Below are 115343 nucleotides of genomic sequence, written 5' to 3'. Positions count from 1 at the left end.
AAATCGTAATCATCTTTCATTAATAATTGGGTTGTTGCTCTACCTTTATTAACGTTACTACTTTTTATTTCTATAACCTTATTGCCTTGTAAGACTGATAATTCATTATTAGCGATCATACTTGTTAAAACGGTGCTGAGTTCCATGGTGCGTATTTGTGCTAATTCAGGATCAGCAGTTCTGTAATGCCAAGCTAAAGAGTATTCTTTTTCTTCAATAAAAGTTCCTGGTGTTCTATCTACAAAAGTTTCGAGTATAGGTTTAATATTAGACATCCACTCTGTTTTAAGAATTTCTAATGGAGTCCATTTTTTTCGTTCCCGCATCCAAACTCCATGATCGGTAATAAGGTCATAGTCTTTATCTCCATGCCATTGTTGAAATGTCGCTTTATCTCTTCCGCTAATTAAACAAAGTTTAACATCCTTTTCGTTTTCAAATTTATCCAAAAGGCCATATAATTCTTCGTCTGGTTTGGCATCTTGCGGGTTGTTTTTAAAGCCAACTAAGGTACCGTCGTAATCTAAAAGTATAAGTCTGTTTTTAGCCTTTTTAAAACGTTCAATAATTAGGTTTTCCTCCTCTTCGTTTAACTTTTTTGAAACACTCACATCTTTGAGCTCTTTAGTGGAATCCAAGGTTTTGAAAAACTCTCCAGCCCATTTTTCGACATCATAACGTTTTAAACGTTTTTGTAAAATTTTCATTCGATTTTGTTGTTCCTCTAATGGCATGGTTAATGCCTTATAAATTGCTTTTCCAAAGTCTTCGAAACTGTTAGGGTTAATAAGAATAGCTTCGTTCATTTCTTTTGCAGCACCAGCCATTTCGCTTAGAATAAGAACACCATCTTGTTTTGTGCGGGTAGCCACATATTCTTTAGCAACTAAATTCATACCATCTCTTACAGGAGTGATTAAAGCCACATCAGATGATGTATATAAATCGATAAGATTTTCAAAAGGCATAGATCTATAGAAATACCAAATTGGTGTCCAGCTTACTGTAGAAAATTCACCATTAATACGGCCAACCAATTCATCGGTTTCACTTTTTAACTTTTTATATTGTGGTACATTAGAACGCGAAGGCACTGCGAGCATTACTAACCTCACTTTTTCTTTATATTGAGGATAAGTATTTAGAAAATGCTCAAATGCACGTAATCGATTTGGAATCCCTTTTGTGTAATCTAATCGATCTATAGAAAGGATAAATTTTTGATCATCAGCTACGTTTAAATGTGTATCTAAACGTTTTTGAAGCTCAGATTTTTTGGTCTTTGGATCGTTGTGTGCAAGCGCAGCATTGTAAAATTTGTCGTAATCTATTCCCATAGGAAATGAATCGACTTTTATAATTCTATCGTGATACGTAATTTCATTAAAATTAACATCGAGACGTAAAATTCGTTTAACGGAACTTAAGAAATGCCGTTCATAATCATAGGTATGAAAACCAATAAGATCTGCACCAAGCATTCCTGTTAAAAGTTCTTCACGCCACGGAAATGTTCTAAATATCTCATAAGAAGGAAACGGAATATGCAGAAAGAAACCTACGGTCACATCTGGCCGCGCTTCTTTAATAAGTTGAGGTAAAAGTAATAATTGATAATCGTGAACCCAAACGGTATCACCTTCCTCAATGGTTTCTAAAACAACTTGAGCAAATTTTTCGTTTACGCGCTTATAAGCTTCCCATTGTGATTTTTCGAACTCTGTATATTCTAAAAAATAATGAAATAAGGGCCAAAGTGTACGATTACTAAAGCCTAAATAAAAATCTTCAACATCAGCTTCAGTAAGACCTACAGCTCTACATTTAGCGTCTTTAACTTTAGCATTAACTTTAGATTTAAGGTCGTCGTTTAAATCTTCATTTGTAATTCCAGACCAACCAACCCAAACGCCATTTCCTTCTGCGTGTACAGACTTCATTCCAGTTGCAAGCCCGCCGACACTAGGTGTTACGTTAAGTTTGTCATCTTCTATTGAGATTTGAAGTGGTAGTCGGTTTGAGACTATTATTGTTTTATTCATGATAATATTTTGGATGGGTTTCAATATTTTCGTTAATTTAAAGAAATTAGAATTTTTATCATCATTTTAAATAGAGAAATTAATGAATAATTTAGATTACGGAATTATAGGAAATTGTAGAAGTGCCGCTTTAGTATCCAAAGATGCCTCCATTGATTGGTGTTGTTTACCAAAGTTTGATTCCGCATCTGTTTTTGCGAAGTTATTAGATGATGACATAGGAGGTAGCTTTGGTTTCATTGTTGATGAAAGTTACACTACGAATCAATTTTATCTTGAAAACACAGCTATACTAATAACACGATTTAGTAGTGGTACTGATGTGTTTGAGGTTATTGATTTTATGCCAAGATATCATAAATCTAATGGTGGATATCATTCGCCACCAGAATTTATTAGATATATAAAATACATTTCGGGAAAACCAGTATTAAAAGTCGCTTATAACCCTAAATTAGAATATGCAAAAGGGGTGACTTCAACTTATGCTAAAGACGATTTTATTGTAAGTCTTAATGATGAGCAGAGCTATGATACCTTATTCTTATATACTGATTTAGAAAAAAACGCAGTTTCGAATGGAGAATCTATAGCAATAACGTCAGATCATTTTTTCTTGGTTGGTTATAACGAAAAGTTATTTGTTCCAGACTTAAAATATGCCATATTAGAGTTTGAGCGTACAAAGGTCTATTGGTTGAATTGGATGGAGCGTACTCCAACCTACAAAAAATATAACGAACAGATCTCCCGTAGTGCAATGACATTAAAGTTGTTGAGTTATGATAAAACAGGTGCCGTTTTAGCTGCTGCAACCACATCTTTACCAGAGACTATCGGTGAAGTTAGAAACTGGGATTATCGTTTTTGTTGGATTAGAGACGCCTCTATGGTGATAAAGGTAATGTCGCAATTGGGGCATAAAAATATTGCGAGACGGTATCTTGATTTTATTATCAGTTTAATGCCAGATAAGGATGAAAAATTGCAGATAATGTATGGTATTAGTGGTGAAAAGAAACTTACTGAGGAATCTTTAGATCACCTTTCCGGTTATAAAGGATCTAGCCCCGTAAGAGTCGGAAACGCAGCATACATGCAAAAACAGAATGATATCTACGGTATTTTAATGGATGTTATTCATCAGTTATTGGCTAAATTTAGTAACGATATTGAAAATGGTGAAGAACTTTGGACAATGACAAAAGGCATTGTTTGGGTAGTTAGTAAACATTGGCAGGAACCAGATAAAGGTATTTGGGAATTTAGAGAAGGAGATCAACATTTTACGTTTTCTAAAGTCCTCTGTTGGACAGCAATCGATAAGGCTTTAAAAGTAGCTAAGCTCTTAGGGAAGACATCGAAAATTGCGCGATGGGAATTGCTAGAAGAAGCGATAAGAAATGATATTATGGACAATGCATGGAATGATAAAGTACAGGCATTTACGCAAGCTTATAATTCCGAGGATTTGGATGCTGCTGTTTTATTGATGGAATCTTATGGATTTATTGAGGCCAAGCATCCTAAATTTGTGAGTACAGTAAAGGCTATTGAGCGCGATTTATGCTATGAAGGTCTATTGTACAGGTATAAGACTAAGGATGATTTTGGATTGCCATCATCCTCATTTACTATCTGTACATTTTGGTTTATTAATAGCTTATATAAAATAGGCGAAGAGCAAAAAGCAGCAGAACAATTTGAAAAATTATTATCGTACAGTAATCACCTAGGTTTGTTCAGTGAGGATATCGATTTTAAAACCAAACGGTTACTAGGTAATTTTCCGCAAGCGTACTCACATTTAGCTTTAATTGAAACCGCAATCAACCTATCGAATGTTACTCCGGAAGAAAAAGTTAAAGACACGTTAGGTTAATTTGTTTATTCTTTTAATAGAATGGTACCAAAGATGTTGGCATCAATCCAACCACGGTTTTTATCTTCACCTTCAACAGGAATCGAACCAATAAAGTTTTCACGTTCTAAACTATTGTCATTGTCACAGTAGGCAATGGCAAAACCTATTTTTTTATTGGTGCTTAAGTTTACAGGTGTATTTTCTCCATGATCATTGTATGAATCGTCGTATAGTGACATTTTTACTTCCCAAATGGTTGTGTTTCCTGTGGTTCTATTTTTAGATTCTATATGCGAATTATAAAGTTTACCTGTTTTTTCCGTAGACATGTCAACCACATTGCCATCTAAAGCGATGTGATAGGCGAAGGCATTATGATTAAATTGATGTTCGCCACCACTATTGTCTTCATCTATAAAAATTTCTAAGCAATCGTCATCCCACCATCTCACTAAAGGATCTTCTATTTTATCGATTAAAGTATCGTCTTTTATTTCAGCTAAAACATAAAGCGCATCATCTGTCCAGCTTAATTTAAAACGTCCAGAATAATCATCTTCAGTTAGTGAATCGCCTAACCAAACTTGGTCTATTGGATACCAAGTACCTTTTGCCCAAGCAGAATCGTTAGCCACACCATCAATAGTAATGGCGGTTTTGGATTTGTAAACCTGACGTAATTGCTTTTCAATTTTAGTTGATGCTATGTTTTGAGGTGCTTCTTTTAAAGAAGGTTCTTCTGCTTTTTTAGACGTTTCATTTTTGCAATTGAAAACTAAAACTAAAAGAAGTAGGAGGTAGGTTGCTTTTTTCATGGGTTATTTTTTGTAGTTGAATTTTACGGTTTCTGCAATGCCATCTTCATTTTTTATATCGACATAGATATTCATTTCATTGATGAAATTTTCTCGAAAGTCATGCCCTCAAAAATAACTTTATTTTCTGTAATTTTTTTTAAAGGAAAGTCTACTGTTTCGTCCTTTGTTTCCCAGCCTTTAAGATCTGGACCGAAATGTTTTAGTTGAAGGATTAATGAATTTTCGACTTCTCTTATGACTTCTATTTCGTAGAAGACTACTTTTCCGTCGTTAATTAATTTAAACGTTGCCATCATGGAACCACCTGATGGTTCGCTCCAGATTTCTTCAGTAATGCCACCAAAAGCTTCACCATGCCATGTGCCAGCAATCCATTTGATGTTTTCTAGTTTAGGCTCTAATGGTTTTGTAAGCTGTGCATGAGATGTTGTAAATGTTAATAAGAAGATGATTAAATATTTCATAGAATGATTGATTTAAGATGAATTAATGCTGTTTCACAACAGCACTAAAGATATATTTTTTTAAACTGAATTTGGATAATTAAATCTTATTACTACATTTGTAGTATTAAAACTATAATTGTGGATATAAAACAACTAAATAAATCTGAGCTTCAAATTATGAAGTACTTATGGATGCTAGAAAAAGGATTTATGAAAGATATTGTAGAGAAATTTCCAGAACCAAGACCAGCTTATACAACGATTTCGACTTTATTGAAACGTATGACAGATAAGGATTATATAGGTTTTGAGCGTTTGGGTAGAGACAAACAATATTTTCCAATCCTTAAGAAAAACGATTATTTCACGAAACAGGTTAACGGAATGATTCAGCATTTTTTTAACGACTCAAAAGCACAATTTGCGTCGTTTTTTGCTAAAAATGCCGATTTATCGATGCAAGAGTTAGAAGAGCTTCAAGCGTTGTTAAAGCAGAAAATGGATCAAAAGAAAGCCAATGATTAGTTATTTTATTTATACCATTATTAGTTTAGGCTGTTCTTATGCGGTTTATGTTTTGTTACTCAGAAAGCAAAAGACATTTCAGTTTAATCGCTTTTTCTTAATAGGTTCTCTGCTTTTGTGTCTAGTCGCACCATTTATGGAAATTGAACTATTTAAGGCTGTGCCGAGTATTACTGAGATTCCTTTAGAGGAATTTACTGCTTCGGTAGTGGAAACTCAGCCTATAGAAGACGTAACTTTTGGTGAGGCTCAGCAAGTCGACCACTCTCAAAAAAGCCCTTTTTTCTATGTCTACATTATTATAGCATTGTTTTTAGTTTTGCGATTCTTAAAGAATTTATCTAAGATTTATGGATTGACAAGAAACGAATATGAATATGATGGAAAACTAAAAGTGATAAAGAGTACGGACTCTGATATGGTGTCTAGTTTTTTTAATTATATGTTTATTCCTAAACAGCACACGCTTTCTAGAGAGGATTACAAAAGCATTATTGCTCATGAAACCGTACATAGTGAAGAATTACATTCTGTAGATATTATCCTTTTAGAATTGCTCAGTTGCATCTTTTGGTTTAATCCATTTATCTGGTTGTATAAGAAAGCCACTTTGCAGAATCATGAATTTAGAGCAGATGAAAAGTCCGTCTCATCAGGCATTGACATTGAAAATTACTCAAATACTATAATAAACTTAGGACAAAAGGAATACCGCGTTCCTCTAACTAGCGGATTTAATTTCATTCAAATCAAAAATCGAATTATTATGTTACATCAATCAAAATCATCAGTATTCAAACGAACTTTAAACATTATATCTGTCAGCTTACTTCTTGCAGGCATCTTTGTATTAAGTTCTTACAAAGACTTAAAAGAACCGCTCGTAGTTGTTATAGATGCTGGACATGGAGGACATGATTCTGGTAATTTAGATGAGAAAAATATTGTTTTAAATATTTCTCATCAGTTATCTCTTTTGAGTAGTGATAATATCAGAATTATTACCACAAGAACTGAGGATACATTTTTTACATTACAAGAACGTGTTGAATTTATTAATACGCAAAATGCAGATCTAGTTGTAAGTTTGCATGCCAATGCACATTCAAATCCATTGACAAATGGAGTAGAGGCTTACTACAACGACAAAGACGAGTTTAAGGATAAATCTTATGCATTTGGCAAGATTTTATTAGAAAACCAGATGGAATTATTTTCAACCAATCGCGGACTTAAAACAGTGCCTATGTATATTTTTAGACATATCAATAGTCCTGGTGTATTATTAGAACTCGGATTTATTACGAATGAAGAGGATCATAAGGTTTTGATGAATGTGGATCGTCAAAAGCAAATAGCAGCTTCAATTTTTGAAGGATTAGAAGAAATTAGAAAGAGTAACTAAATTAAAAAAGCCAACACAACCGAAAATCATGAATCGGAAGTGTTGGCTTTTAACCATTCAACTTAACCTAAATTTTTAAAAGCAGTACTTATTCTCTGCTTTTACTTTTTCTGCTATCTCAATACGTAGATCTACGATATCTGGATAGTTTGCATATTTTGTGAAACGCTTAAGTCCCATTAATAACATACGTTGTTCGTCTCCTTCAGCAAAAGAAATAATACTTTCTTTCCCTTTTTCTTCAACGATATCTACAGCGTGATATAAATATAATTTCGCCATTGCGATTTGTGCAGATTGCTCTGCTTCGCTAGTACGTTTTACGTTTTTCTCTGTTCTTAAAATTGCCGATTCTGCCATATAGATTTCAATCAAAATATCAGCAGCAGCAATTAACAATTGTTGGTGTTCTTCTAGTTGCGGTCCAAATTTTTGAACAGCTCCACCAGCAACCATTAAGAATGTTTTCTTAAGTTTTGCAATCATTTGCTTTTCTTCTGAGAATAATTCAGAATAATCAGGAGTTTCAAAAGAAGGAATACCCATTAATTCTTCTTGTACTTTAGAAGCAGGTCCTAATAAATCAACATGACCTTTCATAGCCTTTTTTACTAACATACCAACAGCTAACATTCTGTTGATTTCGTTAGTGCCTTCATAAATACGAGCAATACGAGCATCTCTCCAAGCCGACTCCATTGGAGTTTCTTCAGAGAATCCCATACCACCAAAAATTTGGATACCTTCATCTGCAGCATTTTGTACATCTTCTGATACAGCCACTTTTAAGATAGAACACTCAATAGCATATTCTTCAACACCTTTTAGTTCTGCTTCTTGATGCGAATTACCTGCAGCTTCGCGCATAGCAATTCTGTCTTCAATATTTTTAGCAGCTCTATAGGTTGCAGATTCACCAGCATAAGCACTAGCCGCCATTTCAGCTAACTTTACTTTAATAGCTCCGAAGTCTGCAATAGGAGTTTTAAATTGTTTACGTTCTTGAGCGTAATTTACAGCAGTCGTTAAAATACGACGTTGAGAATCTAAACAAGCCGCAGCCAATTTAATACGACCAACATTAAGAGCGTTCATGGCGATTTTAAAGCCTTCACCACGACCTGCTAACATATTTTCAACAGGTACAACCGTATCATTAAAAAATACTTGACGAGTAGAAGAGGCACGAATACCTAATTTGTGTTCTTCTTCACCTAGAACAATACCATTTGGATTTTCACCATTATATTCTACGATGAAACCTGTAATGTTTTTATCACCTTCAATACGTGCAAAAACAATCATCAAACTACAGAAACCTGCATTTGAGATCCACATTTTTTGTCCGTTAATTTTATAAGACTTACCGTCTTCTGAAAGTGTAGCCGTTGTTTTACCAGAATTGGCATCAGATCCTGCACCAGGTTCTGTTAAACAATACGCTCCAAACCACTCTCCAGAGGCTAATTTTGGTACGTATTTCTGTTTTTGTTCTTCAGTACCATATAAGGTAATTGGCATAGTACCAATTCCTGTGTGTGCACCAAAAGCAGTACTAAAAGAACCTGTTCCACTAGAGATATAATCACAAGTTAATACTGTAGAAACAAAACCCATTCCCATTCCTCCATAAGCTTCAGGAACAGCAACACTTAAAAACCCCATGTCACCAGCTTTACGCATCACCTCTTCAGTTAATGCATAATCTTTAGCTTCAAAACGTGCTTTATGAGGAATGATTTCACGATCATTAAATTCCATTACGGATTCCTTCATCATGGTTTGTTCTTCTGAAAAATCTTCAGGAGTAAACACATCGTCACAATTTGTTTCTTTTACTAAGAACTGACCTCCACGTAGGATGTCTTTATCTGTATCTGCCATTTTTTTTGTTATTAGATTTTAAGATTTCTAGAACCAAGAATCAAGACAGCTTAAGTCCGGATTTGAAACTTGAAATCATTTTTTGTATTTGTTTTATTTTGTCTTCTAGTTCTTTAAATTTTTCTTCTGAAATGTAGTCTTCATTAAAAGCAACATTCAGTTGTGTTTCCCATTCAAAAGCAGAACCTAAGCTATACTCTAAATATTGAGCAAAATGTTTGTTTGAACTTTTACTTGTTCCTTCTGATATATTTGAAGGAATAGAAACAGCACATCTATTCATTTGACTCATTAATCCATAAGTTTCAAACTTTGGAAAACGTCTTGTGACCTTATAAGATTCTGAAACTAATGCCATGCTTTCATTCCAAATTTTTAATTTCTTGAAATTATGCATAGTATCTGTTTTTTTTTTTTTTTTTATTTTTTTTGTCTTGGTTCTTGACTCTTTTAGTCTTGTTTCTAATTCAAAAATTCAAATACCCCACAAGCCCCTTGACCTGTACCCACACACATGGTAACAGCACCATATTTGCCTTGCATATTTTGCTTACGCATTTCGTCAAAAAGTTGTACCGATAGTTTTGCTCCAGTACATCCTAATGGGTGACCCAATGCAATGGCACCACCGTTGACGTTTATAATATCTGGATTAAGACCTAACTCTCTAATTACCGCTAAAGATTGTGATGCAAATGCTTCGTTTAACTCAATTAAAGCTAAATCGTCTTGTTTTAAACCTGCTTGTTTTAATGCTTTTGGTATGGCTTTAACTGGTCCGATGCCCATAATACGAGGCTCAACACCTGCAGCAGCATAGTTTACCATTCTTGCAATTGGTTCTAAACCTAGTTCTTTCACCATGTCTTCACTCATTACCATTACAAAAGCAGCTCCATCACTCATTTGTGATGAGTTACCAGCTGTAACACTTCCACCAGCAGCAAATACGGCTCTTAGTTTTGCTAAAGCTTCTTTACTAGTTCCGGCACGAGGGCCTTCATCTTTAGTTACAATGTATGATTTTGTTGCTTTCTTTCCGTTTTCATCAATGTAAGTTTGTTCTACTTCAATTGGTACTATTTGATCTTGAAAACGGTTTTCAGCTTGCGCTCTTAAAGCTTTCATGTGTGAATTGTAGGCGAATTCATCTTGGTCTTCACGAGAAATGTTGAATTGTTTTGCAACAGCTTCAGCCGTATTTCCCATGCCCCAATAATAATCTTCATGACCTGCTTTTACAATAGCGTCGTAATTCAATTCTGGCTTAAAACCTGTCATTGGCACCGCACTCATGCTTTCTGCTCCACCAGCAATAATACAATCTGCCATTCCGGCTTGTATTTTTGCAGTTGCCATACCAATAGTTTCTACTCCAGAAGAGCAAAAACGGTTGACAGTTACTCCAGGAACATCAACAATCTCTAATCCCATTAAAGAGATTAAACGTGCCATATTTAATCCTTGAGAACCTTCTGGCATTGCGTTACCGACAATAACATCGTCAATACGCTTTGGGTCTAAACCTGGCAATTCCTTCATCATATATTTGATGGTTTCTGCTGCCAATTCATCTGTTCTTTTAAAACGGAACACGCCTTTTGGTGCTTTACCAACTGCGGTTCTATATGCTTTTACTATATATGCTGTTTTCATATTTTGTGCTTTTGGCTATTAGCTTTTGGCTATTAGCGTCTAAAAATTATACATTATCACTGCCAATAGCTATATGCTAAAGGCTAATCGCTTAGTAATTTTTAATTACGTAACGGTTTTCCTTTGGTTAACATATGTTGAATACGCTCTAAAGTTTTACGTTCTGTACATAAACTTAAGAATGCTTCACGTTCAATATCTAGTAGATATTGTTCTGTTACTAAAGTTGGTTCAGATAAATCACCACCAGCCATAACGTAAGCTAATTTATTAGCGATTTTCATATCGTGTTCAGAAATGTAATTAGAGTCTTCCATAGAATCTGTTCCTACCATAAACATACCTAAGGCTTGTTTACCAAGAACTAAAACATCATTTCGTTTTACAGGTTGCGTATAACCAGCGTCTGCCATTAATTTAGCATGCTGTTTTGCGACCGCAATTTGACGGTCTTTATTAACTACTACAACATCTTTACCTTTTTGAAGTAATCCTAAATCGAAAGCTTCGTAAGCCGAAGTTGATACTTTAGCCATACCAATAGTTAAGAAATATTCTTGTAAAACATTTAATTGAACATCTCCTTTATGGAAAATATCCGATGCTCTTAAAGCCATTTCTTTAGAACCACCACCACCAGGAATCACACCAACACCAAACTCTACAAGTCCCATGTAAGTTTCGGCTGCTGCGACTACTTTATCTGCGTGTAATGATAATTCACATCCACCGCCTAAAGCCATGCCGTGAGGAGCAGAAATCGTTGGTATTGATGAATAACGCATACGCATCATGGTATCTTGGAAATATTTGATAGCCATGTTAAGCTCGTCATATTCTTGTTCTGCAGCCATCATAAAAATCATTCCGATGTTGGCTCCAACAGAGAAGTTTGCAGCTTGGTTACCAACTACTAAACCAGCGAAATCTTTTTCGGCTAAGTCGATGGCTTTATTTAATCCTGCGAGAACATCTCCACCAATGGTGTTCATTTTAGATTGGAATTCACAGTTAAGGATACCATCACCTAGATCTTCGATGACAACACCAGAGTTTTTAAAGACTTCTTTAGATTTTCTGATATTATCTAAAATAATGAAACTGTCTTGACCAGGAATTTTTTCTTGTGATTTTTTAGGAATATCATAAGCATAAGTCGCTCCCTCTTTTACAGTGTAAAAAGATGTGCTTCCCGATGCTAACATGTCGTTTACCCAAGCATTAGGCTCTAAACCTTCTGCTTTCATCATTTCGATTCCTTTTTCAACTCCGATAGCATCCCAAATTTGGAAAGGACCATGTTCCCATCCAAAACCGGCTTTCATGGCATCATCAATTTTATATAAATCGTCTGTGATTTCAGGAATTCTATTAGATACATAAGCAAATAAGGCTGCGAAACTCTTTCTGTAGAATTCACCAGCTTTATCTTTACCTTTGACTAATATTTTGAATCGATCTACAACTTTATCGACTGTTTTAGTCAATTCTAAAGTGGCAAACTTTGCTTTTTTAGAAGCTCTGTATTCTAATGTGTTTAGATCTAATGATAAAATTTCAGAAGAACCATCCTCTTTTCTTACTTTTTTGTAAAATCCTTGTCCTGTTTTACTTCCTAACCATTTATTTTCCATCATTTTATTGATGAAATCTGGTAATTCAAATAACTCTAATCGTTCGTCTTTTGGGCAGTTTTCTCTTATGCCGTTGGCTACATGAACTAAAGTATCCAAGCCCACTACATCAACCGTACGGAAGGTAGCTGATTTTGGACGACCAATTACAGGGCCTGATAATTTATCTACTTCCTCAATGGTTAAGTCTAAATCTTTAACCGTGTGAAATAAACTCTGAATGCTGAAAATTCCGATTCGGTTTCCGATAAATGCGGGAGTATCTTTAGCGATAACAGAGGTTTTTCCTAAGAATTTTTCTCCATACTCATTTAAGAAATCTAATACCGCTTGGTCTGTTTTTGGACCAGGAATGATTTCGAACAATTTTAAATATCGTGCCGGATTAAAGAAGTGTGTGCCACAGAAATGTTTCTGGAAATCGTCACTACGACCTTCACTCATAAACTTAATAGGAATACCAGAGGTGTTAGATGTAATTAGCGTGCCTGGTTTACGGTGTTTTTCTAGCTTTTCAAAAACTTGTTGTTTAATATCAAGTCTTTCCACTACAACTTCCATAATCCAATCTACGTCAGATACTTTAGCAATATCGTCTTCTAAGTTTCCTGTCGTAATTCGACTTGCAAAAGATTGACTATAAATAGGAGAGGGCTTCGATTTTAAAGACGCTGCTAAAGCATCATTCACAATTCTATTTCGTACAACTTTGTCTTCTAAAGTTAAACCTTTAGCTTTTTCTTTGTCGTTAAGTTCTCTTGGTACGATGTCTAATAATAAAACATCGACACCAATATTGGCGAAATGACAAGCGATACCGCTTCCCATAATTCCAGATCCAATAATTGCTATTTTTTTAATTCTTCGTTTACTCATCTTATTTTAAAATGTGTTCTTTTTTATTGTATATCTGTTTGTTAGAAATCATATTATTAATGATTTCCGCAACCTTGTAAAAATTTGTTAGTTCTTCTGAAGAGACGTTAGTTTTGATAGCCTCATTAAAGGTTAAAACCTTCTCTTTTGATAAAGCTCTTTTCTCTCTACCAAAATCAGTTAGAAATATAAGGACTCCACGACCGTCTTCAGGATTTGGCTTACGTTCTATTAAGCCTTTAGACTCCATTGTCTTTAAGGTTCTAGAAAGGCTTGTCGCCTCCATTCCCATTTTTGGTCCCAACGAAGTTGAAGGGGTTCCTTTTTCTGGATCAATACTTAGTAATGTAAAACCTGTAGCCATAGTGGTCCCAAATTCAGAGGCTTCTTCGTTGTACATTTTATTAACTGCTAACCATGTCGTTCTTAAGACGTAATCAATGGTTTTATCTTTCATGGTCTTAGTTTGAGTACCAAAGATAATAAAAAATACTATGCACGCATAATAAATCTTTAAAATATTATTTACATAATGTTAAAATTGTGTTATTAAAATGAAGGAAACCCTTTTTTAGGTGCTATAAATTATGAATACTTCAATTATAAAATAATTTTAAACAATTACTTAATGGTTGAGAATTATAGTTGTTTAACCTACTTAGGTGCTTTGAAAGCTTGATTAAATGCAATATGAATTGAAGGTTAGTGTAAGTCAAATTTAGATAGACTAAAAAAGGACCCGCTATACTAATTAGTGTAGCGGGTCCTTTTTAATTGTATGTAAAAAAGTTTTAAAGAATTAAGCTCTATAAATCTTATCGTATAAATCTTGATAAATACCAACAATTATAGCACGCTTCATTTTCATAGTAGGGGTGAGGTGACCACCTTCTATAGACCAAACGTCTGGTGTAAGTTCAAAACGCTTAATTTGTTCCCATTTACCAAAATGTTTATTGTACTTATCTATTTCTTCTTGAATTCTATTAATTACAATTTCTGAGTTGGCAATTTCTGTATCCGTTTTTCCGACACCATTTTGTTTAAAGTCAATCCAATCGCGTATAAAATCAAAATTAGGTTGAATTAAAGCTGCGGGCATTTTTTCACCTTCACCAACAACCATGATTTGTTCTATAAAAAGGGATTGTTTCATATCGTTCTCTAAAAGTGGTGGAATAACATATTTTCCGCCAGAGGTTTTAAACATTTCCTTTTTTCGACCTGTAATTTTTAAGAAACCATCGGCATCAATTTCACCTTTATCTCCTGTGTGAAAGAAGTCACCTGTCATGACTTCAGCCGTTTTTACAGGATCTTTATAATACCCCATCATAACATTAGGGCCTTTAATTAAGAGTTCTCCATCGTCAGCAATTTTAACCTCTACATTATCAATTGGCTTACCCACAGTGCCTACTTTATAATAATTATCTTTGTACATTCCAACAGCAACAACTGGCGAGGTTTCTGTTAAACCATAACCTTCCATAATTTGCATTCCTGCGGCTCCAAAGATTCGTGCTAATCTTGGTTGTAATGCAGCACTACCAGAAACCATTGTGCTTAAGTTTCCTCCAAGAGCATCTCTCCACTTACTAAAAATAAGTTTGTTCGCTATTTTTAACTGAAACTCATACCATCCACCATTAGCTCCATAAGGCTCCCAACGTTCCGCTAACCTTACAGCCCAAAAGAATAATCCTTTTTTTATTCCAGATAATTCTTCCCCTTTATGCATTATTTTATCGAAAACTTTTTCAAGTAAACGCGGCACAACACTCATTAAATTTGGTTTTATCTCTTTAGCGTTATCACCGATTTTATCAATGCCTTCTGCATAGTAAATAGACATTCCGGCATATTGATAAACATAAATTAAAACCCGTTCAAAAACGTGACAGATAGGTAAGAAGCTTAATATACGGTTTTCACCTTCTACGTGTGGTACTCTTGGAGAACTGTCTAAAGCATTACTCGTTATATTCCAATGCGATAACATAACACCTTTTGGTTTACCCGTAGTCCCAGAGGTATAAATTATAGTAGCTAAATCAGATGATTTTACGGCATCTTTTCTTAATTCTACTTCGGGTTGATTGCTTTCATCCTTACCAAGTTCTAGTAATTCTGAATAGTGTTTACAACCTTCAATATGATCAAAAGAATAAACCTCTTTTATTTTCGTATTAGCTTGAACTTTTCTTACTTTTTCTAAGACTTCCACATCAGATACAAAACAGTAAATTGATTCACTGTGATTTAATACATACTCATAATCCTCTGCGCTAATCGTTGGGTATATGGGGATGTTTTGCGCACCTAATTGGAGAATTCCAATATCCATGATGTTCCATTCGGTCCTATTTGCCGTAGAAATAACTGCAATTTTATCATCTTTTTGCACACCCAAACGTAATAGAGCTCTGCTCATTGCATTAGAATTATCTACATATTCTTGTGTGGATGTCGGCTTCCATTTACCATCGTATTTGGTAACCAATGCCTTAGGATTTGGTTTGTGTTGTAATTGAAAATATGGAAAATCAAAAAGACGTGTTACTTCTGTCATATTAATTGGCGCTTATTTAGTATAGAGATATTACGAAAATATAAAAATTAAAGTTATAAAATATAAAATTAGTATTATAGGTATTAATAAATTGATAATATAGAAATTGCTTATCGTTATCTTATAATTTTCACATTGTTTTAGTGAAATCTACAATATTAATTCTCTTTTTTTATTAAAACTATAATTATTTATTTATATTTGGTTAACCAGTTTGGTTAACCAGTTTCTCTAATAACAATTAATCTCTTTTACTATGAAAACATTTTACATTTTTAAGAACTCATTGTTCTTTACATTTTGTGCATTATTGCTATCAAGTTATAGCGTATTTTCTCAGGAAACCTATGTCATCGATGATCTTGATGAACTTGAAGATTTAGTTGAAACACTCGCTGCAGGAGATACTGTTATTTTAGAAGATGGAATTTATCCTGATAGCGATAGAATTAAATTTTCACCAACGACAGGTACTGCTGCAATGCCTATTACTTTTAGAGCAGAAACGCCAGGAGGTGTTAAATTTACTGGCGGTATGCAAATGAGTATTGGTGGTGATCACGTTATTATTGATGGTTTTTATTGGCAAGGTGGCTATGGATCTAGTGTCGTTATTGAATTCAGAGATGGTACTGATTATGCTAATTATAGTACGATTCAAAATTGTGCAATGGATGGTTTAGCAGTTGAAAGTCCATCAATAGGAACAAGTACAAAACATAATTGGGTAATGTTGTATGGAACTTATAACACGGTTATCAATTGCTCATTTATGAATAAGGCAAGTTCAGGAAATATGATATTGGTAGAGCTGTCATACAATGCATTTCCCCCGGTAGAGGATAATGAACCAGAAATAAATACGAGTTGTGATATTGTTGGTCATACCATTAGCAATAATTATTTCTATAAGTATGAAAAGATAGATTCTAACTTAACTAACGCTGGTGATAGCGAAACAATCCGTATTGGAACTAGCTCATATCAAAATGTGGATAGTAGTGTTATGGTGAGTAATAATTATTTTGTAGAAGCTGATGGTGAAAATGAAATTATTACTAATAAAAGTAAAAACAACTCCTATATCAATAATACGTTTAGAAGAAGTAGAGGGTCTTTAGTACTTAGACATGGATCTAATGCTACAGTTGATGGCAATTACTTTTTAGGCGAAAATGTTGATGGCACAGGAGGTATTAGGATTGTGGATAGTGAACATACAATTACTAATAATTACATACAAGATTGTATTACAGTTGTAGATCAGGCAAAGTGGAATAATGGTATCACTTTTTTAGGAGGAAGTGCTAATAACTCGGTGCCATGTACTTCGGATAATAATTCTAGTGATTATCAAAAAGTGGAAAATATTGATGTTTCTAATAATACTATAATAAATACAAATGCTCCTTTGTATTATAACACAGACAAAGGGTCAACTGATCCAACAGGAACATTTTCGAATAACCTAATTTACTATACAGCAGATAACCCTAATGTTACAAATGTTATTAGTGGTGATACTGAAAATTCATATGCTAATCTTGGAACAACTTTAAGTTACAGTGGAAACGTTTATACGGGAGCAGCATTAGGAGAAGCAAATGCAGGTTTTTCTGAAGAAACAGGGATTTTAGCAACTGCGGTCGGTGAAATTTTTACATTTTCAGGTATTGGGGCTTTAGGCAAAGGAGCTGACATGGGTGTGTATGAACCAACGACTGATGCTATGGTTGGACAAGGAATTGGCGCTTGTTTTTTAAACAATTTAGGCGCTAGTATTATTGATGGTGATTGTTCTATTGAAGTGCCAGAGTCGTTAACGGTTAGTGGTTTGCCAACACTAGGCCCAGATGCAGATAGCTATGATGTTTCTGTAAATGCAAATGTAAGTTGGGCAGCTGTTTCTAATGATTCTTGGATATCTATTGATCTTAATATAGGTACAGGTGATGCTACAGTTGTCGTTTCGGTTACTGATAATGCAGATACAAGTAGTAGAACTGGTTCTATAACTTTTACTCAAACTTCAGGAGATAATGTAATTATAAGACAATTAAATATAACTCAGAATGGAGCTGATTTAACGGATTTATTCGATCTTATTAATACAGGTGTTGAAGGAGAGGATCCTGTGACGGTTCATTCATTTTCGCAACAAGAAGTAGATCTTAATGCGAATCCTCCAAAAACAAATTATGCGGCTAATACCTTAGATAAAGATACTGGGACGCAGTGGACTGCTGCTGATGGCTCAATTTTACCTGACGAGTATAGATCAGATGGAGAGTTTATTATTTATGATTTAGATGATGAGTATCAACTCGATTTAATACAAATTGCAACAGATGATAAGTCAGATCCTTATGGAATACAATTTTGGGTTTCTACTACAGGAACAGGTCTTTCAGACTTTACAAAGGTTTTACCAACTACAGGTGATTTATTAATCACCACAACAACAGGTACGAGAGATGCTTTTGATCAATATGAAGTTTCTGTTAACGCACGTTATATAAAATTAATAAGTTATGGTAGATTTAATGTTGAAGGAGATAATAGAGTAAGTGCTTGGTCTAATATTACGGAAATAGAGTTTTATGGTTCTCAAAGTTTATCTGTAGGCGAAAATGATTTAGAAAATAATATTTCAATTTATCCAAATCCAACTCAAAGTAGCTTAAACATTAAAGTTTATAACCATACTAATATTGAATCTTTTAAATTATACAGTATTGATGGAAGATTAATCTTGAAAGGTAAAACAGAAACTATTAATTCTGTAATTAATATAGATGTATCCAAAGTAGTAAGTGGTAATTATATTTTAAAATTATCAAGTCAGGATGGGAGAAATATTTCTAGAAGAATAATTGTGTCTGAATAGACCAAATAATTAGATGTTAAAAAAAAGGGTTTCTCAATTTGAGAAACCCTTTTTTATATGATAATATCACAGATTTATCTAAAAAAACACTTTTCATTTTAATAAAAAAAAAACAGGTTAAGCGCAAAATGTCCTAACCTGATCCCCCTTGATTAATAGCAAATATATAATATTGAAAACTTTTTTATTCTTATTGGTTTATTCTAATCCAAATCATTTTAAATAAATAAAATTGATTTAGCTTGTTATTTGATACGACTAAATTATAGCTTTTATTAAAGTGTTGCAATGCGTAGGTCTACGTAGTGTTTAATAGAATGTTTTGATATTGACTAAATGACATTCCTAACGTTGTTTTAAAAAGACGATCAATGTTATTAGGTGTGCATTGATAATGTTTTTGGATTTGAGTTAAAGACATATATTCACTTTTAGAAAACAAATGAATTAAAATGTTGTCTAATATGGTTGGTCTGATAGATTTAAATTCAGCAGAAGATAGATCAGTCAAAAAATCATGTGGTTTTAGAACGCTCATTTTAATTTGTTGATTCTTTAAATAACCCACATAAGTGGGTCTGCATTTCGCGATATAATAAATGATATTATTTTCGGATTTCAGTAACAATTTATTGGCGAATGGTTTATAGTAGGCTATAGTACTTGTCTTTCCTAATTTGTAAATAATATAACTGTATCCGTCTGGCTGTAATGTGTGGCTTTCTCTATTCTGTAATTCAATAGAGAAAACGTTCAATACCCAATAATTATTAGGAGTGTAATAAGAGTGTATAGCAACGATAATACGTTATAGTTTAGTGCGGTTAAAACTATAATTTATTAGATAGTATTAATATACGTAGGTCTACGTATTAAATATATTTGGATGATTTTTTAGCCAAACAAAGAGTGCATTTTGGTGGGTTGTATCTATTTCTAATTTTTTAATAATGTTGCTACGGTGTTTTTCAACAGTACGTTTAGATATAAATAATTCCTCAGCAATTTGAGTGCTGTTAAGGTTTTTGTCTAAATACTTTAAAATTTTGATTTCGGTAGGACTCAATTCTTTAACATTAGAATCTGTATCACCATTAAAATGGATGCTGTTTTTTAATTTTTCACCAATATAATTACTATTATTCTTTACACTTTCTAAGCAAGCTTCTAATTCTTGTAATGCGCTGTCTTTTGTGACATAGCCATGTATAGATTGACCAATTTCCTGTAAGATGGATTCTTGTTTATGTAAGGTCAAAATAATAACTTTTGTACTTATTTTTTTGCGTTTAATTTGTTGTGCAACTTCTAAGCCGTTTAGTTTTGGCATATCAAAATCGAGAATCGCAATATCGGGTTGTAACTCTATAATTTTATTATAAGCGGTGTTGCCATCAGTAGCGGTATCAATAACGTTATACCATTTTGTTTCTAAAAACTCTTTAGTGCCATTTAATAATAAAGGATGGTCATCAGCAAGAATTATAGTGGTTGACATAGCTTAGTTTTTTTGAACTTTAATTTGAATGGTTGTGCCTTTTCCTTTAACCGAATTAATACTCAACTGCGCACCAATAAGCCGGGCACGCTCTTTTATGGTTTTCATACCTAAACTATTCAGTAATTTAGTGTTTTCAGTAACATCAAAACCAATACCATTGTCTTTTACTTGAAAAAGAACGGCATCTTTTAAATTTTCAATACTGACAGCACAGGCTTTAGCCTCAGAATGCTTCTCAACATTATTTAAGCATTCTTGCAGCATTCGATAAATAAATATTTCCTTGTCCTTAGAAATATTCAAAACTTCAATTTCGATATCTTCTGAATAAAAAATATTAGAATTCTTCTGAAAATTTTCAATCGTATTCTTAATCGAATTTATTAAACCTAATTTTTCAAATTGAAACGGGTGAAGTTGCTGAGATATTGTTCTGACTTCATCAATAGCACCATCGACCAAAGAAGTGTCTGTGTTATCTTTATTTTCTAAAAATATTTTATTTTTAATGAGTAATAAGCTTTGTCCAACACTATCATGAAGTTCACTAGATATGCGTTTGCGTTCATTTTCAATACTATGTATAAGATCTTGTGCAAATGCTTTTTGAAGTTGAACACTTTTTTGTGAATACTGTCGTGAACGCCAAAGGTAGATAATTGAAAACAGCGCTATTAAAAGTATAATACTACCCCAAAGTAATTGCGCTTTTCTATGGTTTTGTTCGTCTAACAATTTTATTTCACTGTTCTGTTCCTTTATTTTTTGATCGCGCTTATTGGTTTCATAGAGGGTTTGATAATAGCTTAAGGCATTGTTTTTTTGAACAGATTTTAAGGAATCTTCAATTTTTTTTGCAGCCTTTAAGTGAGAGTAAGCATAATTATATTCTTTTAGTTCCTCGTAAACCTTGGCTAAAAAAGATTCACCAACTTCTATGTTCTCCATATGATTAGAGGCTCTAACGAGGTCAAGATATTTTAATCCCCATATTAAGGCGGTGTTATAATCTTTTTCAGCAAAAGCTAAATATCCACAAGCTTTATAGTATTTACTCTCATAAATACCTTCCATGTTTTTTGTGTCTTGTCTTAGTGTATTTAAATAAGACTTGGCTTTAGCTATACTGTCGTTTTCAGCATAAGCAATAATTAAGGATTGTAAATGAATAGGGCGGAAATACGCTGCATTATTCGATTTTTCACTTACTGCAATAGCTTTGTGTAAATTTTTTAAGCGTTCTTTTTGTAGTCCTTGCTTGTTATTGTCCGCAGCAGCATTGGAGTAAAGTGAGGTGAGTAAACCATAATTCTTAGATAGTTCTGCTAAGGCAATTGTTTCATCACGTTCTTTCTTCGCTTGGTTTATAAATCCATTGGTACTGTATAAAATGGACAACATATTCTTAGACGCAATTATATTAAAGGTGTCCTTAACTGCAACGAAAATTTTGGAAGCTTCCTGTATGTGTTGAGATGCTTTAACAAACTCTCCTTCGTCTGTGTAAGCATAGCCTTGGTATAAAACAGCGAATGCCTTAACGCGCTCGTTACCTGCTTTTTCTGCATATATTTTAGCCTTCTTGTAATAAGACATGGCGGTGTCTACTTCTTTATCGAAATAAAAGCTGTCACCAACATCGATATAAATACCCGCTAAATTTCTATCTGTAATATGATTTTTTAAGGTGTTATAATAGGTGTTGAATATTATAATGCCTTCTTTAGGTTGCCCTAAAACATTATTGTAATAATTAATAAGGTTTTGAGTTGTACGAGAAGCGAGATTAAAGGAATCTAATTGAATCGCGTAATCTATAGTAGTTCTAGAGATCGAGTCGAATCCTAAAGCTGTTTTATGATAAGTAATGTTTGTTAAACTATCTAGTAATTTTAGTTTCTCACCGTTATTCTTCTCCGATTTTATTTGCGCTTTTAACGCATCAACCTTAGATTGATGCGTTGTATTTTGCGCAAACGTGAAAGTGTAAGTAAATAATAAAAAGTATATAAATACAAATCTCATTGAGTTGTTTTTCACGAAACAAATTCGTGTAGTTTAGGCTTTATTGCCTTCAATCCACAATCTAGCATTCACAAAAGCTTCTAACCATGGAGATACTTCGTCTTTTCTATCTTGTGGGTAATTAGCCCAGTTCCATTGAAAAATTGAGCGTTCAATATGTGGCATCGTTGCTAAATGTCGTCCTGTGGTATCACAAAGCATTGCCGTGTTAAAGTCCGATCCGTTAGGATTTGCAGGATACTCAGTATAGCCATATTTAGCAACAATATTATATTTGTCTTCAGAATATGGTAATTTGAATTTTCCTTCTCCATGAGAAATCCAAACCCCTAATGTAGCACCTTCTAGAGAAGAAAGCATCACAGAATTGTTTTTTTGAATTTCAACAGATGTAAAGCCACTTTCGTGTTTTTTTGAATTGTTATAGGTTAGTTTTCCATGAGTCTCGTGCTCAGGATTTACTAAATCTAATTCCATCCAAAGTTGTGCACCATTACAAATACCAACAGACAATGTATCTTCTCTTTTAAAGAAATCTTTAATGACTTTGTTGGCATTGTCGTTATATTTAATAGCTCCTGCCCATCCTTTGGCAGAACCTAGAACATCAGAATTACTAAAACCACCAACAGCTCCTAAAAATTGAATATCCTCAAGTGTCTCTCTACCCGAAATTAAATCCGTCATATGAACATCCTTAACATCAAAACCAGCTAAATACATTGCATTTGCCATTTCGCGTTCAGAATTTGAACCTTTTTCTCTAAGAATCGCGGCTTTTGGTCGTGAACTGTTCTTGCCAAGCGCATCTTTTAATTTCCCTGTAAAATGACTAGGGAACGTAAAATCTAAAGCCTGATTTTTATAATTATCAAATCGATCTTGAGCTAAATTATTAGCGGTTTGTTTTTGGTCTAATAAGAAAGATGTTTTAAACCAAACATCTCTTATTTCAGCGACATTAAAAGCGAAGTTATCTTCACTATTTTTAATGGTTACAGTTCCAGAATTGTTTGCTGTACCTATATTGAAAAATTCAATATTGTTTTCTGATAAAGTTGTTTCTACAGAAGCATCTGCTTGAAAAACAATTCCTGAATTTTCTGAGAATAAAACTTTTATAGAATCTTCTTCATTTAGAGAAGTTATGTTAAAATCGGCTCCTAAATTAACATCAGCAAAACACATTTCTAACAAAGTAGTAATTAAACCGCCTGAAGCAACATCGTGTCCAGCTTTAATTTTATCAGCTTTAATTAATTCTTGAATGGTGTTAAATGTGTTTTTTACAAATGCAGTATTTGTAACATCAGGAGTTTCATTTCCAATAGCATTTAATACTTGGTTGAATGAACTTCCGCCTAATTTAAAATCGTCTTGAGAAATATTAATATAATAGATGTTTCCTCCATCAACTTTTAAAAGGGGCTCAACAACTTTGCTAATTTCATTACAGTTTCCTGCAGCAGAAATAATCACAGTTCCTGGAGAGATAACATCTCCATCTGGATATTTCTGTTTCATAGATAAAGAATCTTTTCCAGTGGGAATATTGATTCCTAAACCAATAGAAAATTCAGAAACTGCTTTTACAGCTTTATATAAACGAGCATCTTCACCCTCATTCTTACAAGGCCACATCCAATTTGCTGATAAAGAAATTGAATCTAAATTAGCTTTTAAAGGTGCCCATATGATGTTGGTTAAAGATTCTGTAATTGCATTTCTGCTTCCTGCTTCCGGATTAATTAATGCAGAAATAGGAGCATGCCCAATAGACGTAGCAACTCCTTCTTTTCCATTGTAATCTAAAGCCATTACACCAACGTTATTTAGCGGAATTTGTAATGGACCAACACATTGTTGTTTGGCAACTTTACCACCAACACATCGGTCTACCTTATTTGTTAACCAATCTTTACAAGCTACAGCTTCTAACTGTAAAACTTGTTTCAAATAGACTTCTAAGTTCTTCGTTTTGTAACGTGGGTTTTTATATTTTCTGATGACTGTTTTATCTGTCATTATTGTTTTTGGAGACGAACCAAACATATCTTCTAAGGCTAAATCCATAGGTTTTTCTCCTGTTGATTTAGATTCAAAAGTAAAACGATCATTTGCAGTAACTTCACCGACGTCGTAAATTGGTGAACGCTCTCTATCTGCAATTTTATGTAAAGTTTCTAAATGTTTTTTGGCAATCACTAATCCCATACGTTCTTGAGATTCGTTACCAATAATTTCTTTTGCTGAAAGGGTAGGGTCACCAACGGGTAATTTATCTAAATCGATTTTACCACCTGTATCTTCTACTAATTCTGATAAGCAATTTAAATGTCCACCAGCACCATGATCGTGAATAGAAACAATAAAGTTTTCTTCACTTTCTACCATACCACGGACTGCATTTGCAGCACGTTTTTGCATTTCTGGGTTAGAACGTTGTACAGCGTTTAATTCAATTCCTGAAGCTAATGCACCAGTATCAGCAGAAGAAACAGCAGCGCCTCCCATACCAATTCTGTAATTGTCGCCACCTAGAATTACAATTTTATCTCCTTTTTTAGGAGTGTCTTTTAAAGCCTGATCTGCTTTGCCATAACCAATACCACCAGCTTGCATAATCACTTTGTCGTATCCTAACTTTCTAGCTTCAGATGCGCTAGAGGAAGAATTTTCTTGATGTTCAAAAGTTAATACAGAACCTGTAATTAATGGTTGTCCAAATTTGTTTCCAAAATCAGAGGCTCCATTAGATGCTTTTATTAAAATGTCCATTGGTGTCTGATACAACCAATCTCTAGCTTCAAATTTGTTTTCCCAATATCTGTTTTCTTCTAAACGAGAATAAGACGTCATGTAAACGGCTGTTCCTGCTAAAGGTAAAGATCCTTTTCCTCCTGCAAGTCTATCTCTAATTTCACCACCAGAACCTGTTGCAGCACCATTAAAAGGCTCAACGGTTGTAGGAAAGTTATGCGTTTCTGCTTTTAATGAAATTACAGATTCGTAATCTTTAGTCTGATAAAAGTCTGGCTTATCTGCTGTTTTAGGAGCAAATTGTTCCACTTTAGGACCTTTTATAAAAGCAACGTTGTCTTTATAAGCCGAAACAATGTCATTTGGAAATTGCTTAGACGTTTCTTTTATTAATTTGAATAAAGAAGTTGGCATTTCTTCTCCATCAATAACAAAAGTTCCGTTGAATATTTTATGACGACAGTGTTCTGAATTCACTTGAGAAAATCCAAAGACTTCAGAGTCGGTTAATGGTCGTCCTATTTTTTTAGAAGTACTTTCTAAGTACTCCACTTCTTCGTCACTAAGAGATAAACCTTCTTGTTGATTGTAAGCTGAAATGTCTTCAATATTTAAAATTGCTTCAGGTTTAATGTCAATTTTAAAAATCTCTTGATTCAGACTTTGATACTTTTCAGAAATCATTGGGTCGTAATCCTTAAAATCATTAGGAACAGAAGTGAATTCTTCAATTCTTATGATATCAGAAATTCCCATGTTTTGAGTAATCTCAACAGCGTTTGTACTCCACGGAGTAATCATTGCAGCTCTAGGTCCAACAAAAAAAGCATCGAGAGATGCTTGTTCTATTTTAGGTTGGTCGCCAAATAACCATGTCAGTTTTGATATGGTTTCTGTTGATAATTCTTTTGTGGCTTGAACAGCAAATACCTTACTGTTTTGGTTTCCGAAGAAATGAATCATTTATGTCGTGTGTTTGAGTTGTGTTTAGTAAAATGCAAATTTACTTTTTTTAAACGTGATTTAGCTTATAATTGCCTATTCAAAATTGAGAGTTGTTCACGATGTTTTAAACATAAAAAAAGCGACTATAGAGTCGCTTATTTTTTTTAAAGTGCAATTATAATTATTGCTTGATTAATCTTTTCGTTTGAGTTCCGTTTTCAGAATTTAACTTTACGATATAAACACCTTTAGTTAATTCTGAGATGTTTAATTTAGATTGGTTAGACGTAATTTTTTGAACGGTTACCTTTTTACCTAAAATATTATAAACTTCAGCGATAATTGCTTGGTTAGATAAAATGGTTACTTCATTACCATTTGCGGGATTAGGAAACATTGTAATACGATTTTGTTCTACATCTGTTACAGAAAGACTTTCCCATCTGTTTTGAGCTTCAGGTCCTCCCCAAATTACTGTAGCTAAATAAGGATTGTCTATAAAAGGGTTTCTGTTACCTTGTGCAAATTCATTATTTGGATTTCCATGATACGCATTTCTAACATCTTCTAAATCTCCTTCAACGACAGGGTCTTCAGCATTCCATTTTAAAAATAAATCTATCATATCGTCTGGAGTAGAAGCACTACTTCCGTTACCGACACCTGTTGGCAGGCAACGTTCACCATAACGTAAGTACATGTACATAATAATTCTTGCACAGTCACCTTTCCATTCGTCACCAGGATACCAACCTCCGTCGGTATTACCAGATTCACCATTAAGGAATTCGCCATTGTTTTTATCTGTAAATCGTAAGCTTCCACGTTGACCATTTCTTTGAACGTCAGTAGGTCTTAACATTTGCGCATCAGAACCAGGACCAGAAGTCCCTAAATTAGGACTTCCTAAAGATTTTGGATACACATGTTCTCTGTTCCAGTCGCCAACACCACCGCCGTTTTGGAACTTGCCTCTAGTTCTATCAGTGGTTACGTTGCCGTCAGAATCATTATAACCATATAGTAAAATGACATTGTTAGAATTGTTTGGATCTAAATCTGTAATCCTAGAAGCATCCCAAACATCGCTGTAACTTAAATAGTTGACGTGCTTATCTTCTGTGACATCAATTAAATCATTTTTCAAAGAAATACCAGTAGTGGTAAAATCAACAGTGCTATAGTAAGATTCTAATTCTGCAGGTGGAGCTAATTGAGCAAATGTAAATGAGGTTACAAATACTAATAGCAAAGTGTAAAAGTGTTTCATTAATTTTTGATTTTTTTTAATAAAGACATGTAGAATCCGTAGAAAAAGAATTCATAGGTTTTGTCTGTAACAAAGGTAAATAAAAATACAGATTAGATTATTTTTTAACACCTTTATGGAAAGCATATTTTTAAGTGCTGGGAATTATTGTTTTAACCAAAAAAAAGCAGTTGCACTTTGACTACGCTAAGTGAGCAACTGCTTTTATATTAAGAATTTTGAATTTATTGTTTAATGAGCTTTTTAGTCACTGTAGAATTACCTTGCGTGATTTTTACAATATAAATTCCTGAATTCAAATTTTGAACGTTTAAGTTACTTGTTTTAGATATGGTATGCTTTAAAACACGTTTTCCTAAAATGTCAAAAATATCTATGCTTGTGCTAACGTCAGATTTTAAATCTATCGTTAATGTGTTTTTTACAGGGTTTGGGTGAATCTTAACACTAGCAATATTAAAATCTTCAACATTTAAAGCTGAATAACAGGTGTAAGATAAATCATCAAATACAACTCTATTATTAGTGCCACTATTACCATCTATGACAATAGAAACACTATTTTCTATGTTAATGTTAGGTAATGTAACGGTTTGCTCAGTAGCACTGTAAGCAATTGTACCCACGAACGTTCCGTTTACATTAACATTAAATGTGCCGTCAGAACCACTAAAGACACGTTTCGTTGTTACGGTAAGCGCTCCAATTCCGCCAGAGGTTGTAGGTAGTGTTAACACACCATTTCTAACTGTGATAGCAGCAGTTGTAGTTGTATTTATTACTTGATCAGTTCTAGCTTCTGTAGCAGTCCATGTGCCGCCTTCGTCACCTGTCCAGCTAACATCTGAATAAGATCCAATAGAGGTGTCTAAATTAGCGAAGGTTTCCGTTAAACAATCAGATCCTCCGATAGTTCCATTATTCGTTGTGGTTTCACAATCTTGGTTACTAAATCCTGATTCGTTATTAGCAGCATCTTTAGCTTTAACTGTAAAACAATAATTCGTTGCTGCAGTTAAACCTGTTGCTGTAGCCGTTGTGTTGCCAGAGTTGAAAGCATATGTTCCATCAATATAAATATCGTAAGATATCACTCCAATATTATCGCTAGAAGCTGTCCAAGATAAAGTAATACTATTATCTGTAGGATTAGAAGCTACTAAATTAGTAGGGTCTGTTGGCGCTTCAGTATCTGGAGTAGGATTCCAAATTAGATCTGCATATTCTGGATGATCCACAAAAGGATTTGCATTACCTTGATAATTAAAAGCAGCATTGTTTCTTTCGCGTTCTCTTTGGTCTACAGGGTCTACATTATTATGCCAATCGAGTAAAACCTCTATTGCCCAAGGAAAAAATACTTGGTCATTAGTGCCGTTAAACATGCCAAAACTAGTGTAACCATCAACAGTACTTTCATAACGCGTCGCAAAATAAAGTAATGCTCTTGCGATGTCACCTTTAAATTCATCGATTGGTTCAAAAACAATACCTGAGTAACCAGCCATTGTGCTTGTTCCTCTTTTAGAGCCATTGTCTGAAGTCAAATTTGCTGATCCTACATTTCCAAAAGGATAAGACCCTCTGTAATTGTTAACTCTACAATCCGTTGGGATGACGTGGTGAATATCACTTTGCATTGGGTAATTACTGTTAAAAGACGATTGTGGCACTAAATGCTCTCTATTGTAACAATCACCTTCTGAATTTTGATTACCACCTTCATCAACATTGTGCGTAAAATTGTACGGGTCGGAACCTGTTGGGTTTTCAGAATAAAAATCTAAAACCGTTCCGTCATTTTCATAATTTGCACCACCTGTAACATCAATATCAGAGTGTGTATCTACATAACCATTGGATCCGGAAATACCAGAACCATCATAAAGCTGATCGTATGTTCTAGCGGTATGACCATTAGAAGTTATACTTTTTAACTCTGTTTTTAAAGTAAAACCAGATAAACCATTTGCACTATCGTAGTAATTTGAAGGGATTTGAGAAAACCCAATACTTGATACTAGTAAAAATAGAACGTAAATGTGTTTCATATGTCGTATTTCAATAAGTTAATTTATTATTTCTTTTCTAAAAGCGCCATATAGAATCCATCAAAACCAGATTTATAAGCTAATATCTTTTTGTCCTTTACAAGTGTAAATTCTTTTCCTGTTTCCGTAGTTAAGAATTTTTGAACTTGCTCTTGGTTTTCTGAAGGTAAAACAGAACAGGTCGCATAGACCATTTTTCCGCCAGATTTCACCATTTTAGAATATTGCTCTAAAACCTCTTGTTGCGTTTTCTTTATGTTTTCTATAAATTCAGGTTGTAATTTCCACTTCGCATCCGGATTTCGTCTTAAAACTCCAAGTCCAGAACATGGTGCATCAATTAATAAACGATCCGCTTTACCATGCAATTTCTTAATAGGCTTAGTAGAATCGATAACTTTCATTTCAATATTATGAACACCATTTCTACGCGCTCTAACTTTTAGTTTTCTCAATTTACTTTCGTAAATATCCATAGCTATAAGTTGGCCTTTGTTCTCCATTAAAGAGGCTAAATGCAATGTTTTACCACCAGCACCAGCACAAACATCAACCACTTTCATTCCTGGTTTAACATCTAAATAGTCGGCAACTAACTGTGATGATGCATCTTGTACTTCAAACCAACCATTTTTAAACGCTTCTGTAACAAAAACGTTAGCACGTTCTTTTAATTTTAAAGCTGAAGGGTGATTTGGTAAAAATTCAGTCTCAATATCTTCAGACTGTAACTTCAGTTGTAAATCTGTTTTGTTAGTTTTAAGTGTGTTAACTCTAAGAATAACATCAGCTTGCTCGTTTTGCATGGCCATCTCCTTAGTCCATTCGGCTTCACCTAATTCTTTTACACCTAATTCGTCAATCCAATCTGGTATAGACTCTTTGAATTTTCTAATTTTAGACAATTCATCAAAACGACCTTTAATTTTTCGAGATGGAGTATCTGTAAAATATTTCCAATCTGGTAATTTGATACCTTTTAAGGTCGCCCAAACGGCAAATATTCTCCAAAGATTATCTCTGTCGTATGGTGCTTTAACATCTGCTATTTCTGCATAAAGTCTTTGGTAACGCACAATAGTATAAACCGTTTCTGCAACAAAGCCTCTGTCCCTGCTTCCCCAACGTTTATCGCGTTTAAGTAATTGTTGTATAACTTTATCAGCGTATTCACCTTCATTAAAAATAAGGTGTAATCCGTCAATTACGGCAAAGCATAAATTTCTGTGTAATCTCATATTAGGTCTTCTGTTTTCAATATTCATTTTGCAGTAGTTTAATCTCTGCAAAAAAGAACATACAAAGGTAAGAGAAAAGTTTAAGAGTATAAGGTTTTATTGTAAAGTGTTATCTTTTAAAAAATTATTAATATGTTCCGCAAGTTTTTTTTAGTAACCGCATCTAAACTAAATTAGCACCTATTAATCATCCGTATTTTTTGAACGAAACCGAATTCATACAAGAATTAAAATTAAAAAGCACGTCAGCTTACAGTCAACTGTTGGATAAATTTCAACAGAAGGTGTTTAGTACTTGTATTTCGTTTGTGCCTAATAGAGAAGATGCTGAAGATATAGCGCAAGATGTTTTTGTGGAAGTTTTTAAATCGATAGATAAGTTTAAAGGGGATTCAAAATTATCGACTTGGATTTATAGAATTACAACGAACAAATGCTTAGAGTTTATAAGAAAGAAGAATACTAAAAAGCGTTTTGCTTTTTTACAATCTATAACAGGAAACGCCATTCCCATAGATAAAACGGATTATTTTACAGAAATGAACCATCCCGGAATTTTATTGGAGAACAAAGAATTGAATGCCACTTTATTTAAAGCAATTAACGGCTTGCCCGAAAGTCAGACCGTGGTATTTACGCTTCATAAAATAGATGGAAAAAGTTATCAGGAAATCGCAGAGATTACCAAACGTAGTTTGTCTTCTGTTGAATCTATAATGTTTAGAGCAAAAAAGAATTTACAAAACACACTGGAAAACTATTATAAAAATGAATATTAGCACAAGTTTTTTTAAACTTTTGCATCTAAAGATATAATTATCAATGTTTGTTCAAAATGTTATTAGCCGACGGAATGATTCATAAGGAACAACAAGTGCCAATTAAAAGACAAATAAGTATAAACACATTAAATCTAATGTAGAAATGAATAAAAAAGTAAAAGACACCTTTGATTCTATCGCGTCTATTGAAGAGGTTAAAGTGTCTCCGTTTTTTAAGGAAAACGTAATGCATCAAATTCGGAATGTCTCAGAAGACATACAAGACGCAACTTGGTCGTGGTTAACTCCTAAACTACAATTGGCAACATTGGTTTGTGTTGTGGTTTTAAATCTAGTCGCATTCAATAATCTTAAGAAAACAAATTATGATGAGAATGTTAGTAGTTTTGCAGAATCTTATGGGTTATCTACAAGTACAGAAACTTCTTTAATAGATTAATTATGAAGAAAAATGTAATATTATATGTGCTACTTGTGTTTCTTATCGTTGTTAATGTTTTTTTCTTGTTTAATTACATAGGAAATAATAGCGGTAACAACATAAATGAACCACAGCGAAACAGAAACTTTATAGTAAAAGAGCTGGGATTTAATAAAGCGCAATTAGAAGAATTTAAAGAAAAGAGTAAAGGTCATCATAAAACTATGATGCGTTTGTCTGATGAGGTTAAGGAATTAAAAGATGTACTCTTCAATAAATTGTCTGATGATTTTGTAGATGAATCGGTAATTGATTCTATTTCAGGATTAATTTGTGAAAAGGAAAAAGTAAAAGAAAAAGAAGTCTTCTATCATTTTAAAATGATTCAAGAATTATCTAACGATACCCAAAAAGAAAAATTCAAAACGATAATAATGGATGCGCTACGCCAAGATGAGCAAGGGCAAAGACCACCTCCGCCAAGAGATGGTGAAGGGCATAGGCCACCACCACGAAATCCGTAATTATAAAATAAATTAAAAAGACCTTCTACTATTGAAGGTCTTTTTTTTGTGTTTTTTTTAACAAAGGAGCGCACAAGTTTAATGAGAGAAGCTCATCTAAAAGTATATAATCTTAAAACATATAATTATGAAAAAGCACGCATTTAAAACTGTAATACTAACATTTGGAATCGCAATTTTTATGTCGAATTCTGTTTTTGGTCAAACAGGTAATAAGCAGGATAGAAAAAAGCCACCAACATTTAAAGAATTAATAAAAGAGATGGATGCAAATGAAGATGGCAAATTGTCTAAATCAGAAATAAAAGGTCCTTTAAAAGAGCATTTTTCTGAAATAGATACTGATGAGGATGGTTTTATCACCGAAGAAGAATTTGAAAAAGCACCAAAGCCAGAACGAAAGGAAAGAAACTAATCAGCATAAATTAAAACTAATACAATAAAACTTAGATAAATATGAAGGACGTTAAAAACAAATTAAATGTGTTATATATCGCATTATTATTTAGTGTGTCTATAGTGACTTTTAATGCATGTAGTAATGATGATGACGCAACAGAAACTGAAGAGGTAGGCGGAGTAGACGTCGATGATACGGATTTTGAAGCTACAGATTGGACTACAGAAACACATAGTAAAGATGCTGATCCAAATTTTGAAGAAGTATTTGATGATACTACTGTAAAGCGATTAGATATTGTTATTACTGAAGCACGTTGGCAGACTATGTTAGATGATATGACTGATTTATATGGCACATTTGGAACGAGTTCAGCGGGACCAGGAGGTCCTGGTGGTGGAGGTCCAGGAGGTCCAAACGACTTAGTAGAAGTAGATGAAGATCCTGTCTTTGTCCCTGCAGAAGTGTTTTACAACGGGAAAGAATGGTATAGAGTTGGTGTGCGTTTTAAAGGGAATTCTAGTTTACAGTCTAGCTGGTCTAATGGGATATTAAAATTATCTTTTAAATTAGATTTTGACGAATATGAAGATGATTATCCTCAGATTAATAACCAGCGTTTTTATGGCTTTAAAAAATTAAGTCTTAAAAATAATTATAACGATAAATCGATGTTACGAGAAAAAGTAGCAGGAGATGTATTTAGAAATGCAGGTTTGGCAGGTTCTCATACCGCTTTTTATACGGTATATGTAGATCATGGAGATGGACCAACATACTTCGGACTTTATACAATGGTTGAAGAAGTTGATGATACCGTTTTAGAGACTCAGTTTTCTGATGATGACGGAAACTTGTATAAGCCAGATGGTGATGGAGCAAGTTTTGCCTATGGTTCGTTTACAGAAGATGTCTTTGTTAAGAAAACAAATGAAGACGATAACGATTGGTCAGACATCCAAAGTTTATTTTCAGCGTTGCATGATGATGCAAGAACAACGGATGCTTCAACATGGAGAACGAACTTAGAAACCGTATTTGACACGGATACCTTTTTAAAGTATTTAGCAACAAATACAGTGATTCAGAATTGGGATACTTACGGTAGAATGACACATAATTATTTTCTTTACAACAATCCGGATACGAGTAAATTAACTTGGATTCCTTGGGATAATAATGAAGCATTACAAGAAGGAAATAATTTAGGTGCATTGCCTTTGGATTTTTCAGGATTAAGTAGCGAAGAGTGGCCATTAATAGGTTACATCTATCAAGATGAGGTGTATAAAGCACAATACGATTCTTATCTTGAAGAAGTGGTGAATGGTGCATTTAATGTCAATACTATTCAATCGCAGTTTGCAACATATTCAGCTTTAATAGAGCCTTATGCAACGTCAGAACTCACAGGTTATACTTTTTTAAATAGTAGTTCAGATTTTCAAGCGGCCGTTAATGAGTTAAATACACATGTGGTTTCTCGGGCAGATGCGGTAAGTAATTATATAAATTAATAAATAGGTTTTTTTGATTGATTTGGTTGTTTATTAAAGGCTTCGTGAGAGATTGCGAAGCTTTTTTTTTATTCAAGAATAAAAGGATAAGACTTATAATTTAGAATTGGTGATATGAGATTATTTAGAAAAATTAGAAAGAAATTATTGATTTCAGGTAAATTCAAAAGTTATGTGGTTTATGCGCTTGGAGAAATTTTACTCATTGTTATTGGTGTTCTGATAGCTTGGAAAATTAACAATTTAAACGAATTAAGAAAAAATAGAATTGTAGAAGTAAAAATATACGAATCTTTAAATGAAGAGCTAAATTCAAACTTAGTGCTTTTAGATTCTTCCATTGCCAGTTATACTAAAAACAGGGAAGCTATAGAAGCGACTATAGATCTCATTATGACAGAGCAACAGAACGAGTTGGGAACAGATGAAAAAAACACGATTATTAATGTCGATTATAAACCAACACAACTGCATACAGGAGCTATAAATTCAGTGAATACAACTAATAAATTTGAGTTTATAGAAGGTGTGTTGTTGAAAAATCTAATTGCAGCCTATCCTAATGAGTTAGATAATTTTGAAAACCAAGAAGCAAAAATCAAGAACATCATTGTTAACCGATTACAGCCAGCGATAGAAAAGTATGTCTCGTTGATTGATATTCTTACGAAGCGTGAATTTAATTTAAACAAACTACAAACATTTTCTGTGGAATCTAATTATGCTCAGTTGCTTCAAAGTAGAGAATATCAGAACTGTTTGGTAGATCGGTTATTGCAAACTGAAATTCAATTAACAAACGCTAAAAATCTAAGAGAGAAAACGAAAATCATGGCGTTTCAGTTACATAAAGAACTCACAAATTAATTTTTAAAAAGTAGCGCAAGTTTTTATTTCTTATGGCATCTAAAAATAAAACTAGAATAATTAATATGAAAAAGACCCATCAATTTATTAGCATCATTTCAATAAGCCTTTTACTAGCTTGTAATGGTCATAAGGGAACTAGTGATCATAGCCATGATGGAAGTGAACCACATTCACATTCAAATAGCATTAGTCACTATTTTGGAGCGTACGATTTAAAAGATGAGAATTTTGGAACTAAAACTAAGGTTACACTTACAGAAGACCAACGTGTTATGGTTACCAATGCATTGCCAAATCATAAAACAGGTGCATTTCCTAATCAAGGTAATCCTAATACAATTTCTACTCAAAATAATACTTATAGTTTTCCTTTAAACCCAAAATATACAGGAAAAGCAACATGGTCACGCGAACCAGGAGTAGCCTTAAACGGTATTAAGTTTGAACCAGGTACAGCAGAGGTTGTTGTTTGTGATACGGGCGAAAACTATCGTGTTGAAGCACTTCAAGATGTTATAGATTTAGGCTTAGATTTTAATCATGCACATGTGCAGCCAACAGGTGCTTATCATTATCACGGCACGCCAACGTCTGTAATTGACGATTTTGATAATGGCGAAGATATGGTTCATATTGGTTTTGCTCACGACGGTTTTCCAATGTATTATTCTAAAAGTGGGAAGTATAAGCCAAGTTATAAAGCCTTAGATGGAAATAGAGAGGGGGAAGATTGTACTTATGAAAACCCACATCAATCTATGGATCTTTCTGTTGGAGGCCATCATGATGGTACTTTTACTTCAGATTTTGAATATGTAGAAGGCTCTGGTGATTTAGATGAATGTAATGGCATAACCATAAATGATAACTATATGTATTTGGTAACGAATGAATTTCCATATGTAGGGCGTTGTTTAATGGGAGAAACATCAGGAGAGCAACAAGGTCCACCAAATGGAGCGCAAGGACAAAAACCAAGTATTACAGATTTAATGAATCAAATGGATACCAATAATGACGGTAAGTTGTCTAAAGCTGAAGTAAAGGGGCCTTTGTCTGACCAATTTTCAAAAGTAGATGTAAATAGTGATGGTTTTATTTCAAAACAAGAATTAGAAGCAGGACAAAGACAAGGCGGTCAAAGACCTGAAGGTAGAAAACTTAGAGGAGGACGAAATTAATTTAGTTTTTAGCGCAAGTTTTATTTTATAAAGACATCTAAAATATTTAAACAAACAAATTAAAGTAAGAAACATGAAAAATTTATTTAAACTATTAGCCTTATTATTAATATGCACCACCGTAAGTTTAGCTTGTTCTAGTGATGATAGTAGTTCTACTGTTGGCACAGGTGATGACAGCGGAACGGTAACTGAACTACACAATGCCTTCTCAGAATTTGATGAAGATAATGTAACAGTAATGTTAAGCGGAACTAATGTGGTGATAGAATCCAACGGTTTGCCAAATCATACCTCTCCCTATTGGTCTAATACAACATCGCGAACCATAACAGGGCCAGAAGGTAATTCTATGACTACAGTTTCAAGTTCTAATCATCCATTATGGGTTGAGCCAACCGTTACATCTCACGATCAAATGGCACCAGGAAACATTGATGATTTTAATGGTTCATTTAGTTTAACGGTTTCTGCAAATCCTGCATTGGCTTCAAATACATCATCAACAGGATTAGGGCCAATCGGTATTGCTATAAGTGGTTCTATGATTTATAATGATGAAGAGGGGCCTAATGTTCCATTAGATAATGCAGTGGGGTCTTTAGACTATTCAGCAGCTCATACAGGTCCACAGAGTTACCATTATCATTTGGAGCCAAAAGCATGGTCTAATGACGACGAAGCTTTAATTGGTATCATAGCAGATGGATTTTTCTTATACGGTAGAAAATGTAATGCGACCGGAACATATCCAACAGACTTAGATGCTTCAGGCGGACATATCAGTACAACGCAACATACAACAGAAGCAGAATATCATTACCATATACAGAATGAATTATATCTTAATCAATATTATATCCTTTTCCCAGGTGATTACCAAGGTTCAGCAAGTTCAATCAACTAAGCTTTTGTCACTTTTAGTGTTGTTAATCTCATTTGGTGGTTGTAATTCTAAAAGTGATAAGATTAAACAAATCGTTAATAAAACTGTTAAGGTAAAAGCAGATAGTTTGTTACTAGCAGCAGATGAAGGACTTTTTTATTACCACGATGAACCTTTTTTAGGAATCTCAGAACGTCATTATGAAAATGGTGAGTTGGCAGAAGAAATAGCCTATGTTAATGGTGTAAAAAATGGAGTTTATAAGAAATGGTTTGATGATGGACTTTTAAGTTTTGAGGCCAATTATGTAAATGGAAAACAACATGGTGTGACTACAAGCTGGTGGAGAAATGGAAAACTAAGGTCAGAGTCAAATTATGTAAACGGTATTGCAACCGGCACGCAACGCCAATGGTATATTACAGGTGAGCCATTTAAAGAATTGAATTTAGTCGATGGAAAAGAAGAGGGGTTGCAACGGACATGGCGAAGAAATGGAAAGCTTTACAATAATTACGAAGCCAAAAATGGACGAATTTTTGGATTAAAACGCGCAAACTTATGTTATGCATTAGAAGATGAAGAAGTACAGTATAAAATATTATAGTTTAATTTTTGGGTTGGTATTGTTGGGGTGTAAACAGACCGAACAAGAAAAAACAAGTAGAGTTGAGATGCTGCCTTATTACAGCGATGCAGCATTTACACCGCATTGGTTATCTAAGGGAGATAAAGCTTTAGAAGAGTTTCATACGATACCGAATTATAGTTTAGTAAATCAGTTAGGGGCAACCGTAACCGAAGATACGTTTGAAAATAAAATCTACATTACCGATTTTTTCTTTACGACCTGTCCTGGGATTTGCCCTAAAATGACAGCAAACATGTCCATTTTACAAGACGAATTTTTAAATGATGATGAGGTGCTATTATTATCGCATTCTGTTACACCCGAAACAGATTCAGTAGAGGTTCTAAAAGACTATGCAGAAGCTAAAGGTGTTCTAGCTTCCAAGTGGCATTTAGTCACAGGGGAGCGTCAAACGATTTATGACTTAGGACGACAATCTTATTTTGTAGAAGAAGACTTAGGTGAAGTTAAAACGGATGATGATTTTCTGCATACTGAAAACTTTGTGTTAGTTGATAAGAATAAACATATACGAGGAATTTACAATGGTTTAAATAAAACTGCGGTTGCTCAGTTAATTGCCGATGTAAAAACCCTCCAAAAGGAAGACTAGAGTGATGATCTAGTTTATATGTGATTGATTGGTTATTGATTTGAAAAGCTTTGCGGTTATATCGCAAAGCTTTTCTATTTTTATGGAAAATTGAATAGCATGAGATTAATTATTGTTTGTTTGTTGTTAGTAGGATTTAGTTCTTGTAAATCTGAAGTTCCTTTGAAAATTAGAAATATTTCAAAGGTTGGGATTGAAACTTTGATTCAAGATTCATTATTAAATGTTAGAGCTTTGGAGATTGATGAGAAAGGGGTAGGCTATTTTGCTTTGTCTAATGGGAAAATTGGAGAAATTCGAAAAACCCCTATTGAAGATATAGCTCATTTAACTTTCCAATTGAAACACGATACAATAACACCAAACTTTCGTGCCTTAGCAGTAACTGATAATGCTAGTTTTATTCTTAGTATTGAATCACCAACGCTTTTATATAAGATTGATAAAGATTCATTGAGGCTAGTCTACAAGGAAAACCACCCAAAAGCGTTCTACGATGCCATGGACTTCTGGAACGATGATGAAGGCATCGCCATTGGAGATCCAACAGACGATTGTATGAGTATTATTATCACCAGAGATGGAGGAGAGACTTGGACAAAATTATCTTGCGACAATTTACCAAAAGCAAAAAAAGGAGAAGCTGCTTTTGCTGCAAGTGATACCAATATTGCTATAATTGGAGACCATACTTGGGTGGCTACAGGAGGTAAAGCGAGTAGAATTCTTTATTCTTCAGACAAAGGACAAACTTGGGAAGTATACAATACACCGATTACTCAAGGAAAAGAAACTACAGGTATATATTCTCTAGATTTTTACGATGATAAAAACGGATTCGCTATTGGTGGAGATTACACCAAACCAAACGATACATTAAACAACAAAATAAAAACGAATGATGGCGGCAAAACTTGGCATGTTGTGGCTAACGGAAAAGGGCCTGGTTATAGAAGCTGCGTGCAGTATATTCCAAATTCTAACGCTAAAGAATTAGTAGCAGTAGGTTTTAAAGGCATTGATTACAGTAACGATGCTGGTAGTACATGGTCGCATTTAAGTGATGAAGGCTTTTATACCATCCGATTTTTAAATGATTCTGTGGCTTATGCAGCAGGAAAAGGTAGGATTTCTAAACTTATTTTTAGAGAATAAAAAAAGGAAGCTATTTCTAGCTTCCTTTTTATATGGTATTAATTTTTTGAATGCCGTTTTTTATACTCATCAAACATTTTTTGTCTGAATGAACGCTCTGCCTGATAGAGTTTTATAATTTTCTTTGCAGAGAGAATTTCAAATAAATCGTTTAACATTTTAGAATGTAATTCCATTTTCTCCTTTTCTATATTTTCAATATCTAACAAAAGTGATTTAGCTTCATTTTCAGATAAATTCTCAGGGCTTATACATTTGCGTTTGTCAGTAGATCGTTCTCTAAGTTTACTTTCAGCATCTTCATTCGCATTATAAATAGGCCAGAATTTTTGAGCTTCGGTTTTTGTTAAATCTAATTGCTCCGTTATATGAGCAATTTTTAGGGCTTTAATTTTTTCCTTATCTAGTTTTTGTGCAAATAAGCTAGCAGAAACCAATAATGTAAGGATGAGTGTGTGTACTATTTTCATAACTTTTTTATTCAAAAATTAGGTCTTCAGGTTCTATGTTTTCTAAATATTGATTTAATGTTTCGTCCGAAATATGAATGTCTATAAAATCGGTTTCTGAAATTTCACTAGTTTTAAACATAGATGCAAAATCCTCATTACTATACTCTTCTTGATATAAGTAACTCTCTAGGATTTCGGTTTCTAAATTGTCTATAGATATATTGTCATTGTTAAATACTAAACTAAATAATAATACAATACTCGCGGCAATACCAGAAAAGTAGTAAAATGTGCTTTTCGGTTTAAGGTTAATAACAGGTTTTTCAGGCTTATTTTGAAGTTTTTCTAAAATTGTATGTTCAACTGCATCAAAATAATTTTCAGGAACAGTGAAACCCGAAAATTCCGAAGCCTTAATCACTTCTTTTTCGTTTAAACGTTCAAAAAAATCAGCGTCAAACGACTCAAAATAATTATCAGGTGTTTTAAAGCCTGAAGACTTAACGTTATGTAAATTGTTTTTTTTCATGCTCACTTTTCGGTATATCCGAAATCATTTAAACTGTTTTCTAATACTAAGACTTCAGATTACTAAAATAGTTTAATCTGAAGTTAAAATCGCTTCTATCTTTTTAGATGCAATATGATAGGATGCCTTTAAAGCACCTTCACTTGTTTCTAATATATCTGACATATCTTTATATTTTAAATCATCAAAATAGCGCATATTAAATACTAATTGCTGTTTCTCTGGCAACGTAGCTATGGCTTTCTGTAATTTTAGTTGAATGTCATCGCCTTCAAAATAAACATCTGCTTGTAAATTATTAATAGCTCTTGTTTGATGTTCTTCGTTACTAATTTGTAAACGTTTGGCATTTTTGTTTATCAATGTAATCGATTCGTTAGTCGCAATCCGATATAGCCATGAAAACAATTTGCTTTCTCCTTTAAAATTATCGATGCTACGATACACCTTTATAAATGTATTCTGAAGCGCATCATCAGCATCATCATGGTTGATTACAATTTTACGAATATGCCAATACAAACGTTCCTTATAGAGTTGTAGTAACTCTCTATAAGCAGCTTCTTTTGTTAAAGGATTTTTTAAACGGGTTATAAATTCCGATTCGTTAATCAATTGATTTCATTTGATATTAAGACCTCTCAAATTACTAAAAGTTTAATCGTTTTTTTTGATTAAATAGATTGATTTAATTTTTTATTGAGAATCAGTATGTTAAAAGCTTTAATTTCGATGAAATACAGAAATAAACGACAAAATGCATTTTTCTCTTGTTTTCTAGTTTTATTTAGTATATGTTTGTTTAAGCTTAACCTATTATGGTTATCAGTCTCCCAAATCTGATAACAAAAAGAAAAGGATGTATATAACTATACATCCTTTTTTTATTAATTATTATCGCTTAGCGTGGCTGTCTAATTACGATTCAAAACTCTGCATTTCTACTAGTTTTTTATAAACTCCATTTTTAGCAATCAATTCTGCATGAGTTCCTTGTTCTGCTATTTCACCTTTATTCATAACCACAATTTCATCAGCGTTTTGAATAGTAGATAATCTGTGAGCAATAATAATGGAAGTTCTATTCTTCATCATTTTTTCTAAAGCATCTTGAACTAAACGTTCGCTTTCTGTATCTAAAGCTGAGGTAGCTTCATCTAAAATCATGATTGGAGGATTTTTAAGAACAGCTCTAGCAATACTTAAGCGTTGCTTTTGGCCACCAGAAATTTTACCACCAGCATCTCCAATATTATAATTTATTCCACCTTTTAAATCTTTTACAAACTCCCAAGCATTGGCAATTTTTAAAGCTTCAATAATTTCTTCATCTGTAGCGTTTTCTTTGCCTAAGAGAATATTATTTTTTATAGTCTCATTAAAAAGAATAGAATCTTGCGTTACTAAACCCATTAAGTTTCTAAGGGAGTGTTTGGTTATATCTTTTATGTTTTCGTTGTCAATGGTAATGCTGCCTTCGTTTACATCATAAAAACGCGTTACAAGATTGGCAATAGTACTTTTTCCACTTCCAGATTGTCCCACTAACGCGACACTTCTTCCTTTTGGTACTGTAATTGAAAAGTTCTTAAGTACTAAATCATCTTCGTATTTAAATGAAATGTTATTTAAACTGATACTAGTATTAAAACTGTCTTTAATTTTAGCATCAGGAAGATCTTCCAAACTACTTTCTGTTTCTATAATCTCTAATACACGTTCTGCAGCTGCATTTCCGGATTTTACTTGGTAACTAGCTTTACTTATCGCTTTTGCTGGTGTTAATATTTGATAAGATAAAGCCATATATGCAATAAATGAACCTCCGGATAAAGTTTGTTCTACCATTACCATATTACCACCATACCACAATAATGCCGCAATAGTTGCAATACCAAGAAATTCACTTGTTGGCGATGCTAAATTTTGGCGATTCATTAAGGTGTTTGAAAAGTTATAAAATCTATTGGTTGATTCTTGAAACTTAGCACTAAAACGTTTTTCAGCATTAAAGCCCTTTATAACTTTAAGACCTCCTAACGTTTCTTCGAGGGTAGAAAGAAATAAACCTTGTTCGCGTTGCACTTTTTCGGATTTTCGTTTTAAGCTTTTACCAATTCTAGATATTATAAAACCTGCAATAGGAATAAAAATAAACACGAAAATTGTCAATTTTACAGAGATTAAAAACATCGCAACAATAGCAAATAGGATAGTTAAAGGCTCTTTTACAATAAGTTCTAAAACCGAAAGCATAGAATTTTTAACCTCATTGACATCTCCAGAAATTCTGGCAATAATATCTCCTTTCTTTTTTTCAGAATAATAAGAAATAGGAAGTGTAATGACTTTAATATAAATTTCGTCTCTTAAGTCTCTAAGGACACCATTTCTTAAAAAGGTAATAAAGAATAGCGCTAAATAATTGAATAAATTTTTAAGAAGGAAAAGCCCAATGATCAGCACAATCATATAGAGCAATGCTTGTTGAGGACCTTCGCTAGCTGTTGTTTTGGTAATAACGTAATTGAGATAATTTTCTGTAAAATCTAAAAACTCACCAAATCCTGTAAAAACAGGTTTTTCAGTAATTTTCTCGCTTTCACCAAATAACACATTAATCATTGGCATTAATGATAGCATGGCTAATGTGCTGAATAGGGCATAAAAAATATTACATATAATATTTAGAATAGCATAGCGCTTATACGGTAATATAAACCGAGATAACTTTTTTATATAATCCATTAATTATAACTTCAAATCCTTGAGGATAGCTTTAATTCTATTATCCAACAATTGCTCCGTTGTTGCAAAGTCTGACGAATTGTCTAATTGTGCGTTTACGCTGATGTAGAATTTTATTTTTGGTTCCGTTCCACTTGGTCTTAGTGCAATCTTACTTCCGTTTTCTGTGTAATAAATTAAAACATTAGATTTTGGGATGTCTATAGCTGTTTCTTCGTTAGATTGAAGGTTTTTAGAAACGGACAATTGATAATCTTCAATTAATACTACTTTTTCTCCATTGATTTCTTTTAATGGATTGTTTCGAGCATCAACCATCATTTGTTTAATTTCTTCTGCTCCTTCAATCCCTTTTTTAGTTAAAGACACTAAATGTTCTTTAAAGAACCCATGCTCAACATATAAGTCAATTAATTCTTGATATAATGTTTTTCCATTTGCTTTTGCTTGCGTAGCAATTTCGCAAGCTAAAAGGGTAGAGGTTACTGCATCTTTATCGCGTACAAAATCACCAACCATAAATCCAAAGCTTTCTTCGCCACCACCAATAAAATCAAGCTCTGGGAAGTCTTTGATCATTTTAGCAATCCATTTGAATCCTGTTAATCCAATTTTAGATTCAACATTATAAGCATTACCTAGAACGCTCATCATCGGAGTCGATACAATTGTAGATGCTATAAATTGATTCCCATTAATTTTGCCCTCTTTTTGCCATTGTTTTAAAAGAAAGTTAGTCATTAAAACCATGGCTTGGTTCCCATTAAGAATCACCAATTCATTATCTAAGTTTCTTACAACAACACCTAAACGGTCACAATCAGGATCCGTACCGATAACGATATCTCCATCTACTTTTTCTGCCAATTCCATGGCCATTTTTAAAGCCGCAGGCTCTTCTGGATTTGGAGATGCTACTGTTGGGAAATCACCATTAGGTACACGTTGTTCTTCAACAATATGAACATTAGTATAACCGGCACGCTTAAAAGTTTCAGGAATCGCCGTTATAGACGTCCCGTGTAACGAGGTAAATACAATATTTAAATTTTCTTTTGCAGCTTTTGGGGTATCAAAGCTACCGTTGCTAACGCATGAATCAATAAAAACATCATCAACGTCTTTTCCTATATATTGAATTAAATCTGAATTGGCTTCAAACTTAATTTCAGAATAGTCTAAACGATTTATTTCAGCGATTACAGCTGAATCTTGAGGTGGTACTAATTGACCGCCATCTTGCCAGTAAACTTTATATCCGTTGTATTCTGGCGGATTATGAGACGCTGTTAAAACAATACCACAATGACAATTTAAATGTTTTAAAGCGAATGATAATTCTGGTGTTGGTCTTAATTCTTCGAATAAAAACACTTTGATACCATTGGCTGAAAATACATCTGCAACAAGTTTTCCGAAGGATTGGCTATTATGTCTACAATCGTAAGCAATTGCAATCTTTATATCTTCATTAGGAAACGATTCTTTTAAATAATTACTTAAACCTTGTGTGTTTTTTCCTAAGGTATATTTATTGATTCGGTTCGTTCCCAATCCCATAATACCACGCATTCCACCAGTTCCAAATTCGAGATCTTTATAAAAACTTTCCTCTAATTCTTTAGGGTTAGAAGCTATCATGTTTTTAATTTCCTTTTGAGAGTCTTCATCAAAAGTTGGTGTTAGCCAAGAATTTACACGTTCTAAAATTTCAGGTTTAATATGTATCATGGATAAAGTGGATTTATTAACAAAAATAAACAATTCAAAATTTTAATAAGTCTTGTAAACAATAAAATTAGCTTATCAAGAAAGATTCAAATTTTCTTTTATAAAATAGCGTTGTTGTTGACGATTAGTGCGTAAAATAAGCTCTCCTAAGAAGCCTGCGATAAATAATTGCGAGCCAATAATCATGGTCGATAATGCAATGTAGAATTGTGGTCGGTCTGTAATAAGTCTCCCTGTTGGGTTTAAAAATAATTTGTCGATACCTAAATAAAAGGAAAAACAAAACCCAATAAAAAACATAATGACGCCAAGTGCACCAAATAAGTGCATTGGTCTTTTACCAAAGTGAGACACAAACCAAATGGTGATGAGATCTAAAAAACCATTTACAAAACGGTTCATTCCAAATTTAGTATGCCCATATTTACGCGCTTGGTGCTGTACTATTTTTTCTCCAATATTAGTGAATCCTGCATTTTTAGCGAGGACAGGGATGTAACGATGCATTTCGCCATACACATCAATATGTTTTACAACGGTATTGCTATAGGCTTTTAAGCCGCAGTTAAAATCATTTAAAGTAACACCAGAAGTACGTCTTGCCGCCCAATTAAATAATTTTGAAGGTAAATTTTTAGAAAAATAAGAATCGTAACGTTTCTTTTTCCAACCAGAAACCAAATCAAAACCATCAGTCTTAATCATTTTAAAGAGTTCAGGGATTTCTTCAGGGTTATCTTGTAAATCGGCATCCATTGTAATAACCACATCTCCTTCTGCTTTAGCAAAACCAGCATGCAAGGCTTGTGATTTCCCAAAGTTTTTAAGAAACTGAATACCTTTTACTTTGGGATTAATTTCGCCTAGTTCAGAAATTATTTGCCACGATTTATCAGTGCTACCGTCGTCTATAAAAAGAATCTCATAAGAAAACTGATTGGATAGCATCACTGATACTATCCAATCGTGTAATTCTTTTAAAGAGTCGCGTTCGTTAAGTAGTGGAATTACTACTGATATATCCATATGATTTTAGTCTAATTTCTAGTCTCCAAAAATAAAGAAATTATTTAATGATCCTTTTTCAAAATAGCAGATATTATTAACGACACGATAAAACCAAAAAATAAACTTCCAAGGAGCATCATAGTTGAAATAAAAAAAGTAGAGGCTGTAATATCTATAAAGTTCATTGCCATATCTAACTGTTCTCCTTGCATATTTGGATTTTGAGACATCATTTCAGCGATTGCTTCGTCCTTTTTTCCTGATAAAAATTCAGGCATAATATAAGAATAGTGTATTGCAGCGTAAAGAGCAGAAATTAGTCCACCGATTAAAGCAATTCCCATTCCTGTTTTTAAGCCATCTCTTATGCTTAATAGGTTAGAGTTCAATTTTTTGTAAGAGTCAATTCCAAAATAGTAAATTGCAATTGTGGCAACTGTGCTTATAACACTAGCTATCCAATGACTTTCTATATTTAATGCATATAATATAATAAGTACTGCTATGGAAATAAGTGCTAAGTAAATTCCGTAATTGTAAGCAATTGGTTTAATAGAGGGTTTATTGTTTTCCATATTTAATTTGTAGTTTTTTTGGTTAATTTATCAGTTAGTATCCAAAGTTACATAAATGTTACATACTTTTACTAAATAAAATTTACCAAAAAGATTGTAGATTTATAAAAAATGATTAAATTTGCACCTCGAAAAATCGAATACATTTAAAGCATTTAGTGATGAAAGCAGGAATACATCCAGAAAATTATAGAGTAGTAGCATTTAAAGATATGTCTAATGAAGAGGTATATTTAACTAAGTCTACAGCAGATACAAATGAGACTATCGATGTAGATGGTACTGAATATCCATTAGTAAAATTGGAAATTTCTAGAACATCTCATCCTTTCTACACAGGTAAATCTAAATTAGTAGATACAGCTGGTCGTATTGACAAGTTCAAAAACAAATACGCAAAGTTTAAAAAATAAACTTCGCTTACCAATACACACAAAAGCCTTTCTGTTATCAGAAGGGCTTTTTTATTTTCAGCAATTAAGTTATTTTTGATGTCATAATTGAGTTGGATTTTAGAACGATAATCTTCTTAGTGCTAACTTATAACTTTAAATCTTACCATGAACTACATATTATTTGACGGTCCTTATCGTAATAATCTTTTACCATTTACATTTACAAGACCAGTTGCAGACCTAAGAGTTGGTATTTTAACCATACGCCAAAAATGGGAATCGTATATAGAATATACCACTACAACGGTTACCGAAGATTACTTGTCAGATAAGTATCCTATGGTAGAAATGGAAAATAACATTATGATTAATGCTTCTTTTCTACCTAATATGGAAGTTGCAGAGGTTGTAAAAAACTTAACCGAAAATCAAGCTTTATTTAAAGGTGAAGATGTCATTGCATTTTATATAAAAGAAGGAGAGGAGGTAAGTGATTTTTCAACGTTTGAAGCTATAGAGTTTGAGGGTGATCTTTTAAAAATTGAACATACTTGGGATATTTTTGCGCTTAATGGTGAAGCGATTATCGAAGATTTTAATTTAATCACTAAGGATAGAGAGTCACAACCCATTCCTGCGACAATCAACACCATTAATCCTGAAAATATTTTTATCGAAAAAGGAGCAACTTTAAATTTTGCAACTTTAAATGCGAGTTCTGGACCAATCTATATTGGTAGAGATGCCGAAGTTATGGAAGGATCTATTGTAAGAGGTCCTTTTGCGTTATGTCATAATGCCACCTTAAAAATGGCTAGTAAGATTTATGGACCAACGACTGTTGGACCTCATAGTAAAGTTGGAGGAGAGGTTAGTAACTCTGTCATATTCGGATTTTCGAACAAAGGTCACGATGGCTTTTTAGGAAATTCAGTTATAGGAGAATGGTGTAATCTAGGTGCAGATACGAATACGAGTAATTTAAAGAATAATTACGCAGAAGTTAGACTTTGGGATTACCAAACGGAAGGCTTTGCTAAAACCGGACTTCAATTCTGTGGATTAATGATGGGAGATCATAGTAAATGTGGCATTAACACCATGTTTAACACAGGTACAGTTGTAGGTGTTAGTGCTAATATCTTTGGAAGTGGTTTTCCTAGAAACTTTGTGCCAAGTTTTTCTTGGGGCGGAAGCAAAGGTTTTGTAACTTATAAAACAGACAAGGCGTTTGAAGTTGCGGAAGTGGTGATGGCTAGACGCAAAGAGGAATTTACAGAAATAGACAAAGCAATTTTAAATCATATTTTCGAAGAATCAAAGCAATATAGGAAAGACTAATATCTCGGTAAAAGCTTAATTCACAATATTATTTATGTTTTAGAGAGGACTTGAACGTGCTGAATATGTTGAAGCATAAGTTTAGATGTTTTTTTTGGAGTTACTATTTTTCGCGATTTAAGAGTAAAAATTAATTATCATCTTTAATTTTTAAGTTCACTTTTTTTTACGGATTTCAGTTCCAACAAATTAGTCGCATTAATACCCAGGCCAGTCACATTCTTTCTTGTAAATCGAACAACTTCATCATAAAACATAGGCACTATTGGTGCAGAAGCCATAAGTAAAGAGTCCATTTTAGTATAGAGTTCTATACGTTTGTTATAATCCGTTTCTAAATACGCAGCTTCATACATGTCATCGAATGTATCATTCTTAAAATGCGTGTAATTAGGACCCTTTGGAGCAAAGTTTTTGCTGTAGTATAAGGATAGGTAGTTTTCAGCATCAGGGTAATCGGCAATCCAACTCGCTCTGAAAAAATCGACCTGACCATTCGCTTTAGCATCTTTAAGACTCGACGGAGGTATAACATCAATAGAAACCATTAAGCCTGTTTTTTGTAGTTCTCGTTGAATAAATTCACAAAAACTTAAATAATTACTTGTAGTCGTTAATGTAATTTCAGGATTTTTAATTCCTGTTTCTGCTTTAAATTCGGACACCAATTGTTTTGCCAAATCCGGTTGATAGTTAAAACCAATTGTAGCATCAAAACCAGGTAAACCTTTGGGGATAAAACCACCATTTGCAGGGATTCCGATACCATTTCGTAAATACATCATCATTTTATTGCGATCAAAACCTACATTAATTGCTTTTCGCAGTTTTAAAGACTGAATGGTACTAACCTCACTTTCCATAAAAAAGGCTAGATATTCGGTGTTGAGATAGGGACCACGAATCATATTTACATCAGCTATATAATTTGATTTTAATTGCCCAACGGTAGTTAAAATTTCATCTTTATAAGAGCCGTCTAAACCCGATACAAAATCAATGTTACCCTGTGCAAACTGTAGAAATTCACTTTGCTTATCTGGTAAAAAAGTAATAGCAACCGCTTCAAGATATGGTAGCTGTTGGTTTATAGAATCGGTTTCAAAATAGTTATTGTTTCTTCTGAATACTAATTTTAAATTTTCTTCCCAACGCTTAAATTTAAAAGGGCCAGTTCCAATGGGGTGAGACCTAAAATCATTCCCATAATGTTCCACAACTTCCTTTGGTACCACAGAACAATATTTCATGGTTAACAAGCCTAAAAACGCAGGAAAAGCTTGTTTCAGTTTAATTTGAAATGTAGAATCGTTTATAGCAGAAAAGCCTTCAACCTTATTTAAAACCCAACTTCCTGGTGACGCAATCGCTTTATTTCTTAAACGGTTAAAGCTATATTCAAAATCAGATGCCGTTACAAGCCTTGTTGAATCTTGGTTACTGCTCGAAAGATTAGAGTTAAACAATTCATGTTTATGAAAAAACACATCATCTCTAAGTGTAAATGTGTAGGTTTTTGCACTATCGGTAATTGACCAATGTTTAGCTATAGAAGGTTTTACATTGAGTTGGTCGTCCATTTGCACCAATCCATTAAATAACTGATGTGTAGCCCAAATGTCGGCTAAATCTTTAGAAAAAGCCGGATCTAAAGAGCCTATGTTTTTATGTTCGTTATATCTAAAAACAAGATGGTCTAATGGCGCGCTTTCTTTTGAAGTACAAGAAAATGTCATTAAAAATAAGGCTCCAAAAAGTAAACTATTGAATAAGAATCGTACGAGCTTTAGCATATAAGTTATATGTTGTAAATTTGCCAACTTGGTAAAAGTACAAGAATGAATCCAACAAAAAAAGTCGCATTTTATACATTAGGTTGTAAACTGAATTTTTCAGAAACATCTACAATCGCAAGAGGTTTTGCAGATGAAGGTTTTGATCGTGTAGATTTTAAGGAATCGGCAGATATTTATGTCATAAATACCTGTTCGGTAACCGAAAATGCAGACAAGCGTTTTAAAACCATTGTAAAGCAAGCTCAAAAAAGCAATCCAGATGCTTTTGTTGCGGCGATTGGTTGTTACGCACAGTTGAAACCAGAAGAATTAGCAGATGTACATGGTGTGGATTTGGTTTTGGGAGCCACAGAGAAATTCAAGATTACAGATTACTTAAATGACTTAACTAAAAACGATTTTGGCGAAGTCCATTCTTGCGAAATAGAAGAAGCAGATTTCTATGTTGGTAGTTATTCTATTGGCGACAGAACTAGAGCATTTCTTAAAGTACAAGATGGTTGCGATTATAAATGTACGTATTGTACTATTCCTTTGGCTAGAGGGATTTCTCGTAGTGATACCATGACTAATGTTTTGAAGAATGCTAAAGAGATTTCTGAACAAGGTATAAAAGAAATTGTACTAACAGGAGTCAATATTGGTGACTACGGAAAAGGGGAATTCGGCAATAAAAAACACGAACATACTTTTTTAGATTTAGTTAAAGAATTGGATCAGGTTGAAGGTATTGAGCGTTTGAGAATTTCATCTATTGAACCCAATTTATTAAAAAATGATACCATTGATTTGGTTTCAAATTCGAGAGCATTTGTACCTCACTTTCATATTCCATTACAAAGCGGAAGTAATGAGATTTTAAAGAAGATGAAACGTCGCTACATGAAAGAATTGTATGTAGACAGAGTTTCAAAAATAAACGAAGTGATGCCTCATGCTTGTATTGGTGTGGATGTGATCGTTGGATTTCCTGGTGAAACCGACGAATTGTTTTTAGAAACATATAACTTTTTAAATGCATTAGATATTTCATATTTACATGTATTTCAATATTCAGAACGTGATAATACTGAAGCTGCAAAAATGCCTAATGTCGTTTCTAAAGCAAAAAGAGTAAAACGCAGTAAAATGTTGAGAGGTTTATCTGCTAAAAAGCGTCGTGCATTTTATGAAAACCAATTAGATACAGATCGCATTGTGTTATTTGAAAGTGAAAATAAGGAAGGTTATATACATGGGTTTACAGAAAACTATGTCAAAGTAAAAGCACCTTGGAATCCTGAGTTGGTAAATACACTAGAAAAAGTGAGATTGACTAAAATTGATGACGATGGTTTGGTTCGATTTGAGTTTCAAGAGAATTTGACACTAAACTAGTCGATTTTTTATGGTTTTAATAATAGGTATTTTCCTATAAATTAGTTATTTCGTTTTATCTTTGAACTTATTAAGGGATTATACATTGAAAAAAACAACATTAATTTTTACTCTTATTTTTTTATTGTACTCTGTGATGTCTTGTTCAGATAAAAGTGAGCATGATGTTATTGGAGTTTGGTTACTAACGACGCGTACAATTGACCTTCCATTTGATGTAAACCAAGATGGTGTGTCTAACACGAATCTCATAGCCGAAATAGATTGTAATAAGACGGAAACACTAACGTTTGATAATAATGGAACGGTATCTTCTGGTAATGAATTTTCTAATCCACTGAAGTATTATATAGAGAATGATACAAATGTGTACAGAATTATTTCGGATTGTAATACGGAAGGTATAATTAGTTTCGCTTCAGAGTTTGAAATCGCTGAAGAGCGTATAATTAAAATTTCAGATAGAGTATATCTGTTAAGTGGAGACACCTTAACGACGGTATATGAAAATTCTGTAAAAATTTATAATGAGGACTTTACTGAAGTTATAGAAACGAAAGATTTAAAATTGACTTACACGAAGCAGTAATTAGCTTAAATTAAAATCATAAAAAAACCGAAACTTTTAAAAGCTTCGGTTTTTTTATGATTTTTTTCTACAGTTATATTCTAATCCCTACAGGAAGCATGCGCTTATATTTTCTGTTACGTCTTACAAACTTAGCTATTTCAGGACTTGTTGGTACTACACTAATGTTTCTTTCTTTAATGTTTGAAAAAACTAAATCAATAAACTCTAATTCAAACTCTTCTGTCCTAATAGTATCAGGAATAACCATTTTCGTTAAGAATATCTTCCTTTCCTGCAAAGAATATTCAATAATTGCCATTTCGTTTTCAACATTTAATTCAAATTGACGCAGGAAGTCGTTGTCAATTAATTGAGCAGTTTCTGTCATAATTTCTTTTTATTAAATTCAGCGGTTGGCAGTGTAGATACTATATTTTATATAGTTTTGCTGTGCAAAGGTACAAAAAATCAACGAATGTTTCAGACTGTCGATGTTAAAACCTTAAATTGTAATTAATTAAGACGAGCACTTAAAAGTTTTAAGACCTATGAACAGTAAATTAACACATGTTTATTTAATGCCCGGTATGGCTGCAAACCCAACTATATTTGAGCATATTAATCTACCCGAAGAAGCGTATAAAATTCATTGGTTAGAATGGCAAATTCCCGATATTAACGAAACACTTAATGCGTATGCACAGCGTATGTGCCAATTTATTAAACATGATAATATCGTTTTACTAGGGGTCTCTTTTGGCGGTATTTTGGTTCAGGAAATGAGTAAATTTTTAAACGTAAAAAAATTGATAGTTGTTTCTAGTGTTAAGTCTCATCACGAACTTCCAAAACGGTTAAAACTACTTAAAGTAACTAAAGCTTATAAAATATTACCGACCTCATTAGTGAGTAATATCGATTTACTTGCAAAATATGCTTTTGGCGAGACCATAAAGAAACGTGTAGATTTATATAAAAAATACCTTTCTGTGAGCGATAAAACTTATTTAGATTGGGCAATTAAGCAAGTTGTTTGTTGGGATCAAGAAGAACCACATCCAGAGGCTATTTATATTCACGGTGATAATGATGCCGTTTTTCCACATTCTTGTGGTGGCAATTGCACAGTGGTTAAAGGCGGAACGCATATTATGGTGATTAGTAAGTATAAATGGTTTAACGAAAATTTACCAAAACTTATTGAAGCCTGAACTTGAATTCTGTTCTTAGATTGATTACATTTATAAAAAAGAAAAATTAAGAATGCCTATATTAAAAAGACTGTTATTCAAAGGAATGAATAATTAAGAACGATAAATGGCATTCAATTCACTTTAAATTAAAACACATGAAAATCATAAAAAATAGTTTAGCTCTAATAGGTGTGATTTGTATATCAGGCTTATTTATTTTTTCAATGCAAAAGTCCCCAGATGAAATGGCGATACCAGATCATTTAATAGGAAAAGAAGACCCTATTGTAAATAGTTATAATGTATACGCCTTAGAAATGCCAGAAAATTTAAACTTTGCAGGTGAAGCTGTGCCAGTTAATGATCCGGATATTTATGAGCGTATGGACAGAGAGTTGTTAGTAAATACCTATTGGCAGTCTAATGGACTTTTAATGTTTAAACGTGCTCAAAAGTATTTTCCAATTATTGAGCCTATTTTGAAGAAAAATGGCATCCCAGATGATTTTAAATACCTCGCTGTAATAGAAAGCGGATTGGTACAAACTGCAAAATCACCAGCAGGTGCAAGTGGTGTTTGGCAAATTATGTCAGCAACAGGAAAAGAAAATGGTTTAGAAGTTAACTCTAACGTCGATGAACGCTATAATATTGAAAAGGCGACAGAAGTTGCTTGCGATTATTTAAAGAAGGCTAAAGAAAGCTTAGGATCTTGGACGAAGGCCGCTGCAGCATATAATGCAGGTAATTATGGAGTGTCTAGACGATTAAAAGAACAGGATGTTAATGGATACTACGATTTATTATTAGGTGAAGAAACTGGTCGTTATGTATTTAGAATTGTAGCTTTAAAAGAAATACTTTCTAATCCAGATAGGTATGGCTTTAATTTTAATAAATCGCATTTATACAAAGAAGTACCAACGTATAAGGTTGAAGTTGATACAGCAGTAACTGATTTTGCAAAGTTTGCTAAACAATTTGGAATTAACTATAAAATTCTAAAACTTCATAATCCATGGTTAAGAGAGCCACATTTAAATAACAAATCTAGAAAATCGTATTTCATAGAGATTCCGAAAGAAGGGTATTATAACACCAATCCATAAATTTTGGAGTTCGTAAAAAATCATATTTGGCAGATTTTATTTGTTCTCAATTATACGGTTGCTTTATCTGCTGTGGTTACCATTTTACTTAAAAAGGTAAATCCAACAAAGGCTTTAAGTTACATTATTGGTCTATTGGCTTTACCTTTTTTAGGTTTAATTGTATATTATCTTTTCGGACAAGAATACCGAAAGAATAAAATTTTTTCTAGAAAAAATGTCTTAAACCAGTCTATTGTTAAAAGGATTCAAGACGAATTAGAACTTGAAGCTAAAGAGGTAAATGAAGTAGATGACTTACTCGATCAAAAATCGAAAGTGATTCCTTTATTGTATAATAATGAAAACTCAAAACTCACTATTAATAATGATATAAAGCTTATTAAAAATGGTGATGAAAAGTTTAAATTATTATTTAAAGACATTGAGGAAGCTGAACATCATATCCATCTTGAATATTTTATAATTAAAGATGATAAAATAGGAACAGAACTTCTAGACCTATTATGCAAAAAAGCAAGTGAAGGCCTCGAAATTAGAATAGCCATAGATGATGTTGGAAGTTCTATAACGTCCAAGATGAAGCGCAAGCTAAAGGATTGTGGCATAGAAATGCATCCCTTTATGCCCGTTCGATTTTCAAACTCAACAGGTAAGATGAATTATCGCGATCATCGTAAAATTGTTGTCATAGATGGAAAAATAGGTTATGTTGGCGGCATTAATGTTTCAGATGACTACGTTAATGCTCATAATGAAAGGTATTGGAGAGATACACACGTTCGTATTATTGGTGAAGCTGTAAAACCATTGCAGATTTTGTTTTTTACAACTTGGGATTTTGTTAGTGGCGATGAATTAAAAATTTCAAAAGCGTATTTTCCAGATCATAACTGTAAAGAAAACATACCACTTCAAATTGCTGCTAGTGGTCCAGATACAGATTGGTCTAATATTATGGAGGCTATTTTTGTAGCCATTACAAATGCTGAAGACCATGTTTATATTACCACACCATATTTTATTCCAAATAGCGAAATCGTAACTGCGCTTCAGGTATTAGCAAGAAGTAATAAAGAAGTTAAGATTATTGTACCAAAGAAGTCGGATTCTTGGATTGCAGAATATGCTACAAATTCTTATTTAGAAATGCTTTTAGAAGCGGGAGTAGAAGTGTATCGCTATACTAAAGGATTTATTCATGCTAAAACAATGGTTGTCGATGGCGTATTTTGTACGGTGGGCACAACCAATATGGATTATAGAAGTTTTAATATTAATTTTGAAGTCAATGCCTTAATCTATAATAAGAAAATAAGTAGTGAGCTAACAGAATTCTTTAATGAGGATTTAAAGCATTGCGAAAAGCTAGAACTAAATTCTTGGAAAAATCGCTCTAAACGCACAAAGCTTATAGAAGCGGTTGCGCGTTTAATGGCACCTATATTGTAAGATATTAACGTCTACTTCTTCGGTTTTGTCTGGCAGATGTTGGCTGACCGTATTGCTGTTTAGGCATAGTTGCTTTTTTCATTTGCTCCTTCATCATCTTAATTTGCTCAGCAAGCATATCTCTTTTATCTAATTTTTGAGCTTCCGCTAATAATTTTTGAGCTTCTGGCTTTCTACGTTTAGAAAAAGCAATTCCTGCTAAATTCAATTTAGCCATAGCTAAATCGTGGTCCATTGACAACCCTAAACTAATCGCTTTCTTAAAATAACCTTCAGCTTCATTCATATTAGTTTGAGACACCATAATACCATAAAGGTAATTTAAATAGCCTTGTTGTTTTTTAACTAAAGCGCCTTCTGGGTTCTTTATTTTGTCTAACCATTTTTTAGCGCCTACAAAATCTTGTTTTCTAAGTTTTAAAAATGCTAGTAAAATCATTTCATTTTTAAAATAAAGAAAAATGAATATCGTAGAAAGTAAGAGGTACATAATACCGTTACCAATGTTACCTTCAGTGAATTGATAGATGCCGAAACCAATAATTAATGCGGCGATGACTAGTTTTATATTTTTATTAAACATATTTCTGTGTGTTTTTGCAGAGCGCAAAGATAATAAAATCTAAGAGTTAAAATTCTAAACAAAATTTTTCTTTTGCTCCTTGCTAAAGTAAAAACTTGTTGTATATTTGCACGCAGTTTTGAGAGACCTCTCAGATTTCAAATAAGATTATTAGTTTATAAAATATATAAGACATGCCAAAAAGAACGTTTCAACCGTCAAAAAGAAAAAGAAAAAACAAGCACGGTTTCAGAGAAAGAATGGCTTCTGTTAACGGAAGAAAAGTTTTAGCGCGTAGAAGAGCTAAAGGAAGAAAGAAATTATCTGTTTCTACAGAAACTAGACATAAAAAATAATGATTAACAATTGTTAATATATTAGGGCGTTACTTAGGTGTAACGCCTTTTTTTGTATCCTATTGATAACTATTTTTGCATCTGCAAATGATATATGAAACACATTTGCAATTTCACTAAACATAAAGTCTCATGCCAAAAAACAACAACATTAAATCTGTATTACTCATTGGTTCAGGCCCTATAGTCATTGGGCAAGCTTGTGAATTCGATTATTCAGGATCTCAAGCTCTTCGATCATTAAGAGAAGACGGAATTGAAACCATTCTTATTAATTCTAATCCTGCAACAATAATGACTGATCCTACGATGGCGGATCATGTGTATTTGTTGCCATTAACTACTAAATCTTTAATTCAAATTTTAAAAAATCATCCGCAAATTGATGCTGTTCTGCCAACTATGGGTGGACAAACAGCGTTAAATCTTTGTATTGAGGCTGATGAAAAAGGCATTTGGAAAGATTTTGGTGTAGATATTATCGGTGTAGATATTGACGCCATTAATATCACTGAAGACCGAGAACAATTTAGAGAGTTAATGCTAAAGATCGGTGTTGGTATGGCGCCTCAAGCAACAGCAACCTCTTATCTTAAAGGAAAAGAAATTGCACAAGAATTTGGTTTTCCTTTAGTTATTAGAGCGTCGTACACCTTAGGTGGCGAAGGAGCTTCTTTTGTATATAAAGAAGAAGATTTTGACGAAATGCTAACGCGTGGTTTGGAAGTTTCTCCAATTCACGAAGTCATGATAGATAAAGCCTTAATCGGTTGGAAAGAATACGAATTAGAGTTATTACGAGATAAAAACGACAACGTTGTGATTATCTGTACCATTGAAAATATGGATCCGATGGGAATTCATACAGGTGACTCAATTACGCTTGCACCAGCAATGACATTATCTGATAAAACATATCAGAAAATGCGAGATATGGCCATTCATATGATGCGAAGTATTGGTGATTTCGCAGGTGGTTGTAATGTGCAATTTGCAGTGAGTCCGGATGATGAAGAGGAAATAATCGCCATTGAAATTAATCCACGTGTATCTCGTTCTTCTGCATTAGCAAGTAAAGCAACGGGTTATCCTATTGCTAAAATTGCATCGAAATTAGCCATTGGTTATAATTTAGATGAATTAGATAATCAGATAACAAAATCGACGTCTGCATTATTTGAGCCGACTTTAGATTACGTGGTGGTTAAGATTCCACGTTGGAATTTTGATAAATTTGAAGGCTCAGACCGCACACTAGGATTACAAATGAAATCGGTTGGTGAGGTGATGGCAATAGGTCGCTCATTTCAAGAAGCACTTCATAAAGCCACACAATCTTTAGAAATTTCAAGAAACGGATTAGGGGCAGATGGTAAAAGTTGTAAAGATTACGATACTATCATTGAAAAATTAACATATGCAAGTTGGGATCGTGTCTTTGTCATTTACGATGCTGTTGCTATGGGAATTCCATTGAGCCGTATTCACGAAATCACAAAAATAGACATGTGGTTTTTAAAGCAATACGAAGAATTATTCCAACTTGAAAAAGAGATTTCTACCTTTAAAATCGATACAATTGATCGTGAATTATTACTAGAAGCCAAACAAAAAGGCTATGGTGATAGACAAATAGCACACATGCTAGCTTGTTTAGAAAGTGAAGTTTACAATAAGCGAAGCGAACTAAATATTAATCGTGTATTTAAATTGGTAGATACTTGTGCTGCTGAATTTAAAGCACAGACACCATATTATTATTCCACTTTTGAGAGTGAAGTCGAAAAACCAGACGGAACTGTTTATGTACAAAACGAAAGTGTCGTTACAGATAAAAAGAAAATTATCGTTTTAGGTTCTGGTCCAAATAGAATTGGTCAAGGAATTGAATTTGATTATTGTTGTGTACATGGTGTTTTAGCTGCTGCAGAATGTGGTTACGAAACCATCATGATTAACTGTAATCCTGAAACAGTTTCTACCGATTTTGATATTGCAGACAAATTATATTTTGAACCTGTATTCTGGGAACACATCTATGATATCATTCAACATGAAAAACCAGAAGGTGTCATTGTTCAATTAGGTGGCCAAACAGCTTTAAAACTTGCTGAAAAGCTAGAACGCTACGGTATTAAAATTATGGGAACTAGCTTCCAATCTTTAGATTTAGCTGAAGATAGAGGAAGTTTTTCAAACATATTAAAAGAACATAATATTCCGTATCCAGAATTTGATGTTGCTGAATCAGCAGATGAAGCATTAGCTATTGCAGATGTTTTAGATTTTCCAATTTTGGTAAGACCTTCTTATGTATTAGGAGGGCAAGGAATGAAAATTGTAATTAACAAGCAAGAACTAGAATCTCACGTTATCGATTTATTAAAATCGATTCCGGGTAACAAATTGTTGTTAGATCATTATTTAGATGGAGCTATAGAAGCAGAGGCTGATGCTATTTGTGATGCCGATGGTAATGTTCATATCATAGGTATTATGGAGCATATTGAGCCTTGTGGAATCCACTCAGGTGATAGTAATGCATTATTGCCTGCTTTCAATTTAGGAGATTTGGTAATGCAACAAATTATTGATCATACACATACCATTGCAAGAGCTTTGAATACTATTGGTTTAATAAATATTCAATTCGCTATACAAGATGATATCGTTTATATCATTGAAGCCAATCCTAGAGCATCTCGTACGGTTCCTTTTATCGCGAAAGCATATAAAGAACCTTATGTAAACTATGCAACTAAAGTAATGTTAGGTGAGAAAAAAGTAACTGATTTTAACTTTAATCCACAGCTTGAAGGCTACGCAATTAAGCAACCGGTATTTTCGTTTAATAAATTTCCGAATGTGAATAAACAATTGGGACCTGAAATGAAAAGTACGGGAGAAAGTATCTTATTTATAGAGAATTTGAAGGATGACCAGTTTTATGATTTATATGCAAGAAGAAAAATGTATTTAAGTAAATAATGGCATGGTTTTCGATGAAGTGTAAGTGTTGTTTATTAATAATTACTAACTTAGCATTAAGCAATGCCCTACTGATATGAAATTAAAATTACTTTTTGTGCTCTTTTTTATAGTAGCATATTCGTTTGCTCAGGCACCGACAACCCTAATTTCTAATATTGGATCAGGCTTAAGTGCAATGGAAATTCAAGATAATGAATTCACTATTGCGCCAAATCCGGCTAAGAATAAACTGAACATTAAGTTGCAAAATACTAACGAAGATTTAAAATTAGAAGTCTTCGATGTGTTAGGAAAACGAATTTATAAAGGTTTAATTACGAAGTTAGAATCTTCAATTGATGTTTCTAATTGGAAAAGTGGAGTGTATTTAGTAAGAATATCTGATGATACAGAAACACAAACTAAACGTTTTATAAAACAGTAAAATAACCATATCATAAAAAAAAGCTAGTTCATTTTTGAACTAGCTTTTTTTATTTAAAGTCAACTTGTACTTTGTAATCCTTTAGTTTTTCTAAATGTAGGTCTAAATTTTTATAGAGATTCTCTAAATCCATACTGCGTTTACTATCACTTTCTTGTCTAATAATAGATTTAATAAAGCGTTTCGCTGCTAATTTATTAGTTAAAATAAGACCAGGAACCGAAACTTTATTTCCATCTTCATCAACTGCGACCATTATAAAATAAGACGAATTGCAATGTTTCTTTTCTCCGGTTCTAATGTTTTCAGATTCGACTCTTATCCCTACAACCATAGACGAATTACCAACGTAATTCACCGATGCTTTCATGGTTACTAATTCTCCTACTTCAATCGGATTTAAGAAGTTTACTTTATTAACGGATGCTGTGACACAATAACTGCGAGAATGTTTTGAAGCACAAGCAAAAGCCACATTATCCATTAAGCTTAAAATGTAACCTCCATGGATTTTTCCACCAAAATTGGCATGAGATGGTTTCATTAATTCGGATATCTGAATTCTAGAATCTTCAGTGGGTCTAAACATAATTTATAAAATTTAAGTATAGCAAGCTAGTCAATATAGCAATGCCAAAGCTGATTAATGTACCTATTAAAATGTATTCTGTTAGTTTTCGTTCTTTAGAGGCGGTCAGATCTCCAAATCTAAAAACGGATTTTGCTGTTATTAAAAAGCCTACGGCTTCCCAATGACCTAAAATGACAAAGACAAACACTAAAAGACGTTCTAAAACACCAATATAAGTGCCTGCATCTTTTAAGGATTCATTGTCTTTGGTTAGTTTTGAAATGTTCCATTTAGAGAAAATGGTTTTCATTATTATGGATGTAGGTTTGGTTAAAAATGCCACGCAAATTACCAAGAGTAGAAGCTGAGCATCTAAGATTATGGAGAAGTCAAAATCATCAACATATAGAAGTGCTGTTAGCCCAACAATTGAAATAATATGAAATAACTGATCTAATAAAAAATATAAGCGTTTTGTTTTTTTACGTTGAAGTATCAGTTTTAAGCCATCGATAATTAGATGTAACAAACCAATGCCTAATATTAATAGAGTATAGGATAGATCCCAAACGAATACAAACATTAAGACTACATGAACCGCAACATGTACATACAACCAAACGGATTTTAATTTTTTATTTTCTTTATGTTTTACCCATTTTAGAGGTTGAAGAAAGAAATCTCCAATAAGGTGCGCCAAAAAGAGTTTTAAAATGAGTAGCATCATAATTGGTTTATTTTCTGTCTATATAAATGGTCTAATTCCAAAATTTCATCTAAATACGCTCGTTTTTGGCGTTTACTTACGGCATCTTGACTTATACCAATGAGCTTAGCCAAGTCAGATTGAATCATATTTGGATGTTCTATGCTGAGTTTCATAATTTCTGCAGAGTTAACCGTCCAATTATCCATGGCAATTAAAGCAAGTTTAAAATAAAGATTGAGCTCTGTATTTATCACATCGCTTTTGGTCTTAAGTTTTAAGTTGACTTTCTCTTTTTTTAAGGTTTCAAGGGTTTCACCAGAATATATAAAAGCTTCACCATTAGATTCGCTTACTGTTTTACCTTGATACGTTTTGTCGCCAATACCAATAGCAAGCCTTACATCTAAACCTTTTATCGTTTTAATACAAGCTTTTAAATATACAGCATTTTTGAAACTGTTGAGCGCATCACTACATTCAATTTGAAAGCTATCTCCTCTGTAGATTTCGTAGTTAGAAGTGCGCGTAGATAGTGTACTTAAAGCCGTTTTTAGGGTATCTAACCATAAAGTTTGACTCGTTGCTTCTCTAGATTTTATAATATCACCAGTAATTATACTTGTCATATATTCTTATATTATATATCAAATATATGCCTTTAAAACGGAATAATATAATTTATGCCTTTATTGTGGCATATTTTAAATTATGCCTTTAAATGGGACTATTTTATAAATCATCTTCTGTAGCACGTTTTATAATACTTTCCGGAAGTGATTTCTTAGCTTTAGCTCCCATTTTTTTAATTTTTTCTACACGCGAAATAAGATTCCCTTTTCCGTCCACCAATTTATTCATAGCAGAGGAATAGTCACTTTTAGCAGCATCAATCTTTTTACCAACGCCAGTTAAATCAATGACCAAGCCTTCAAATTTATCGTAGAGTGCACCAGCTTGTTTCGCAATTTCTAAAGCATTTTGTTGTTGTTTTTCATTATTCCACATAGAATCTATAGTACGCAAGGTTGCTAGTAGGGTAGAAGGTGTAACAATGACTATGTTTTGTTCAAAAGCCTTATTATATAATGAATTGTCTTCATTTATGGCGACTGCAAAAGCAGGTTCAATAGGAATAAACATCAATACGAAATCTGGTGATTCAATATCATATAAATCTTGATAATTTTTCGCAGAAAGCTGATCGACGTGTTTTTTTATAGAATTCACGTGCGCTTTTAGAAAGAGAGGACGTTGGTCATCTTCCGCATTTACAAACTGCTCGTAAGCGGTTAATGACACCTTAGAATCGATGATCATTTTTTTAGAATCCGGTAGATGTAATACCACATCTGGCATCACACGAGAACCATCTTCGCGCTGAAAGTTTTGTTGTACAAAATATTCTCTATCTTTCTCTAATCCGGATTTTTCTAGGACACGCTCTAATACCAATTCTCCCCAGTTTCCTTGCGTTTTACTATCCCCTTTTAACGCTCTAGTAAGATTTGTGGCTTCCTTAGCCATGATTTGGTTAAGGTCTTTAAGCCCTACTAATTGCTCTTTTAAAGCCGAGTGCATGCTGATACTTTCCTTTTGTGTATCATCAACTTTTTTCTCAAAGAGTTGTATTTTTTCTTGTAAAGGATTTAATATGTTTTTGATGTTCTCTTTATTCTGAAGTGTGAATTTTTCAGATTTTTCATCTAATATTTTAGAGGCCATTAGCTCAAAATCCTTTCGCAACTGTTCTTGTTGTAAGACGAGTTCTTCGTCGCGTTTTAAGTTTGCTTTTTCAAGATTCTCGTATTCCGAATTACGTCTCGAAAGTTCTGTATTTAAAAAGTCCTTTTCTCGTCTAATCGCTTCACGTTCAATTTCAATTTTAGAAATTGTTTCTTTTAAATCCGTTAATTGCTGATTAAAATACTGATCTTGTTTTTGGATTTCGGTTTCTGAATGGATTTTGAATTCATTGAATTGTTGCTGAAGATTAGCATTACGCTCTTCTAAAGTACTCTTGTCACTTTTACTCTTTAATTGAGAAAATTTAAGTCCAATAAATGCGCCAATACCTGCAGAAATAATAATAGCTAAAAATAGAATTAGTGAGTCGTTCATAGTTTGAAAATGGATATTTTTCAAAGATAATTTATAAAAAGGAAATTGAAGTTGAAAATGAAAATGAAAATAAAATTGAACTGAAGAAACAGTAAAATTATTTCGTCACTCTAAAGCTTCCTGTTTTATCATCAAACACAATTAGGTCTTTAGGGAAAAGGGATTCAAAAACACCTTCAGTAATTAAATGACAAGGTTGATTGCAGACCACATTATCCTTTTGCATTACAATCATAGTATCACAAAGTTGAATGGCTAAATCAATTTCATGCGAAGAAAATAAAATGGTTTTACCGGTTTCTTTGGTTAACTTTTGAAGCAGTTTTAAAATGTAGGCTTTATGATACATATCAAGATGCGACGTGGGTTCATCTAAAACAATAACATCGGTATCTTGGGCTAAAGCACGAGCAATCATAACTTTTTGTAGCTGTCCATCACTAAGCTCGTAGCATTTTTTATCTTTTAATTCTAAAATATTGACCAGTGTCATAGCCTTTTTTATAATCGTAGTATCGTTTTCGGTTAGGTTGCCAATCCAATTCGTATACGGATGCCGTCCTAAAGCAACAAGCTCAAAAACCGAAAGATTTTTAGATGATAAAGGTTCTGTTAATACAATACTCAGTTGTTTAGCAAGCTCTAAAGTAGTGGTGGTTTTAAGGTCTTTATTATTAAGACGTATAGAACCCGATAATTCTGGCTGCACTTTAATTAGTGTTCTTAATAAGGTCGATTTACCAATGCCATTTGCTCCAACTAAGCCAATGAGTTGCCCTTTTTGCAATTCAAAATTAATTTGAGAAGCAATGACAGTTTCAGCCTTCTTAGTTTTATAACCAATTGAAAGTTGATGTGCTTTGAGGATGGTATGTTGCTTGTTTTCTTTCACTAAATTGATTTACAGACCTGTCAGGTTTTTAAAACCTGACAGGTCTCCATAATATTAAAACATCATTTTTCGTTGTCTTACTAATAACCATATTACAACCGGAGCTCCAACTAAAGCGGTAATCGCATTAATGGGTAAGGTGTAATCACTATTTGGAACTTGCGCAATAGTATCGCAAATAAGCATTACAATACCTCCAAATAAAAATACGGCAGGTAATAATATTTTATGGTTTGTGGTTTTAAAAATTTGACGTGTTAAATGCGGAATTGCCAAACCAATAAATGCAATTGGGCCAGCAAAAGCAGTGATGGTTCCTGCAATTAAACTGGTAGCGACAATGATGATAAATCGGGTTTGTTTTAAATTTAAACCCAAACTTTTGGCATAATTATCACCAAGTAATAAACTGTTTAGTCCTTTTATGGAGGCTACACTCAATATGAGTCCGATAGCATAAATACAGAAGAAAATTAAAAGCTCACTCCAAGATAGATTACTCAAACTTCCAAATCCCCAAAAGATGTATTGTTGTAATTGTTCTGCGGAACTAAAGTAAGATAGTACACTCACAATAGCCGCTGTAATACTTCCAAACATTAATCCAATTATAAGAATAGCCATAGTATCTCTCACTTTATTAGAAACGGCTAAAACAGCTAATAGCACTAGAAAACTTCCTAAACTTGCAGCAATAACAATGCTCCATTTTGTGATTAAGGCTGTGGCAAATAAGCCTCCAAACAATCCTGAGCCCAAAATAACCAGAGCTACTCCTAAGCTAGCGCCCGAACTGATACCTAAAACAAATGGTCCTGCTAAGGGATTTCTAAATAGGGTTTGCATCAATAATCCTGAAATACCTAAGCCTGAACCAACCATAATAGCTGTTATGGCTTTTGGCAATCTATAATCCATGATGATGACGTTCCAGTTTGAAGAAGATTCTACAGATCCAAAAAAGCTTCCAAATATACTTTTAAGAGGAATACTAATAGAACCCAAACTGATATTCACCACAAAGCAAACCAATAAAGCGAATGCGAGCAAGGTAAATTGAAATCGATATGTTTTTTGTTCACCCAATTAATTAAGACGTTTAAAGAAATAAGGAGTATAGTCTGTTAGTAATTCGGGATGGCATATTTTTATTAAATCTTTTAAAACTAAATCGGGTCTAGCTGTTCCTAATTCATAATATAAAACACCACCCGTTTCCCCTGTTGTATTGGCGAAGCTGTAGATGTTTTTGGTTTTAAAAGCTTCAAAATTGGTATATAATGCATTCGTTTCTTCTAATTGTTTTAGGCTGGAATAGTAAGAAGGACTCAACCATAAATCAGCATCCTTAGCTTTGTCTAATACCACTTCAAAACTTAAAGCTAAACTACCATTACCTGTGGTGTCGCTCCATAAATAATTGACATTGGCATCTTTTAAAAATTGGGCTTCTGGACTAGAACCATTTGGTAAATACCATACGTCTTTATGCATCGCACCACTTAAAATTGTGGGTTGGTGTTTCGCTTGTTTTGCAATTGCTTTTGCCGCTAAATAATCGCGTTCAATAGTATTAAAAATAGAATCGGCTTCTTTTTCTTTATTAAAAAGTACACCGAAGAATTTAATCCATTCCGCTTTTGCTAAGGCAGAAGATTCAGCCCAATCCCCATTATAAATGACAGGAATACCTGCTTTTTTTATGGTTTCGAAGGTTTTGTTTACTCCATCAACACCAAAACCAACAACAACATCTGGATTTAGAGCGAGTAAAACTTCTGTATTAATACCTTCATTTTTTCCTAGTTCTCTTACTTTTCCAGCGTTAATCAACTGTCTGGTCTTTTCTGAGGACACATAATCTGAACCCAGAAAACCAATTAAGGTTTCTTCAACTTCTAAAAGTTCCAATGCCGGAATATGAGTTGTAGACGTCACTACCGTTTTAGTAATTGGTGTAATGATAACACCATCATAATCGGCTTTATTATAAGTGGTTTTTGCGGCTTGCTCTTTTGTGAGTAATAAATAGATATATGTTTTTTCTGCCTCTGGCCAAGCTTTAATGATTTCTATGGTTTTACTATGATCTGATTGCGACATTTTAAAACCTTCAGCATATTTTAAAGCGATGGATTCGGTTTCAGATGACGGTAAAATAGTGTTGTTCTTAGTTTCATTTTTACAGGCGCTTACGATAAGCAGAAGAACGAAGAATTTAATAATTTTCATAAGTAACTTTTGTAACTACTGTTTATATATTGAATTGGTAATTTTGTTAAAATTAGAGTCATGAGAGACAATTCAAATTTAACACTATATATCGTTGCAGGAATAATCATAGCACATTTTTTAAGTGGTTTTATTTATTTGATTTTTAAAATGAATAAAAAGAAGTCATGTAAATAACCTTTGTGATGTGATTAAAAGTCTATTTTTGCGTCGAAATTAGGTTCTAATCATTAAGCGATTAGATTAAAAGGGAATCAAGTGAAAAGAGGCACGATTTATAACCGGAAATCTTCATTCTTGTACTGTTCCCGCAACTGTAAGTTTTATGTTCAAAGATTGAGCATCTCATTTTTGAGAGTTATTATTTTCTTCAAAACCACTGACATTTATGTTGGGAAGGTGAACCAATAAGAAACAAGTCAGGAGACCTGCCAATTTCAACTAATTAGTCAAACTTTCGGGATAGAAGTGATTGCAGTATGAAACGTGTAGTTCTCTTTTTTTTATTACTAGTATTTAGTGGCGTTGTTAGGGCACAAATAACCGCTGACTCTATTCAGCGATTAGATGACGTTGTATTGAGTGATGTAAAATTGAAACGTTATTCTCATGGCTATAAAGTTTCGGTTCTTAGTGATTCTTTACTTCAAAAGAATAGAAGCTCATTTACCGATATTTTACGTTTTAATTCCAATCTTTATTTTAAAGAAAATGGTTATGGAATGGTGTCTTCTCCTTCGTTTAGAGGAACCAATGCTTCGCAAACGGCTGTGATTTGGAATGGCATTTCTATTAATTCGCAACTCACGGGTCAAACTGATTTTAATACCATTAATACCACTAGTTTTAAAAATGTGGTGATACGTTCTGGTGGTGGATCAGTTCAATATGGTAGTGGTGCCATTGGTGGTAGTATCCATTTAAATAACACCTTAAGTTTTAGTCCTCATTTTGATAATACCGTAACCTTATCTTATGGAAGTTATGATACTAAGAATGTCAGTTATTTGTCATCTTATGCCAAAGATAAATGGTCTTTTAATATTGGGTTGAATTATATTGATTCTGACAATGATTATAAATACCTAAGTACAGATAAACGCAATACAAACGGAGCTTACTATAATGGAAGTGTTAATGCCAACGTCGGTTATGTCTTATCGAGTAAAGATGTTTTAAAGCTTTATCATCAAACATTTTTAGGAGAACGCGAATTTTCAGGAACAAGTTCATCTTCATCATTAGCGAAATACGACGATCAAAATTTTAGAACCATGGTAGAATGGTCGCATCAAGGAGATCAAACGTTTTCTAAATTGAAAGTGGCGCATTTACAAGAGCATTTTAAATACTTTGGAAATAAAAACACGGAGAATTATACCTTCGGAAAGGTGAATACCTACCTTATTAATTATACAGCAGATATTGATATATTAACGGATTTAAAATTGAAACCGATAGTGTCTTATAATTATTACGAAGGCAGTGGCAGTAGTTTTGATGATCCTAACCGAAAAGAATTTTCAACCACAGCGTTACTTCAATATACACCAAATAATCAATGGCAATATGGCTTAAACTTAAGACAAGATATAACCTCAGGTTTTGAAAGTCCATTGTTGTTTTCTTTTGATGTGGCTTATGAGGTATCAGACTATTATACCTTGAAGTTAAATGGATCAAAAAACTACCGTGTCCCAACGTTTAACGATTTGTATTGGCAACCCGGAGGCAATTTAGATTTAGTACCAGAAAATTCTTATCAGATTGATTTAGGACAAGAAATATCTTATAAAAGTGCTCAACTTAATCTAAACGCTTTTTATATAAAAACAACCGACCTTATCCAATGGGAACCTAATACTTCGGGATTTTGGAGTCCAGAAAACATTGCTAAGACTCAAAATTATGGGGTAGAAGCAAGCTTAGATGTTTCAAAAAAAATTAAAGAGCATCATCTATCATTGCAATTCAATTATGCATATACCGTTTCAGAAGATTTAGAAACCAATGCCCAATTAATTTATGTGCCTTACCATAAAGCAAATTTCAATTTGGCTTATGCCTATAAGCGTATGTCCTTATTTTTTCAACATTTATATAACGGAGAAGTATATACAACTCCAGAAAATTTGTCTGGCCGTTTTTATAGTGTAGAGGCTTATCAGGTTAGTAATTTAGGTGTTAGTTATCAGTTGTTCAAAACAAAATCACAGCAAATAGATGTAAGTTTAAAGGTGAATAATCTATTTAATACAGCATACGAGAACGTGGCATTTAGACCAATGCCAGATCGTAATTTTAATTTTCAAATTCAATATAAATTTTAAAACAAGTACAATGAAAAGAATCATTTTATCAATTTTTGCAATGTCATTATTAATCGTTTCGTGTTCTGAAGACAATGATGATAATATATCTACGGAACCTTTAGGTGCCTACGAAGATGGAATTATAATTAGTGGTGAAGGATCACCATCTTCTATTTCTTTTATATCAGAAGATTTAACGACCTCAGAAAATCAAATTTATTTCAATGCTAATAATGAAGCTACTGGGGTGTATTTACAATCTTTAGGCTTTAATGATGATAAAGCATATATTGTAGTAGATGCTGGTACAATTACGGTTGTTAATCGCTATACTTTTGAAAAGTTAGCAACTATTTCTACAGGATTAACTTATCCAAGGTATATTGCTTTTGCAAATGATAAAGGCTATGTTACAAATTGGGGAGATCCCAATGATGAAACTGATGATTTTATAGCTGTGGTAGACCTAACTGCTAATACAGTAATTAATACTATACCTGTTGGTAATGGGCCTGAGCAAATTTTAGTTGAAGATAATGTTCTGTATGTGTCTCATAAAGGAGCCTTTAGTACAAACAATATTGTTTCAGTGATAAATACGTCTTCAGATGTTCTAACAACAACAATCACTGTAAACGATAATCCAGATGAAATGATTGTGGATAATAATGGTGATTTAGTGGTTTTAAGTAGTGGGAAACCAGCTTGGACAGGTGATGAAACAAAGGCTGCAATAACAAAAATAGATATGGATACAAATACGGTATCTACAACACTAGAGTTTTCAGATGGACAACATCCTGAATTAATGATGTATTTAAATGGAAATCTGTATTACAACTTAGGAAGTTCAGTTTTGAGTATAACGGATGATGCTACGGCTGTAACATCAACACCTCTATTTACAACAGGAGCAACAACTTTATATGGAATGGCAGCAAAAGATGATCGTTTGTATTTTGTAGATGCAGTTGATTATACTAGTGCAGGGCAATTGTTTATCTATGATGAAACGAGCTATTCTTTAATAAATAGTTTTACAGCGCCGGTAGTAGCTTCAAAAATATATTTTAATTAAATATAAACATGATTTAAGATTATTAAGTCTGTTCCTATTTTTTGATTAAAAAAGCCGCTTTTTACATTTTGTAAAAAGCGGCTTTAATTTTTTTGTTGAATAACTTAATCAATATACATATCCTGTTCTAAAGCAGAAATTGGTTTTGTGATTTCTATTAATTGAAGATTTTCGTTAACAAGAGATCGGTTTGCAGGTCGGTCAGTTGTTGTTATTTGCGCGATAGCTTCAGCCAAAAGCGGTTCGTTTATATCTCCTAATGTTCCTAGTGTATTAAAGGCTTCACTAATGGCTATATCAGGAATAATTCCGTTTGGTGGCACAAGTAAATCATTTACATTAGTAGAATTTGCAATTAAAGGTTGCATTGCATACGTATGACCTTGGTTCACATTTTCGAAAGAAAAGTCAGGTGAATCATAGATTGTTCTTGAGGCTTGCGTTTTTCCCACGGTATTTTCGCCAATAACTACGACTTCGATATAAGGTTTTAAACTATTAATAATTAATTCGCTAGCAGAAGCTGTTCTTCTATTGGTAGTTAATACATATACTTTAGATAAATTAAGGCTGTTAATTGCACCAACATTTTCGATAGAGTTGGTAAATAAATAGTTTCGATCGTTGTTGCTTAAATTTTCATTGTAAAATAACTTTGAATAAATCTCTCCATTAAACTGCCCAGTAACCATACTTCCTAAATAGGCAGCTGTTTGTACAGAGCCACCTCCGTTATAACGTAAATCGAGAACTAATTCAGTTACGCCTGCATACTTAAACTCGCCAAAAGCGTTATTTAAATCACTATCAAAATTTTGATTAAAACCATTGTACATTAAGTAACCAATATTGACGTTATTAACATTTAAAACCTCTGAAACATGTACTGGGTTTTCGGTATATGTTACCTTAGTTAAATCTGCACTTTCTCCATTTAATTCGAACGTATCATCTGCTGTGTCGGGTGTGCCATTATCATTGTAGGTCGCAAAATTTAAGGTGTTAGAATTTTGTCCATAAACTAAATTAATGTAGTTAGAGTCCGTAAGGTTGGTGTTGTTAACAGCTCTGATAATTTGTCCGCGTTTTAAACCCACATTATCCGCGACACTATTATTCAATACTAAAGTAATGACTCCGAAGACTTCAGTACTACTTCCGGGTACACGGTAGAAGTTAAATTCTAAACCATTAGTTAAAGTTGTACCAGACTGTTGATTTTGCAAATCAAAATAGTTCTCGTAGATTCTACTAAACCGATCAACAGTATCTGGATCGTATTTTAAGGATTCAAATAAATCTTCAGGACTATTAAAACCCGTTAAATAGTTAGTGTAATCTTCATCAGAAATAAATCTGCTATCGGCTAAATCGGGGACTTCAGACTTATATAAATACACAATATTCATTCCTCGCCAAACAAAATCATTAATGTTTAATGTAGAAGATGGTATAATATTATCATCCATATCTTCAAAACAACTTGTCAATGCAAACATTGCAAAACAAGAGAGTAGCAAAACCTTAAATTTTTTCATAGTTATTTTTCTTTAATAAGTAGCAAATTTCTTTTCTTACTGTAAAACTCTAAATTTACTTACATTATTGTTAAATAAAAAAAATGAAGTCATATTATCTTTTTATTTGTGACCGAGAATAAAGGCTTTTCTGCCCTAATGAAATCATTTTTTGACTGCATCGTTTGATCTAAGAAATTAAAAAACGGTAAAATTAGAGGCAAAATGTAAATTTGTAGGGAAAAGAAAAAGATTAAATGACTTTATGATGTAACAAAACATAAAGTGTATCGTCGTAATAATGAAGGCGAGTAAAATTGACTTCACCAACCAATCAAAAATCTAATGAAGCAAGCAGATTTTGTAAGCTTAGTAATGCCATTTAAGGATAAAGTATTTCGTTTAGCAAAACGATTACTGGTTTCCCGTGAAGAAGCAGAAGATGCCACACAAGAAATATTGTTGAAATTATGGAAGAATAATAAAAAGATTGGGGACTATAAAAATGTAGAAGCGTTTTCAATGACGATGACGAAAAACTTTTGCTTAGATAGATTAAAATCGAAGCAAGCGTCTAATTTAAAAATTGTTCATAGTAATTATACGGATAACAATTCGTCATTACAGCATCAGGTTGAAGCAAAAGATAGTGTGGATTGGGTTTCTAAAATAATGGAAGACCTACCAGAACAACAAAAAATAATAGTGCAATTAAGAGATATTGAGGAATATGATTATGAAGAAATCGCTAAAATGTTAGATATGAATGAAACAGCGATTCGCGTAAATCTATCGAGAGCACGAAAAACAATACGAGAAAAATTAACTAATACACATCAACATGGTATTAAATAATATAGAAAAATTAATAGAAAAGTATCATAATGCAGAAACATCTCTGCATGAAGAAGCGCAGTTAAAATCGTACTTCAACGGAGATAATGTAGCGCCTCATTTAGAGCATTACAAGCCTATGTTTCAATACTTTTCGCTATCACAAAAAGAGCAGTATACCAAAGACGTTCCATTAAACACTAAGAAAACAAAATTGTATCAATGGATTTCTGTCGCAGCTGTTGCCGTTCTTATGATTGGTTTAGTTGTACCAAGCTTTATGGGACCTACAGAACAAGAAAAACGAGAAGCACTTTTGGTATATAACCAAACAATGGAAGCTTTAAGTATAATTTCTTTAGGAATGAATGAAGGTAAACAACAATTTAACAACTTAGCTTTAGTTGGAGACAACATTGAGGAAGGTGTTCAGCAAGCAAGTAAGCTAGGCGAATTTAGTACAATGACAAACAAAATTTTAAAAAACAAATAACACGTAAAAATTAAAAACGATGAAGAAATTAGTAATAATCACAGCCCTTTTATTGACACCAGTATTGACATTTGCTCAAGGTGTATTCGATAAATTTGAAGATAATTCAGAAGTGACATCTTTTGTTATCAATCAGAAGATGTTTAGGATGTTAGCCAGTATCGATATTGATCTTGATGATCCTGAAGAACAAAAATTCTTAGAAATGGTTAAGAAAATAACCGGACTTAAGGTTTTTACAACAGGAGATGATAAAGTATCTGCAGATATGGAATCTACAGTAGATTCTTACTTGAAATCTACTAAATTAGAAGAGTTAATGCGTTTTAAAGATGGTGATCAAACGGTTAAGTTTTATGTAAAAGAAGGTAACGACGAAAACCACGTTAAAGAATTATTGATGTATATGACCGGCCTGAAAGATTTAACAAAAGGATCAGATATTGAAATTAATGGTAAGAAACGTGTTTTTGAAACCGTAGTATTGTCTTTAACTGGAGATATTGATTTGAGACAAATATCTAAGATTACCAATAAAATGGATATTCCAGGTGGTGAACAGTTGAAAAAAGCTGGCAATAAAAGTAAATAGAACCGTGACTGGAGTATACTAAAATCGTTATCATATAATCAAATGATGAATAGCGAACAACATTAGTCCTTAAAAATATAACAGAAAAAATCATGATACAATCAATCAAAAAATCAATAGTAATGTTGCTTTTGGTTACCGCTTTTACCAGCTGTAACCAAGGGCCTACATTACAAACGTACTATGTGGATAACGAATTAGAACCAGGTTTTGCTTCGTTCGATGTGCCAACAAGTTTTGTCAACGTTGAAAATGTTGATATGACTGAAGAACAAAAAGAAGCTTACGACTCTGTAGATAAATTGAATGTCTTAACATTTATGAAAGATGATACAGATACTGAAGACTATAAACTAGAATTAGAGAAGGTGAATACCATTCTTAAGGATCCTAAATACGAAGAATTAATGCGTGGTGGTAATGCTGTGGATGGAAAATTTGTGGTGAAGTTTTTTGGCGATATCGATAATATAGATGAGCTTATCATTTTCGGAAATGCTAAAAACAAAGGCTTTGTAATCGCCAGAATCTTAGGTGACGATATGAACGCAAGCAAATTGATGTCTTTAAGATCCGTATTGGATAAGGCAAATTTTGATAAAGCTCAATTAAAAGGATTAACAGATTTTTTTAAGTAAACTGAATATGCCCAAGTGTAATAGGTCTTAATATTTAAATATTAATGTGAATCGTCTTGAAGAGTATCTTTAAGGCGATTTTCTTTTCTTTTATTTTTCAGAGCATAGCTAACCGCAAAAACAAACATAGTTCCAAACGCTATAAATAGAACTCCCTTTATAATTATATAATCGAGCACATCTAATAAACCAGCTATAAATATGCTTAAAGTTATAAGCGTTACGCAAATTAAGGCAATAGCATCTGTTGATAATGGGAAAAGTTTCACAAATTTAAAATTAGATTCCAGTATAATTACTAGGAGTAATCGCTTTTAATTCCGATTTAATAGTATCAGAAACCTCTAAGGTATCAATAAAATTTGAAATAGACGTTTGTGTTATCGCTTCATTAGTTCTTGTAAGTCCCTTTAATGCTTCGTAAGGATTAGGATAACTTTCGCGTCTTAAGATAGTTTGAATCGCTTCGGCAACCACAGCCCAATTATTCTCTAAATCTTGAGCAAATTTTGGTTCGTTTAATAATAATTTCCCTAAACCTTTAACTGTAGATTTAAAAGCAATTAGTGTATGTCCAAAAGGGACACCTACATTTCTTAAAACTGTACTATCCGTTAAATCACGTTGTAATCTAGACAATGGTAATTTAGCAGACAGATGCTCAAAAATAGCATTTGCGATTCCTAAATTTCCTTCACTGTTTTCAAAATCAATCGGGTTTACTTTATGTGGCATTGCAGAACTTCCTACTTCACCAGCTTTAATTTTTTGTTTAAAATAATCCATCGACACATACGTCCAAATATCTCTGTCTAGGTCGATGATAATAGTATTAATACGCTTTAAACCATCAAACAAAGCAGCAACATGATCGTAGTGCTCAATTTGTGTTGTTGGAAACGAGTGGTGTAAGCCTAATTTTTCTTGAACAAATTTAGTTCCGAAAGCTTTCCAATCGATATTAGGATAAGCTACTTTATGAGCGTTGAAATTTCCTGTTGCACCACCAAATTTTGCAGCACTAGGTACATCGTTTAATAAATTGAATTGCTCTTTTAATCGCACAGCAAAAACTTCGATTTCTTTTCCTAATCGTGTAGGCGACGCTGGTTGACCATGTGTTCTTGCTAACATTGGGATATGTGCCCAATCTGAAGCGAGATTTTCTATCTTTTCTAAAAGTGCAAGATATTCAGGAACGTAAACATCATTCATCGCCTCCTTAATACTTAAAGGAATTGCTGTGTTATTGATGTCTTGAGACGTTAATCCGAAGTGAATAAATTCTTTATACGCTGATAACTCTAAAGCATCAAATTTATCTTTAATAAAGTATTCAACGGCTTTTACATCGTGATTGGTAACTTTTTCAATCTCTTTAATTGCAGAAGCATCGACAGCTGTAAAGTTTGTATAAATAGCTCTTAAATCTTCAAAAACAGAATTAGAAACAGATTCTAATTGAGGTAATGGTAATTCACATAAAGCAATAAAATATTCAATCTCAACTAAAACTCGGTATTTAATCAGTGCTTCTTCTGAGAAATAATTGCCTAAAGCTTCAACTTTAGATCGGTATCTACCATCGATTGGTGAAATTGCATTAAGAGGTGAAAGTGCCATTTATTTTGGTTTTTTTGAAGCTTCAAATATAAGAAAGTTAGTTGGAATAAGCAGTGTTGAGTGACAGTATTCATTTTAAAGTATTTTGTCGCAGTTATCAGCTTTGCGTGAAAGTATAAGGCAGCGTTTACAAATAGAAGCGCACATAAAAACATCATAAATATGAGGTTATGAACTACATTTTAAAATAAAGATTTTACCAACAACCAACAACCAACAACCAACAACCAACAACCAACAACCAACAACCAACAACAACCATTATGTTCTAATCTTCTTCAGAATATGTTTTGCTCTGGCCTTAAATCCGGAACTTTGCATCTCATAATCCCGTTCTAAAATAATAGCGAGTTCAGGGTGAATCCAATCATACTCAGTTCCTAAAAGATACAAACTATTCATGCTATACGCTTTAGGTGCAATTTTTTCGTCATTAATCATCCAATCAAAACAAGCTTCTACGATTCTTTCTTTATGGGATTCAGACAGTTCTCTTTTTATCAGATTTTCTGTTTTAGAATAATGAGCTTTGGTTAAGTATTCGCAAATCTTAGCGATTGGCCTCACAGCCGGATCTAAATGTACTTTTGAAATATTCTTGGTAAATGTATCGAGATGTGGAATTATTGCCTCTAGATTTTCTCCGCACATAAATTCAAAAACCCAAGCCGCTCTGCACGAAATTTTATCATCCACATCAAAAAGAATCTCTAATAGTGGTGCAATCAATTCCGGATTGTCAATAACCAGATTGGCGTACTTCAATCGCATGTCGCGCGAATGATTTACGTAATTTAATTCCTTATAGAGTTCTGCTTTGGTCAATTGAAAATTGGTTATTTTAGAGCTTTAAAATTAATCAAAAATGAAGATTATAAAAAAAATAGGCTTGTTACTTTTAATAGTATTTGTCGTTGCTCAGTTTTTTGGACCTGATAAAAATGAAGGAGATATGACTTCGGTAGATGCTTTTTTTACGGATACTAATCCACCAGAAGATGTTAAAATGATTCTGAAAAATGCCTGTTTAGATTGTCATAGCGATAGCACACGCTATCCTTGGTACAATAACATTACTCCTGTGAATTATTGGTTGGCAGATCATGTAAAAGATGGAAAAAAACATTTTAACATGTCTAAATGGAGTGATTATTCTGATAAGAAAAAAGATCATAAACTCGATGAATTAATCGAAATGGTCGAGGATAAAGAAATGCCGTTAGACAGTTATACTTTGACGCATGGTGAAGCTAAATTATCAGCAGCGCAAATAGAATCGGTTGTTGCTTGGGCAAATACAGTTCGTTTAAAATATGTATTTCTAAAAGAACCTCAGTAAATAAATCCAAATTCCGAAAACAATCTTAAATTGGAATTTTAGAATTAATTCATGACGAAAAAATTATTAGTTATCGGTTTTGTTTGGCCAGAACCCAAAAGTTCTGCCGCAGGAACGCGCATTCTTCAGTTAATATTACAATTTCAAAATCAAGGATTTGAAGTCACGTTTTCTTCTGCAGCTAAAACGTCTGACAATACCTTCGATTTAAATACTATAAATGTTGAAACGAGACCGATTCTTTTAAATGATTCGTCTTTTGATATATTTGTAAAAGACTTGAATCCAGATGTTGTGTTGTTTGATCGGTTTATGTCCGAAGAGCAATATGGTTGGAGAGTTGCGGAGCAATGTCCTAATGCAATTCGTGTTTTAGATACTGAAGATTTTCATGGTTTACGAAAGGCTAGGGAAGTGGCTCTAAAACAAAATGAAACCGTTAGTGTCTCTCATTTGCAAAATGATATTACCAAACGCGAAATTGCAAGTATATATCGTTGCGATCTGAGCTTAATAATTTCAGAAGCTGAAATAGATATTTTAACCAATCAGTTTAAAATAGATAAAAATTTACTGTATTATTTACCTTTTCTATTAGATCCTATTTCTGACCTTGAAACGAAACACTTACCAACTTTTGAAGAAAGACATCATTTTGTAACGATTGGTAATTTTCTTCATGCTCCAAATTATGATGCGGTGTTGTATTTAAAGCAAACGATTTGGCCATTAGTAAGACAACAATTACCAAAAGCTGAACTTCATATTTATGGTTCTTATGAATCACAAAAAATAACACAGCTCAATAACAGTAAAGAAGGATTTTTGATAAAAGGCTTTGCAGAAGATGTTAATGAGGTCATGCAAAATGCAAAAGTTTGTTTTGCATCTCTACGTTTTGGAGCGGGACTTAAAGGAAAACTTGTGGATGCAATGCAGAACGGAACACCTTGTGTTATGACGCACATTGCAGCAGAGGGTATGTTTGGTGATTTAGGGGAGAATGGGTTTATAGCAGATAAACCTGAAACTTTCGCAGAGAAAGCCGTAGCCCTTTATACCAAAGCAGAAATTTGGCAAGAAAAGCAGCAAAATGGATTTGCGGTTTTAAACCAACGCTTTAATAAAACTGATTTTGAAAATGCATTTACATCTAAAATAATAGAACTGTCTACCCATCTAAATGCACATCGAGAAAACAATTTTATGGGGCAATTATTTATGCATCAATCTATGCAGAGCTCTAAATATATGAGTAAATGGATTGAGGCTAAGAATAAATAAGACTGTCTTAGGGTAAACAATAATTGATCTTTTTAGCTATTTTAATAGGTCAAATATTTTTTTGAAATTTTCAGGAAATCCATCTTTTAGATAAAGAACTTCTTTTGTAAATGGGTGTGTGAATTTTAAAGAATAGGCGTGTAGATACAACCCTTTTCCATTTAAAATTAGCGATTCCTTTCCATAATCTTTATCTCCTAATATAGGATGTCCTATGCCAGATAAGTGTTTGCGTAATTGATGCCGTCGTCCTGTAAAAGGTTCTAGTTCTACGAGATTTAGTTGTTCAAATCGTTTAGAGCTAACCGATTGGTGGACTTTATAGTTCGATTTACAAGGTTTTTCATCGACTTCCGTAGTAATGCTACCTTCGGTTTTCATCTCACCAATCGTAACCGCGTAGTATGTTTTCTTAATAGCTCTATCTTCAAAAAGTTTATTTAAAACACGAATACTACGACTTGTTTTTCCAACCAATAAAATGCCAGTAGTTGCAAAATCTAAACGGTGAACAGGTTGTGGTTGTGTTGTATCTTCAAGTGGACTTCGTTTTAAATTCTGAACTAAAGCATTGGCAATCGTTTTAAAATGATTACCGCTTACTAAAATCCCACCGGGTTTATGAATGACAGCTAGATAATCGTCTTCAAATAATACCTTGAGTTTAAAGCGTAATCGTTTCTTCGGACTGATATTTTCAGGAACAGATAATGTAATAGATTCTCCACCATTTATATAGGTCGCAGACGTTGCGATGACATTATCTACAGAGATAAACTCTTTTTTTAAGGCTTTCTTTAAAGCTGATTTTGTGGGAAACGCATCAAAAATCCCAACACCATATTCCTGTAGTCGAATAGAAGTAGAGCGTTTAGGGGCAGTATGGGTTTCGGTGTGTTTGATGATTTTTAGTTAGGCTTATTAATGTCTATATGAAAATTGTTTCCATAAATTGTTGTTTTCGCTAAGTGAATGGAACGTATATGAGGCGTCAAATGTTCTGTAAAGCATCATAATTCATGAAAAGTACGTTTTATTTCTCAATCCCAATTCATTTTTTGTAATCGAACCGCATTCAAAATAGCTAACAATGCCACACCAACATCGGCAAAGACAGCTTCCCACATAGTTGCTAAACCTCCAGCACCTAAGATTAGTACAATCACTTTGACTCCGAATGCTAATGCAATATTTTGCCATACAATTTTCCGCGTTGAACGACTGATTTTAATCGCTTTTACAACTTTTGAAGGTTGATCGGTTTGAATAATAACATCAGCAGTTTCAATCGCAACATCACTTCCTAAGCCACCCATGGCAATACCAACATCGCTGGCTGCTAAAACAGGGGCGTCGTTAATGCCATCTCCTATAAAAGCAATCTTATTTTTAGGATTTTGTTTTAATCGTTCTACTTCATTCAGCTTATCTTCAGGTAATAAACCACCTTTTGCATTTCTAATTTGTAATTCGGAAGCTACTTTTTGTGTCATAGAATCTTTATCTCCCGAAAGCATCATGATATTTTCAATACCTATGTTCTTTAAGTTGATAATGGTTTCTTTAGCATCGTCTTTTAGTTCGTCTGCAATAACCACATAACCTGCAAATGTATTATTGATAGCCACCAGAATTATCGATTCTACAATCGTTTCTATTTCTGCAATAACACTTATGTTATGGGCTGTCATTAAAGCTTTGTTTCCTACTAAAACAGTTTTACCATTCACGATTCCTTTTAAACCTTTACCTGCAATTTCGGATACTTCTGTAGCTTTAAAATCGGTTTCTTCAGTTTTGTATTCTAAAATAGCTTTAGCAATAGGATGTGTGGATTGTGCTTCCATTGCCATGAGGTAATTCATGAATTCTTTTTCCTCCCAACCAATAGATTCTATCGTTTTAATTTTGAAAACACCTTTGGTAACAGTTCCTGTTTTATCCATCACCAACATATTTATTTTGGTCATGGCCTCTAAGAAAGAAGCACCTTTAAATAAAATTCCGTTTTTTGAAGCCGCTCCTAATCCACCAAAATAGCCTAGAGGAATAGAAATGACTAAAGCACAAGGGCAAGAAATTACTAAGAAAATTAAAGCTCTATACAGCCAATCTCTGAATACATAATCATCAACAAAGAAGTAAGGCAATAAGGTAACTCCAATTGCTAAAAACACAACAATAGGCGTGTAAATGCGGGCAAATTTTCGGATGAATAATTCTGTTTTAGATTTACGAGCCGTAGCATTTTGAACTAAATCTAAAATTCTAGCAATAGAACTGTCTTTAAATGCTTTGGTTACTTCAACTTCAATGACACTTTCTAAATTAATGCTTCCTGCAAATACATTTGCTCCTTTGGCAATTGTATCTGGTTTGCTTTCTCCTGTTAAGGCTGCTGTATTTACGGATGCTTTTTCGGAAACTAAAATACCATCTAGCGGGATTTTTTCTCCAACTCTAACTTGAATGTTTTCACTAATTTCAACTGTTTCTGGTGCTACACTTTCAATAGTTCCATTTCTAAAGACATTCGCTTCTTTTGGACGAACATCTAATAAGGCTTTTATATTTCCTTTGGCTTTGTTGACTGCTGCATTTTGGAACAATTCACCAACGGCATAGAATAACATTACAGCAACACCTTCTGGATATTCACCAATTATAAATGCACCAATAGTAGCGATGGACATTAGAAAAAATTCAGTGAAAACATCGCCTTTTTTTATGCTGTCCCAACCTTCTTTAACCACAGGAAGTCCAACAGGTAGATAAGCGATGCCATACCAAACAATGCGAATCCAATCTTTAAAAAATGCAAACTCAAAATAATCTAATGCAATACCAATAATAAGCATTACAAAACTGATTACTGCTGGAGTGTAAGCTTTAAAACCGCTAGATTCACCACCATGATTATGACCATCATCATGGCTGTGTTCTTTATTCGAATTTGGTTTTATATCTCTTAAATTGAGTTTTTCTTTTTTCATTTTAATTATACTTTAAGTCAAAGATGCCATAAAATGAAGTGCAATGGAAGTGCAATTATTTGCCACTACACTTGTCGCAAATCCCTTTTACAACCAAGTTCACATTTTCGGAAACAAAACCTTCCGGGACTTTAATTTGTGGAATTTTATGATCCGTTAAGCAAATGGTTTCGTTGCAATTATTACAGTGAAAATGCAAATGTAAATCGGTTTCAATTTCACAGTTACAGCCTTGTTCACAAAGCGCATATTTTGTTATTCCTGTGCCATCATCAATTTGATGTACAATGGCTTTGTCTTCAAATGTTTTTACGGTTCTGTATAGTGTGGTTCTATCTGCTTTGTCAAAAGCATTCTCAATATCTGTTAATGTAACGGCAACACGTTTTTCTGCAAGAAACTTATAAATAAGTAATCGCATTGCCGTAACACGTATATTGTTTGACTGTAATAGTTGTTCTATCGACTGCATAATTAATGAGAGTGTTCAGATTCACCTTTTTTCATTTCAGCAATAAGATAATACGCATTATTGTATGCGAATTTTACATCGGCTTCTAGTTCCACTGTAAATTTAACTTCTACCCAATTATCATCTTTAACACCTATAAGTACTTCAATTGGTGTAAAAGCCCATTTGTCATCTTCTTTTTCTGCTTTAAAGACATAAAATTTATCACCATCATTTGTTATGGCACTTTCAGGTAAAGCAGTTGTTTCATTGTTTTCTATTTGAATTTTCCCTGTAATATACATCCCAGGAATTAAGGTCTTCGTTTTATTTTCAATTTCAGCATGAACATGAACTCCTTTAGGATTGTCTTCAAAAGTTTTACTTACCGATAGTATTTCTGCCACTAAATCTTCATCAGAATTAGATTGTATATTAAATATTACTTTTTGACCTTTCTTAACTTTGAAAACGTCTTTTTCGAACACGATTAAGTCGGCATGAACATCATCGGTGTTTACAATATCGAAAAGTTCGGTTTGTGGATCTACATATTGACCTGTCTTAACTTCAACTTTTTTAACAAACCCTGCAATTGGACTTCGTAATGGTACGCGTTGCGCTATGGTGCCGTTACGAACGGTAGATGGATTTATGTTTAAAATTTGTAATTGTGCAGCTAATCCACTAGCCATTGCTTTTGAAACATCGTACTCTGCTTTTGCCTTTTGAAAATTGGCACCAGAACCAACACCTGCATCATACAATTTTTGCTGGCGTTCGTAACTTTTCTTTAAAAAAGTACTATTACTAGTCGCATTTAAATAGTCTGTTTGCATATTAATTATATTAGGATGTGATAAGTAGGCTACCACCTGACCTTTATTGACTTTATCACCTTCTATAACTTCAATAGAAACGACATTGGCACCAACAACCGACGTAATTGCAGCCTCACTCTGTGGTGGCACTTCTAATGTACCATTAGCACTTACGTAGCCACTTAAATTTCTAAGGGAAAGTGTGTCTACTTTCATTTGTAACGCATCAAATTGTTTTGCGGTTAACATAACATCGTCGCCTTCGCTATGTGCTTCTTCAGTTGATTCATCATCGTCGAGACTGACTTTAGTGGTTTCTTCACTATGGGGGTGATCATCTTCTTTTGTATGACTACTGTTTCCGCAAGCGACTACTGAAAAAGAAGCGATAAATAGGGCTATAAGTTTATAATGTATATTTTTCATTCTATTAGTTTTTATAATATTGTAATTGAAAAGTGCTTTCTAAGTAATTGGTTAAGGCGGTTTCAGCTTCTACTTCCAATTGAATAGCGTCCTTAATGAGTTGCGTAAAGGCAGAATAGTCTATTTCACCTTCTTTATAAGCAAATAAAGCACCTGCCTTTTGATCTTTAACAAGAGGAAGAACTTCGTCTTTATAAAAAAGCCATGTTGTTTTCCATTTTTGATAATTTTCTTGACTTTGTGTGTATTTTGATACGACTTGCTTTTTCTTAAAGTCGCTATTTACAAGAGCGATTTCTTTATCTATCCGAGCCGTTTTTATACGTGCTTTATTTGTACCAGATAAAAATGGTATTGAAACACCTGCTTGATATGTAACATAACCTGAGTTTCCATTCACTTTTTGTAAACCACCTTGTAAATTAAACTTAGGAAGGTTATCTGCCTTTGCAGCCTTATAATTCGCTTCTGCTTCTGCAACTTGTAATTGAGAGATACCATACAATGGATGCATTTCTGCATTGAAATTTTCAATTTCTAAGCCATCGACTTCAATTGAGTCAGGAACCGTATAAAAATCATCAGAAACCAACCATAAATTTAATTGCTGCAAGGCTACATTGTATTGACTCATAGCTTGTACTAGTTTATTATGCATTTGTAAAGCTTGCGTTTTAGCTGCTGAATACTCTAATTTTGAAATGGCTTCTACCTCGTAATTTAAAGTCACTGCGTCTTCAAATTTTGTATAAATAACATCTAATTCTTTATATAACAAATAGTTTCTCTTGCTTCTAAGAGCATTTGCCCAAGCTTGTTTAACTTCTCGTTCTAATTCTAATTCAGAAAGTTGAAATGCTTTTTCGACTAATTGAATGCGTTGATTTTGTAATTCTTGTTTAGGAGCAATACCAAACAAATCAATATTAGTCTGACCAGCACCAATGGTTGTATAAATACCAGCACCGTTATTAATTTCCTCACCACCTGTAAAAATCTGTGTCGTTCCCAAATCAAAAGCAGTACTTTTTAGTTGCTTTTGTTTACTGATTTCTAACTGCATTACTTTTAAATTCGGGTAGTTCTCTTTTGAGAGTTTTACAGCTTCATCTATAGTAATTTGAGGCAATTCACTGTTTGCTTCTTGTGCATTTATAGTTGCAGGTATGGCAAGCATAAGTGCTAGCATTGCAGTAGCCATAATTACTTTTTTATTTCCTTTAAAGGTGAATGATTTGTTTTCAACCCAATGGTATAATATTGGTAAAACAAACAGTGTAAGTAAGGTTGCTGTTAGTAAACCTCCAATAACAACAGTAGCTAATGGGCGTTGTACTTCTGCTCCTGATCCAGAAGAAATTGCCATTGGTAAAAAACCTAATACATCTGTAAAAGCGGTTAACATAATAGGTCTAATACGTCGTTTTGTACCTTCTATAATTCGGTCTTTAAGATTGGTGACGCCTTCTTCTTTTAATTCGTTTAAGCCACTAATCATAACCAGTCCATTAAGCACAGCTACACCAAATAGTACAATAAAACCTACACCTGCTGAAATGCTAAAAGGCATATCTCGTAACCATAAAGCAAAAACACCACCAATGGTTGCCATTGGAATAGCGATGTAAATCATTAAGGTTTGTGGTAAGGATTTTAATGCAAAGAATATCAATATAAAAATGAGCAGCAATGCTAAAGGCACAACTGTTTTTAATTTATTACTGGCCCGTTCTAAATTTTCAAATGCACCACCATAACGAATGTAATACCCTGCTGGTAACTCTAATTTTTCGTCTAAGATATCTTGAATATCTAACACCACAGATTTTACATCACGATCTCTAATGTTGATACCAACATAGGTTCTTCTATTTGTATTGTCTCTACTAATTTGCATCGGTCCTGGTTGAAAACTAACGTCAGCAACCTCGCTTAATGGTATTTGTGTTCCAGAAGGAAGATTTATAAACAAATTCTGAAGATCTGAAATATCAGTACGATTTGATTTGTCTAGTCTTACCACTAAATCAAAACGTCGTTCCCCTTCAAAAATAACACCAGCTTGTCCTCCTGCAAAAGACGCTTCAACAATCGTATTTAATGTTTTTACATTTAAGCCGTATTGCGCTAGTTTATTTCTCTTATAATGAATTGAAATTTGAGGTTGTCCTGTAGTGGCTTCCACTTTCATATCACCAACACCTTCTACATTAGCAATTAGTTTTCCTATGTCATCTGCTTTTGCTGCGAGTATGTCTAAATCATCTCCAAATAATTTGATAGCGACATCTTCACGGACACCAGTAAGTAACTCATTAAATCGCATTTCGATAGGTTGGGTAAACTCGAAATTTACACCAGGAACGATACTTACGGCTGCTTTCATTTTATCTACCAATTCTCCTTTTGATGACGCTGAAGTCCATTCGCTACTTGGTTTTAGAATAACAAAAACATCAGCAATGTCCATGGGCATTGGATCTGTTGGTACATCTGCAACACCAATTCTACTGACTATATTTAAAACCTCTGGAAATTCAACTTTAACAATTTGCTCAATTTTTGTGGTGGTCTCAATGGTTTCGGTTAGTGAACTTCCTGGTTTTAAAATAGCGTGAAATGCAATATCACCTTCATCTAAATCTGGAATAAATTCACCACCCATTCTGGTAAACATAAAAACAGCTACAGCAAATAAGCCAACAGCAATAACAACAATTGTTTTTCCGTTACGAATTGCTCTTGTTAATAACGGCTCGTATTTACGTTCTATCCAGTGAACAAAACGGTCTCCATAAGAAACTTTATCAGATTTTGGTGCTCTTAAAAACAACGCCGATATCATAGGTACATAAGTCAAACACAGAATCATGGCGCCAATCATTGCGAAAATAAATGTTAATGCCATTGGCTGAAACATCTTTCCTTCAACACCTTCTAAAGCAAGGATTGGGATAAATACGATTAAGATAATTAATTGACCAAAAAAGGCGGCATTCATCATCTTTTTTGATGAACTTGATGCAATACTATCACGTTCTTCTGGCGTTAATTTTTTCTTCTTTATTTGTGAGTATATCAGAAAAACGGTGCTTTCAACAATGATTACTGCACCATCTACGATGATTCCAAAATCAATGGCACCTAAACTCATTAAGTTTGCCCATACTCCAAAAGCATTCATCAATATAAATGCAAACAAAAGGGATAACGGAATGGTTGAAGCCACAATTAATCCGCCTCTCCAGTTTCCTAATAATAAGACCAACACAAAAATGACAATTAAACCACCTTCTAATAAGTTACCTTTTACGGTACCTGTTGTTTTTGCAATAAGGTCGCTTCTATCTAAAAAAGGTTTTATGGTAACGCCTTCTGGTAATGATTTTTGAATTTGAACAATACGTTCTTTAACGTTTTCTATAACTTCATTGGAGCTGGCGCCTTTTAGCATCAAAATCATTCCTCCTACAGCTTCTCCTTTTCCGTCTTTTGTTAATGCTCCGTATCGCACTGCACTACCAATCTGTACTTCAGCGATATCTTTAATTATAATAGGAAGGTTATTAACAGTCTTAACGACGATGTTTTCTATATCAGAAACGGTTCTAGCCAAACCCTCTCCACGAATAAAATTGGCTTGATGATTTTTTTCAATATAAGCTCCACCTGTATTTTGGTTATTGTTTTCTAGTGCTTCAAAAACATCAGAAATTGTAATACCAATAGCTCTTAAATTGTCTGGTTTTACAGCAACTTCATATTGCTTTATTTTTCCTCCAAAGGCATTAACTTCAATAACACCTGGAACCATAGCCATTTGTCGTTTAACAATCCAATCTTGAATCGTACGTAATTCTGTAGGATCATATTTTGACCTATAAGCGTCTTCTACTTCTAATGTATATTGATAAATTTCGCCTAATCCTGTTGAGATAGGACCCATAGTCGGTGTACCAAAGCCTTCAGGGATTTGTTCTGCAATTTCTGGTAATTTTTCGGAGACTAGTTGACGTGGTAAATACGTGCCTACTGCATCGTCAAAAACAATAGTAACTACAGATAAGCCAAATCTAGAAACAGAACGAATTTCGGTAACATCGGGTAAGTTGCTTAAGGCTAACTCTACAGGATAAGTTACAAATTGTTCAATTTCTTCTGTTCCTAAATTAGGGGCTTGGGTAATAACCTGAACTTGGTTATTGGTAATATCTGGTACAGCATCTATAGGTACTTGGGTCATACTCCAAAGACCTGCACCAATAATGACGAGTGTAAACAAGCCAATAATGAATTTGTTATTGATTGAAAAATCAATGATTTTATTAATCATAAAAAATGGTATTAATTCAGTTAAACGTCTCGATATAATTCTGATGTAAACACTTAGAATTATTCAAAATGAGAAGAACCTTAGCGGTCCCTGTTAGGATATAGTTATCCTATAAAAAACTGAATTATGCCCTTGGTGGTTGTAAAATTGAAGTAGAGAAGTCTTTTTCCGTTCCATTTAAATAGAAAAAGTCTTGCGTTGAAATATAAGAATTGTCAATCTTTATGCTGACTAATTTGAAATGTGTAGCATTGATATGACAACATTGGCAAATACAAAATGGCGAACATGAATCAGACGCGTCTTGGTGCTGGTGATCGTCTTGAATGACTTGAGAAATTTCGGTTGTAACATCATTATCAGGCAACACAAAATCAGCACATGGAGCTAGATTAAGCGCGAAAATATAAAATGACAATATAAATGCTAAATTTTTCATTGCGACAAATATATGAATTTATTGATGCACTAGTATTGCAAAAAGGATAATGGAGTTAAAGAGATAACAAAGGAGAACTGTAATCTTAATAACTAAGCATTCAGAATTGAAGTGTAATACAAAGAATTGTCTTTTAGTGATTTCTGAAATTTACGTTTATAGTAAAAGCCATGAATTATAATACTATCATGGCTTTGTTTATTGTGTATGAATTCAGTTGTTATTTTTAGATTCTAATTCAACGGGTATTTTATACTAAAGCTCCGTTGGCACCAATAACCTGACCAGAAATCCATTTAGAGTCATCACTTGCTAAAAATACAGCCACTCTTGCGATGTCTATTGGTTTTGCTAATCTGTTAAAGGCATTCATGCTACTCAGCTTATCGATAAATTCTTGAGATTTACCATTCATAAATAATTCGGTTTCTGTAGCTCCTGGTGCAAGGGCATTTACAGAAATACCACGCCCAATCTCTTTAGAAAACACACGTGTCATTTGTTCAACAGCTGCTTTTGATGCTGAATATAATGCGTAAGTAGGAAACATTAATTTCACAGTACTCGATGACACGTTAATGATGTTGCCGTTGTCAGCAAGTTTAGAATGTGCTTCTTGTAAGGTGTTAAAAATACCTTTAACGTTAATATCAAATTGTTTAGAAAAATCATCTTGAGTATTATCTTTTATTTCTTTTGAAATCATAACACCTGCATTATTTATTAAAACATCGACTCTGCCGTATTCCGCAATGGTTTTGTCAAATAATTGTGTAACATCATCTCTATTGCTCACATCTGCTTTTACGGCGAATGCAGTTCCGCCATCATTAGTGATTTTTAATACGGTGTCTTCCGCTTCAGTCGTGCTATTAGAATGATTGACTACAACTTTAGCACCATTTTTAGCTAATTGAATGGCGATTTCTTTTCCAATTCCTCTTGAAGAACCTGTTACTATAATTACTTTATTTTCTAATTTCATATGCGTATTTAATTAATTTTAGGGTTTGATCATTAGTTTTGTGTGGCATTTTCTAAAAGGTGTAATAAGGTTTTAACACCTTCTGTTGCGGATTCAGCAATAATATGGACTTTACCATTTTTATCCATAGCAGGTTTTGGATCAATATAATAAATTGGTGTTTGGGTAGGTGCGAAATCTAGTAATCCTGCAGCAGGATATACTTGCATACTCGTCCCAATAATCACTAAAATATCGGCTTGCTGGCAAATTTCTACGGCTTTGTCAATCATAGGAACAGCTTCGCCAAACCATACAATATGCGGTCGGAGTTGATGTCCTTTTTCACATGTATCGCCTAAATGAATGTCTTCGGTCCATACTTTAATGTCATTTTCATTTTTAGTGCTTCGTATTTTACGCAGTTCACCATGTAAATGAATAACGTTACTACTACCTGCACGCTCATGTAAGTCATCTACGTTTTGGGTAATAATACTGACTTTATAATTGTTTTCTAAGCGTGCGAGATCTTTATGTGCTTGGTTAGGTTCAACTTCGTTTAATTGTTTTCTCCGTGCGTTATAGAAATTTAAGACTAATTCAGGATTGCGTTTAAAACCTTCTGGTGTAGCGACTTCCATAACATCGTGTCCTTCCCAAAGTCCATCTGCATCTCTAAATGTTTTTATGCCACTTTCGGCACTCATGCCAGCTCCTGTTAGTACAACTATATGTTTCATGAGGTTAAATTTAAGGTTGATTTTAATGTTTTACTTCAATTTTTGCGCTTTTAACATACGCGTTTCATATTATAAAATTACTATTTTTGGGCTATGCAAGACCTGAAACTTCTAGAATACTTAGAAACATTCCTCACTGAAAGCCGTATTGAGCGGTTTAATAGTGTTTTACCAAAACGTACTAAACATTTTACGGTGGCCACTGAAGATGTTTATCAGTTACATAATACGAGTGCAGTGATGCGTTCTTGTGATGTATTTGGGATACAAGAATTGAATATTGTAGAAGAGGTGAATTCTAAAAGTATTGATAGAGAAATTGCTATGGGAGCCCAGAAGTGGGTGGATTTGAATCGCTATAGTTCTATTACAGATTGTATTACCGATTTAAAAGCTAAAGATTATCAAATAGTCGCTACAACCCCTCATGTTGAGGATTGTGAGTTAATAGATTTTGATATCACTAAGAAATCATGTTTTTTCTTTGGTAGAGAAACTGAAGGCTTATCACAACAGGTTATTGATAATGCAGATTGCTTTTTAAAAATACCAATGGTTGGTTTTACTGAAAGTTTAAATATTTCAGTTTCTGCTGCCATTATCCTTCAACATGTCACAGCACAATTACGAAAATCATCAATAGAATGGCAATTAACTGAAGAAGAGATTATTGAAAAACGGTTTGATTGGATTAATAAAACTTTAAAAGATTATGATGCGATTGTGGAGCGTTATAACTTAAAAGGATAAATGTTGTAATTTTAAGGAACTAAAAACACATATTATGGTAGGTTGGTTTGAGATTCCCGTAAACGATATGAATCGTGCTAAAGCGTTTTATGAAACGGTTTTTAAAGTTGAAATAAAAGATGTAGAATTTAACGGTTTAAAAATGGGTTGGTTTCCTGATAATAATGGAGGGTATGGAGCAACCGGAACACTGATTAAGCAAAATTCTTATATACCGAGTAAGGAAGGTACATTGATTTATTTTATATCTAAAGATGTGCAAATAGAACTCGATAGAGTGGAAGCAGCAGGTGGAAAAATAGGCCTGGAAAAAACCAAAATTTCTGATGAAAATGGTTTTATGGGAATGTTTATAGATACGGAAGGTAATAGAGTGGCTTTACACTCAGATGCTTAGAAGTTAAGTTTTAATTTTTTTTATTTTTTCGCTCTTTACTTCTTTTAATCACTTTATATTCTTCGTAACATTCGCTGATAGCATCCAATATTTGAAGGTCATTTGCGGTGTTAATGAAATCTTTAGAGTAGTTACATTGGTTAACTATTTCGTCTAAATCGAATTTTGTGACTTGTAAAAGCACTAATAACATTTCCCTATCAAAACGCTTAGATAACTGATTTCTAATCTCGTCATCTTCTTTCATTTTCTTTAATCTGTGCATTTCGTTAGGCTTTCGGCCAAACATATTATACAAGAAATCTGCAGGATTAAATATGGCACCAAGTACTTTAGTGGCAATGTTTGGTTTGCCAGCTTCATAACCTTGGCCAGGTAAACCAGAAATACGGTAACGGTTATTAGACGTCACAGGAACCTGATTCATATCAACTTTTAAATATCCTGTGAGCTCTAGTTGTTTTACTGTTACTTCTTCTAATGCTAAAGCAAGTTCGGTCATTTCTATTTTGGTATTCCCAAATTTTAACCAGTCATTAGTTACTCTAACTTTAATAGATTTATAACCTAAATAAGATAAATGTAGCGTATCGTTAACTTTAGCTTTTATTTCAAACACACCATCATCGTCTGTTGCCGTTCCTATAACTTGATTAATGTTTACAATATTGGCTTCAGTTAAAGCTAAGCTCGTCGAAGCACTAACTATTGTTCCTTTAACTTTAGTAGGTGTTTGGGTTGCTGTACTGTCTTGGCTAAAACCACTGACCGTACTTACGCAAAAAATTAAAATAAGTAGATATCGCATGCACATGTGTTACGAGGTAAAGGTAATAAAGAAAACGGATTTAACAGTTTGCGGGGGTAGATTTGACTTAAAATTAACTTTTTTAAGCATTAGGCATTCTTTTTTGGTCTTCAAAAAAAAATCCAAAACCTGAAAATTGTTTTTCATGTTTTGGATTTTACTATTTATATTTTTTGAAATTTTCTATAGTTTCAAAAGCTTAATCGCGTCGTCTAGAACGTCTTGGTCTTTCTGATCCAGAGGTACTAGATTCAGAAGAACGTCTATCTCCTCTAGAGTCGTTGAACTTTCTATCTCCTCTGTCACTTCTATCACTAGTTCGTCTGTCACCTCGGTTTCCAGATCCACTATCGTCAGAGCGTCTACCGCCAGAGCGTCTTTCGCCTCTTGGTTTATCATCGCGTCTGCGACTTCCACCACCGCCACCAGAGCGTCTTTCGTTTCCACCGCGACTTCTTCCTCCGCCACCGCGACTTCTTCCACCTTTATCTTCACTCACTTCTACGTTAACAAAACGTCCGTCGTGTTTGAAATCTGTGAAAAAAGCAAGTACTTTTTCTTGTAATCCTTTTTCTGTATTAAAGAATGAAAAACTTTCTTTAACATCTACTTTAAAGACATCATCACGTCCTAATTCTAATTGTTCTTTTAAGAAATCTTTCAATTTCATCCAATCAAAACCATCTTTACTTCCTACGTTAATGAAATAACGAGAATCGTTAGATTGCTTACTGTAATCGCGTCCACCATCATCTCTATCGCTTCCACGAGATTCTACCACACCTAAACCTTTCGATTTTTGATAATAATTGAAGAAACGGTTAAATTCTACAGAGAAGAATTTTTTGATTAACTCCTCTTTATCTGTATCTGCGAATAATTCGTTGATGCTTTCTAAATGCTTATCAATTTCATGATTCGTTTCAGTAGTGTGTATTTTATTAGCTAAAGACATTAACTGCACTTCAACGATATCACCTCCAGAAGGAATTTCTTTCTTCTCAAACTGCTTCTTAATGATACGCTCTATGCTCTTTATCTTTCTAACTTCACTTTTAGAAACAATAACCATTGAGATACCAGTTTTACCAGCACGTCCTGTTCTACCAGATCTGTGTGTGTAAATTTCAGGTTCATCTGGTAATTGGTAGTTAATAACGTGTGTAATATCATCCACATCGATACCACGAGCTGCAACATCTGTAGCAACTAACATTTGTATTTGGTTATTACGGAAAGATTTCATCACCAAATCTCGTTGGTTCTGACTTAAATCTCCATGTAATGCTCCCGCAGAATAACCATCTTCAATTAAGTTTTCGGCTACTTTTTGAGTATCACGCTTTGTTCTACAGAAAATCACAGAAAATATATCTGGATTAGCATCTGCCAAACGTTTTAAAGCTTGGTAACGGTCTCTTGCATTTACTAAATAGTATTCGTGCGTTACGTTACTTGTACTTTCATTTTTATTACCAACAGTAATTTCTGTTGGATTGTCCATGAATTTCTTTGCAATCGTAGCCACTTCTTTTGGCATTGTTGCAGAGAATAACCATGTATTTTTATCTTCTGGTGTATGCGAAAGAATATCAGTAATATCTTCTTTGAAACCCATGTTTAACATCTCATCAGCTTCATCTAAAACGCTGTACTGTATTTTAGAAATGTCTACCATTCTACGGCTAATCATATCTTTCATACGTCCAGGAGTTGCAACAATAATTTGTGCACCACGTTTTACTTCTCTTGCTTGGTCTGAAATGCTTGATCCACCATAAATGGCTACTACATTTAAGCCCTTACAGTATTTACCGTAAAGTTTAAGTTCGTTAGTAATTTGTAAACAAAGTTCACGAGTTGGAGATAAGATAAGTCCTTGAGTGGTTCTGCTATCAATATCTATTTTTTGCAACATCGGAAATCCGAATGCTGCAGTTTTCCCTGTACCAGTTTGTGCCAAAGCAACTAAGTCTTTGTCTTCTTCTAATAAAAGTGGGATTGCTTTTGATTGTACTTCACTTGGTTTTTCAAAACCTAAGTCCGTAATAGCTTTAAGAAGGTCTTCATTAAGACCTAATTCTTTGAATGTGCTCATTCTTGAGTATATGTATTCGATTATGTTCTGTTGGTGTTACAAAAGAAGCGAATCGACATACTAAACACTTAAACTTCTAGGTAACACATCCTCACTCTGAGGAATTTACAAAAGCCTATAATAGGTTTTTTGCAAGGTGCAAAGGTACAACAATTAATTGAATAATCAATTGTTGCGGTGTTTATTGCTCTTATGTATTAAAAACAGTGGTGTCACGCACAAATTTGATGCCTTTAAATTCGATTATATGAGGATAAATTTTCTTGAATTTGATGAATTTTAAGCTATTTCTTTCAATCAAAGGGCCATTCTTTTTTGATGAAATTTCCGTCTTGTTTTTATGAGTTTATATCTCAAATCATCATAGAATAAACTTACTAATAAAATGATGGCTCCAATAATTAACGTGTTTAGTCTTAAATTGACTTTAGAATAAAAGAAACCTCCTACCAATCCACCTGCAAAGAAGAATAAAATGATGTAAATACGCAGTTTTATATTTGATTTTAATTTCTCTTTTTGTGGGTTGTACTTAGTGAAAAACAACTGAGAAATATCGATGCCCAAATCAGTAAAAAGACCTGTAAGGTGCGTCGTTCTTACTACTGCATTCGAAATTTTAGTGACAAATGAGTTTTGAAGACCCATCGCAAAAAGTAGTGTACAAATAATTAAATCAGGGTATTGCATTTCTACAAAATTGCTCACAATCCCGATGGTTATTAAAATTAGACATTCGATGAGTGTTGGTAGCGCAAATACATTGAGACGTTTGTTTTTCCTGTATTTTTCAATTAAAAAACTAGATGAAAACGACCCAAATAAAAACGAAAAAATATAAAGAAAATATATCGTGCCTTTCCAAAACTCAAAATTAGCTACGTCATCAATAAAGAGTGCAAAATGACCAGTTACATTTGTCGTTAATTGCTTAAAAGCTAAAAATCCTGAAACATTAACAATTCCAGCAACAAAAGATAAAATAATCGCAATTCGAAGATTGTGTTGTAAAGTTCTACTTTTTCCTTGATGTCTAAACATTACAGCTTCATTTAGTGGGGTTCAAAAAAGTGATCACACTGATGTTAGTCAGAAGTAATGACTGCTATCAAATTATAAAAACGAGTTCAGTTTGCGTAAGCGAAGTTAGGTGTTTAAAAACTGTAACGTCAATAGAATAGTTATTTTAAAAATTCTACGAGTTGCTTTACAGCTAAGCCTCTGTGGCCTATCTTGTTTTTTTGTTCTAAAGTAATTTCAGCAAACGTTTTATCTAAACCATCAGCTTTAAAAATCGGGTCGTAGCCAAAACCACCTTCACCATGTTTTTCTGTTGTAATACTGCCTTTGCATATGCCTGTAAAAGTGTGAAGTTTTCCATTAAGGTGTAATGCAATTACGGTTTTAAATTGGGCATTTCTGTTGGGTTTACTTTTAAGTTCTGTCAGCAATTTGTTGGTGTTATCTTCAGCATTCCGTTGTGGACCAGCGTATCGTGCAGAGTACACGCCTGGTTCTCCGTTTAAAGCGTCGACTTCTAAGCCTGTATCATCAGCAAAGCAATCGTAACCATAATGCTTTTTTAAGTATTCTGCTTTTTGTATCGCATTACCTTCAATGGTAGGTTGGGTTTCAGGAATATCTTCATTACAAGCAATATCTTTTAAACTTAAAAGTTTAATATGTTCTGGTAACATCGATTGTACTTCTTTTAGTTTATTTAAGTTATTAGTTGCGAAAACAAGTTGCATATTTTGAGCTTATTTAGTTTAATTTTGCTTTTGTAAAAATAGCAATCTATTTTAGTATCATTTATCAAAACAAACATTTTAATCTAATAAGAATGCTGAAACCTATTATGCTTTTCGTTTTTTGTTTTAGTTGCTTAAGTCTTAGTGCTCAAGATTTGGATGATTTAGATTCGCTATTGGTCGATAGAGATATTGAAAATTATTCTCTGCGTATATTTTCTAATTTTAAGGTGAATAAGTTCAGTATTTCCGATGATGATTCTAAAGCTAAATTTGTGCCTAATAATAGATATGGTTTAGGACTTGGTTTTGCTACTAAAAAAATTATACTAGACATTGCTATTAACATTAAAAACCCAAATAAAGAAAAGACTTCTAGATTCGATTTACAAGCCACAACCATCTTAAAGGATAAAAATTATGTGAAAATTTTTACGCAAGTGTATAGGGGGTTTAATGCTAAAAATAACTTTGATGAACCTACCGTATTTAGAGACGATATTAGATCTGTAAGTGTTGGGCTGAATTATATGTACACTTTAGACAATATAGAGTTTTCATATTCCCAATTAAAGGCGGGCTTGTCTAATAAGAATTCCGATAATATATTCATAACAGGAGGTGTGGGCGTCTTCGGTAGTTTTGATTATTTTTCTGCAAAGCCTAGTATATTATCTGAAACCACGAGTCCTTATTTTAATGAGGAAGGCGATATTAAAAGATACCAAGGCTTGTCTTTCGGTGTTTTAGCCGGCATCATCTCTTATTTTCAACTGCCAGAAAATATCACAGCAACGGTTAACGTTATGCCAGGAATAGGTTTGGTAAATAAAAAAGTGACCTTACAAGATGGAGGCTACAAACCAAGTAATCCAATGCTCTATAAGTTAGATTTTCTCATTGGTTTAAATTATAATTTAAAACAGTTTTATGTCAGTGTAAGCTATAATAATAGTCTGTATAGTACCGATTTGGATTATGGTAATAACTATCTTCTAAATCTTACAAAAGCAAAATTAGCCATTGGTTATAAGTTTAATAAAAAGAGTAAGTGATTCTATTGATTAATGGAATTTCATCAACCTTGTGAAAAGGCCTTCTTTATTAAATGAATTTATAATTTTATCAATTAATTATGATATTTATCAGTGATTAGACTGACTAAATCTTGTATCTTAGTGAAAAGAATAACTCATTAAAACAAGATAGATTATGACGGTAAATTTTCAATATGTAGACATTGATGTAAGTGACACACTTTCAGACCTAACAACAGAAAAATTAGAAAAATTAGCTAATAAGTTCGAATTTCTTATTTCGGCTCAAGTATATTTTAAGCATGATGATAACGATCATGATGCAGGTAAAATTTGTAACATTGAATTAAGCTTACCAGGACCACGTATTTTTGCAACGTCTAACGAGAAGAATTATGAAATGGCTATGAATGAAACGATTAACGATTTAACAAGACAACTAAAAAAACGAAAAGAAGTTTATAAAACACATTAGTCATAAGCTTTCAGTTGGAGGCACAGTTTTTATACACTAAATTATGGTGATTCGTTAGAACTGAAAGTAGAATAGTATAAATCTCAGGTTAATTATAAATCTGAGATTTTTTTTGTTTTTTAAAGTAAAAGTAAGCTTTGAAACTGCACAATGTGCCTGAATACTTATTTATGGTGATAAGGTTCATTTCTAAGAATTGTAAACCCTCGGTACAGTTGTTCTATAAAAAACAAACGTACCATTTGATGTGAAAATGTCATTTTTGATAATCCTAATTTTCCATTGGCTCTATTGTAAACCGCATCCGAAAAACCATAAGGACCTCCAATTACGAAGATTAAAGTTTTAATACCAGAATTCATGTGTTTTTGTAAATAACCAGAAAAGGCTTCAGAATCCATTTGTTTTCCGTTTTCATCGAGTAGAATAAGCACATCAGAAGTTTGTGTTTTAGCTAAAATAAGCTCTCCTTCCTTTTCTTTTTGCTGGGCTTCAGATAAGTTTTTTACCTTTTTTAAATCCGGAATTACATCAAATTCAAACTTAATATAAAAACTAAGGCGTTTAGAGTAATCTGCGATTAATGCAATGAGGTTCTTATTGTCGGTTTTGCCTATCGCAATGAGTTTTATATTCATAATTCAAATTTACGATTTACAATTTAGGATTTTAGATTTTTTTCCAATTTGTAATTCATAATTCTAAAATCGGATATCGTTAATCAATTTCCTATTTTTACACTAAATATGTATTCAGATGATTTCAAAAGCACAGTTCGATAAAGAAATAGAATTAATAATTTCTAATGCCATTAGAGAAGATGTCGGTGATGGGGACCATAGTTCTTTGGCGTGTATTCCTGCTTCGGCTCAAGGAAAAGCAAAATTATTGGTAAAAGATAAAGGTATCATCGCCGGTGTAGAGTTTGCAAAATTGGTGTTCGCTTATGTGGATGCTAATATGAAAGTTGAAACCTTAATAGAAGATGGTCAAAAAGTGAAGCATGGCGATATCGTCTTTTATGTTGAAGGAGCTTCGCAATCTATTCTTAAAGCAGAACGTTTAGTCCTAAATGCTATGCAACGTATGAGTGCAATTGCCACTAAAACGAGAGAATTTGTAGATTTATTAGAAGGTACAGGAACAAAAATTTTGGACACACGAAAAACCACTCCAGGTATTAGAGCTTTAGAAAAATGGGCTGTAAAAATTGGAGGTGGAGAGAATCACAGATTTGCCTTATACGATATGATAATGCTAAAAGATAATCATATTGATTTTGCTGGTGGAGTTTCAAAAGCTATTAATTTAACAAAACAGTATTTAAAAGATACCAATCGCGATTTGAAAATTATTGTTGAAGCCAGAAATCTCGAAGAAATCAAAGAAATTTTAGACTGTGGAGGGGTTTACAGAATTCTTATCGATAATTTTAATTATGAAGATACGCGTAAAGCCGTAAAGCTTATTGGTGACCAATGCTTAACGGAGTCTTCAGGAGGCATTAACGAACATACACTTAGAAAATATGCGGAATGTGGTGTCGATTTTATTTCGTCTGGTGCTTTAACACATTCGGTACATAATAAAGATTTAAGCTTAAAAGCAGTATAGTTTAGTTTGTAGATAGTACAATTAATTGGAGATAATAAAGGTGAGCTAAAGGCTAACAGCCAAGAGCTAAAAGCTAAACAATGACTAAACCTATAGAAGATAAATTAAATAAAATTCCGGTTATAAACATACTTGTGCGTTTTTTTAAGCAAATTAAGTTACCAGGATTTGAAGGTTTATCGGTGTACGATTTACTAGAGCTATACATTATGGGAATTGTAAATGGTGCTCTAACTACAAGAGCAAGTGCCATTGCGTTTAGTTTCTTTACCGCTATTTTTCCGTTTTTACTGTTTGTTATTATTGTGATTCCGTATATACCTATTGATGGTTTTAGAGCTGATTTCTTAGATTTTTTAAATTCAATTTTACCACCTCAGACATCAGAATTCTTAATCGATAGTATTTTTAAAGATATGAGTAGCAATACCAGTGGTGGCTTGATATCTTCGGTGTTTTTATTGTCTATGTTCTTAATGGCTAATGGTGTTAATGCTGTGTTTTCGGGTTTTGAAACGTCTTATCACAAACAACTATATCGTAATGTTTTTAAGCAATATATGTTTGCGCTCGGTGTGGCTTTAATTCTTGTTTTTCTTCTATTACTTACTGTAGCTGTATTTGGGTATTTTCAGATTTATATAATTCAACCTTTATATGAAGGCTTTAGCGGTCATGCATTTTCAGAAGATGACCAGGGGTTAGGATGGATTATCTTTGGAAAGTACTTGTTCTTTGTAATTATGGTTTATTTAGCCACAGCAACCTTATATTATTTTGGAACTAAAGAAGGGAAGGAGTCTAAATTCTTTTCGGTTGGTGCGTTATTAACAACCTTGCTTATTATGCTAACCTCCTTTCTGTTTGGTATTTATATTGAAAATTTTTCGCAATACAATGAGCTTTATGGTTCTATTGGAGCCTTATTGATTTTACTACTTTATTTGTGGCTCAATTCTAACATTATACTTTTGGGTTATGAGCTCAATGCATCGCTTCAGTTTTTAAGGAAGAATCCAAGAGCTAGAAAAGAAATTAAACAAAAAGATGTTGAGGAGTTAATTAAGTAAAATGCATCTTTACATCTTACGGAATTTTGCACGTTTTTTTAAAACCATCTCTAATCGCGATGGTTTTTTAAATTAAACCAATTACATTTGAAGTACAAACCTCTAAAACAATAACTATGATTAAAAACACTCTAGCATTTTTTATTTTGTTCACCGTGTTTTTTAATTTGCCAGCTCAGAATATTTTAGGGAAGTGGAAAACCATAGATGATAATACAGGTGACGCGAAATCTATAGTTGAAATTTATGAAGAAGACGGTAAAATATATGGTAAAATCATAGCTGTAACTAATCCAGATGTTGAATCTAGAACTTGTAATGACTGTAGCGGTGCTCACAAAGATCAACCAATTGTTGGGTTGGTTTTTATAGAAGGTTTAACCAAAAACGGAAAGGTTTATGACGGAGGCACCATACTCAATCCTGAAAATGGTACCACTTACAGGTGTCGTCTTAAGCTTGAGGATGATCCAGATACCCTTCAGGTAAGAGGTTATCTGGCCTTTTTCTACAGAACGCAATATTGGAAACGCGTAAAATAATGCTACATTTTATAGACGTCATATTGCCAATTCCGCTTCAAAAAGCGTTTACCTATCATATTACAGAAGCAGAATCTGAGTTTTTATCACCAGGAATGCGTGTTTCTGTACCTTTTGGTAAAAGTAAGATTTACACAGCATTAGTGTATAGTATTCACCAAAATCCACCAACAGCTTACGATGCCAAAACCATTCATCAGATTATGGATGATGCGCCTGTTATAACAGAAACGCAATTAAAGCATTGGGAATGGATCTCTAGTTATTACATGTGTAGTTTAGGCGAGGTGATGCGAGCTGCTATGCCAAATGCATTTTTATTAGAAAGTGAGACAGTCATTTCTAGAAATGAGAAAGTGACTATTGAAGCGTCTGATTTAAAAGACGAAGAATATTTGATTTATGAAGCCTTACAGCATCAATCCTCATTAAAGATAAATGATGTCGTTTCTATATTAGATAAAAAGCGTGTACTGCCTATTATCAATAGCTTAGTAGAAAAAGGTGTTTTGAATTTGCAGGAAGAAATGTACGAAAAGTACACGCCGAAATTAGTACGTTATGTAAAGTTGCATCACAATCATAAATCACAAGAAAAATTACAATTATTACTCGAAGAATTGAGTCGTGCTCCAAAGCAGCGCGAAGTGGTACTGACATTATTCACCATGGAAGCATCGCTGAAGCAACCTATTAAAGTGTCAGATTTAACAGAGCGCAGCGGTGCATCTAATTCGATAGTTAAAACCTTAATTGATAAAAATGTATTAGAGGAATATCACATTCAAGTCGACCGTGTTCAGTTTGATGGAGATGGAGATTCGGAAGCCAAACGGTTGAGTGAAGCGCAACAGAATGCTTATAATGAAGTTGAGGCTATCTTTAAAGAAAAATCAGTTGCCTTATTACATGGTGTGACGTCTTCAGGTAAAACTGAAATTTATGTACAACTCATTCAAGATCAATTAGACTTAGGAAAACAAGTACTGTATTTATTACCTGAGATTGCGTTAACAACGCAGTTGGTAAATAGACTTCAAGATTATTTTGGAGATAAAGTTGCTGTTTTTCATTCTAGATATTCAGGAAATGAAAGGGTAGAGGTTTGGCAAAATATGTTAGCTAATTCTGAAAAAGCCCAAGTTGTTATTGGTGCGCGTTCCTCATTGCTATTGCCATTTCGTAATTTAGGGCTGATCATTGTAGATGAAGAACATGAGTCATCTTATAAACAATTCGATCCTGCGCCTCGCTATCACGCAAGAGATGCAGCAATCGTATTAGCAAACATATTTAAAGCAAAAACACTCTTAGGATCTGCGACGCCAAGTTTAGAAAGTTATTTTAATGCGAGTCAGGGAAAATATGGTTTAGTAGAATTAAACACACGTTATAACAATGTGTTAATGCCAGATATCGAACTGGTAGATTTAGCCGATAAGTACAAGCGTAAACGCATGAAAGGGCATTTTAGTGATAGGATGATCCAAGAAATGACTGAAACGCTAGAAGAAGGTTTTCAGATTATACTGTTTCAAAATAGACGTGGTTTTTCTCCGATCATAGAATGTACTAGTTGCGGGACATCGCCTCAATGTCCTAATTGTGATGTGAGTTTAACGTATCACCAATATCGCGATCAATTGCGCTGTCATTATTGTGGGTATAACTCAGTCATGCTAAAAAGTTGTCAGGGTTGTGGTAATGCGACTTTAGATACTAAAGGTTTTGGTACAGAGCAAATAGAACAAGAGGTCAAAGTTTTATTTCCGGATAAGAAAGTGGCACGTATGGATTTAGATACGACACGAGGAAAATACGGTTTTGAGAAAATCATAAATAGTTTTGAGCAGCGAGAGGTTGATATTTTAGTTGGGACACAAATGTTAACCAAAGGTCTCGATTTTAGATTTGTAAAATTAGTTGGTATCATGAATGCTGATAACTTACTTAACTTCCCAGATTTTAGAGCCCATGAACGCAGTTATCAATTAATGGCTCAGGTATCTGGTAGAGCAGGACGAACAGATTTGCGTGGAAAAGTTTTAATTCAAACCTACAATCCGCATCATAATATTTTGCAACAAGTGTCTACAAATGCTTATAAAGAAATGTATGCTGAGCAAATGAATGAACGTTATAATTTTAAATATCCACCCATTTATAGGTTGATTAAAATCACCTTCAAACATAAAGATTATAATCGTGTGAATATGGCAGCAGATTGGTACGCAAAATCATTAAAACAATTATTTAAAGCTAATGTTTTAGGTCCAGAATTTCCGCCAGTATCAAGAATTCGAAATTTATATCATAAAAATATCTTGGTGAAAATTCCACAAAAACAATCCTTAGCAAAAACAAAAGAGGCGATAAGGAAAATAGATAACAGTTTTAATGCAGTAAAGGATTTTAGGCCTGTGAGAGTGGTTATTAATGTTGATAATTACTAATACCTAGCAGATTTAGAACTAGTAAGTAATCAATTTTATAATGATTTTGATGGCTCTCAGGCAATATTGTTCCTTTGAGGAGGGCTTTAGGGTTGTTAAAATCCAGTAATTTGTTAACCATAAATTTTTAAATAAAAAAAATCCTAAGCAAGTGCTCAGGATTTTTTAAAATTATAATGTAACGCTTTTAATGTTAATGTAATGTTCTACATATTATTTAAAGCATCTACTAATTGGGTCTTTTTATTTCGACTCAATGGAATCTCATACGCACCGACTTCAACATTTTTACTGTTAAATCGGTCAATTTTATCGAGATTCACAATATAAGATTTATGAATTCTTAAAAATTTACCTTCGGGCAATTCGCTTTCAAACGCTTTCATTGTCGATAAAACAACTAAGCTGTTTTCTTCTGTTACTACTTTAACGTAATCACCAAGGGCTTCAATCCATTTAATATCCTTAATATAAACTTTACGTTTTTTAAGATTACTTTTTACGAAGATATGCTCGCCATCAGTTTCATTAAAGTCTAATTTTAATTTGTGTTGCTCAATAGCTTTTTCTACGGCAACATTAAAACGTTCTTTTGTGATTGGTTTCTGAAGATAATCGGTGGCATCGTAATTAAATGCTTTAAAAGCATACTCGGTTTTTCCGGTAACAAAAATAATTTGGGGTTTGTTGTTGAGCACATCTAGCAACTCAAAACCGTTCAATACCGGCATCTCTATATCTAAGAAGATAAGATCAACTTTATGGGTATTAAGACCGTTTTTTGTTTCTAACGCACTGCTGTACTCTGCAATAAGGTTAAGCGAAGAATGATTCTCGATTAACTTTACTATAGAGAGGCGCTGAATCGCAGAATCATCAACAACTACACAGTTTAAAGTCATAACATTATTAATTTTAGGTTAAGATATCGACAATAGTACGATAAATTCGGTTAAAAAACAAATAATGCCGACAAACCGTAGTATTTAACACTATTTATATGCCGTAAAATCCTTTTAAATTTTACAGTCAAAAACGTTGTCAAATATAGAAATTATATGTATTTTTGCAGCCGTTTTAACAATAAACAAAATTATTTATTATGAATCATTATGAAACTGTTTTCATCTTAAATCCCGTTTTATCTGAAGACCAGATAAAGGAGACAGTAAAGAAATATGAGGATTTCCTCGTTTCTAAAGGAGCTAAGATGGTATCAAAAGAAGATTGGGGACTAAAAAAATTAGCCTACCCAATTCAAAACAAAAAAAGTGGTTTTTACCATTTATTTGAGTACACTGTTGCTGGAGAAGCAATTGAGCCTTTAGAGGTGGAATTTAGACGTGATGAGCGTTTTATGCGTTACTTAACTGTGAAATTAGACAAACATGCTATTTCATGGGCTGAGAGAAGAAGAGAAAAACTGAAAGTTAAAGCAAAAGCAAAAGCGTAATTATGTCATCAATAGAACAACAAGCAAAAGGAAAAAAAGACGGCGAAATTAGATATTTAACTCCGTTAAATATTGAGACGTCTAAGACAAAGAAATATTGTCGTTTCAAGAAGTCTGGAATCAAGTATGTAGATTATAAAGATGCAGATTGGTTACTAGGTTTTGTAAACGAGCAAGGTAAATTATTACCAAGACGTTTAACAGGAACGTCTTTAAAGTATCAAAGAAAAGTATCTGTGGCAGTAAAAAGAGCTAGACATTTAGCGCTTATGCCATATGTTGCTGATTTATTAAAATAAAATATCATAACACGATGGAACTTATATTAAAACAAGACGTTGAAAATTTAGGATTTAAAGACGATATTGTATCTGTTAAGAACGGTTATGGTAGAAACTTTTTAATTCCTCAAGGACAAGCTGTAATGGCGACTTCTTCTGCTAAGAAAGTATTAGCAGAAACTTTAAAGCAAAGAGCTTACAAAGAAAAAACTATTATTGCTGAAGCGGAAAAAACTGCTGATGCTATTAAAGGTTTAGATATTAAAATTACAGCTAAAGCTGGAACTGGTGCAACTGCTGGAGATAAATTATTTGGTTCTATAACCACTATGGATTTAGCTGCTGCATTTAAAAATGCTGGTCACGATGTTGATAAGAAATTTATTTCTATCAATGGTGGTAACATTAAGCGTTTAGGTCAGTACGAAGCTGCAATTAGATTACACAGATCAGTAACTGTAGATTTAACTTTCGAAGTTATTGCTGACGCATAATCTCTTTATTACAATTTTAAAAAACCGTTTAGTTTACTAAGCGGTTTTTTTATAGTTTTTTTTCAGAAAACGATCAGTTCTTTAATCAAGCAGTTTTTTAAACGGTTTAAACATGAAATACTTTCTATTAATTTTTGCCTTTTGCACTTTAATTAGTTGCAAACAATCTACAGAATCGACTAAAAGTTCAGAGGTACAACCTTCTAAGCTTATAGCGCTTTTTAAAGCTTCTAATTCTGGTTATCCAAATATTAGTGTGCATCGCGGGGGTAAAGGGCTTGTAAACTATCCTGAAAACGGTTTAGAGACTCTAAAATATGTTAACGATAGTATTGTGGCCGTTTATGAAGTTGATGTCGCACAAACTAAAGATGGGCATTTGGTTTTACTTCACGATAAAACGATTGATAGAACCACCACAGGAAGTGGAAACGTTGATGAATTAACATACGATGAATTGAAGCAATTTAATTTAGTCGATGATTATGGTAATGAAACCACGTTTAAGATTCCTTTGTTTTCAGACGTATTAGACTGGTGTGTAAAACAGAATGTCATTCTTACTGTAGACATTAAAAAAACGGTGAGTCAAAAAGTCGTTATAAACGCTATTAAAACCGCTAAAGCAGAAGATCATAGTATTATTATAACCTACGATGTAGAACAAGCGGTCTCCGCATATCAATTAGCGCCACAATTATTACTATCTGTTTCAGCTAGAAATAATGATGAATTTGAACGTTTATTAGACGCAAAAATACCAACGGAAAACATGTTAGCTTTTACCGGAACACGTTTGTCAGAAGATGCCTTTTTTAAAAGATTACACGATAATAACATTGTTTGCATGTTAGGTACGTTAGGAAACTTAGATAAAAGTGCAGCAGCGAAAGGCGATGAATTATATCGTCAATGGAAAGAAAAAGGAGTCGATATTATAGCAACCGATAGACCTTTTGAAGCTTCTAAAGCTATAAATTAATTTTTTAAAAGAATTTACTGAAGATGAAACGTTAAGTTATCAACTTCTAAATTGAGAAATAGCTCACAGTACTTGATTATAAAAACAGTAATTATTTAAACACATGAAATATTCAAGATTAACCAAAGAACAATTTGAAGAATTACACCAAGAATTCATCAACTTTTTAGCAACACAATCTATTACAGGTGATGAGTGGGAAGATATTAAAAAGAATAAACCAGAAGCTGCAGAACAAGAATTAGATGTGTTTAGCGATTTAGTTTGGCTTGGGGTTTTAACAAAAGTAAAATATCTAGAACATATTTCGCCAAACCAAATTCATCTTTTTGAATGTAATGAAAAAAGCATGCGTTTAATTGCTTTAAGAATTGAAAATGAACATGTAGATTTTACAACAAAAGAAGGGTTTAATTGGTTGAGAGATAATTTACTATCAGATTCTGTTGAGTTTTTTAATGCAAAAAAAGACTATTCAGAAGATAAGTATTTAGATATATTCAAAATGATTCAATCTGGTGCGAGTATTACAAAAGGAGAATTATTCAATTATTTTTCTAAATTAGTTAAAGGTTAGATTCCTTAGAAAAAAAACGACACTCGTTTAGCCACTTCGAGTGATTTATGAGGAGCGAGCAAATTGTATCGAGAAGCTTTGTTTAGATAATTCGACTTTAAAAAGCTTCTCGATATAAAATTGCGGAAAGAGCAATGTCACTCTAACTGATACTTAGTTGTAAATAGAATTTAAGTTACTGATGTTATTTGAGATTTCTGTCTTCGCAGGAATGTGTTACTCATAACGTAAAGACTCAATAGGGTCTAATTTAGCTGCTTTCGTTGCAGGGTATAAGCCCGAAATAACAGCCACTATAAAGGCAATACTCGTTGCCCAAATCATCGCCACCCAAGGTGTTGAGAATTCAAGATCAAAACCATTAGCGACGGCTAAACCAATTAAGATTCCAAGAATAGTTCCTAACAGACCACCAAGCTGACCGATAATTATAGTTTCCATAAAAAACTGAAAGGCGATTGTTTTGCTTTTCGCACCCAGTGCTTTTCGAACCCCAATTTCACGTGTGCGCTCACTTACCGAAACTAACATTATATTCATAAGTGCAATAGTAGATCCAAAAATGGTGATAATACTAATAATCCAAGCAGCAACATACAGTGCCGCTGTATTTTGTGCCACCTGATTCAATAAATCTTCACTGCGTTCAATACCAAAATCATTTTTTTCAATAGGGTTAAGACCTCTAATATTTCGAAATGTTAATATGGCATCATCTTGCGCAGCTTCAAGCATCTCAGACTTATCAACTTTAACACTTAGACTGTAATTAATATTGGGATTCGTAAAAATAGAACGCGCTTTCTGAAGCGGCATAAATACTCGTAAATCTTGATTATTACCAAACGTGGCTCCTTTTTCTTTTAGGACACCAACCACTTTAAATTTAGATCCTCTAATACTTATAGTTTTTCCAACAGGGTTTTCAACAGGAAATAAAGATTTTTGCAAATCGCTACCAATAACACAAACAGCATTACTGTTTTGAATATCAAATACATTTAGTGAACGACCATTTTCAACCTCTAAACCAGAGTTTTCGAGATAAAATTCATTGGCCCCCAATACAGCGACTTCCGGATCTGTTTTTTTGTTCTCGTATTTTACTTCAGCAGCAGAAGTTCCATAGAATGATACGGCCACTTTTGTGAAGGGAAAGTTGTAATTATCTTCAAAATCTTTAACATCACGATAATCAATTACAGGATTTATCTTTTGACGTTCTCTACTGCTTTGGCGCTGTGCCGTAAATTCATAACGTTGAAAATTAAAGGTATTAGAACCCATAGAAGAGAAATTACTGGCAATAGTATTCTCTAAGGCAGATACTCCACTTAAAATCCCCACCAAAGCCATAATACCAATTGCAATAATTAAAACCGTAAGAATGGTTCGGAGCAGTTGACTTTTTATAGAATCGAAAGCAATTCTTATATTCTCTTTAGCTAATGAAAACATAGTTTTTTGGCGCGTTAGTTGGGTTGTTTAATCGATAAGACGACTTAAACAGCATAAAGTTACTATAAAAATGAATTATCTTAGTAAGACCTCTAAAAATTATAATATTTTTGTGACATCGGAGTCGGATTTTAAAATTCAAACTACTGTCACATTGAGCGCAGTCGAAATGCTTTGGAACTAAGAATTTTCAAAGATAATTGATGTGTGTAATTAAATAAAGTTTCACTAAAAGAGATTCCTGCTTTCGCAGGACATATTATGGCACAAAAACCAAGCATCCCAAAAGGTACAAGAGATTTTAACGCAGAGGAAGTTGCAAAGCGTTCTTATATCATGGAAACGATAAAGGAACAGTTTCAAGTTTTTGGATTTCAACCGATTGAAACTCCAAGTTTTGAAAACTCAGAAACCTTAATGGGAAAATATGGTGATGAAGGTGATCGCTTGATTTTTAAAATTTTGAATAGTGGAGAGTTTTTGAAGAAAATTTCAGACGACGATTATAATCAAAAATCGGAAAGTTTAATCACACCAAAAATATCTGAAAAAGCACTGCGTTACGACCTCACAGTGCCGTTCGCAAGATACGTCGTACAACATCAAAATGACATCGAATTCCCTTTTAAGCGCTACCAAATACAACCGGTTTGGCGTGCAGACCGTCCACAAAAAGGACGTTTTAGAGAGTTTTTTCAATGTGATGCCGATGTGGTTGGTTCTAAATCGTTGTTTCAAGAAGTAGAATTTGTTCAACTTTATGATGCTGTTTTTTCAGCTCTAAAATTAGAAGGTGTTACGATTAAAATCAACAACCGTAAAATCTTATCTGGTATTGCCGAAGTAATTGGTGCACAAGATAAACTCATCGATTTTACCGTGGCTTTAGATAAGTTAGATAAAATAGGAGAAGAGAAAGTAAAAGAAGAAATGCGAGGTAAAGGCATTTCGGAAGATGGTATTACGAAGCTTCAACCTTTATTCACTTTAAAAGGAGATTTCGGTAATCAGATTGAAAGTTTAAAATCTATTTTAAGTACATCAGAAATTGGACTAAAAGGAATTGAAGAACTCGAATTTATAAACACAGCCATTTCAAACTTAAAACTAAAAACAGCAACATTACAATTAGATGTGACTTTAGCGAGAGGTTTAAATTATTACACAGGAGCTATTTTTGAAGTCTCAGCACCAAAAGGTGTAAAAATGGGATCCATTGGAGGAGGTGGTCGTTACGACGATCTTACCGGAATCTTTGGTCTTAAAGATATGAGTGGAGTAGGGATTAGCTTTGGTTTAGATCGTATTTACTTGGTCTTAGAGGAATTGAATTTGTTCCCTTCAACCATAGCAGAATCTACAAAAGTACTCTTCATTAATTTTGGAGATAAAGAAGCGATGTTTAGCTTGGGAGCTGTAACTAAATTAAGACAAGCTCATATAAAAGCAGAACTGTTTCCAGATGCTGCGATTTCTGGTAAGCAAATGAAAAAACAAATGAATTATGCGAACCGTCGCAACATTCCATTCGTTGTAATTATGGGTGAGGAAGAATTGAAGTCCGAGGTGTTTACATTAAAAAATATGGCTTCAGGTGAACAGCATAAAGTGGAATTTGACGCGCTTTTAGACTTGTTAAAATAAAGAAAGCCTCAGCTTTTTACAAACTGAGACTTTCTAATCATCACTAACTAACTAAACTAATCAACTATAAATTTTTTGGTTATTGTGAAGCCTGAAGTCGTTTGTAATTTAACGACATAGGTTCCAGTGCTTAAATTCTTTATATTGTATTCTGAATATTTTTGAGGTTCAACGGTATTGATATTGTAAACGGATTGTCCTAACATATTATAGACACCAATCATTTTTACATCGATTTGATTGGGATTAACGACAACAATTTTTTTAATTGTATTAGAATATAAAACATCAATAGGATTTATGGTATAATCATCAATACCTAATACATCATCTTGTGTGCCGAATGTAATTTCAAAACGATTGAGATAATCACCTTTGATTAAGAAAATATCGTAACTGCCTGTTCTTAAATCATGATAGATGCCTAATTCATTATCATGTAAATACACATTCATAGCATCAGGAACATTTTCTAAAGCATCAATCAGTATAGAATTGATACCATCTGTTTTTGTTTTTATACCTAAAGGATAAGTTGCGGAAATGCCAGACTCATTACTGGCTTGGATAATGTAGGCTTCATCATTAATAAGCCAAAACATATCATCGATTTGTGTTTCGTTAATTTCCCCATCATAAGCCCAATCTACGCCTGATGATGCATTTTCGTCTATCGTTAATAATAACTGACGACGAATTGTATTTACAGAATTGAAACCTATTCTAAATTTCATACGTTGATCTTCAGTTTGGATGGTTTCGTTGGTTTCTGTAGTCGAAGAATTAGAATTCCTCATAAATATAGATGCGTTTCCTTCCTTTTTAAAAGTACGTTGGCCGTTATTAAAATTAATTGTTCCGGTGTTTTGTCCGATCACAAAAAAGCCTTGTCCAACAGGAATATGGCGTTGTGGTGCTTTGGTTGGTTCTCCATCAGATTCTAAAGTAGAAAGATTACTTCCTTTATAAGCTGCAGCAACAGAACCAGAAAAATTGTATGTGGCATAGCCTCCGTCGTAATCTTGCGCCGCATGCGTACCTCCGCCCCAATGATTCCAAAAGTATAGCGTTCCACTAATTAATGGTGAGCCATCAGGTGTTGCATCCGGACCATTATCTTTAATAAATTGTAAGGCATCTATTGCCGAAGGATATGGATTACCCACTAAATAATCGCTATTGGAAAGCAAGGGCAGATCAATATCCCCGTTATTTGGTTTCCCCGAAAACACATAGTTTTGAGGTGACGAAACCGAACCTGTCCCTGGTCCCTTCATTGTAAAACCTTCGCCAGGCAAGATAGTGCCAGTACGTCTAATATGTTGCCATGCGGAATAGTTGTTGCTTGGCAGATTGGTATATTTCCAAATCCAGTAATCTGCAATTTTAATAGGATGCGTAGCTGCTCCGTTATATCCTGAAGACAAAAATTGAATATCTGCAGGGGCATTAGGATTTGTGCCATCTTTTAAAACATCCATAACTCTAAAGTTTTCAACTTCAGAATTTATACGTCTTACAGGAGATGACCAATAATTATAGGTGTAGGTATCAGCAGTTCCTTGTTGGTCGCGTTCAATTTTACCATTAGCAATAACCTCTAAATCACTTCCTAATGTTTGAATTAATTGTGATTCGCCTTCCAAATCTATAGTTCCGGTAAGACCTAAATGGTGCGTAATGGTTAAGCCATTTCCAAGGTAGAATTCTGTGTCGCCAGTAAGTGTTAATTCATTAGCGTCAACAAATAATCCAAGGAGAGTTCTGTTATTATTTTTTTGAGTTGGTAAATACGTATTATCCATGGTTAACCTATGAGAAGTTCTAACGATATTCCAATCTATGGTTTCTTCAGGATTAACGATAGATTTAGATCCAGGTACATTTTGGAGATGTCCATTAAGCCACGAAGTGTCAGCAGCCCAATCTCCATCTTGCTTTGATGTGTAAGGTAGAGGAGCTGTTTCTTTATCAACAGTTAAAAGATGTTTTAGGTAGCCGTTATTATTGTTTCCAGAAGCGTCAATAGTATTTTTATAAGTGAAATTAGACATTGGGTAATAAGCCGCTAAATCTGACCAAGGAATTGTATTAATTTCATTTTTAGAAACTGAAATTGGTAACGCTTTCCCAATAACTTGTCCAGAATCATTAGTAATTTCCTGATTCATTATATAACGCAATTGGTCTTCAGTCAGAGATGTATTCCAAATTTGGACTTCATCGATATGACCTTTAAAATGTTGAATCGGTAATCTTTTTCCGGCAGCTGCAATATGAAACGATTCATTTGTAGCTGTAGGTGCCGTTTTTTCAGCAGTATTATCTAATACACCGTCAATGAATATTGAGACTTGTGAGCCATCATACGTAACAGCAATATGGTGCCATTTGTTATCTGGGATTGAAGTGAAAGATGTAAGTGATTGACTATGCTCATTTTTCCACTTTATATTGATTTTATTGGTATCGGTCAATGTTAAGTCATAACCTTCAGTAAATGCGATATCTCTTTTAGAAAGTATAGAAACATGACCAGTATTTGAGGTCTCAGACTTAATCCATGCAGAGATAGTAAAGCCAGAAGGATTTAAATCTAATGTGTTTTGCATATCGATATAACTATCTGTGCCGTTAAAGTATATGGCGCGTTCTTCTGCAATCTGAGGTGAAAAACCAAAGGTTATATAGGATGAGTTATTAAAGTTGTAATCGGTTTCTAAGTACCCATTGTCATCTAAGTTGAGAATTCTAAAATCGACATTAGAATCAAAGGTGTTCGAATTAGAAATAAGCATATAGTAACTACCCAAAGTACTTGCGTTATTTATCGCTTCTTGTGGTATTTTAATATTTAGCTTTGGAATGAGTTCACCTTGTTTTACAATTTTCCAAGTACGTTGTATAGCCGTATATGAGACATTGGTTGTAAGCTCTGAAGGTGTTTCAGAACTAAGATTAACGCTTACAGGCAAGGATCTTGGGTTTAAAGAAGCACCGTTATTTCCCCATATAAAAGAATTGTGAATGGTACTCGCTAAATTATTAAAGCTTGTGGTGTTTGCAGTAAAATCGTCGGCTAAGCTAATGATAAGCATATCAGGGTAATTGCTGAAACGAGAAGTTCTTGTTGAAGAAGATAAAAATGTGTTTGTGTTTTTTAGATTTTGTATTGACGAGACGTTATAATTATAACCTTCTAATTGCGATAAATCGCTTTGATCAATAGTTTTAGAATTTAACTTTTTAGCCCCATCTAACTGCTGAGCATAACTAGAGATAACAACTAGTCCTAAAAGGTAAAAAAATGATGTAATTCTTTTCATTAGATTTGGGGTGAATGAAATAATTATGGGGCGAATATAATATTATTTTTGGATTTTAATCCATAAAAGGTAAAAAAAATCCGATGAAATGCGTTTTTATGAAGGATTACAGCTTGAAATAGGAATGAGATCCATATCTTAATTTTATAATTACAACCTCTACATTGTGGGGAAATGAATGCGTCACATTGAAAAATTCTCTGAAGTTTTGTAAATGCTTAAATTAAAATTTTATAATCAATGCATATAATTTAGAAAAAAATACCCGCTAACGTGTATTTTAAATACTAATGAAAGATTATAATTTACACGTAATTATTTTGCTAAAAGTGTTGTTCATAGTGATTTCAATAGTCTTGTCGAAAATTTGTAGAATTTAAAGACACCATAGGAAGAATTTAATTACATTGTTCGCTTTTAAGTAATTAGCTATTACGTATTTATGGGGGAAATAAAATATAACCTACTGATGGTTGTCGGTTTGGTTTTTGGTATAATTGGAGCAGTTAATATTTCAGATCGAGTTCTTTCTAAGAAGAATATATCTGAAATAACGAAAGTAGAATCAGTTCTTTTACTGCCAAGTGCAAATATCACAGGCGGTGCAACGGTTTGTCAGAATGCTGACTCTCCTCCTCAAATCACTTTTACGGGATCGGGAGGAACAAGACCATATATATTTACTTACAGAATAGGTGCTGGACCTAATCAAACTGTTACAACAACGGGAAATAATGATTCTGTATCAATAGGGGCTAGTACAAATAATGTTGGCGTATTTAACTATAATCTATTGTCTGTTGAGGATGATGAAGGTGATTCGGACAATGCTAACGGTAGTGTTCAAATTGTTGTGATACAATCACCAGATGCTACAATGAATGGTCCTGGGCTTAGTACATATGAAGGCTTACCTGTTTTTAAAATATGTGTAAACGAGACTTCTGAATTTACATTTACAAACGCAACGAACACTTCATCATTAAATACAAACTACACTATAAATTGGGGTGATGGTTCGCCTGATTTTCAAAACACTAGTTGGTCTATATTAAACCATACTTATGATGTCGGTATTTATAATTTAGTTTATACTATTGAGGGAAATAATAGCTGTACAACAGTTAAGAATTATACGATTTTTGTAGGATCTAATCCAGCAGTTTCATTAGGTAATCCTGGTAATACTGATATTTGTAATATTAGTCCACTAACATTTCCTATTACAGGAACAGAAAATAATCCGCCAGGAACGGTTTATACTGTTACTTTTAACGATGGATCTACTCCACAAACATTTAATCATCCTCCTCCGGCTAATGTAACCCATACATTTACAACATCATCTTGTGATACTGTTAGTTCAGATGGAACAAATACTTACCAAAATTCATTTTCAGCAATAATTGTTGCATCTAATCCTTGTAGTACCTCGTCAGTAGGGGTTGTTCCTATATATGTGTCTATAGCTCCAGAAGCAGATATTGAAGTTCCTGACGTTGCTTGTACAAATACTCAAGTATGTTTAGAAAATTTGTCTATTGGAGATGAAAATTATGGTTCAGGTAATAGTTGTGATACAAGTCCTAAGGTAATTTGGGATATTTCACCCGCAGTTGGTTATACTATATCCAGTGGTTCTTTAGGAGATGATTTTGGTTTAGCAGATCCTAATTTATGGATTTCGGGCAGTGATAATTTGTGCTTAAATTTTATAGATACAGGTACATATACAGTTACATTAAAAACAGGGAATAGATGTGGAATGGATACTGTAGTAAAGACTATTTGTGTCGAAGAAGATTTAGTTCCTATTTTTACAACAAACCTAAATGAAGGCTGCGGACCAATAGAAGTAAATACAACAAATACTACAGATGAATCCGAAAGTTGTGTACCACCAACATATTCATGGGAAGTCCTCTACACCTCAGAATTTTGTGGGACTTCAGAATCTTGGAGTTTTACGAATGGTACAGATGAAAACTCTGAAAACCCTTCATTTCAGTTTGATACATCAGGAACCTATGAAATCATCATGACTGCGACAAATTCTTGTGGTGATGTTTCAACTTCCCAATTTATTGAAGTTAAGCGACCACCAACAGCCGTATTAGATCCTATTGCAGATGCTTGTGGTTCTTTAACTTTTAATCCTGTTGCTACAGTAGATACGTGTGCACCAGTTTCAGACACTATAACTTATAGTTGGTTGTTTCCAGGAGGTTCTCCTGCAGCCTCAGATCAATTAGATCCAGGACTAATAAATTATACAACGGTTGGAGATTATACGGTTACGTTTAGTATCACAAATGCTTGTGGTACAACTACAGAAACGGAAACATTTTCAGTGAATGATTCTCCCACAATTACAAATACCGATGTGTTACAAACCATTTGTTCTGGGGCTTCAACAACGGCGATTATCTTAACCTCAGATGATGCGAGTACAACGTTTAGTTGGTCATCTAATAATCCAACAGGACTAACAGGTTATATACCAAGCGGAACAGCTAACACAATTCCTGCGCAAAGTATTATCAATTCTACAGCATCTCCAATAACATTGGTATATACGGTTACGCCAGAAATTAATGGTTGTGAAGGATTGCCTGTTGATTTTGAGATTATTGTAGAACCAGCGCCATTAATTGCGGTGCAGCCTTTATCTAATGGAGTTTGTCAAAATGGAACTACAGCAGATTTATCGGTAGCCTATCAAGGTACAGGCACTCCAGTTTA

General features: G+C 33.5%; 100 protein-coding genes and 1 riboswitch (2 of these 101 cut by a window edge). Of the genes, 48 read left to right on the top strand and 52 right to left on the bottom strand.

Annotated elements, in window-relative coordinates:
- Window positions 1-2042: the 5' portion of a bifunctional alpha,alpha-trehalose-phosphate synthase (UDP-forming)/trehalose-phosphatase gene (locus HM984_RS08460; RefSeq protein WP_179348849.1), read on the bottom strand. The gene continues 157 nt to the left of window position 1, outside the view; only the first 2042 of its 2199 coding nucleotides appear in the window; its start codon is at window positions 2040-2042; its stop codon lies beyond the left edge, outside the window.
- 82 nt (window positions 2043-2124) lie between these two features.
- Between HM984_RS08460 and HM984_RS08455 the strand changes: the two genes are divergently transcribed.
- A complete protein-coding gene (locus HM984_RS08455) occupies window positions 2125-3924 on the top strand; it encodes a glycoside hydrolase family 15 protein (RefSeq protein ID WP_179348848.1) in 1800 nt (599 codons plus the stop codon).
- 5 nt (window positions 3925-3929) lie between these two features.
- On the opposite strand, the gene HM984_RS08450 is transcribed toward HM984_RS08455, so the two are convergent.
- Both HM984_RS08450 and HM984_RS08445 read right to left on the bottom strand, forming a co-directional pair.
- Window positions 3930-4721: a sugar-binding protein gene (locus HM984_RS08450; RefSeq protein WP_179348847.1), complete on the bottom strand. Its 792-nt coding sequence runs from the start codon at window positions 4719-4721 to the stop codon at window positions 3930-3932.
- A gap of 71 nt (window positions 4722-4792) precedes the next feature.
- A complete protein-coding gene (locus HM984_RS08445; protein ID WP_257018472.1) occupies window positions 4793-5188 on the bottom strand; it encodes a DUF6265 family protein in 396 nt (131 codons plus the stop codon).
- Between the two features lie 120 nt (window positions 5189-5308).
- Here HM984_RS08445 and HM984_RS08440 point away from each other — a divergent pair, with 120 nt between their 5' ends.
- Window positions 5309-5695, top strand: a complete 387-nt coding sequence (locus HM984_RS08440; RefSeq protein ID WP_020896819.1) for a BlaI/MecI/CopY family transcriptional regulator — start codon at window positions 5309-5311, stop codon at window positions 5693-5695.
- Complete coding sequence (locus HM984_RS08435; protein WP_179348846.1) at window positions 5688-7100, top strand: N-acetylmuramoyl-L-alanine amidase; 1413 nt, start codon at window positions 5688-5690, stop codon at window positions 7098-7100. The genes HM984_RS08440 and HM984_RS08435 overlap by 8 nt, the downstream gene beginning before the upstream one ends.
- Before the next feature lie 75 nt (window positions 7101-7175).
- Here the strand turns inward: HM984_RS08435 and HM984_RS08430 are convergent, their stop codons facing one another.
- The 6 genes from HM984_RS08430 to HM984_RS08405 form a co-directional block, all read right to left on the bottom strand.
- Window positions 7176-8984, bottom strand: coding sequence for an acyl-CoA dehydrogenase FadE (locus HM984_RS08430; protein WP_179348845.1), 1809 nt, complete (start codon window positions 8982-8984; stop codon window positions 7176-7178).
- Between the two features lie 40 nt (window positions 8985-9024).
- Complete coding sequence (locus HM984_RS08425; protein ID WP_179348844.1) at window positions 9025-9381, bottom strand: four helix bundle protein; 357 nt, start codon at window positions 9379-9381, stop codon at window positions 9025-9027.
- A 65-nt stretch (window positions 9382-9446) separates the two neighbouring features.
- Window positions 9447-10640 (bottom strand): acetyl-CoA C-acyltransferase, encoded by a 1194-nt coding sequence (locus HM984_RS08420; RefSeq protein WP_179348843.1) that lies wholly within the window; start codon window positions 10638-10640, stop codon window positions 9447-9449.
- A 101-nt stretch (window positions 10641-10741) separates the two neighbouring features.
- Window positions 10742-13150, bottom strand: a complete 2409-nt coding sequence (locus tag HM984_RS08415; RefSeq protein WP_179348842.1) for a 3-hydroxyacyl-CoA dehydrogenase/enoyl-CoA hydratase family protein — start codon at window positions 13148-13150, stop codon at window positions 10742-10744.
- A 1-nt stretch (window position 13151) separates the two neighbouring features.
- A complete protein-coding gene (locus tag HM984_RS08410) occupies window positions 13152-13607 on the bottom strand; it encodes a MarR family winged helix-turn-helix transcriptional regulator (protein ID WP_115809232.1) in 456 nt (151 codons plus the stop codon).
- A 342-nt stretch (window positions 13608-13949) separates the two neighbouring features.
- A complete protein-coding gene (locus HM984_RS08405; RefSeq protein ID WP_115809234.1) occupies window positions 13950-15722 on the bottom strand; it encodes an AMP-dependent synthetase/ligase in 1773 nt (590 codons plus the stop codon).
- A gap of 256 nt (window positions 15723-15978) precedes the next feature.
- On the opposite strand from HM984_RS08405, the gene HM984_RS08400 reads away from it, so the two are divergent.
- Window positions 15979-18609 (top strand): chondroitinase-B domain-containing protein, encoded by a 2631-nt coding sequence (locus HM984_RS08400; protein WP_179348841.1) that lies wholly within the window; start codon window positions 15979-15981, stop codon window positions 18607-18609.
- A gap of 865 nt (window positions 18610-19474) precedes the next feature.
- On the opposite strand, the gene HM984_RS08395 is transcribed toward HM984_RS08400, so the two are convergent.
- The 6 genes from HM984_RS08395 to HM984_RS08370 form a co-directional block, all read right to left on the bottom strand.
- Window positions 19475-20107 (bottom strand): response regulator, encoded by a 633-nt coding sequence (locus HM984_RS08395; protein WP_179348840.1) that lies wholly within the window; start codon window positions 20105-20107, stop codon window positions 19475-19477.
- Between the two features lie 3 nt (window positions 20108-20110).
- Complete coding sequence (locus tag HM984_RS08390; RefSeq protein WP_179348839.1) at window positions 20111-22135, bottom strand: sensor histidine kinase; 2025 nt, start codon at window positions 22133-22135, stop codon at window positions 20111-20113.
- A gap of 33 nt (window positions 22136-22168) precedes the next feature.
- The gene (gene purL / locus HM984_RS08385) at window positions 22169-25858 is read right to left on the bottom strand and encodes a phosphoribosylformylglycinamidine synthase (protein WP_179348838.1); all 3690 of its coding nucleotides are present in this window, start codon (window positions 25856-25858) and stop codon (window positions 22169-22171) included.
- Between the two features lie 163 nt (window positions 25859-26021).
- Window positions 26022-27110, bottom strand: coding sequence for an endonuclease (locus HM984_RS08380; protein ID WP_179348837.1), 1089 nt, complete (start codon window positions 27108-27110; stop codon window positions 26022-26024).
- Window positions 27111-27334: 224 nt separating this feature from the next.
- Entirely contained in the window at window positions 27335-29161 is a 1827-nt protein-coding gene (locus HM984_RS08375; protein WP_179348836.1) for an endonuclease, read from the bottom strand.
- 26 nt (window positions 29162-29187) lie between these two features.
- Window positions 29188-30399: an RsmB/NOP family class I SAM-dependent RNA methyltransferase gene (locus HM984_RS08370; protein ID WP_179348869.1), complete on the bottom strand. Its 1212-nt coding sequence runs from the start codon at window positions 30397-30399 to the stop codon at window positions 29188-29190.
- A 200-nt stretch (window positions 30400-30599) separates the two neighbouring features.
- On the opposite strand from HM984_RS08370, the gene HM984_RS08365 reads away from it, so the two are divergent.
- The 11 genes from HM984_RS08365 (at window position 30600) to HM984_RS08315 (ending at window position 39379) form a co-directional block, all read left to right on the top strand.
- Window positions 30600-31178 carry an RNA polymerase sigma factor gene (locus HM984_RS08365; protein ID WP_115809253.1) on the top strand — a complete coding sequence of 193 codons (579 nt, stop codon included), beginning with the start codon at window positions 30600-30602 and terminating at the stop codon, window positions 31176-31178.
- 145 nt (window positions 31179-31323) lie between these two features.
- Window positions 31324-31620, top strand: coding sequence for a hypothetical protein (locus tag HM984_RS08360; RefSeq protein WP_092466947.1), 297 nt, complete (start codon window positions 31324-31326; stop codon window positions 31618-31620).
- Between the two features lie 2 nt (window positions 31621-31622).
- Window positions 31623-32126 (top strand): hypothetical protein, encoded by a 504-nt coding sequence (locus HM984_RS08355; RefSeq protein ID WP_179348835.1) that lies wholly within the window; start codon window positions 31623-31625, stop codon window positions 32124-32126.
- A 127-nt stretch (window positions 32127-32253) separates the two neighbouring features.
- Window positions 32254-32541: an EF-hand domain-containing protein gene (locus tag HM984_RS08350; RefSeq protein ID WP_179348834.1), complete on the top strand. Its 288-nt coding sequence runs from the start codon at window positions 32254-32256 to the stop codon at window positions 32539-32541.
- Between the two features lie 41 nt (window positions 32542-32582).
- Window positions 32583-34043, top strand: a complete 1461-nt coding sequence (locus tag HM984_RS08345) for a CotH kinase family protein (RefSeq protein ID WP_179348833.1) — start codon at window positions 32583-32585, stop codon at window positions 34041-34043.
- A 114-nt stretch (window positions 34044-34157) separates the two neighbouring features.
- Entirely contained in the window at window positions 34158-34910 is a 753-nt protein-coding gene (locus HM984_RS08340; protein WP_179348832.1) for a hypothetical protein, read from the top strand.
- A gap of 65 nt (window positions 34911-34975) precedes the next feature.
- Window positions 34976-36094, top strand: coding sequence for a YHYH protein (locus HM984_RS08335; RefSeq protein WP_179348831.1), 1119 nt, complete (start codon window positions 34976-34978; stop codon window positions 36092-36094).
- A gap of 73 nt (window positions 36095-36167) precedes the next feature.
- Window positions 36168-37001 (top strand): YHYH protein, encoded by an 834-nt coding sequence (locus tag HM984_RS08330; protein ID WP_179348830.1) that lies wholly within the window; start codon window positions 36168-36170, stop codon window positions 36999-37001.
- Window positions 37002-37005: 4 nt separating this feature from the next.
- Window positions 37006-37587, top strand: coding sequence for a toxin-antitoxin system YwqK family antitoxin (locus HM984_RS08325; protein ID WP_257018470.1), 582 nt, complete (start codon window positions 37006-37008; stop codon window positions 37585-37587).
- Window positions 37559-38224, top strand: coding sequence for an SCO family protein (locus tag HM984_RS08320; RefSeq protein WP_179348828.1), 666 nt, complete (start codon window positions 37559-37561; stop codon window positions 38222-38224). The genes HM984_RS08325 and HM984_RS08320 overlap by 29 nt, the downstream gene beginning before the upstream one ends.
- Window positions 38225-38323: 99 nt before the next feature.
- Window positions 38324-39379 (top strand): WD40/YVTN/BNR-like repeat-containing protein, encoded by a 1056-nt coding sequence (locus HM984_RS08315; RefSeq protein WP_179348827.1) that lies wholly within the window; start codon window positions 38324-38326, stop codon window positions 39377-39379.
- Between the two features lie 38 nt (window positions 39380-39417).
- Here the strand turns inward: HM984_RS08315 and HM984_RS08310 are convergent, their stop codons facing one another.
- The 7 genes from HM984_RS08310 to HM984_RS08280 all read right to left on the bottom strand — a co-directional run bounded on the left by HM984_RS08310 (window position 39418) and on the right by HM984_RS08280 (window position 46422).
- On the bottom strand, window positions 39418-39849 hold the full coding sequence (locus HM984_RS08310) for a Spy/CpxP family protein refolding chaperone (RefSeq protein WP_147298339.1): 432 nt from the start codon (window positions 39847-39849) through the stop codon (window positions 39418-39420).
- Window positions 39850-39856: 7 nt separating this feature from the next.
- On the bottom strand, window positions 39857-40360 hold the full coding sequence (locus HM984_RS08305; protein ID WP_179348826.1) for a hypothetical protein: 504 nt from the start codon (window positions 40358-40360) through the stop codon (window positions 39857-39859).
- A 72-nt stretch (window positions 40361-40432) separates the two neighbouring features.
- Window positions 40433-40975 (bottom strand): RNA polymerase sigma factor, encoded by a 543-nt coding sequence (locus HM984_RS08300; protein WP_115809273.1) that lies wholly within the window; start codon window positions 40973-40975, stop codon window positions 40433-40435.
- A gap of 303 nt (window positions 40976-41278) precedes the next feature.
- Window positions 41279-43108: an ABC transporter ATP-binding protein gene (locus HM984_RS08295; protein WP_115809275.1), complete on the bottom strand. Its 1830-nt coding sequence runs from the start codon at window positions 43106-43108 to the stop codon at window positions 41279-41281.
- A 3-nt stretch (window positions 43109-43111) separates the two neighbouring features.
- Entirely contained in the window at window positions 43112-44839 is a 1728-nt protein-coding gene (locus HM984_RS08290; protein WP_179348825.1) for a phospho-sugar mutase, read from the bottom strand.
- Window positions 44840-44914: 75 nt separating this feature from the next.
- Entirely contained in the window at window positions 44915-45865 is a 951-nt protein-coding gene (locus HM984_RS08285; RefSeq protein WP_179348824.1) for a glycosyltransferase family 2 protein, read from the bottom strand.
- Between the two features lie 44 nt (window positions 45866-45909).
- Window positions 45910-46422: a DUF4199 domain-containing protein gene (locus tag HM984_RS08280; protein ID WP_115809279.1), complete on the bottom strand. Its 513-nt coding sequence runs from the start codon at window positions 46420-46422 to the stop codon at window positions 45910-45912.
- Window positions 46423-46583: 161 nt separating this feature from the next.
- Here HM984_RS08280 and HM984_RS08275 point away from each other — a divergent pair, with 161 nt between their 5' ends.
- Together HM984_RS08275 and HM984_RS08270 are read left to right on the top strand one after the other, a co-directional pair.
- Window positions 46584-46835, top strand: coding sequence for a type B 50S ribosomal protein L31 (locus tag HM984_RS08275; RefSeq protein WP_092443965.1), 252 nt, complete (start codon window positions 46584-46586; stop codon window positions 46833-46835).
- Window positions 46836-46982: 147 nt separating this feature from the next.
- Window positions 46983-48158 (top strand): GlmU family protein, encoded by a 1176-nt coding sequence (locus HM984_RS08270; protein ID WP_179348823.1) that lies wholly within the window; start codon window positions 46983-46985, stop codon window positions 48156-48158.
- A 143-nt stretch (window positions 48159-48301) separates the two neighbouring features.
- On the opposite strand, the gene HM984_RS08265 is transcribed toward HM984_RS08270, so the two are convergent.
- Window positions 48302-49951, bottom strand: a complete 1650-nt coding sequence (locus tag HM984_RS08265) for an ABC transporter substrate-binding protein (protein ID WP_179348822.1) — start codon at window positions 49949-49951, stop codon at window positions 48302-48304.
- Window positions 49952-49996: 45 nt separating this feature from the next.
- On the opposite strand from HM984_RS08265, the gene mtaB reads away from it, so the two are divergent.
- Entirely contained in the window at window positions 49997-51331 is a 1335-nt protein-coding gene (mtaB, locus tag HM984_RS08260) for a tRNA (N(6)-L-threonylcarbamoyladenosine(37)-C(2))-methylthiotransferase MtaB (RefSeq protein ID WP_115809285.1), read from the top strand.
- A 136-nt stretch (window positions 51332-51467) separates the two neighbouring features.
- Window positions 51468-51920 (top strand): hypothetical protein, encoded by a 453-nt coding sequence (locus HM984_RS08255; protein WP_179348821.1) that lies wholly within the window; start codon window positions 51468-51470, stop codon window positions 51918-51920.
- Between the two features lie 73 nt (window positions 51921-51993).
- Here HM984_RS08255 and HM984_RS08250 read toward each other — a convergent pair whose 3' ends face one another.
- Window positions 51994-52290 carry an N-acetyltransferase gene (locus HM984_RS08250; RefSeq protein WP_115809289.1) on the bottom strand — a complete coding sequence of 99 codons (297 nt, stop codon included), beginning with the start codon at window positions 52288-52290 and terminating at the stop codon, window positions 51994-51996.
- Window positions 52291-52450: 160 nt separating this feature from the next.
- Between HM984_RS08250 and HM984_RS08245 the strand changes: the two genes are divergently transcribed.
- From HM984_RS08245 to cls, 3 genes are all read left to right on the top strand, one after another.
- Window positions 52451-53113 carry an alpha/beta hydrolase gene (locus HM984_RS08245; RefSeq protein ID WP_115809291.1) on the top strand — a complete coding sequence of 221 codons (663 nt, stop codon included), beginning with the start codon at window positions 52451-52453 and terminating at the stop codon, window positions 53111-53113.
- 137 nt (window positions 53114-53250) lie between these two features.
- Window positions 53251-54204, top strand: a complete 954-nt coding sequence (locus tag HM984_RS08240; RefSeq protein ID WP_179348820.1) for a lytic transglycosylase domain-containing protein — start codon at window positions 53251-53253, stop codon at window positions 54202-54204.
- A gap of 3 nt (window positions 54205-54207) precedes the next feature.
- Complete coding sequence (gene cls, locus HM984_RS08235) at window positions 54208-55656, top strand: cardiolipin synthase (RefSeq protein ID WP_218845037.1); 1449 nt, start codon at window positions 54208-54210, stop codon at window positions 55654-55656.
- Between the two features lie 4 nt (window positions 55657-55660).
- On the opposite strand, the gene HM984_RS08230 is transcribed toward cls, so the two are convergent.
- Window positions 55661-56239, bottom strand: a complete 579-nt coding sequence (locus tag HM984_RS08230) for a tetratricopeptide repeat protein (protein ID WP_179348819.1) — start codon at window positions 56237-56239, stop codon at window positions 55661-55663.
- A gap of 173 nt (window positions 56240-56412) precedes the next feature.
- Here HM984_RS08230 and rpmH point away from each other — a divergent pair, with 173 nt between their 5' ends.
- From rpmH to HM984_RS08215, 3 genes are all read left to right on the top strand, one after another.
- Window positions 56413-56574 (top strand): 50S ribosomal protein L34, encoded by a 162-nt coding sequence (rpmH, locus tag HM984_RS08225; RefSeq protein WP_115809298.1) that lies wholly within the window; start codon window positions 56413-56415, stop codon window positions 56572-56574.
- A gap of 132 nt (window positions 56575-56706) precedes the next feature.
- Window positions 56707-59562, top strand: coding sequence for a carbamoyl-phosphate synthase large subunit (gene carB, locus HM984_RS08220; RefSeq protein ID WP_179348818.1), 2856 nt, complete (start codon window positions 56707-56709; stop codon window positions 59560-59562).
- 76 nt (window positions 59563-59638) lie between these two features.
- The gene (locus HM984_RS08215; protein ID WP_179348817.1) at window positions 59639-59989 is read left to right on the top strand and encodes a T9SS type A sorting domain-containing protein; all 351 of its coding nucleotides are present in this window, start codon (window positions 59639-59641) and stop codon (window positions 59987-59989) included.
- 49 nt (window positions 59990-60038) lie between these two features.
- On the opposite strand, the gene HM984_RS08210 is transcribed toward HM984_RS08215, so the two are convergent.
- The 7 genes from HM984_RS08210 to HM984_RS08180 form a co-directional block, all read right to left on the bottom strand.
- Entirely contained in the window at window positions 60039-60578 is a 540-nt protein-coding gene (locus tag HM984_RS08210) for an acyl-CoA thioesterase (protein WP_179348816.1), read from the bottom strand.
- Window positions 60571-61287 carry a DUF3307 domain-containing protein gene (locus HM984_RS08205; RefSeq protein WP_306455289.1) on the bottom strand — a complete coding sequence of 239 codons (717 nt, stop codon included), beginning with the start codon at window positions 61285-61287 and terminating at the stop codon, window positions 60571-60573. The genes HM984_RS08210 and HM984_RS08205 overlap by 8 nt, the downstream gene beginning before the upstream one ends.
- On the bottom strand, window positions 61284-61895 hold the full coding sequence (locus HM984_RS08200) for an HMG-box domain-containing protein (protein WP_179348815.1): 612 nt from the start codon (window positions 61893-61895) through the stop codon (window positions 61284-61286). Before HM984_RS08200 ends, HM984_RS08205 begins: the two co-directional genes overlap by 4 nt.
- A gap of 103 nt (window positions 61896-61998) precedes the next feature.
- Window positions 61999-63387: a DNA recombination protein RmuC gene (locus tag HM984_RS08195; protein ID WP_179348814.1), complete on the bottom strand. Its 1389-nt coding sequence runs from the start codon at window positions 63385-63387 to the stop codon at window positions 61999-62001.
- Between the two features lie 97 nt (window positions 63388-63484).
- Window positions 63485-64279 carry an ABC transporter ATP-binding protein gene (locus HM984_RS08190; protein ID WP_179348813.1) on the bottom strand — a complete coding sequence of 265 codons (795 nt, stop codon included), beginning with the start codon at window positions 64277-64279 and terminating at the stop codon, window positions 63485-63487.
- Between the two features lie 54 nt (window positions 64280-64333).
- Window positions 64334-65365, bottom strand: coding sequence for a FecCD family ABC transporter permease (locus tag HM984_RS08185; RefSeq protein ID WP_179348812.1), 1032 nt, complete (start codon window positions 65363-65365; stop codon window positions 64334-64336).
- Window positions 65366-66511 (bottom strand): ABC transporter substrate-binding protein, encoded by a 1146-nt coding sequence (locus HM984_RS08180; RefSeq protein WP_179348811.1) that lies wholly within the window; start codon window positions 66509-66511, stop codon window positions 65366-65368. It lies immediately after the preceding gene.
- 200 nt (window positions 66512-66711) lie between these two features.
- A riboswitch (cobalamin riboswitch) is annotated at window positions 66712-66961 on the top strand.
- A 29-nt stretch (window positions 66962-66990) separates the two neighbouring features.
- Here HM984_RS08180 and HM984_RS08175 point away from each other — a divergent pair.
- Together HM984_RS08175 and HM984_RS08170 are read left to right on the top strand one after the other, a co-directional pair.
- Window positions 66991-68841, top strand: coding sequence for a TonB-dependent receptor plug domain-containing protein (locus HM984_RS08175; RefSeq protein ID WP_179348810.1), 1851 nt, complete (start codon window positions 66991-66993; stop codon window positions 68839-68841).
- Window positions 68842-68851: 10 nt separating this feature from the next.
- On the top strand, window positions 68852-69901 hold the full coding sequence (locus tag HM984_RS08170) for a YncE family protein (protein ID WP_115809318.1): 1050 nt from the start codon (window positions 68852-68854) through the stop codon (window positions 69899-69901).
- A 104-nt stretch (window positions 69902-70005) separates the two neighbouring features.
- Here the strand turns inward: HM984_RS08170 and HM984_RS08165 are convergent, their stop codons facing one another.
- Window positions 70006-71439 (bottom strand): GFO_1087 family putative carboxy terminal peptidase, encoded by a 1434-nt coding sequence (locus HM984_RS08165; protein ID WP_257018469.1) that lies wholly within the window; start codon window positions 71437-71439, stop codon window positions 70006-70008.
- A gap of 324 nt (window positions 71440-71763) precedes the next feature.
- On the opposite strand from HM984_RS08165, the gene HM984_RS08160 reads away from it, so the two are divergent.
- The 4 genes from HM984_RS08160 to HM984_RS08145 all read left to right on the top strand — a co-directional run bounded on the left by HM984_RS08160 (window position 71764) and on the right by HM984_RS08145 (window position 73975).
- Window positions 71764-72273: a GFO_1088 family ECF-type sigma factor gene (locus HM984_RS08160; protein WP_040756722.1), complete on the top strand. Its 510-nt coding sequence runs from the start codon at window positions 71764-71766 to the stop codon at window positions 72271-72273.
- Complete coding sequence (locus tag HM984_RS08155; RefSeq protein ID WP_179348809.1) at window positions 72260-72745, top strand: PG0215 family putative anti-sigma factor; 486 nt, start codon at window positions 72260-72262, stop codon at window positions 72743-72745. The genes HM984_RS08160 and HM984_RS08155 overlap by 14 nt, the downstream gene beginning before the upstream one ends.
- Window positions 72746-72764: 19 nt before the next feature.
- Window positions 72765-73337, top strand: a complete 573-nt coding sequence (locus HM984_RS08150; protein ID WP_179348808.1) for a GFO_1090 family protein — start codon at window positions 72765-72767, stop codon at window positions 73335-73337.
- A gap of 92 nt (window positions 73338-73429) precedes the next feature.
- The gene (locus HM984_RS08145) at window positions 73430-73975 is read left to right on the top strand and encodes a GFO_1091 family lipoprotein (protein ID WP_179348807.1); all 546 of its coding nucleotides are present in this window, start codon (window positions 73430-73432) and stop codon (window positions 73973-73975) included.
- A gap of 41 nt (window positions 73976-74016) precedes the next feature.
- On the opposite strand, the gene HM984_RS08140 is transcribed toward HM984_RS08145, so the two are convergent.
- The 3 genes from HM984_RS08140 to HM984_RS08130 all read right to left on the bottom strand — a co-directional run bounded on the left by HM984_RS08140 (window position 74017) and on the right by HM984_RS08130 (window position 76423).
- Window positions 74017-74244 (bottom strand): hypothetical protein, encoded by a 228-nt coding sequence (locus HM984_RS08140; protein WP_115809326.1) that lies wholly within the window; start codon window positions 74242-74244, stop codon window positions 74017-74019.
- 10 nt (window positions 74245-74254) lie between these two features.
- A complete protein-coding gene (gene purB, locus HM984_RS08135) occupies window positions 74255-75598 on the bottom strand; it encodes an adenylosuccinate lyase (RefSeq protein ID WP_115809328.1) in 1344 nt (447 codons plus the stop codon).
- Window positions 75599-75859: 261 nt separating this feature from the next.
- Window positions 75860-76423 carry a HEAT-like fold family protein gene (locus tag HM984_RS08130; RefSeq protein WP_179348806.1) on the bottom strand — a complete coding sequence of 188 codons (564 nt, stop codon included), beginning with the start codon at window positions 76421-76423 and terminating at the stop codon, window positions 75860-75862.
- A 40-nt stretch (window positions 76424-76463) separates the two neighbouring features.
- Between HM984_RS08130 and HM984_RS08125 the strand changes: the two genes are divergently transcribed.
- Window positions 76464-76937, top strand: coding sequence for a heme-binding domain-containing protein (locus tag HM984_RS08125; protein ID WP_115809332.1), 474 nt, complete (start codon window positions 76464-76466; stop codon window positions 76935-76937).
- A gap of 51 nt (window positions 76938-76988) precedes the next feature.
- Entirely contained in the window at window positions 76989-78221 is a 1233-nt protein-coding gene (locus tag HM984_RS08120; protein WP_179348805.1) for a glycosyltransferase, read from the top strand.
- 36 nt (window positions 78222-78257) lie between these two features.
- On the opposite strand, the gene HM984_RS08115 is transcribed toward HM984_RS08120, so the two are convergent.
- From HM984_RS08115 to HM984_RS08080, 8 genes are all read right to left on the bottom strand, one after another.
- Window positions 78258-78848, bottom strand: coding sequence for an RluA family pseudouridine synthase (locus HM984_RS08115; protein WP_371312246.1), 591 nt, complete (start codon window positions 78846-78848; stop codon window positions 78258-78260).
- Between the two features lie 413 nt (window positions 78849-79261).
- Complete coding sequence (locus HM984_RS08110; RefSeq protein ID WP_179348804.1) at window positions 79262-81214, bottom strand: heavy metal translocating P-type ATPase; 1953 nt, start codon at window positions 81212-81214, stop codon at window positions 79262-79264.
- A gap of 55 nt (window positions 81215-81269) precedes the next feature.
- Window positions 81270-81686, bottom strand: coding sequence for a Fur family transcriptional regulator (locus HM984_RS08105; RefSeq protein ID WP_179348803.1), 417 nt, complete (start codon window positions 81684-81686; stop codon window positions 81270-81272).
- 2 nt (window positions 81687-81688) lie between these two features.
- Entirely contained in the window at window positions 81689-82912 is a 1224-nt protein-coding gene (locus tag HM984_RS08100; RefSeq protein WP_179348802.1) for an efflux RND transporter periplasmic adaptor subunit, read from the bottom strand.
- Window positions 82913-82916: 4 nt separating this feature from the next.
- Window positions 82917-87245 carry a CusA/CzcA family heavy metal efflux RND transporter gene (locus tag HM984_RS08095; protein ID WP_179348801.1) on the bottom strand — a complete coding sequence of 1443 codons (4329 nt, stop codon included), beginning with the start codon at window positions 87243-87245 and terminating at the stop codon, window positions 82917-82919.
- Window positions 87246-87369: 124 nt separating this feature from the next.
- Window positions 87370-87684 carry a DUF6660 family protein gene (locus tag HM984_RS08090; RefSeq protein ID WP_179348800.1) on the bottom strand — a complete coding sequence of 105 codons (315 nt, stop codon included), beginning with the start codon at window positions 87682-87684 and terminating at the stop codon, window positions 87370-87372.
- 250 nt (window positions 87685-87934) lie between these two features.
- Complete coding sequence (locus tag HM984_RS08085) at window positions 87935-88669, bottom strand: SDR family oxidoreductase (RefSeq protein WP_179348799.1); 735 nt, start codon at window positions 88667-88669, stop codon at window positions 87935-87937.
- Between the two features lie 32 nt (window positions 88670-88701).
- Window positions 88702-89391, bottom strand: a complete 690-nt coding sequence (locus tag HM984_RS08080; RefSeq protein WP_179348798.1) for an SIR2 family NAD-dependent protein deacylase — start codon at window positions 89389-89391, stop codon at window positions 88702-88704.
- Window positions 89392-89484: 93 nt separating this feature from the next.
- Here HM984_RS08080 and HM984_RS08075 point away from each other — a divergent pair, with 93 nt between their 5' ends.
- A complete protein-coding gene (locus HM984_RS08075; RefSeq protein WP_115809352.1) occupies window positions 89485-90141 on the top strand; it encodes a TrmH family RNA methyltransferase in 657 nt (218 codons plus the stop codon).
- A 34-nt stretch (window positions 90142-90175) separates the two neighbouring features.
- Window positions 90176-90538: a VOC family protein gene (locus tag HM984_RS08070; RefSeq protein WP_179348797.1), complete on the top strand. Its 363-nt coding sequence runs from the start codon at window positions 90176-90178 to the stop codon at window positions 90536-90538.
- A gap of 10 nt (window positions 90539-90548) precedes the next feature.
- On the opposite strand, the gene HM984_RS08065 is transcribed toward HM984_RS08070, so the two are convergent.
- From HM984_RS08065 to HM984_RS08050, 4 genes are all read right to left on the bottom strand, one after another.
- Window positions 90549-91352 (bottom strand): carboxypeptidase-like regulatory domain-containing protein, encoded by an 804-nt coding sequence (locus tag HM984_RS08065; RefSeq protein ID WP_115809356.1) that lies wholly within the window; start codon window positions 91350-91352, stop codon window positions 90549-90551.
- A 193-nt stretch (window positions 91353-91545) separates the two neighbouring features.
- Entirely contained in the window at window positions 91546-93444 is a 1899-nt protein-coding gene (locus HM984_RS08060; protein WP_115809358.1) for a DEAD/DEAH box helicase, read from the bottom strand.
- Window positions 93445-93741: 297 nt separating this feature from the next.
- Window positions 93742-94485: a YoaK family protein gene (locus HM984_RS08055; protein ID WP_179348795.1), complete on the bottom strand. Its 744-nt coding sequence runs from the start codon at window positions 94483-94485 to the stop codon at window positions 93742-93744.
- Window positions 94486-94625: 140 nt separating this feature from the next.
- Complete coding sequence (locus tag HM984_RS08050) at window positions 94626-95195, bottom strand: non-canonical purine NTP diphosphatase (protein ID WP_179348794.1); 570 nt, start codon at window positions 95193-95195, stop codon at window positions 94626-94628.
- Between the two features lie 92 nt (window positions 95196-95287).
- On the opposite strand from HM984_RS08050, the gene HM984_RS08045 reads away from it, so the two are divergent.
- Both HM984_RS08045 and hpf read left to right on the top strand, forming a co-directional pair.
- Entirely contained in the window at window positions 95288-96250 is a 963-nt protein-coding gene (locus tag HM984_RS08045; protein WP_257018468.1) for a DUF4421 family protein, read from the top strand.
- Between the two features lie 157 nt (window positions 96251-96407).
- Window positions 96408-96707, top strand: a complete 300-nt coding sequence (gene hpf / locus HM984_RS08040) for a ribosome hibernation-promoting factor, HPF/YfiA family (protein ID WP_179348793.1) — start codon at window positions 96408-96410, stop codon at window positions 96705-96707.
- Window positions 96708-96871: 164 nt separating this feature from the next.
- On the opposite strand, the gene rlmH is transcribed toward hpf, so the two are convergent.
- Window positions 96872-97345, bottom strand: coding sequence for a 23S rRNA (pseudouridine(1915)-N(3))-methyltransferase RlmH (rlmH, locus tag HM984_RS08035; RefSeq protein ID WP_179348792.1), 474 nt, complete (start codon window positions 97343-97345; stop codon window positions 96872-96874).
- Window positions 97346-97463: 118 nt separating this feature from the next.
- Between rlmH and nadC the strand changes: the two genes are divergently transcribed.
- The 4 genes from nadC to priA all read left to right on the top strand — a co-directional run bounded on the left by nadC (window position 97464) and on the right by priA (window position 102386).
- Complete coding sequence (nadC, locus tag HM984_RS08030) at window positions 97464-98321, top strand: carboxylating nicotinate-nucleotide diphosphorylase (protein WP_115809370.1); 858 nt, start codon at window positions 97464-97466, stop codon at window positions 98319-98321.
- 80 nt (window positions 98322-98401) lie between these two features.
- Complete coding sequence (locus tag HM984_RS08025) at window positions 98402-99391, top strand: YihY/virulence factor BrkB family protein (RefSeq protein WP_179348791.1); 990 nt, start codon at window positions 98402-98404, stop codon at window positions 99389-99391.
- 116 nt (window positions 99392-99507) lie between these two features.
- A complete protein-coding gene (locus tag HM984_RS08020) occupies window positions 99508-99933 on the top strand; it encodes a DUF2147 domain-containing protein (RefSeq protein ID WP_115809374.1) in 426 nt (141 codons plus the stop codon).
- Window positions 99933-102386: a replication restart helicase PriA gene (gene priA / locus HM984_RS08015; protein WP_179348790.1), complete on the top strand. Its 2454-nt coding sequence runs from the start codon at window positions 99933-99935 to the stop codon at window positions 102384-102386. Before HM984_RS08020 ends, priA begins: the two co-directional genes overlap by 1 nt.
- A gap of 206 nt (window positions 102387-102592) precedes the next feature.
- Here the strand turns inward: priA and HM984_RS08010 are convergent, their stop codons facing one another.
- Complete coding sequence (locus HM984_RS08010; protein ID WP_020894444.1) at window positions 102593-103288, bottom strand: LytR/AlgR family response regulator transcription factor; 696 nt, start codon at window positions 103286-103288, stop codon at window positions 102593-102595.
- A 200-nt stretch (window positions 103289-103488) separates the two neighbouring features.
- On the opposite strand from HM984_RS08010, the gene rpsF reads away from it, so the two are divergent.
- From rpsF to HM984_RS07985, 5 genes are all read left to right on the top strand, one after another.
- The gene (gene rpsF / locus HM984_RS08005) at window positions 103489-103839 is read left to right on the top strand and encodes a 30S ribosomal protein S6 (protein ID WP_092467019.1); all 351 of its coding nucleotides are present in this window, start codon (window positions 103489-103491) and stop codon (window positions 103837-103839) included.
- On the top strand, window positions 103839-104138 hold the full coding sequence (gene rpsR / locus HM984_RS08000; RefSeq protein ID WP_172837628.1) for a 30S ribosomal protein S18: 300 nt from the start codon (window positions 103839-103841) through the stop codon (window positions 104136-104138). The genes rpsF and rpsR overlap by 1 nt, the downstream gene beginning before the upstream one ends.
- Window positions 104139-104152: 14 nt before the next feature.
- Window positions 104153-104614, top strand: coding sequence for a 50S ribosomal protein L9 (gene rplI, locus HM984_RS07995; RefSeq protein ID WP_115809378.1), 462 nt, complete (start codon window positions 104153-104155; stop codon window positions 104612-104614).
- 112 nt (window positions 104615-104726) lie between these two features.
- Window positions 104727-105596 carry a glycerophosphodiester phosphodiesterase family protein gene (locus HM984_RS07990; RefSeq protein ID WP_179348789.1) on the top strand — a complete coding sequence of 290 codons (870 nt, stop codon included), beginning with the start codon at window positions 104727-104729 and terminating at the stop codon, window positions 105594-105596.
- Window positions 105597-105699: 103 nt separating this feature from the next.
- Window positions 105700-106173: a DUF6495 family protein gene (locus HM984_RS07985; protein ID WP_115809382.1), complete on the top strand. Its 474-nt coding sequence runs from the start codon at window positions 105700-105702 to the stop codon at window positions 106171-106173.
- A gap of 216 nt (window positions 106174-106389) precedes the next feature.
- Here the strand turns inward: HM984_RS07985 and HM984_RS07980 are convergent, their stop codons facing one another.
- A complete protein-coding gene (locus HM984_RS07980; RefSeq protein ID WP_115809384.1) occupies window positions 106390-107631 on the bottom strand; it encodes an ABC transporter permease in 1242 nt (413 codons plus the stop codon).
- Between the two features lie 261 nt (window positions 107632-107892).
- Here HM984_RS07980 and hisS point away from each other — a divergent pair, with 261 nt between their 5' ends.
- Window positions 107893-109275: a histidine--tRNA ligase gene (gene hisS, locus HM984_RS07975; protein WP_179348788.1), complete on the top strand. Its 1383-nt coding sequence runs from the start codon at window positions 107893-107895 to the stop codon at window positions 109273-109275.
- Window positions 109276-109331: 56 nt separating this feature from the next.
- On the opposite strand, the gene HM984_RS07970 is transcribed toward hisS, so the two are convergent.
- Window positions 109332-112601, bottom strand: coding sequence for a DUF8693 domain-containing protein (locus HM984_RS07970; protein ID WP_179348787.1), 3270 nt, complete (start codon window positions 112599-112601; stop codon window positions 109332-109334).
- 442 nt (window positions 112602-113043) lie between these two features.
- On the opposite strand from HM984_RS07970, the gene HM984_RS07965 reads away from it, so the two are divergent.
- Window positions 113044-115343, top strand: partial view of a DUF8696 domain-containing protein gene (locus HM984_RS07965; protein ID WP_179348786.1) — the 5' end (the start) only. Its footprint extends 3562 nt past the window's final position; only the first 2300 of its 5862 coding nucleotides appear in the window; it begins with the start codon at window positions 113044-113046; the stop codon falls past the right edge of the window.

Origin of the sequence: Winogradskyella pacifica, assembly GCF_013403915.1 — a bacterium.
GTDB lineage: Bacteria > Bacteroidota > Bacteroidia > Flavobacteriales > Flavobacteriaceae > Winogradskyella > Winogradskyella pacifica.
The sequence above is the reverse complement of the archived record's forward strand: the minus strand, read 5'-3'. Positions and strand labels throughout refer to the sequence as shown.

Excerpts from the sequence above, each read along its gene's own strand:
- HM984_RS08370 (WP_179348869.1), bottom strand. The coding sequence starts at position 30,399 with ATGAGATTACACAGAAATTTATGCTTTGCCGTAATTGACGGATTACAC.
- HM984_RS08420 (WP_179348843.1), bottom strand. The coding sequence starts at position 10,640 with ATGAAAACAGCATATATAGTAAAAGCATATAGAACCGCAGTTGGTAAA.
- HM984_RS08450 (WP_179348847.1), bottom strand. The coding sequence starts at position 4,721 with ATGAAAAAAGCAACCTACCTCCTACTTCTTTTAGTTTTAGTTTTCAAT.
- HM984_RS08350 (WP_179348834.1), top strand. The coding sequence starts at position 32,254 with ATGAAAAAGCACGCATTTAAAACTGTAATACTAACATTTGGAATCGCA.
- HM984_RS08125 (WP_115809332.1), top strand. The coding sequence starts at position 76,464 with ATGAAGATTATAAAAAAAATAGGCTTGTTACTTTTAATAGTATTTGTC.
- HM984_RS08240 (WP_179348820.1), top strand. The coding sequence starts at position 53,251 with ATGAAAATCATAAAAAATAGTTTAGCTCTAATAGGTGTGATTTGTATA.
- HM984_RS08295 (WP_115809275.1), bottom strand. The coding sequence starts at position 43,108 with ATGGATTATATAAAAAAGTTATCTCGGTTTATATTACCGTATAAGCGC.
- HM984_RS08255 (WP_179348821.1), top strand. The coding sequence starts at position 51,468 with ATGTCTTGTTCAGATAAAAGTGAGCATGATGTTATTGGAGTTTGGTTA.
- HM984_RS08415 (WP_179348842.1), bottom strand. The coding sequence starts at position 13,150 with ATGAGTAAACGAAGAATTAAAAAAATAGCAATTATTGGATCTGGAATT.
- HM984_RS08270 (WP_179348823.1), top strand. The coding sequence starts at position 46,983 with ATGAACTACATATTATTTGACGGTCCTTATCGTAATAATCTTTTACCA.
- HM984_RS08400 (WP_179348841.1), top strand. The coding sequence starts at position 15,979 with ATGAAAACATTTTACATTTTTAAGAACTCATTGTTCTTTACATTTTGT.
- HM984_RS08455 (WP_179348848.1), top strand. The coding sequence starts at position 2,125 with ATGAATAATTTAGATTACGGAATTATAGGAAATTGTAGAAGTGCCGCT.
- purB (WP_115809328.1), bottom strand. The coding sequence starts at position 75,598 with ATGGCACTTTCACCTCTTAATGCAATTTCACCAATCGATGGTAGATAC.
- HM984_RS08315 (WP_179348827.1), top strand. The coding sequence starts at position 38,324 with ATGAGATTAATTATTGTTTGTTTGTTGTTAGTAGGATTTAGTTCTTGT.
- rlmH (WP_179348792.1), bottom strand. The coding sequence starts at position 97,345 with ATGAATATAAAACTCATTGCGATAGGCAAAACCGACAATAAGAACCTC.
- HM984_RS08160 (WP_040756722.1), top strand. The coding sequence starts at position 71,764 with ATGAAGCAAGCAGATTTTGTAAGCTTAGTAATGCCATTTAAGGATAAA.
- HM984_RS08380 (WP_179348837.1), bottom strand. The coding sequence starts at position 27,110 with ATGAAACACTTTTACACTTTGCTATTAGTATTTGTAACCTCATTTACA.
- HM984_RS08120 (WP_179348805.1), top strand. The coding sequence starts at position 76,989 with ATGACGAAAAAATTATTAGTTATCGGTTTTGTTTGGCCAGAACCCAAA.
- HM984_RS07980 (WP_115809384.1), bottom strand. The coding sequence starts at position 107,631 with ATGTTTTCATTAGCTAAAGAGAATATAAGAATTGCTTTCGATTCTATA.
- HM984_RS08250 (WP_115809289.1), bottom strand. The coding sequence starts at position 52,290 with ATGACAGAAACTGCTCAATTAATTGACAACGACTTCCTGCGTCAATTT.
- HM984_RS08110 (WP_179348804.1), bottom strand. The coding sequence starts at position 81,214 with ATGAAAAAAGAAAAACTCAATTTAAGAGATATAAAACCAAATTCGAAT.
- HM984_RS08070 (WP_179348797.1), top strand. The coding sequence starts at position 90,176 with ATGGTAGGTTGGTTTGAGATTCCCGTAAACGATATGAATCGTGCTAAA.
- HM984_RS08395 (WP_179348840.1), bottom strand. The coding sequence starts at position 20,107 with ATGTCAACCACTATAATTCTTGCTGATGACCATCCTTTATTATTAAAT.
- HM984_RS08100 (WP_179348802.1), bottom strand. The coding sequence starts at position 82,912 with ATGAAAAATATACATTATAAACTTATAGCCCTATTTATCGCTTCTTTT.
- HM984_RS08435 (WP_179348846.1), top strand. The coding sequence starts at position 5,688 with ATGATTAGTTATTTTATTTATACCATTATTAGTTTAGGCTGTTCTTAT.
- HM984_RS08390 (WP_179348839.1), bottom strand. The coding sequence starts at position 22,135 with ATGAGATTTGTATTTATATACTTTTTATTATTTACTTACACTTTCACG.
- HM984_RS08245 (WP_115809291.1), top strand. The coding sequence starts at position 52,451 with ATGAACAGTAAATTAACACATGTTTATTTAATGCCCGGTATGGCTGCA.
- HM984_RS08045 (WP_257018468.1), top strand. The coding sequence starts at position 95,288 with ATGCTGAAACCTATTATGCTTTTCGTTTTTTGTTTTAGTTGCTTAAGT.
- HM984_RS08090 (WP_179348800.1), bottom strand. The coding sequence starts at position 87,684 with ATGAAAAATTTAGCATTTATATTGTCATTTTATATTTTCGCGCTTAAT.
- HM984_RS08335 (WP_179348831.1), top strand. The coding sequence starts at position 34,976 with ATGAAAAAGACCCATCAATTTATTAGCATCATTTCAATAAGCCTTTTA.
- hisS (WP_179348788.1), top strand. The coding sequence starts at position 107,893 with ATGGCACAAAAACCAAGCATCCCAAAAGGTACAAGAGATTTTAACGCA.
- HM984_RS08150 (WP_179348808.1), top strand. The coding sequence starts at position 72,765 with ATGAAGAAATTAGTAATAATCACAGCCCTTTTATTGACACCAGTATTG.
- HM984_RS08170 (WP_115809318.1), top strand. The coding sequence starts at position 68,852 with ATGAAAAGAATCATTTTATCAATTTTTGCAATGTCATTATTAATCGTT.
- HM984_RS08345 (WP_179348833.1), top strand. The coding sequence starts at position 32,583 with ATGAAGGACGTTAAAAACAAATTAAATGTGTTATATATCGCATTATTA.
- HM984_RS08020 (WP_115809374.1), top strand. The coding sequence starts at position 99,508 with ATGATTAAAAACACTCTAGCATTTTTTATTTTGTTCACCGTGTTTTTT.
- HM984_RS08340 (WP_179348832.1), top strand. The coding sequence starts at position 34,158 with ATGAGATTATTTAGAAAAATTAGAAAGAAATTATTGATTTCAGGTAAA.
- HM984_RS08155 (WP_179348809.1), top strand. The coding sequence starts at position 72,260 with ATGGTATTAAATAATATAGAAAAATTAATAGAAAAGTATCATAATGCA.
- HM984_RS08285 (WP_179348824.1), bottom strand. The coding sequence starts at position 45,865 with ATGGATATATCAGTAGTAATTCCACTACTTAACGAACGCGACTCTTTA.
- HM984_RS08165 (WP_257018469.1), bottom strand. The coding sequence starts at position 71,439 with ATGAAAAAATTTAAGGTTTTGCTACTCTCTTGTTTTGCAATGTTTGCA.
- HM984_RS08310 (WP_147298339.1), bottom strand. The coding sequence starts at position 39,849 with ATGAAAATAGTACACACACTCATCCTTACATTATTGGTTTCTGCTAGC.
- HM984_RS08275 (WP_092443965.1), top strand. The coding sequence starts at position 46,584 with ATGAAAGCAGGAATACATCCAGAAAATTATAGAGTAGTAGCATTTAAA.
- HM984_RS08095 (WP_179348801.1), bottom strand. The coding sequence starts at position 87,245 with ATGATTAATAAAATCATTGATTTTTCAATCAATAACAAATTCATTATT.
- HM984_RS07970 (WP_179348787.1), bottom strand. The coding sequence starts at position 112,601 with ATGAAAAGAATTACATCATTTTTTTACCTTTTAGGACTAGTTGTTATC.
- HM984_RS08405 (WP_115809234.1), bottom strand. The coding sequence starts at position 15,722 with ATGACAGAAGTAACACGTCTTTTTGATTTTCCATATTTTCAATTACAA.
- priA (WP_179348790.1), top strand. The coding sequence starts at position 99,933 with ATGCTACATTTTATAGACGTCATATTGCCAATTCCGCTTCAAAAAGCG.
- HM984_RS08200 (WP_179348815.1), bottom strand. The coding sequence starts at position 61,895 with ATGACAAGTATAATTACTGGTGATATTATAAAATCTAGAGAAGCAACG.
- HM984_RS08085 (WP_179348799.1), bottom strand. The coding sequence starts at position 88,669 with ATGAAATTAGAAAATAAAGTAATTATAGTAACAGGTTCTTCAAGAGGA.
- rpsF (WP_092467019.1), top strand. The coding sequence starts at position 103,489 with ATGAATCATTATGAAACTGTTTTCATCTTAAATCCCGTTTTATCTGAA.
- HM984_RS08425 (WP_179348844.1), bottom strand. The coding sequence starts at position 9,381 with ATGCATAATTTCAAGAAATTAAAAATTTGGAATGAAAGCATGGCATTA.
- rpmH (WP_115809298.1), top strand. The coding sequence starts at position 56,413 with ATGCCAAAAAGAACGTTTCAACCGTCAAAAAGAAAAAGAAAAAACAAG.
- HM984_RS08290 (WP_179348825.1), bottom strand. The coding sequence starts at position 44,839 with ATGATACATATTAAACCTGAAATTTTAGAACGTGTAAATTCTTGGCTA.
- HM984_RS08060 (WP_115809358.1), bottom strand. The coding sequence starts at position 93,444 with ATGAGCACATTCAAAGAATTAGGTCTTAATGAAGACCTTCTTAAAGCT.
- HM984_RS08050 (WP_179348794.1), bottom strand. The coding sequence starts at position 95,195 with ATGCAACTTGTTTTCGCAACTAATAACTTAAATAAACTAAAAGAAGTA.
- HM984_RS08210 (WP_179348816.1), bottom strand. The coding sequence starts at position 60,578 with ATGTTTAGACCCACTGAAGATTCTAGAATTCAGATATCCGAATTAATG.
- HM984_RS07985 (WP_115809382.1), top strand. The coding sequence starts at position 105,700 with ATGAAATATTCAAGATTAACCAAAGAACAATTTGAAGAATTACACCAA.
- HM984_RS08410 (WP_115809232.1), bottom strand. The coding sequence starts at position 13,607 with ATGAAAGATAAAACCATTGATTACGTCTTAAGAACGACATGGTTAGCA.
- nadC (WP_115809370.1), top strand. The coding sequence starts at position 97,464 with ATGATTTCAAAAGCACAGTTCGATAAAGAAATAGAATTAATAATTTCT.
- mtaB (WP_115809285.1), top strand. The coding sequence starts at position 49,997 with ATGAATCCAACAAAAAAAGTCGCATTTTATACATTAGGTTGTAAACTG.
- HM984_RS08055 (WP_179348795.1), bottom strand. The coding sequence starts at position 94,485 with ATGTTTAGACATCAAGGAAAAAGTAGAACTTTACAACACAATCTTCGA.
- purL (WP_179348838.1), bottom strand. The coding sequence starts at position 25,858 with ATGATTCATTTCTTCGGAAACCAAAACAGTAAGGTATTTGCTGTTCAA.
- HM984_RS08080 (WP_179348798.1), bottom strand. The coding sequence starts at position 89,391 with ATGAAACATATAGTTGTACTAACAGGAGCTGGCATGAGTGCCGAAAGT.
- HM984_RS08360 (WP_092466947.1), top strand. The coding sequence starts at position 31,324 with ATGAATAAAAAAGTAAAAGACACCTTTGATTCTATCGCGTCTATTGAA.
- HM984_RS08175 (WP_179348810.1), top strand. The coding sequence starts at position 66,991 with ATGAAACGTGTAGTTCTCTTTTTTTTATTACTAGTATTTAGTGGCGTT.
- carB (WP_179348818.1), top strand. The coding sequence starts at position 56,707 with ATGCCAAAAAACAACAACATTAAATCTGTATTACTCATTGGTTCAGGC.
- HM984_RS08205 (WP_306455289.1), bottom strand. The coding sequence starts at position 61,287 with ATGATGCTACTCATTTTAAAACTCTTTTTGGCGCACCTTATTGGAGAT.
- HM984_RS08230 (WP_179348819.1), bottom strand. The coding sequence starts at position 56,239 with ATGTTTAATAAAAATATAAAACTAGTCATCGCCGCATTAATTATTGGT.
- rplI (WP_115809378.1), top strand. The coding sequence starts at position 104,153 with ATGGAACTTATATTAAAACAAGACGTTGAAAATTTAGGATTTAAAGAC.
- HM984_RS08105 (WP_179348803.1), bottom strand. The coding sequence starts at position 81,686 with ATGCAGTCGATAGAACAACTATTACAGTCAAACAATATACGTGTTACG.
- HM984_RS08375 (WP_179348836.1), bottom strand. The coding sequence starts at position 29,161 with ATGAAACACATTTACGTTCTATTTTTACTAGTATCAAGTATTGGGTTT.
- HM984_RS08305 (WP_179348826.1), bottom strand. The coding sequence starts at position 40,360 with ATGAAAAAAAACAATTTACATAACGTTAAGTCTTCAGGCTTTAAAACA.
- HM984_RS08430 (WP_179348845.1), bottom strand. The coding sequence starts at position 8,984 with ATGGCAGATACAGATAAAGACATCCTACGTGGAGGTCAGTTCTTAGTA.
- HM984_RS08010 (WP_020894444.1), bottom strand. The coding sequence starts at position 103,288 with ATGACTTTAAACTGTGTAGTTGTTGATGATTCTGCGATTCAGCGCCTC.
- HM984_RS08355 (WP_179348835.1), top strand. The coding sequence starts at position 31,623 with ATGAAGAAAAATGTAATATTATATGTGCTACTTGTGTTTCTTATCGTT.
- HM984_RS08075 (WP_115809352.1), top strand. The coding sequence starts at position 89,485 with ATGCAAGACCTGAAACTTCTAGAATACTTAGAAACATTCCTCACTGAA.
- hpf (WP_179348793.1), top strand. The coding sequence starts at position 96,408 with ATGACGGTAAATTTTCAATATGTAGACATTGATGTAAGTGACACACTT.
- HM984_RS08065 (WP_115809356.1), bottom strand. The coding sequence starts at position 91,352 with ATGTGCATGCGATATCTACTTATTTTAATTTTTTGCGTAAGTACGGTC.
- HM984_RS08320 (WP_179348828.1), top strand. The coding sequence starts at position 37,559 with ATGAAGAAGTACAGTATAAAATATTATAGTTTAATTTTTGGGTTGGTA.
- HM984_RS08025 (WP_179348791.1), top strand. The coding sequence starts at position 98,402 with ATGACTAAACCTATAGAAGATAAATTAAATAAAATTCCGGTTATAAAC.
- HM984_RS08145 (WP_179348807.1), top strand. The coding sequence starts at position 73,430 with ATGATACAATCAATCAAAAAATCAATAGTAATGTTGCTTTTGGTTACC.
- HM984_RS08280 (WP_115809279.1), bottom strand. The coding sequence starts at position 46,422 with ATGGAAAACAATAAACCCTCTATTAAACCAATTGCTTACAATTACGGA.
- HM984_RS08195 (WP_179348814.1), bottom strand. The coding sequence starts at position 63,387 with ATGAACGACTCACTAATTCTATTTTTAGCTATTATTATTTCTGCAGGT.
- HM984_RS08330 (WP_179348830.1), top strand. The coding sequence starts at position 36,168 with ATGAAAAATTTATTTAAACTATTAGCCTTATTATTAATATGCACCACC.
- HM984_RS08215 (WP_179348817.1), top strand. The coding sequence starts at position 59,639 with ATGAAATTAAAATTACTTTTTGTGCTCTTTTTTATAGTAGCATATTCG.
- HM984_RS07990 (WP_179348789.1), top strand. The coding sequence starts at position 104,727 with ATGAAATACTTTCTATTAATTTTTGCCTTTTGCACTTTAATTAGTTGC.
- HM984_RS08445 (WP_257018472.1), bottom strand. The coding sequence starts at position 5,188 with ATGAAATATTTAATCATCTTCTTATTAACATTTACAACATCTCATGCA.
- HM984_RS08265 (WP_179348822.1), bottom strand. The coding sequence starts at position 49,951 with ATGCTAAAGCTCGTACGATTCTTATTCAATAGTTTACTTTTTGGAGCC.
- HM984_RS08180 (WP_179348811.1), bottom strand. The coding sequence starts at position 66,511 with ATGAAAATTATTAAATTCTTCGTTCTTCTGCTTATCGTAAGCGCCTGT.